The organism is Bacillus sp. z14 (2026) (assembly GCF_058313575.1).
In genome coordinates this window covers 346,030-461,372 of the sequence record NZ_JBZFQK010000002.1, presented here as the reverse complement: position 1 = coordinate 461,372, position 115,343 = coordinate 346,030, and the positions used below count along the sequence as shown (strand labels likewise).

Below are 115,343 nucleotides of genomic sequence, written 5' to 3'. Positions count from 1 at the left end.
TTGGGCTTCTTAAAAATGCTTCGCGGCACAGGCTTGAGAACTCAGGCTAAACAATGGGATTATCAATATATGGATCAAGCCCCATACGAAATTGTCAGCAATAATGTAATGCCGTTTTCCGATATTATTAAAATTAAGCAGGTTGAGGATGTACTGGAAAAGTATTGGAATGATCACCGAATGGATCTTGGAATGGAGTATATAGTAGGCACTGTTTATAGCTCCCCTTTTGATTTCTTCCAAGAATTCGGAAGTTATTGGGAAGAAAAAAAATGGTCACGCATTGGACATCAGCCTGAGGATCTATTTAAGCGCCTCGTCGAATTTATCGGTGTAACGAATCCCGATAGCCTTAAAACACTGATTGCCTTACTAAAAGTGGATTATTTATCACAACTTACCTTTAAACCACGTAAACCATGGTGGGAATATTCCATGACAAAAAATGAGAAATCTCCAATCTATCAGGCCGTTTTGGCTAATCCTCATCTGGTTGGTGAGAAATTTAAGGCACTGAATTTAAACGAAAAAGAACTGTACAAGCATGTTCTGATTGATGAACTATCTATTGATATGAATCATTATTTAGAAACTGGCGAAATAATAACAGCTCCGACCTTGTTGATTGCATACTTCCACCCAAAGCATGGTGGGTCCAAGCTGTTTTATGTACCTTCAGCAGTATTTTCATAAGAAATAGAGCTCGACTAACGTCGAGTCTCTATTTTTTTATTCTCCCTGTTTACCACGCTTAGAATTACGGTTAGCGCCCTTCATTGGGTTCTCACCATGTGTAAATTCCGCAGAAAACTCAGTTTCCTGTAGATTTTTTTTAGGGGTTTTACTCAGTTTATTAACCGCATTCATTTCTGCCTTACGTTTCATTTTACACACTCCTTTATGCGGTTAGTATTTGTTCAGGAATCTATTTCATGCAATATTTCATACTTTATCAAAAGGGAAACCATGCCTATTCCTCCAACCTTTAAACTGCATTAGATCATGTTTTTCATCCATATTAATGGTGTGGAGGAATCAAAAATCCACAGTATATGTAGTGAGGTGAATGAAATGTCCAGCAGTAATAAATTATTGGTACCAGGTGTACAGCAAATGCTTGATCAATATAAATATGAAATAGCCGCTGAATTCGGCGTTACGTTAGGGTCAGATACGGTCTCACGAGCGAACGGATCAGTAGGAGGAGAAATAACCAAACAGCTCGTTAAACATGCACAAGCGCAAATGAGTGGAAAAACTAAATAACCTTATATGGCAAAGAAAATGTCCGGTAAAATACCGGACATTTTCTAATTAGTTATGTAAATGACTGAATTTATTGATACATTCCTTTTCTTTTCTGATTCTGATTACGTTCATCTTGCTTCCCTCTTTGATGCTGCGGTTTCCGTACATCTCGCTTGTCCATCTGCTCTTGCTTCCTCGCATCTCGCTTGTCCACCTGATCTTGTTTCCGACTTTTATAAGGTTGCTTATTTGGTTTATTTCGCTTATCTACTTGTTGTTTGTTTCGGTCAGTATCTCTTTTATTTTGATTGGTTTTCCTTTCTTTCTGGATGATATCTTTTCTTACCTCTTTGTTTATAGGCTGGTCTTTAGAGGGTGGCCTCTGCTTTGAATTGTTATCCTTATGTTGTTGTTTTACAGCCTTCTCTTCTGTAGTATGTATAGCTTTAGCATCTTTTGTAACGGTGCCCGCCTTTTTAAGCACTTCAACAGATTCTTGCTTATTTTCCTGAATGACTGCAGACTTATTCGGAATTTGGGTTCGGTCACTACTGTTACTGGTTTGCTGTTTTATTTCAACTTTTTCCACACTTGAGCTTTTATGATTGCTTTTTTCTTCTGTTACTTTAATTTTATCATTTTTCTTTACTCCAGTTGAAGGCTGATTCTTGGTTTTCTTATTGGTTTGCTCTAGGTATGTACCCGTAGAAATCCCTTTATCTGTTGCTTCCTGTCTATCTTTAACAGAGGCCTTTTTCATTTCAATGTTCACGGAATTATCAATTTGCGGGATATCCTGAGTATCAGTTAATTTTTTCTGTAAGGAATATTCAAAATTTCGATTATCCTTTTCAATCATTACGGTGGAGAACAAGATATTGGAATTGGTTTTAAGATGCCCGGCACTGCGATTTAAAGTAACCATTTCACTGATAACATCGTCCATATCTCTGCCCTTCCATTCCTTAAGTCTTGCTATAATTTCTTTCCCTTCTTCGTTAATTCCCTTTACTTCAACCACTTTTAGTTCGTCTGTTATACCAAGTTCGATACTTGATTTAACATCCATACTGACATAAGCTGATACCTTTGAATTAGTTAAAAGCGCAGGAAAGAAACAAACTATTAAAAAAACAGCTGCTGCTAATGCTGGAACCAGTATTTTTAATTTCCATCCATTCTTCTTGCTGAATATTGGTTTTGAGTTTGTAACATCAATCCTGACTTCTTCACCGATTTGATAGTCTTTGCGTTCTTTATTCAATTTAATGAAATCGCCTTCAGGGGTCAATACAGTAATTTCCGTTGATGATATTTGCATAATGATTCCACACTTCAATTTGAAAGAACCCCCTTCAAGTAATCCTTTAAGAACAAATAATCTCCCGTTAAAATCAAAACCATAGCTATTATATAAATGCGGTTGCGTTCAATTGTCTTTCTTGAAACCTCAACTTTTTCTTCCATCATTTTGATAGGCAGTTTTTTCTTGTCTATGACATATTGAAGCATCAAAGGCTCATCTGCTATTGTTTTAGCGATTTTTATGGCATTATTCCTTGCATCCACATGCTTTGGTGTATGTTTGACTAATTGGTCAAAGGTTATATGAAAGATTTTTAATAATTCAGTATATCGAATAATCTCATCCTTTAAATTTTCGGAGTTTAATTGTCTCTGATGGTTTTCAATTGATTTTTCTATATCTAATGGACTTTGTATGTATTCATCTTCTGAAACATGTTGGATTTCAAAAGACAGTTCATTCATTTTTTTTGATTGTGACCTTATATAATCTATAACTCTTCTTCGGATTACCGTATCTGCAAATGGCAATAAGCCATTTCCTTTATCAGGTGAAAACTTATCTATTGCATCGTTAAAAGCAATTAGACCAATACTAAATTCATCATCTGTTTCTCGGATATAACGCCGGCATACAGATGAAACAGATTTTTTAATAAAGGGTTTGTATTTTTCAAGCAAATTATTTCTTAATTCCAGATCCCCTTCTTGTATTAAGAGTACGGTTTCTGTTAAATCCTGCTTTTTTCTCAGAATCGGAAAAAGCATACCAAGCATTATGTTCACCTCATCCCTGCACAAATTATACCATATGTTGCAATGTATGGTCTTTGTGGGATGTTTTCACTCTTCATTTGTTATAAATAATGCTTGGTCGGTTTATTTATTATGCTATATCATACGTACACAAATTTCCGTATATAGGGGTTATAACCAAATTTTATCCAAGTGGTTGCAAAAATAAAAAAACCGGAACGCACATAATCATGCATCCCGGGTCTTCACTTAATCTATTAATTTATATCTTTGTAATTTTACATTTCCTGGTCAATTTGATTTTTAGCTTTCAAATCTTTACCTGATACGAGGTATCCAATAACCACAATCGATACTAAGACACCCCAGAATATGATTTTCCAAGTTGTAGACTCTGGGAAATGATGGTCAAGAATTCCAACACCTGGATGTGCTAATGTCATGACAGCCAGCTTAACCCCCACCCAGCCGACAATTAGAAAAGCAGCTGTTTCCAGAGATGGTCGCTTGTTCAATAGTACAACAAATTGTGTTGCAGCAAACCTCATAATAACTAATCCAATAAATCCTCCAAGGAACATAACAATAAATTGCCCACCATTGATACCGCCGATATTAAACGACCCTACCGCCGGTAGAGTTACAGCTAAAGCAACAGCTGCAAGCATGGAATCTACTGCAAATGCCAAGTCTGCTACCTCGACCTTTAGAACAGTCATCCAGAAACCGGATTTCTTTTTTTCCTTGACCGCTTCATCTTCAGATTTCAAGAAATAGTGTTTCACTAAATAATTAATCATAATGTAGAGCAAATATACAGCTCCAATTGCTTGTATTTGCCATAAATCTACAAGTAATGAAATCAGGAACAGGGAACCGATCCTAAAGACGAACGCACCAATTAGTCCATAAAACAAAGCTTTTTTCTGTTGTTCCTTCGGAAGATGTTTAACCATTACAGCCATTACGACTGCGTTATCGGCTGCAAGAATTCCTTCAAGTCCAATTAACACCAATAATACCCAGGCGTACTCTAAAATTATTGCCCAATCCATAAGTAAACCTCCTTTTATTTTCCAAACCAACAAAAAAGACCCATGCCAAAAAAGTAATTCTTTTTTGACAAAGGTCTTGCTAGACATTGTAAAAATGCCAACAAAGCCGATGGTAAAAACCACGTACTGACGACTTTGTTTTAGGTTTCCCTAACGCTACTCCCCTTTGAAAGGTTTGTATGAAGTTTGTATACCTATTATATTGGCTTCTGGATACAAGCGCAAGTATTAACTCATAGATAGTATTTATTTTGATAGTTTTATTAATTTCAGATATTCCTTGATTACCTTCATCATCGATTTCCTTTTGCCAAAGTAGGCTGTTAACAGTGCATGGAAATGTTCATATTTCCCTTCATAAGGATACCACTGAATCTCCGATTTTTTGAGGCCCATATCTTCCATTACTGCTTTTTCATGACAAAATATACGAAGACCCTGATCCCCATGATACCTGCCTATTCCGCTTTCTTTAACTCCGCCAAATGGAAGATTATTATTGGCAACTGTTATTAAAACATCATTAATTAACACAGCACCTGACAAAAGCTTCTTAGCTGTCAGCCGTCCTTTTTCCTTATTTGTTGTCCAAACACTTGCATTTAATCCGTATTTGGAATGATTAGCGGCTCGTATAGCTTCTTCTTCTGTTTCAACAGTCAGTATAGGCAGAACCGGACCAAATGTTTCCTCCTGCATCACAAGCATATCCTCTGAAACATTTGTTAAAACAATCGGCTTAATAAACATGGAATTTTCATTCCATTCAGAAGGCGGATCACCAGTCAGGAGAGTGGCGCCTTTTAATAGGGCATCTTCAATATGCTCTCTTACAATAGATATTTGCTGTATTGAGGTCATAGAACCGATATCTGATTCTTTTCCATTTCCTTGCTTTAATTGATTAACAATTGGAAGTAACTCCTGTAAGAATGGCTCAAGCGCCTCTCTTTGGATAATCAATCTCTCTACACTCATACAAACTTGACCGCTATTTGTAAATGCTCCCCAAACAGCCCCCTTTGCTGCACGCTTATAATCAGCATCACTAAACACAATCATTGGATCCTTTCCACCGAGCTCAAGAGTGGTTGGGATAAGATCTCGTGCTGCTATTTCCTGAATAATACGTCCCGTACCTACAGACCCTGTAAAAAAGATATAATCAGGCTTTTGCTTCGTAAGACTGGCACCAAGTTCCTTACCGCCATGGGCTACTTGAAAAACATGATCAGGAAATCCAGCTTCTTTAAACAATGTTTCAATTAACTTACCCACTGCCGGAGTAACTTCTGATGGTTTCAAAATAACCGTATTACCGCCTGCAAGCGCGGATACAACAGGAACCATAGCCAAAAGGAATGGATAATTCCATGGTGAGATAACAAGCACAGAGCCTCTTGGCATATAATGAATACTCGATTTATGACCCATTAACAAAAAAGGTGTACGAACCTTTTGTGCCTTAAATGTTTTTTTCGCATGTTTTTCAATATGACTAATAGCATCGAGGGCAGGCATGATATCAGCCACTAATGCATCTGTTTTGACTTTCCCTGTATCCTTTGAAATGAGCTCAGCAATTTCATCAAGTCTATTCACAATCGTATGCCGCAACTGCTTTAGATAGCGTAAACGTTCGTCTATATCTAATTGTGACCACGAAAGAAAAGCCCCTTTGGATTTATTCATTATTTCACCAGCTTGACTAGCCGGCATCTCCTCATACTGCATAATCAGTTCTCCCGTTGCAGGAGCATATACATTTACCATTTCTTTCAAGGCTTCCAACTTTGTTCCTCCTCTAATTATGTAATCTCTATATGAAACGCCCGATTGTTCTTATTGGCTCTATAATATTCAACCATTGGCACTACACCTTCCTTAAAATCAGGACATACAATGCCTCCTTCAGCTAAATCAGCCTGTGCCTGTACACAATCAAATTCTCCTTTCCAGGTGAAATAATCAAGTGATTCAACTTCCACACCCAGAAACTTTCTTATTGGCTTGATTGATAAAGCCATTTTCGTCAGCCCGAACGGCAAATACCCAATTGGTCGTTTTCCATTATACCCTTTCAAAAACAACTTATAAATATCTGTAACCGTATATGGATTAGGATCCGTTAAATGATATGTTTTTCCAGCACCTTTAGGGCTTAAAGTTAAATAAGCTGTTGCTTTTATTATATAGTCAACAGGAACCAAATTGATCACACAGGTTGACTTAGTTATATTAGGGATAATTGGAAGGTATCTGATTCTGTCGAGGAAATTTAATATAAAATATGGGCCGTCAAATTTAATGGTTTCTCCAGTTAGGGTATTTCCTTTTACGATACCCGGCCGAATGACTGTAACAGGAACATGATCCATAATCTTTCGAACAAGGACTTCTGCTTCATATTTGGTTTCTTCATAATAATTTTTAAATTTATCTGGTTTAATTAATTCATGCTCATACAGCTTTCCTTCACGTCTTCCAGCTACATAAGCTGTACTAAAATAGGTATACCTCAATAGGTTAGGAAGGGTCAATACATAATCATTTACATTGTGTGTTCCATCGACATTCACCAAATAGGCTATATTTTTTGGAACAGCTAAATCATAAATCGCAGCTAAGTGAAAAAAATGGGTAATTTCCCCCTTTTTGAAACCGCTTTCTTTTTTACTGATGTTTAAACCGGGTTTGGTGATGTCTCCTTCAATAAGGATAAACTGATTTTCATCTAAATTGAACTCGTTTATAATTTTTAATCTTTCACTGACAGCCTTATGCCACACAGACGGCAGTACAATAGCAATCACTTTATTAAATAACTGATCCTGTTTTTTTAGCTCTCTTATTAGTTGATTTGAAATAAAACCTGGAAACCCGGTAAAAAAATAGACATGTTTCATTGTTTCACTCTCCTAATCTTCTTTCCACTATTGTAAGAATATTTAGAAAAATATGTCAACGGTTAATTGTTATATAACAGAAAAAAGCAGGATTTAACCCTATATAGGCTAAATCCTGCTTAAATTTAGTTAACGTTCGTGCTGATCCATTGGATTATATAGTTCTATAGAAGGATTTTTTTCCTGGAACCAACGCAGTGCAAAATCATTTTCGAATAAGAAAGCATATTGATCATAGCGATCGCGTACCAAAAGACTTCTTGAACTTGAAAGCTTTTCATCGATTTTTTCATTCGTTGTCCAACGGGCAATCTTGTCACCCATTCTTTCCATGATAACTTCTGTATTATACTCATTTTTCATACGGTGCTCAAATACCTCAAACTGTAACTGTCCGACTGCTCCAAGAATATAGGATTCAATCCCAACTGTTTTAAATAATTGAATGGCACCTTCCTGTACAAGCTGATTAATTCCCTTGTGAAAATGCTTTTGTTTTAATACATTTTTAGCGCTGACACGTACAAACATTTCAGGTGTAAATTGTGGCAGACGTTCGAAAGAAAATGCTTCTTTTCCTGAAGTTAGCGTATCACCAATCTGATAGGTTCCTGTATCATATAATCCGATAATATCTCCTGCTACTGCTTCAGCAATATTGTTTCTTTCCTCTGCAAGAAATTGTGTTGAATTATTAAGTTTCATAGGCTTGCCTGTTCGGCTTAATTGAACAGTCATCCCACGTTCAAACTTACCTGAGCAAATGCGCAAAAAGGCAATTCGGTCACGGTGCATCGGATTCATATTTGCTTGGATTTTAAATATAAATCCTGAAAAAGTATCCTGAACGGGTTCAACCGGCCCCACGGATGATGGTCTTGGCTGAGGCTTTGGCGCAAACTCTAAATACGTATCCAAAAATGTCTGAACGCCAAAATTAGTAAGGGCACTTCCAAAGAATACAGGAATTAATTCACCATTTCTGACTTTTTCACGCGAAAATTCATTTCCTGCTTCATTTAACAATAACACTTCTTCCAATGTTTGCTCATATAAAGGAGACTCAACAATAGAGTGATTTTCATCTTCTACTTCGCCTTCTTCATTCAATTTTAAGTATCTCTCTTCATCTTCAGCCTTAAACATTTCAATTCGGTTATAATAACGGTCATAAATACCGAAGAAGTCTTTACCCATCCCGATTGGCCAGTTCATTGGATAGGATTCTATTCCAAGCACTTCCTCCAACTCAGCCAATAGCTCAAGCGGCAATTTACCTTGGCGATCCATTTTATTAATAAATGTGAAAATAGGAATTCCTCTCATGCGACAAACCTTAAATAATTTCAATGTTTGTGCTTCAATCCCTTTGGCAGCATCAATAATCATAACTGCGCTATCAACAGCCATTAATGTACGGTACGTATCTTCACTGAAATCTTGGTGTCCAGGTGTGTCGAGGATATTAACACGGGTCCCATTATAGTCAAACTGCATAACACTAGAGGTTACGGAAATTCCACGCTGCTTCTCAATTTCCATCCAGTCGCTTGTCGCATATTTACCGGTTTTACGTCCTTTTACAGTTCCAGCGTCACGGATTGCGCCACCAAATAAGAGCAACTTTTCTGTTAACGTCGTTTTACCTGCGTCAGGGTGAGAAATAATTGCAAAGGTTCTTCTTGATTCTATCTGTTCTTTTAAATTTGTCATGTAAGCCATCCTTTTATATATAGTAAAACTTCATAAATCTATTCATCTTGGATCTACATCTCCAATGATACTTTGATGTTGTAAAAAGAAAATAACCACTTTAACAATTCTTATTAAAATCAAAATCCATCTTATCAAATATACCATGTAAAAAAATAATATGTGAATAGGCGAATCATAAGTTTTAATCAAACAGTCATATTTTCTCATATGTAGTGAATTACAGTCAATTAGTGTCCGTTTAAGTATTTCGCAATTCTTTGGGGCAAGGTAAGATAACATAAAAAAAACGAGCATTATTGCCCGTCCTTTAAGCTACTTTTTTCTTATTGGTTAATTTTTTTGTAATATAGCTGATCACGAAAGGTGCAGCTGCTGCAATAACTCTTTTTAAGATTTTACTTTTCAAGATAATCACCATCCTTATACTTACCTTACCCGTATTCGGTGGAAGATAATCACAAGATTTACGCAAGTTTACCTTATTTGAATAAAAGAGGCTATCAGAAAAGTGAATAATTTCACAAGCTTATTGATTAATTATAGAAGTCATAGTAGTTTATTTAGTAGACGTTTTTTCAGCATAGGAGGAATTTAACATCATGGAAGAACAAGGATTACAGTATTTAGTTGCCCTTGCAAAGAAAAAGAAAAGGCTGTTAGACCATTTTCCTCTTCATTATTTCTTAAGAGCGATGATGGCAGGAATATTTGTAGGGTTTGTAATCATTACCTGCTTTAGAACAGGAGAATATTTCAGGGTAGCCGACTCACCTTTTGCATACCTATTCCCGGCACTTTTCTTTGGTATCGCATTAATACTCATTATTTACGGTGGGGCAGAGCTATTTACCGGTAATACCGCTTATTTCACTGTCGCTTATATGCGTAATGAGGTAACTCTCAGAGATTTAGGCCGAAACTGGGGCGCTTGTTATCTTGGCAATGCTGTTGGGGCAATCTTCTTTGCCATTTTATTTTACCTTACAGGCATATTCAGCCACATTCCAAACGAGCATTTAATGCACGAAATTGTTTCTTATAAAATGCATGGATCTGTTTCAGCTTTATTCTTTAAAGGAATCCTTTGTAACTGGCTTGTTTGTTTAGCTTGTTACTTGCCTAGCCAAGTAAAAGGTGACGGAGCTAAAATGGCAATGATGATTGCAGTTGTATTTTTATTCTTCTCATCAGGCTTTGAACATAGCATTGCAAACTTATCATTATTCTCAATTGCATTAGTATCACCACATCCTGATACCATTACAATCGGAAATGCCATCTACAATTTGATTCCTGTTACTTTGGGTAATATTGTCGGTGGAGCAATATTTGTAGGAATGTTATATCAGTTCTTAAGTAAATCAAGCACAAAGCTTCAATTACAGGACAACATGAATAAAATCTCTGAAATCACTGAGAAAGAAAATACAAAATAATAAAGTGAACCAAGAAAAAGAAGACCAATTCATAAAGTTTGAATTGGTCTTCTTTTAATTTCAGCTCATGACGGCCTCTTTATGAATGTGAATCAATTGATACTCCTCATGCGACAATGTTTCCTCCAACAAATCCAATAAATGATAATGATGAGTGAAAAAGATAACTTGAGTTTTTTTCGATAATTCTTTTAAGATAGATAACGTAATTTTTGAACGTTCATTATCAAAGTGAACAAGAATATCATCGACAATAAATGGAATAGGTTCATTTTCCTCACAATATTTTTCTATGCTTGCAACTCTTAAGGATAAATACAATTGATCTTTTGTTCCATCACTCATCGCGTCTATTCCAATTTTCTCGTTATTTCTTAAACCCAGTAGTACTTCTTCATCCTTTTCATTATAATCAACAGTCAATCCTTCAAAGGAGTTCAGTGTTAATTTTGCAAACAGTTTTGATGCTTTTGTTAAAATCGGATTTTGATTTTCGGAACGGAAATATTCTATTCCCTTCTGTAATACAAATGTAGCTAATTTTTTTTGGACATATTGATCGGTCAATTCTGCGAGCTCAGCCAGGATACTTTCTCTTTCTTCTGCGGCCTGAACAGCTGCATATGAATTTCCCTTAATCTTTTCTTCATATTCTTTTCTGCATACACCAAAGATTTGGTTCTGTTCCGTTCTTTTCTCTTCCAAATCTGCAAGCTCTGCCTTTAATTCTGCCATTTCACTTTCCATAAAATCTAAATCAAGCTTGTCTATTTCATCCTTCATTTCTTGAATCGATAAGCCATTGCCAATCTCAAGTAACACCTTCTCCAGATTGATCAGTTCTGCAGACAGCTTTTGCTTTTGTCGATATTTATCTTCAATAATTTGCATTTCCTCGATGGTCTTTACACTTGCTGTCTGTAACAATTCATCAAGACGATTAAGCGCCATCTCTTTCTTATCCTTCGCTAACCGATATTCTTTTTTCCGTTTATCCAATTGTCCTTGCCATTCGATTTGATTTTGCTTACACTTTTTCTGCTCCTGCAACTGATTCGTTAAATCATAGATAAAGGATTGGATATTTATTGGTTCAGGTAACTGTAACGTGTTAGCTACAATTCTGATATGATCTACATAATCCTGTACAAATAACATGCCAGCTTTTGCTTTGCTATTGATATCTGCCCATTCATCATACGTAGTAGTCAATTCATTGTACTTATCAAGCCTTTCCATTGTGTAATCAATCGGAGCCTGACTTTCAACTTGCAAGGGTTTAGTAGCATCCTCCCATGCTTCTCTCCAATTGACTAATTCACTTTGCTTGCTCGCCAGCTCCTGCTCGATTTGTTTAAGATCAGCAGCCTTGCTCTTCCACTCTTTTTCCAATGAATTCTTCTCATTGAAACGCTCTGTTGCTAAATGGACTACTCTATTTGCTTCTCTTATTAAGTCTGTGAGTGTCCATTCTGACACTTGAGTATCTAGATCATCGATTACTTCTGACAGGGCAAGGTATAAACGGCTTTTGATAGCCAATCGTTTTTCTGTCAGCTCATCCCAAAGTTTCTGTTTCTTTTTATATTCGCCTTGATTCTGCTTAATAACCGTGTATTTTCTTACCCATTCTTTCATTTCAGTTGGCGATAATGGCTCAATACCGAACGGCTGCCATAGCTCATTCCACTGTTGAAAAAACAGATTCATCTCATCTTTAAGGAACTGCAGCTGTGTCTCTGCAGCTGCAATTTTGGTTTCAGATCTCTTTATATCCTGCAACGACTTATTCTTCATGCCCACCTTTGCAGATTCTTTCCACATAGTATCTGAAAGTTCATCCGTTGTTTTTAAATCATGCTCAAATTTTTCTTCTACCTCTTGCTGACTGCAGTATTCCTTAATTGCTTCACGATCAATGTCTTCACCTTTAAGTTTATTCTTAATTAAGCTCCAACCATGGTCGCGAATCTGACGGGTTCTCTCTAAATCATCTTCTGTAGGAATAACAGACAAGGCTTCTAATTCAGCAATCGATTTCTCCGCTTCCAAAATAATCGTTTTTTCAACCTTAATACTGCGCTCTAAATTTGTTTTATCTTCATTAAATCTTTCAAGTTGCCCGATGTACTGATTAATAGTTTCTTCTAAAATGGAAATGTAAAAGGAATCAAACTCCTCTACCGAACCATCCCATAGTGGTAAATAGTTTAGCTCTTCCATTGATTTGTCTTTAAGATCCTTCATTTCCTCTGATAAAACATCTATGGTTTTTTCAATATTTCCTTCTATCTGGGCATGGTCAAGCACAAGTTTAAGCTTGGCAATATTCTTTACTTCTCCAAAACCTTCCCATTCCGCACGCTTTAAAGCAACAGTTTCCTTTAGACTTTCATGTCGTTTATTTATTTCTTTTATCGTTTCATGTAAAATCCCATATTGCTTATAAAGCATACGGATTTTTTCTTTGCGAGAAATGGCAATTCTAAAATCCTCAATATTGACACTATCTACCCTACTATAGCCCAGCTTAAGGAGAATATCGTTCATCCGATTGAGTGCCTGCTCAGCCTTTGCCTCATTTACATGTAAGTCTTTATTCTCTTTCTCGTATGCACCAACTTGGCTGAAAAGAGATTGAATCCTAGACTCACATGTTAAAAGTTTTTCATCGATATCCAGTTTGGCTAACTTCTCTTCAAGCGCCATTATTTCTGTATTGGATATTTTGGCATTTTCATCAGCATGTTTTAATTCATTTAATACATTTTCTCTTTGTAAATTAAAATCGTTGGGTAAATCCGGAATTTCAGTGAAGCTCTTTTGTTGCTCTATTAATCTGTCTCTTTCAATAAGAATAGGAGCAGCTTGGTTTAACTTCGATAATTTTTTTAGAGTTGCGTCTACCTGGAGGTAATGCTCTCTTAATTCATCCAGCTGTTTCTTACCATGAAGATAATCATCCTCCAGCTGCATCCATTGTCTGGCGAGCATTTGCGAATCATTAAGTCGGCGAGTTAACTCTTTTTCTTTCTTTAATAATTCGTTTATTTTTGGTTTTGAACCACCTGATTTATATAATTCTTTACTTGCCGAATCAAATTCCTGCATAATTTTCTTTACTGTATTTATCCCTGAAGCTGCAGCAAATAAGCTCTCTCCGACGCTTCCATTTGACTCAAGCAAAGCTTCTCCGCCTTCTCGCAAAGTTTCATGATTGAGTGCAAACATATTTCGGAATGTTTCCTCTGACAGCACATTTATATACGGTAATAAAACATTATCTGGTAATGCTTCTCCCGCCTCATTAAGAATGGTCTTTGACTTTCCTTTCCTTCGTATGAAGGACAGAGTATTACCCGATGAATTGGATAGGCTGGCCTTTATACGTAAATTGGAATTGGGATGTAAAAATGAATCCTTAGAATTATGCGGAATGCCATACAAGAGTTGAGTAATAGAACGCAGCATAGTACTCTTTCCAGCTTCATTATTTCCATACACTACGTGTAAAGATTGATTTGGCTGAAAGTTAACCGGGTAATCAGTAAAATGACCAAACGCAGTCAGATTTAACTCTTCAAAACGCATGCCTTATTTACCTCCTTCCATTTGTAACTCAAGGCTCACCAGTTGTTTAACTTCCTCCAGTTTTTCTTCCAGCATGGCAACTGAATCAGGAATAACCATATTCTCTCCTCTTTTTAAATCGGTCGGTAATACGTTAGTAATCGCAGAAAACTCTTTTCTTACATCTTCGAGCAATTCATCCATATCACTTTTCTCAAGCCAGTTAAAAATGGAGGTCACTGGGTTATTTTCATCAGAGAAATGATTGGACTCTAACGGTGGAGCCGTTTTATTCTTTATTTTCTCTATCCATATTTGCCCATGTCCAACGGCAAAAGCTGCAGATCTAATGTCATTTAATACTTTTTCTTTATTTTTCATAAGCTCCTGATATAAAGAAGTATTGCCACTGACGACTACTCTGGCTGCGAGCATTCTACCATCTGCAGTATCTAGGTAATTTTCCAGCTGCTCTTCGATTTTCTGGAGAAATTGATCGTAATCACCAAGGGGGGTCGCATCTATCTCAATGATCTCCCAGCGTAATACATCCAGTGATATATGATTTAATTCCTGTATCTGACCATCGCTAACTTTAACCAAGGAACATCCTTTTGGACCTGTCTCTTTGCTGTGCCGGCTTTGAATATTGCCTGGAAAGAGAATGACTGGGTTTTTCTCACATAAAAACTCCCGTTTATGAATATGCCCAAGAGCCCAATAGTCATATTCTTTCCCCTTCATGTCCTCTATGGAACAGGGGGCATAATTCTCATGTCCTTCCCGGCCTACTGCCGATGTATGCAAAATCCCAATATTGAAATATCCATCTTCCTTTTGCGGATAGCTTTTAGCAAGATTATCTGTTACAGCACGTGTTGAAAATCCTTGACCATGTAGGGCCACTCCAAGTTCATCTATAAACATACTTTTGCATTTTTTATCATCAAAAATATAAACATTATCAGGAAGTTTTATTTCTTTAGTAATGATACTTGCTGCATCATGATTCCCTTTAATCATATAAACAGGGATTTGATGCATTTTTAGCCTTGCCATTTCGTTTGCAAAAAAGAGACCTGTATTGTAATCCTTCCAATCCCCATCATATAAATCACCTGCAATAATGATGAAATGCACTTTTTCTTTAATAGCAAAATCAATCATATTTTTAAATGCATCTCTGGTAGCACTGCGCAACTTTTCGACTGGTGCTCCTTCATATCTTGATAAACCTTTTAATGGACTATCTAAATGGATATCAGCAGCATGGATAAATGTAAAGTTCACAAAGTCTCCCCCTTTCCTCATCCTCATAATCATAGAATAGCATAAAATGGTATACACTTGAGCCCTGAACCTAACACTCCCAAATATTCACAGCTATATACAACACCTACCAAAAAAAGAACAAATGTTCTTATTTTTATTATATAAAATCCATTTGTATTTGTCTCTACTATTTCTATGTAAAAATCAGGATATTCCTTGAAACCTTTGATATAGTTAATCGTAGATACATATATGATAAATAAAAGGAGAGGTAAATAAATGAATTCATATACGGAAACCAATAAATATCACATTCCAGCCGTTATCAGAACTTTCGCTTTATCATTAGCTATTTCTTTAATTGGCTTTATTGTAGGTAATTTTGTTCCTCCATCCTTGTTCTTGCCACTGATGATTATAGAATTCGGTATGCTTATTGCGGCGTTTTTTGTGAGAAGAAGGAAAATTCTCTCATATAGTTTCTTATATGCGTTTACTTTTATATCAGGCATCACCTTATATCCTGTAATCGCAAACTATTTAGTAACAATAGGACCGCAGCCCATTATCATGAGCTTGGCTGCTACAGTAGTTGTATTTGGCGGACTCTCTCTCTACGCCGCGACAACAAAGCGGGATTTAACATTTTTAAGCGGATTTCTGTTAGCCGCATTGCTCGCAATCCTGGTTATTGGGATTTTCAATATTTTTTCACCTTTATCTTCTACTGCCATGCTTGTCTATTCATTTATAGGTATACTCGTATTCAGCGGATACGTATTATATGATGTGAACCGTATGAAACAGTACGGAGTACCTGAAGATGAAATCCCATTGGCTGCACTCAATTTATATCTTGATTTTGTTAACCTGTTCCTTTTTATCCTTAGATTTATTGGTATTTTATCTTCGGATGATTAGGCAAAAAAGAACTGTGAATAACCTTCACAGTTCTTTTGTATATATATTCCAATCCATTTATGATAAGCATTTAAAAACACTTAATGTACATAATTTCTCATCCTGTGTGGCAAAGTAATTGCATAGAACTGCTTAGAGAGATGAGGGAATTAAATGAGTTCACAAACGGATACCGATAAAATTAGTTTTTGGTGTTTGGCCAGTATAGCAGCAGTGCCACTAATAATGACATTAGGTAATTCAATGCTTATCCCTGTTCTACCTATTTTAGAAAAGAGAGTTGGAATCTCCTCTTTCCAATCCAGTTTGATTATTACAAGCTATTCAATCGCCTCCATCCTTTTAATACCGATTGCAGGATATTTATCCGACCGTTTTGGGAGGAAAATGATCTTACTGCCTAGTTTAGTTTTAGCTTTTATCGGCGGGCTAGTATCAGGCTTTGCCTCTTGGAAAATGGAAAATCCATTTATGGTCATTATAATAGGACGGATCATTCAAGGAATAGGATCATCTGGTGCTTTTCCAATCATATTACCCTTAGTTGGCGATCTTTTTAAAGACGATGATAAAGCAAGCTCTGTTCTGGGAATTGTGGAAACATCCAATACCTTTGGAAAAGTTTTAAGTCCCGTACTTGGAGCTGCATTAGCCATTTCTCTATGGTTTCTTCCTTTCTTTGCTATCTCTTTTTTAAGTTTAGTCACATTTTTTATGATTCTTTTTTGTATAAAGTTGCCAAAGAAAACAGAAGAACCTCCTACACTAAAAGAATTTTTAAAGGATACCAAAAAAATATTTAAGAAGGATGGGTCATGGTTATACAGTGTATTCCTGACAGGGGCATTCGTCATGTTAATATTGTTTGCCATCCAGTTTTATTTATCTTCCATACTTGAATCCAAGTATGATATTCATCAAATTAAAAAGGGACTTGTGCTTGCTGTTCCCCTATTTTTCTTGTGTGTTGCTTCATTTATCACCGGAAAAAAAATAAAAGATAATATTAAATTAATGAAAATCCTAATTCTGGCTTCTATCATTGTTAGCGCGATTGCCATCACCTTTACAACTTATTTCGATAATATCTATATATTAATCGGAGTATTATCGATTTTTGGTGCCGGCCTTGGGACGATTTTACCGTCACTGGATGCAATTATTACTGAAAACATCGATAAAAAACAAAGAGGAACAATCACATCTTTTTACAGCTCGGCACGATTTTTTGGTGTAGCAGCAGGTCCTCCACTCATGTCTTATTTTATGAAGCATAATCAATCTTATCTTTTTTATAGCTTTGGTGCTATTTCATTGATTTTATTCTTTATTGTTCTCAAATTTATAAAGAGTGATGAAAAAGCAGCTACCTAAAAAACTTGTCCCACGCCTATATAGGCAACTGGGACATGTTTTTTAATGTTATAATTATATCGGAAATTATCTTCATAAAAGGAGTGATTTGCTTTGTCACAATCAGGATGTTTAAATGTGGAAGCCTTGATGCCAGCCAAAAAGAAGTTTCTATGACAGGAACCGGTCTGTCAAAAATGTTTGATATTCAAAATAATCAATTTCTCGTAGTATTCGGAGTTTTATAATAAAAAGTCCTTTGCTGGCAGCAATGTTTTAGACATTTTCTTTAGAGGATGATCATCCCTCCCTTCTCCTCCGTCTTACTTATGGCAGTAATCCATACCTTCCTCAAAATTAGATAACTCAATCCTCCATTTATAAGATAAAAACTCAATTAATCCTCTTAGGATAAATTTCCTGTTTTTTATTCATTACACGTTAAAAACGGTTACCTTCTTTTGTACAGGGAATGAACATAATAAGGATTTCCAAAGCCTTAATTACCAGTCAAGGAGGAATTATATGCAAAATACCAAGATGAAAGCAATAGTAATAGAAGAGTATGGCGGACAGAATGCTTTAAAAGAAAAAGTAGTTGAAAAGCCGCCTCTATTAGATAATCAGGTCTTAATCGAAGTAAAAGCTGCATCCGTCAATCCAATTGATTGGAAATTAAGAGAAGGCCATCTTGCTGATCAATATGCATTCGAATTCCCTATTATATTAGGCTTGGACGTTGCAGGAATTGTTAAAGAGGTTGGTAAACACGTCGTTGATTTTACAAATGGAGACAGGGTATTTGCACGTCCCGATACAACTCGTTATGGAGCCTATGCTGAATACACAGCTGTTGATGAATTACTAATTGCGAAAATCCCTGATAATTTATCTTTTAAGGAGGCTGCATCCGTCCCATTGGCTGGAATGACGGCATATCAGTGTTTATTTGATGCATTGGAAATTATGGAAGGACAGAAAATTCTTATTCATGGTGGTGCAGGAGGTGTTGGTTCGTACGCAATCCAATTAGCTAAACTTAAAGGAGCCTATGTAGCCACCACAGCCAGCAAAAAAAACCATGGATTTTTAAGGGAATTAGGAGCCGATCTATGCATTGACTACCATACCGAAAATATAGAAGATAAATTGACAGAATACGATGCTGTTTTAGATACAATTGGGACATCCGTTCAAACTGCCAGCATGAAAATCCTACGTCGAGGCGGCAGATTGGTATCCATTGTAGATCCGCCAAACGAAGAATTAGCCAATCGCTACGGCATTACAGAAGAATTTGTATGGTTAAATCCAAATGGTAACCAGCTAAAAGAATTGGCTAAGCTTCTTGATGAGGGAAGATTGAAACCAGTAGTTGGTGAAACCTTCCCTTTAAATGAAAAAGGTGTTAAAAATGCACACGAATTAAGTGAATCCTCTCATGCGAGAGGAAAAATAATCTTAGTAGTTGATTAATATTTAGTTATTTCTTGGGAAATGATAAATAAAGCAGGCAGAGGAGTCACGTGTACGTACCTTTGCCTGTCTTTTTCATTGGCTCAATTGCATGTAAAAAGAGGCCGCTGTAAGTCATTAAATAACCTACGAACAGCCCCTTCCCTAATTTATGCTTGACCTAAAAGAGGTCATACCACTATTTTATAGTATCTAAACCCGTATTAGATTTAACCAAAATTTCATCGAACTTCGCTTCATCTTCCTTCTTACGAGATAATAATGTCCCTACAAATCCAGCCAGAAACCCTAGCGGAATGGATACCAGACCAGGTGTTGACAAAGGAAATAAAGGGTCACCAACCAGTATCGCCGCTCCAGCTTCCGGATTAAACACGTTAGGGCTGACTAAAACAAGTCCAACTGAAGTGATTAAACCTACTACCATTGCACTGATAGCACCAGTAGTGTTAAATTTCTTCCAGTAGATTGTATAAATAATTACAGGTAAATTTGCACTGGCAGCCACGGCAAAGGCTAATGATACAAGAAAGGCGACATTTAAATTTTGTGCTACTAAAGCCAAAAGAATCGATAAGACGGAAACACCAACAGATGCATATCTTGCCATCTTAACCTGCTCTTTTTCAGTTGCCTTTCCTTTTCTCAATATCTCATTATAAAAATCATGGGCAAACGCAGATGCCCCAGTTAATACAAGACCAGCAACAACGGCCAATATTGTCGCAAATGCAACTGCCGAGATAAAAGCAAACAATATATCCCCACCAATAGCCTTGGCTAGTAATGGTGCTGCCATATTCCCTGCTGCATTCGCGTTTACTATATCAGCATTACCCACAAAAGCTGCTGCTCCAAATCCAAGGAAAATGGTCATGACATAAAAAATCCCAATGATCCAGGTAGCATATACAACTGAGCTTCGCGCTGTTTTAGCATCCTTTACCGTAAAGAATCGTACAAGGATATGTGGCAAACCAGCGGTTCCAAGAACAAGTCCCATTGTTAGCGATAATGTATCTAGGCCATCAGTGTATTTTACCCCCGGATTCAGGAACGCCTCCTTTAATGGAGTAGCTGTACTCATCTGTTCAAACATACTTGCAATATTAAAATTAAATTTGGCAAAAACGATGAATGAAATGATAAAGGTCCCTGCCATCAGTAATACAGCTTTGACAATTTGAACCCAGCTAGTAGCATGCATGCCACCAAAAATAACGTATATGGTCATGAGAGCTCCAACAATTAAAACGGAGGTGGCATATTCTAAGCCCAGCAATAATTTAATCAGTGCTCCTGCCCCTACCAACTGAGCAATCATATAAAATATAGAAATAGACATCGTATTAAAAGCAGCTACACCACGTATTTTTTTTGCATCAAACCTTGCTGCCAGCATGTCTGCCAATGTATATTTGCCCAGATTTCTAAGTGGCTCAGCCACCAAATAAAGTACAACCAAGTAAGCGACCAAAAAACCTATACTATAAAAGAAGCCATCAAAACCTGTTAAAGCGACTGCACCGGCTATTCCCAAAAACGAAGCTGCAGACATATAATCACCCGCTATTGCTAAGCCATTTTGCCAACCGGTCAGACCACCTCCTGCTGTGTAAAACTCACTCGCATTGTTTGTTCTTTTAGAAGCCCAATAAGTAATGAGCAAAGTAACAAATACAATAGCGAGAAACATAAAAAAAGCCGTATAATTCATCTACTGTTTACCCCCTATTTTCAACACCTTATCACTTAAGCGGTCAAATCTGGTTGCTCTTTTAGAATAGATCATACATAACGTCCACGTCATAATAAACTGTGCAAATGCAAATACCCACGCCCAAGTGATATGTCCATAGAAAGAATTATTCAGCACCGATGAATAGGATGTCATTATGGGAAGTGCAAAATAAAAGATTAGGAAAAACAAGGTTAAGGGTATTATAAATTTTTTCTTTTCATTTAAAAGTTGTTGAAACTCTGGACTTTTTACAATAGCCGAATAATCCCTTTTCCCCTTTTGTTCCTCCTTGGATAACATTTTTTCTTCCATCTTAATCCCCTTTCTAATATTTAATTGAAACGCTTACAAAATATTCTAAATATTCTAAACACTATTAGTATACTTCATTCAGAGCCTTTGGTAAATCAATATTTAGGCTTATTTTTATACAAGTTAAAATGAGGTTTGAATATGGGAGACCGTTTATTGAAAAAGGATTTACATACAGCAATTCCAGTCAACTAAACACTACAAAAAAGAGTTATTTAAGTAAGGATGTTGCTAATAGCATATAAAAAAGAGATAGCTTTTTGCTATCTCAGTGGTTGAAAGAAGTCTTTACCTTTTATCCAGATGATTCTTTAGAATTTTATAAATGAGAATACCAGCTAAAATCCCCACCAATGAAAAAATAATCCCTTTAAGGATGTCTTGTGGTTCATTTAAGTCTTGTTTAAATTCATATTCTTCTCTTCTATCTGCTTTCACATATTGACCATCGGATTCTTGTACGGCTAACGCTTCCTCTGTACTAACCTCTTTAATAGTAAAGTATTTAGTACCTTTCGGATAAGCATTAGAAAAATTACCCGATTGCGGTTCCATATCCGAATACTTTGTTACTTGTCCAATTTCATCCCCAATTTCGGTCACAGATTCTTCACTTACCTCATAGACATACCCGCCCCAAACCACAAACGGATATAACCATTTAGTTGCCATTGCTTTTGCTGGTAAAAATGAAGTAAGTAAAACAAATAAGACTGTAATCAAAAGCAGATATTGTTTTTTCAACTACATTCCCCCTTTTTCGGGATTATTACTCATTATTCAAGTTTCATTGATAGTCTTGTTGAAATAGCCTACCTCAATCTTTAGTAAAATATCATTATTTTTATAATACCACAAAATGGATATTCGTTTTTTATTTAAGAGCACAAAAAAAGAGACCTAAAATGGCCTCCTTTAAAATCAATTTATATAATCCGTAGGATTTATAGCATTGGCTTTACTTTGTGTCCAAGGTCCTTTATGAAGCTCAAAGTGTAAATGCTGACCCGTTGAACGTCCAGTATTCCCCATCAAACCGATTTGTTGACCCTTGCTGACAGTTTGTCCAGTACTTACTCTCATACTATTGTCTCTCATATGCGCATACACAGTTGTGTATTGTTGTCCATTAATATAGTGAGTGATAAATACTACATTACCATAACTGGAAGATTTGTAAGCTCTAGATACAACACCGCTTGCAGCTGCCACGATTGGAACAGTACCAGATGTTGCAATATCAACTCCGCCATGTGATTTTCCCCATCTTGGGCCATATCCAGAAGTATAATACCCTGCGGATGGTTTCATGAATATACCAGATGAGCTGCTTGGAGCAGGTGCACTGTATGTTGGTTCACTGGCTTTTTTTGGTGCACTAGATTTTTTAACAGATGAACTTTCTACAGATGCACTGGAGGAGGATTGTCTCTTTTTAGCTTCCTCTGCTCTTTGTGCTGCAAGTTCAGCCTGACGTTTTTTCTCTGCAGCCGCCTCTGCCGCTTTTTGCCTTGCAACCTCAGCCTGACGTTCTTTTTCCTGCGCAATTGCTTTGCTTAAAGCTGTTTCTTGGCCAGCTAAAATAGAAGATTCTTCTTCCATGCTTAATTTATGCTCTTCCAAGTGTTTCTCTTCAAGTTTAAGCTTTTTCATAAGTTTATTTTTTTCTTGCTTCTGATTCTCTTGTTTTGCCTTCAAATTTGTTAATTCTTTTTTCATAGATTCCAAGCTTTGAAGCTTAGTTTCTACTTCTTGCTTTTTCTTCTCTAAATCCTTTTTATCTTTTTCTTGTTCAGCGATTAGATCATTATCAGCTTCCATTATTGTAGATACGGCATTCACCCGTTCAACAAAGTCGCCAAAACTGCTTGCTCCTACTACAACTTCCAGATAATTCATTTTACCGCCTGTAACCTGGTAGGATCTAGCACGTTCTTTTAATAATTCTGTTCTTGCTTCAATCTTCTCTTCAAGTACTACGATATCTTTTCTTAATTGTTCAATATCCTTTTTTGTGTCGCCAATTTTTGTATTTATTTTATCTATTTTTGAATTTGTTTCAGTAATCTCTGATTCCAGCTTTTTAAGTTGTGCTGTTAAATCAGTTTGCTTATCTACTACATGACCGATAGATTCGTTTGTTTGATTAATATCTTGATTTACTTTCTCTTTTTCGCCTCTAATTTGATTCTCTTTTTTCTCTAATTCTGATAAGGATGCAGCCGTAGCATATCCTCCTGATAATAATGACCCTGCACCAACTGCTAAAGCAATGTTAAACGCAATAAATGACTTCTTCAAGCAATGATCCCCTTTCAATGTCTCACATGTTAGTTTGTATCTTGCTTCTCTCTATATAAGTGACTATTAAAATAAGCGACTATTAAAAATTCATATATATAATTGCCAATCAAACCAATGATTGGTACTGCCTTATTATATCAATCTGACAATTTTTTTCTACCATTCAAACATTACATTTATATTTCGCGGAATTTCGATCTTGTAATATATTTAATAAAGTCCATTTTTCTAGTAATTTCGACATACTTTTTGCTAATAAAACTACAATTCGCTATTAAAAATGAATCTTTTCACCCATAGAAATAAACCTGGTCTTTCAAAAGGAAAACAAAAGTTTATATTTTCTTAATTATTGGATAATAATAAAAAGCCTGTTTCTTTACAGAAACGGCTTCTAAAACAAGCTTATCTATTCAAAATAAATCAGGAAGTCTCTTTTTTCCTGCGTGGGGCTCTTTTTCTGGCTGGCTTTGTTGCTGGTTTTGTTTGGTCAATAGATGCCTGGAGTGCTGCCATAAGATCAACAACATTTGATGCTGTTTTCTTTCCAGCTGTAGGTGTGACCGTATCGGATTGTTTTTTCTGCTCAATCAATTCAAGTAAAGCTGTCCGGTATTCATCATGATATTTAGATGGATCAAATGTGGTAGTCAACTGATCGATTAATAAAATAGCTGTATCCAATTCCTTCTGTACAATTTCTTCAACAGCGGGGATATTGGGTACATCTGCAGCTTTTCTTACCTCATCAGGAAAATGAATGGTCTCCATTAGTAAAGTATTTTCTAAGATTCTGACCACAGCGAGCGACTCCTTTGCACGGATCGTAATTTTCGCCAGCCCAACTTTTCCTGATTCCTCCAACGCCTTCCTCAACAGGGAATAAGCTTTTGTACCGCCCTCATTTGGTGACATATAATAACTCTTATCAAAATAAATAGGATCGATTTCATCTATTTTGACAAAATCGATAATTTCAACTGCCTTGTCCTCTTGCTCTTTCTTCAATTTTTCCAGTTCTTCATCATCGAGCACAACATATTTTCCTTTCACGTACTCATAGGCTTTAACAATATCCTCTTGGCTCACCTCTTCTCCGCAAACTGAACATACTTTCGAATATTTGATAGGCGCATGGCATTTATTATGTAAGGTGCGCAGGGATATATCTTTATTCTCCGTTGCCGCATGAAGCTTTATTGGTATACTGACAAGACCAAAACTAATGGTTCCCTTCCAAATTGTATGCATAAATACACCTTCCTTTTTTTGTATATTATATCCAAACTAATTAATTTTAAAATGATTATTCAAGGTGATGTTATGGTTTATGTTCTTTTTTAATGAAGTCTATGATTTTTTTCATTTGGTTCGATTGATCAACTGTAAAGTAATTTTCAAACGGATTCATTCCCTTTACTAATCTATCCTTAACAGTTTTCATTGAGTAATGCTCTGTCTGCAACCCGCTCTTTACTTCATCCCAAAACAATGGCGCTGCAACAGAGGGGAAGGCTGTTTCCCTCGGTGAATACGGACAGATAATCGTCTTGTCTTTGTCATGTTGAATATAGTCTATATAGAGACGATTTGCTCTATTTTTTTTCATCCGTTCTATTGTAAAATTGTCCGGAAAACGATTAATTAGATAGAGAGCAATGAATTCGGTAAATATACGTGTTTCCGCATAACTGATTGTAGCTCCCTTCAATGGAAGATGAATTTGAATCCCCTTTCTGCCTGATAACTTCACGAAAGCCGTTAACTGAAATTGATCGAGTATTTGTTTCATTTCCAGTGCAGCTTTTACAGCCAAGCGTAAATCGCCTAGTTCAGGTGGATCAAGATCAAACACGATTTCTGCCGGATTTTGTTTTTTAATATCATTAAAGGGAATATGAAATTCAATGGCTGCCTGATTCCCGAGCCATAAAAGAGTTTCGATATTATTACATACGGTATAGTAAATATCATGGTTCATATCCGTTTTTACAAAATCAGGTGCATAGTCAGGTGTTGCTTTTTGATAGAATCCCTGAGAATCGACACCTTCTGGATATCTTTTAACTGTTAAGTGCCTGTCCTTTAAAAAGGGCAGCATAAAGTCTGCGACAGTAAGAAGGTATTCCAAATACATTTCTTTGGTCACTGATTGCTCTGTCCAGATGATTTTCCCTGGATTCGTAATGGCTACCTGTTCATATTGGGACAGTACTAATTTCGTCCATGTACAGGCTGTCCAATTCTCAGTCACCGCCAGGCTTATATAGACCGGAGAATTTAATTTATAATTTGTTACTGCCTTGTATGCCACTTGAATGCAAATACCAGGAGGGACCTTATAAATTTGGTTTTGCTGTGCTTTCCCAGTTTGATGTAAAATACCTAAAATTGCCTCGCGCTCTTCATCAGTAAATGCTTCTTTTACTTCAGCAACCTCAATGATTTTTTCTTCATGAAGAACTGCCACTGTACAGACTTTATTTTCACTATCATATTTAGTTAAAAAACATAGACCTGTATATCTCATATCTCAAGCTCCAATAAACATTCCTTTGGATTACGGTCGACAAATGATTCTAATAAAGGCTGCCTTAATGTCATAGATTCTGTCCATTCCAGATAAGAGACCTTCACTGTATAAATGGGTTGTATCCAGTGATACTGCTTTGTATTTCCCACTTTTGAGGTGAAAGGATTTTCAGTTTGTAAGGCTTTTTCCATAAATTCTTTAATCACCTTCCACTCATCCAGCTTATAGCGTCCTTTTCCTGCACGACCAATATACTTGAGTCCTCCCGAGGAGTCATACAATCCCAGTACTAAGGATTGCAGTTCACTCCCCTTTGTCACATATCCCCCAACTATAGCAATGAGGTCTTTATAAAATTTCACCTTCTGCCACCGACCGTCTTTCCCATTCAAGCTATAGGGTTTACGCAAATCCTTTGCAACGATACCCTCTAATCCCTGCTCCTTGATGGCCTCGTATAATGCCTCTCCATTCGAAAAGCTTTCTACAACCTGTACATTCTCTGTTGGCGTAATTATAGATGACAATAATCTTTGACGTTCTGCAAGTTCGTCATCAATAACCCATTTTCCATCCAGGTAAAGAATATCAAAAATCATATAGATGACAGGTCGTTCCTTTATGGAAAGATGAATCAATTCTGATCGGTTCATCCGGTCCCGCTTCATTACCTCATGAAAAGATGGCTTTCCATCTTGCATAGCGATAATTTCGCCATCCAAAATTACAGAGGATGCAGAACAATAGCTGCCTAAATCCGTAAACTCCGGATATTGCTTTGTTCTATTATTTAAATTACGATTAACCAGCTCTACTTCATCATCTATTTTGTAAACTAACATCCGCACACCATCCCATTTAACCTGGAAGATCCATTCCTCCCCTATTGGTATAACTTCAGCGGAAATCGGCTCAAAGGGTTTTATAGGGTCCATATTTTCACCTTCCATCTAATAGTGCAACAGCATTCGACATTTCATATTTATAGTATGGGAATAAAAACAAAGAATATGTCAGCGAGTGAATGAATTCCGCCGGAATCGTTGTCATTATTTTATGAGGCAGTAGTATCATTAGAGGATTATAAAACCTCCAACGAACTAAGTAACTTGGCTTCAAAAATTTTGGAGGCATCTGAAGAGACAAAACATATGATCCATTACGGTGTTTAAAAGAAATCCTTGCTAAAGATACAAAAAAGATAGCCATTGCCTTGGCTACCTTTTGGGTGCTATCTATTAAATGATGATTACTATAATTACAGAATCTTTTATCAAATAACCGTATCTTATTTACTGGATGTAAATTAATCTACAATAAACTCACTTACAGTAATGATTCAGTTCCATCGACATATATTTCGGTACCGGAAACATGACTTGATTCGTCAGATGCAAGGAAGTATACCAAATTCGCTACCTGTTCAGCTGACCCCGGACCATCTGCCAATGGCTGCATTCCCTCAGGATATTCGATTGGTATTTCGATTTCCTTTAAACTTTCAGACTTAGTTGTGCTGTTATCGATATTTGTTTCAATTGCACCAGGACAAATAGCATTAACCCGAATTTTATATCTGGCCAACTCTAAGGCTGCCATCTTCATAAATCCAATTTGTCCGGCTTTTGAAGTACTATAGGCTGCCATACCAAAACCAGCGAACCGTCTATTTCCATTGATTGAGCTTGTGATTATCATACTGCCACCTTGCTCTTTCATATAAGGAATGCAGTATTTAACAAACAAGAATGTGCTTCTAAGGTTCGTTTCAATTACTTCATTCCAATCCGAAATTTCAAATTCTTCAATAGAAGATAAGGTCCCGTTTATACCAGCGTTACTGAAAAGAATATCAAGCCTTTCCCACTTATTCATGACCTGTGAAATTCCTTCACGAATTTGGGCTTCATCACGGATATCAACCTGATAAACACAGGCTTCTCCTCCTGCATTTGTGATTTCTTCCTTTACTTTCTCTGCATTATCAAGATCTATGTCCATAATACAGACACGAATGCCATTGTCCGCAAACTTCTTAGCTGTGGCTGCGCCAATCCCAGAACCTCCACCAGTAACGATTGCAACTTTACCCTTTGATTTTTCAGATAACGCCATACGTTTCATCTCCCATGCACATTTCTATTTATCTACTTATTTATCCATTAAGCACAATATTGAAACGTATGCCCGAACAGTTTATACATATATTCATAGAACATTCCCTATATTCCACCAATTTTTTAAAAATTATTTCCAAACCCTCTTATAAACCGTACTACTAACAGATATAATTAACATATCAAGCATACGGTGCTGCCGAAAGGAGAAACAACAGGTTTATGTTTTCACTCAACCAATTTATAAAAAGCAGAGGGTTCGTCCGTTTTCTCACCATCTTATTTTTGATAGGGATTTTCTATGCCCTTAGAGGTATGATGAATTTAGTTCTATTCACTTTTATTTTTATTTTCTTAATGGGCGGTTTGGAGAGAATCATTTCATCGTCCATATCCAAAATCAGTCCAATACGAGTCAAGCCACAAATAATAATTATCCTGCTCTACACAATCATAATTTCCTCTTTGGTTATGATTATTTATAAATACATACCTGTCATTACCATGCAAATAACCGACCTTGTAAAAGTAATTATAGATTTTTACAAGCACCCGCCTGATAACACAGCAATTGATGTTGTGATCAGTGCAATGCAGAAGTTTGTATCACCTTCTGAAATTGAGGAAAATGCAATGGCGCTGTACAGTTATGCTGCAAATATCGGTAAATTAAGCCTGCAGTTATTTTTAGCTTTGCTGCTAAGTTTATTCTTTCTTTTGGAAAAGGAAAAAATCAAACGATTTACCCGTTCATTCAAGAAAAGCAAACTGGGAGTTTTATTCACTGAATTAGAGTATTTAGGTAATATCTTTGTAAATTCATTTGGTAAGGTTATCGAAGTTCAATTTTTAATTGCATTTGTTAATGCTATATTATCGATTATTATTCTTTATTTCTTAGGGTTTCCACAGCTATTGGGACTCGCATTTATGATTTTCCTACTGGGACTTATTCCTGTTGCGGGCGTTATTATTTCCTTAATTCCTCTTTGTACAATTGCCTATAGTATAGGTGGAGGAATGCATGTACTGTATGTAGTTATTCTAATAGCAGCCATTCATGCTTTGGAAAGTTATGTTTTAAACCCTAAATTTATGTCTGCCAAGACTCATTTACCTACGTTTTTCACATTCCTGGTATTGGTGTTTGGCGAACATTTCCTTGGAATATGGGGCTTGATTCTAGGTATTCCTATTTTTATCTTCTTATTAAATATGCTTGATGTTCCAGATGCTGAAGTGACTGAACCAAAGAATATATAAAGGATCATAAAATAGGCATGAGTTTCGGAATCTTTCGAACTCATGCCTACTGTTATTCTTAAATATTTTAATTCAACCGTACGTCTTAAAGAGCAAGGCTACAGTCCACCCTTTTATATTCGTTGTCTGTACAAGGTTGATAGCTCTTTTGTAAAACCGTCAATATCAGAAAAATCATTTTCAAGTGATTGAGCCAGCTGCCCTTTTTCAATGAATAACACCCGGTCGGCAAGTTCTGCGGCAACATCCATCATATGAGTGGAGAAAATCGTAATTGTGCCTGCTTCTTTAAGCTTTTTGATCATTTCTATAAATTCATTAATCCAGTAAGGATCGAGCCCATTGGTCGGCTCGTCCATAATTAAAAGTCTTGGTTCAGCTAAAATCGATTGGCCGAATAACAGCCTTTGTCTCATTCCTTTAGAAAGATTTTTCACGAGCTCTTTCCGCTTTTCGTTTAATCCCAAACGATCAATCACCTCTCTCACTCGTTCATTGGAAATCTCTCGGATAGCTGCATAAAAAGACATAAACTCTCCCACATTCATGTCGCCCTGAGCATAAAATTCATCAGGCATATAACCGATCAATGATACATATTCTTTATTTTGTGCAGTCATATTGACCCCATCCAACAGAACGGTTCCGGCTGAGGGGGAAGAGATACTGGCCAAAATATTCAGGATAGTACTTTTTCCAGCACCATTCCCTCCGCATAAAGCAACACATTGCCCTTCCTGCACTGCCAACGAAAATGACTGCAACGCTGTATTGGTTTTATAGTGTTTTGAGATATCAGTCACTTCTAACCCTGTCATTGCGCTCTTCTCCTTTTTAAATACCAAATTGCAATAAAGCCTAACGCAGCAATAAATACAAACGCATATAAGAATAGTACACCCCATACAATTCCTTCATTAAATAGCGGAACCAATCCATCATAGGCTTGGCCGAAGATAGAACCGCCGTCCAATCTGATCACTAAGAAAAAGCGTAAGAATTCTGCTGGATTTATGATCATCGCAATTTTCATAAGCACTCCTATCATTGAATAAGGTAAAGCACCTAAAATAGCAATTAACGCAGTCGGCCATATCATAATAAGAAGAAACCAGACTGCAACAGATAGAGTAAGTGCCTGCCATTTCGTGCTTACAAATGATCCTATAAAAAGGCCAAGTGTCAGGAAAAACAAGATTAACAGCATACTAAATAGAAAAAGAACAAGCATCCAAGTTAACGAAATATCAATCCCAGTCAGCAACCCAATTATCATACTCAACCAATATGCCAGTGAAAAACACACTGCTTGGGCAGTAAACTGGCCTCCAAGTTTACCAAAAAAGTAGGAGACGATATCTAATGGATACGTACATAATAATCTCCATTGGCCATTTTCCATTTCATTAGCTATTGAAAAAGAGCCAAAAATCAACATAAATAATGGCAATATATATAACATAATATTAACGACTGTTCCCGTAATATTTGTATATCCTGAGATTGCTCCATTTGTCCGCTCCAATGCCAGTAAAAAAGAAATGACAACAATCCATAAAATGGCTATCGAATAATACGAACGGCCCCGTGAGGTCATTCTCCATTCAGAGCTCCATATGTTCCACATTCTTCTTCCCCTCCTGTGACGACATCTAAATAAAAGGCAACCATGTCGGCTGCCTTGTTTTTCCTTACCTGTTAACTATGGCTATGACTGTCCGTTTCCTTATGATTCATCTCTTTATGCTGTTTCCAATCATGTTTTTGTAAATCTTCGTAGGATAATAAACCTCCTCCTGATTCTTCAGCAAATTCTTCAGCACTTGATTGGTCTTCAAAAGAAATTACATTGTATGACATTGGCGTCTTTATTTCTTTTCCATATACGAAATAGGATTTTTCAACTTCTATCCAATCTTTAGAATGATAATCACGTACAAAGGTCTTCTCAATTTCCTTATTCTCGTTTTCATCTGTCCAATTAAACATGCAGCCGATATCATCAAAAATAAAGGTTTTTCCATCAGTTAGGATAATTTCTGTTGCATGCTGATTATCCGCAACCGACATATTACAGTTTGCGCATGTGTCAGTCTTCGGATCAATTTCCACTGGCTCAGTCGATTCATTACCGCAAGCAGACATAAGCATAACTGCAATTCCGATTAACGCAATTTTCCATAATGATTGTTTCATCGTTGTTTCCTCCCTTTTATGAATAGAAATAAACTGCCTATATACAATAATCCGCTGACTATCCATACTGGCAGATCAGCTTGATTGTTTTGATTGTTTGATTGGATAGGGTCCATTAAGGGACCTGAGTCCGTTAATAGCTCTTCATCGGTACTTTTCAGCATTTTTTGCAGAATTGTCATGCCCGGTGCCTGAAAAAAGAGTTGATACTCAGGAACTTCCTCTGTCAAAGCCAGAAAATAAGGATCGGCTCGGTAGATTAAATTACTTATACCATCTCCGTCTGAATCTATTTTCGCTGATGCGTCCCAGTAGTTCCCATCCAATTGATTCCCTTCACTTTCAATAGCCTGAGCGTCATTTACATTACCCAGAAAATCATTTTGATAGATTCGATTATTCTCTGATTCTTTAAACTGAATACCTACAAAATTTGATTGCAGCCTGTTATCCTTAACGGTATTCACATTGGCCTTTTCAATAAATATGCCAATCCGGTTATTGTGAATCTCATTTGTTTCAACCGTAACATTCCTAGAGTCATATAGTAACAAACCCTGAGAATTCACATTTTCATTATTTTCGGTGAATGTATTCTTACGTACCATTGCATCTTCAGCACCCATAATCATGGCGCCGGTAAAGTTATTGAATGATTCATTTTCTTCAATCAAACAGGAATTGGAATACATTAAATGCACCCCATAATGGGCATCCCAAATTTTATTATTTTTAAATGTATTATGGTGGCTGTATTCTACATAAAATCCATCCTGAACATTCCGTATTGAATTTTTACCGAACGTGTTGTAATTTGACTCCCACAGATTAATAGCATGGCCTTCAGATGTCTCTGTAAATGAACTTTCTAGCACACTTACATGATTCGCCTTATCCAGTTTAATACCAGTCCCAGCTGACTTGATTGTGAGATTGTTAAGTTTATGATAATTTCCAGCCAGCACAATTGCAGATTCCTCAATTGGTAGGCGTGTTGCCTCTATTTCAATATTTGATATTTGTACACCCTCACCAGAAATGTTTATAAAGGATCCCTCTCCTGTATAACTCAGCACTGTATTTTCTGTTCCTTTAATGGTCATTGGCTTATTAATGGAAACCGGATCTTCATAGGTACCGCTTTTAACAATCAATGTTCCTCCAATGGGCGTTTGGTCAATTTGCTGCTGCAGAGTTGATTCTGCGAAACTACTCGGTTCATATATAATCCATAACGCTACAAACACTAAAAAGATGCGTAACCTTTTCATCATTAACCCACCTTTTTCTATCAATCGTTTGCTCCACTTTAAGCAGTTGATGGTATGATCATATTCATTATAATTTATATAATTATTTTACTTGAAAAATAATTATATTTTCCAGCATAAAGGTATCAAGCCCATCATCATATTGTATTAGGAGCTATTTTATGGAGAATTTTATATGTTTCAGCATAGAAGTTTAATAGGTTAAATTTACAGGCAACTATTATTGCAGAAGATTATTCTTGTGCAGGGGAAGTAACCAGGGAGATATTAGAGGGATAGGAAGAGTTCTTGCGAAGCAATGACCGAATAGGGTAAGTAAACTAACCGAAAATCTTAATAGACATTTGAATGCCAGATATGAATGGATTGGAACATAAAATAAAAGCCCACTACCATCTGTCAACATTATTATCACCACTGTGTCCTAACGACATTGTATATTTAGGTGAAGCGTTTACAAACGTTAACCTAAATCTTTGAAACAAATGGATAAAGGAACTGAATGAACAGCCACACATAATTTCAATGTACAGTTCCATTATCATTTAGCAATGTTTCTTTAACCTCAACAGCCCTTTTATAATAAATAGATTTCGGCATATTCTTTATTAAATCACATGTTTTGTTAATTTGCTCCAGGGCTTCATCCTTGTGGCCCTGTTGATTTAAACAAAGAGCAATATAGATTCCTGCAGACTGTACCATTCCTACATCGATTGGATGCACCAACGCACCGGATAGATGACATTTAAGCAGATTTTCCAAAGCTCGATCAATTTCTCCCAGACCATACAGTGCTTTCCCATATTCCAGATAATAAAGTTCGTCTATCTTTTCCGGATTTATCGCAAATTCTTCTAGGTAGTGAATAGCTTTTTTGTAGTCTTTTGTTATTTCATTATGATAAACCGCATATAAAAGTGGAAACATCATCAATGCAATCTTATTTTCCGAAAAAATCGCATATTGACGGGACTTATGGATTAATCTAAGAAACTCCTTATCGTTTTTCATCACAAGCGGATAATTGGAAGCAATCCTGTATATATCATCCATACGATAATAGACATTCGTTTCTTTGGACAATGCGATGGCTTCCTGCATTTTTAAATGAGATTTTTCATATTCTTCCAGCGCCGATAAGACGATTCCTTCATCCAATAAAAGCTTTAATTGAAATACTATATTTTCTTCAAGTCCATTACCAGAGTAGAGTTTTCTGATTTTATTCAAAATGGATAAAGATTCATCCCAATTTCCATGAGACAAACGATACTGATGATAAATCCATAATGTTTCAGCACTGTCTAAGAATAAAGAATTCATCTTAAAATAGGAGGCTGCCAATTCGATATATTTCTTCATGTTTGGTTTATCTAAATAAAGGCCTGCTTCCGCATAAAGGCTGTATAACTTCGCCTCCATTACTCCCTGAGGCATATTTTCAGAAACCACATGGGATAATTTATCGTAAATAGCTGAATAATTCTCTTGTTTTTTATCATTCTTTATCTCATTTAATAAAGGTAGATAATCCTCTTTCTCATTCAGAAGATCACTAGGTTCACAACCAAGCTGTTGAGCAAGATATTCAAGTGTGCTCATCGATGGGGTTGCTTTACTGTTTTCAATTTGGCTCAGCATTCCTTTTGTCAATCGATTTCCAGCCAACTCGGATTGGGTCATCCCTAAAGCTTTCCGTAACGTTTTAATTTTATTGCCCAGCATGGTTATCCCCTCCTTATGGAAAGTATACGGTAAATAATTCTGATCCACAAATTAAAGTTTAATTATTTTAAACTTTTTGTTGACTTCCAAAAATTAGTATTTATATAATAAGTTTAATGACATTAAACTTTTAAACTAAAGGAGAAAAGCCCATGAGTGTACGTTATACCGAAGCAGAACAAGAGAGATTAAGCGCAAGGAATATTTTATTGTTTTTTATTGGAAAATTTATTTCATTATTTGGTGCAAGCATCTATTCATTTGCCATCGGATTATACATTTTAAAAATTACCGGTTCGGGTACAAGTTTTGCACTTGCTCTTGTGTTTGCCTCTGTTCCCCGAATTATTTTTGGACCAATTGCCGGAACCCTTGCAGATCGCTTTAACCGCAAAACAATCATTATATTGACGGAAATTCTTAGCGGAATACTCATGTTTTTTATGATTGTCTATTCTCACTTTTCGGGGCTCTCACTTGCATTGTTATATACATCAGAAGTACTGCTAGGGATTTTTTCTACTTTCTTTTCTGTGACTGCATCTTCAACCATTCCCTCAATGGCTGGGGATAAATCTATACAAAAGGCTGGCTCTTTAAATCAATCCGCATCATCGCTTGCCGGTATACTCGGTCCAATCATAGCTGGTATTTTATACGGGTTCTTAGCAATTGAGGAAATCATTCTGCTAACTGGAATCACCTTTATACTTGCCGGTATAATTGAATTATTTATTATTTTCAACCTGTACACTGAGAAAGCGGCACAACAGGAAAAGACGCAATTCATGAAGAGTTTGGCTGAAGGCTTCTCCTATTTAAAAGAAAACGATTTTTTATTCTCCCTGCTCAAAGTATCACTTTGGATTAACTTCTTCTTTGCGGGTATAAATGTTGCAATCCCCTACATCCTGAACACATCACTGAATTTTTCTTCTCAATCATACGGAATTGCTGCTTCGATGGTATCTGTTGGAGCACTTATCACATCATTGATCATTTCACAACGTCCTGAAATGAAAGATAAATTAAAGAAAATTAGATTGGGCTTAATTGGTTTAGCAATACTTGTCATTATGATTGGCTTGCCTCCTATGCTCCAAATGACTTCTGTGATTGCCAATGTCAGTTACTACATCATCGTCCTTGGAATGATAGGTTCCATCGTCATGGTTGTAAATATTCCTATTCATGTATTAATACAGCGTACAACCCCGAGCCACTATCTTGGTCGTATTTTCGGATTAGTTGAAACGATTGCATCTGCAATCTCACCGCTTGGGATGATTCTTTTCGGTGTCTTGCTTGACTACATACCAGCTTTTTATATACCTCTCATCACTGGATTTTCACTGCTCTTAATTAGCTTTCTTGCCATGTCAAAAGTAAAAGAACCAAAGGAATCTGAATTGGCAAGTTAATGATAAAGAAGGATCGCCCGGCTTGGGTTATATCCAGCCGGGCATTTTTATACTCCCCTAATTGTTTTACTCGATTATAGGCGTATCTTGCAGATTCCTCTATAATGAATTGATTCTGATTGAATTTCTAGCTGGTTACTGTCTGTATCGACTTCGATTCGAGCCGAATCGGGCTAGATTCCGGCCGATTCACTGCTTTAATACAGCCGATTCCTCTTCGAATCCAGCCAATCTGAGCTTGAATCCGGCCGATCGCCCCTTGAATCCAGCCAAGCTCTAAATCAAGCATGACACAAACCGTCTCAGCAATTCAAAAAAGCCCCTTTATGCGATAATCTAAACTATCGCATAAAGGGAGCTCCAACTCTCATTTACTATTATTTTTCTTTAGGAAATGCCTTAGAATACAAATTATATCCGCCATCAAGGTTCTTAACTTTAATGCCGTTTCCTTCAAGTATTCTGGTAGCTAAGTAACCCCTCATACCTACCTGGCATGTAAGATATAAATCTTTATCAGTCGGTACCTCTGATAATCGCTCTCTCAGTTCATCAACAGGAATATTGACCGAGCCGGCAATTGCTCCTTTAGCAACCTCAGCAGGTGAGCGGACATCAATTAAATAACCTCCGTTTTCCACAATCTCATCAATTTCATGCCATTGCACTGTGCTGACCATTCCCTCAATAATATTGGTTGCTGCGTAACCAGCCATATTTACAGGATCTTTAGCTGAGGAATATGGAGGAGCATAGGCAATCTCGATATCCGGAAGATCCAATACAGTTAAGCCACCTTTGATAGCTGTCGCGATAACATCAATACGTTTATCTACCCCATCCTTTCCAACTGCTTGCGCTCCGTATATTTTCCCCGTTTCCTTATCGAAGATCAGTTTCAAATGCAATTGGGAAGCACCTGGATAATAGCCAGCATGGCTGCTTGGTGCAACATGAACAACCTCATATGGTATACCTAAACGCTTCAGCATCTTTTCATTGCTTCCTGTTGAAGCAACGGTCAATTCAAACACCTTGGCTATGGAAGTGCCCAATGTACCGTTATAAACACTTTCTTTCCCGTGAATATGATCCGCTACTAAACGCCCTTGACGATTGGCAGGCCAAGCGAGCGGCACATAAGTATCCGTTCCGTTAATATAATCCTTTACTTCAATGACATCACCGACCGCATAAATAGATGGGTCTGATGTTTGCAGATGCTCATTGACTTTTATCGCATTCCGAACCCCAAGCTCGAGGCCGGCATCTTTCGCAATGGTACTTTCAGGTTGAACACCAATCGCTAAAAGTATCATATCCGTTTCTACTTCTTTGCCGCTTTTCAAGCGAATGATACGACCATTCTTTTCAAAAGATGATACACCATCCTCAAGTATTAAATGAACTCCATTGTCCCGCAAATGTGTGTGGACCATTTGAGCCATCTCCAAATCAATTGGCGCCATCACCTGATTTCCCATCTCAATAACTGTTACATCTATGCCGCGCTCCCGTAAATTTTCAGCCATTTCAATCCCAATAAACCCGCCGCCAATGATAACAGCCTTCTCAGGTTTATCCTGATCTACCTTTTCTTTGATACGGTCCGTATCAGGAACATTCCGAAGCGTATAAACAGATTTAGCCTCATCGATTCCCGGAATGGCTGGCCTAACCGGTTTTGAACCCGGAGATAGGATTAGCACATCGTAGGATTCCTCATATTCCTCGCCTGTCATTGCTTTTCTGGCTATGACAGTCTTCTGCTCCCGATTGATTTTGATAATTTCTGTCCAATTACGTATATCTAAATTATAGCGTTGCCCCATTCCTTCAACTGTTTGAACAAGCAGTTTATTACGGTTTTGGATAACTTCTCCTATATAATATGGAAGACCACAATTCGCAAATGAAATATATTCACCTTTTTCAAACATGATGATTTCATCTTTTTCGCTTAGACGGCGCAGTCTTGCCGCAGCAGATGCTCCGCCTGCCACACCGCCAACAATTAAAATCTTCATTTTAATAGACCTCCATTAGTTCATCGATTAGTCTAATCGTAATATACCCTATTGGGTATGTCAATTTATCAAACTCACATGATTACACTCTATCATTGCTCCCGATAACAGTTTTCATAACACCGTTTTACTTTTAAATAATACCAAAAAAAGCAAACCCACTTTTAACAATGGGTTTGCTTCTTATTACAGTTAAAAAGATTTTTTCAAATAATAGTTCTCGTGTTGTTTAACTTCCTCCATATTTTTAGGCAGTAAACGATAGAATAGGATTCCGCTTGCCAGAAGGATAACACCGAAAATAAATGTTTTTAAATCAGCCGTTCCTTTGATGATCACCCAAATGGAATATGCCGTCGCCAATATGGCTATGGTACCATCAATAATTCGTGAACGCATTTCATCAGATTTATATGTCTCGCCAGTCCAAACTAATTTCAGTTGGAATGAGGAGGAAATTAAATATGGCACTAAATAAGAAAGTGTCGCGATATAAATAATAAAGTCAAATGCATGAGCAATTGAATTTGAAATAGTTGAGAAAATAAATAATTGACCTAAACCATTTGAAACAATCATAGAGAAATTAGGAATCCCACGCTTATTGACCTGTAAAAACTTAGGGATAAATAAACCTTGTTTTGCTGCCTGATACGGGATTTCAGCGCTTAACAAGATCCAGCCAATTGTTGAACCAAATAAACTGATCAATCCAATGACCGCCAATGCTTTCCCACCAACAGGTCCCAGCACCGTTTCAATTGCATCGATTAATGGTTTTTCTGAATGGATAAGTGCATCCTGTGTTAATAATCCCATAACAAGTGTACTGATTCCCATATAGATAGCCAGGGCAATCAATAGCCCTAAAATGGTCGCTCTCTTTACATCTGCCTTTCTCTTCGCCCTTGATGCGAATACAACAGCAGATTCAACCCCTACAAAAGCCCATAAGGTTGAGACGGCAGCAAAATTTACCTGGCTGAGTAATCCCCGACTCTCACCATCAATTATACGAGTTTCCGCAAACGGTACAATATTAGATTGTTCAAAGGCAAATAGCCCAATTACAATGAATAATCCAAATCCAAGTACTTTTGCCGCAGTCGCCACAAAGTTTAATTTACCAGCATTCTCTATGCCTCGCATAATAAAGAAATGAACGCCCCAGAGCATGATTGTGCAGACAAGGAATGTTAAAGCATTGCCAACTTTTAGACTAAAATTCCCTATACTGAACAATTCAGCCGTACTAGTCAAACTTGGGAAGAAGGTAGATAAATACCCTGCAAACGTAGTGATGATGGCAATATTACCTGCAAAATTACCAATCCAGTATCCCCATGTAGACATAAACCCGGATAATCTTGAGGCTAAAGAATTTTCCTTGAACAATTCCTTAGCATAAATCTGAGGGCCACCTGTTAAATGTGGCTTACGAACAGCCAGATTCCCAAAAACCAGCGCAATAGTTAGTACTCCCAATCCTGTTAATCCCCATGCCATAATTACTCCGGCAGGACTAGCTACTTCTGCCAGCGTACGCGGCAACATAAAAATACCAGACCCAACCATATTGCCGACTACAAATGCCGTTAAAATCCAAAAACCCAGTTCCTTCTTATTGTGCACGATAATTCCCCTTCCAAAGCTGTCATGTTACTCTCTATTTTTGAATTATCCATTTCTGTGTAAATAAGCTAAATAAAAAACACACCTTATTGTTAAGGTGTGCAACATTTTATGATTAGCCACACCAGACAATAAATGGATAGTTCTCCATGGAATATATACATATCGCGATGTATATATTCCATGACAGTCCTGCACCTATTCGGATACAGTCCCAGCTGCTCTCTTCGGAAAAAAAGAACGCTTCGGCAGATTTTCCTTTCAACTAAAGTCAGCAAGCTTTCCGGCTCTCTTTTTAGTTTACTAATAAAATCTGCGACCTCTACCTCATCTTTTAGTCCGATGAGGATTTGTATTAAATTAAATTATTCCTGTATAAAGGATACAGTGAAAACGCGAATGCTGTCAATATTATTCGACAATGTTATTTTCAAATCAACTTATTTATGATTAATCCATTTGTTTTGGAAAGCTGCTATACTGCTATATTCAGTCTCCAATTTTCTGTATATATTGATGTAAATTGGCAGTAATTCCTCGTATCTTTCTACATTTGCTTTAACCGGCGTATGGACATGTGTAGTTCCCACATAATTTGATACAACGGATAGGTCTTCAATTTCACCGAGTGCATATCTGCCGAGTACAACTGCTCCTAAACAAGAGCTTTCAAAGCTTTCTGGCACATCTACTTCCTGATTAAAAATATCCGCAAGCATTTGCCTCCATAACTCTGAGCGCGCAAATCCCCCCGTTGCCCTGATTTTACTTGGCACACCTATCAATTCCTGCAAAGCTAATAAGACTGTATAGAGATTAAAAATGACTCCTTCAAGCACCGCTCTGACCATATGTTCCTTTTTATGATGAAGTCCCAAGCCAAAGAACGATCCTCTGGCATCAGGGTTCCAAATGGGCGCTCTCTCTCCAGCTAAATATGGGTGGAATAGTAGTCCATCTGCCCCCGGCGCTACTTTTGATGCTATCTTGGTGAGTACTTCATATGAGTCAATTCCGAGGCGTTTAGCTGTTTCTACTTCCGCTGAAGCCAGCTCATCTCTTAGCCATCTAAAAGTCATACCTCCATTATTAACTGGTCCGCCAATCACCCAATGCTTATCCGTCAATGCATAACAAAAAATTCGGCCCTTTTCATCCGTAATCGGCCTATCTGTTACCGTACGAATGGCTCCGCTCGTTCCAATCGTGACTGCTACAATCCCTGGATCAATCGCATTGACACCCAGATTGGAGAGAACGCCATCACTGGCTCCTATTACAAATGGAGTATCCGGCAACAGCCCCATATCCGCAGCATAGGCGGAGTCCATGCCAGATAAATAATATGTAGTTGGTACTGGTTTAGACAAATGGGTCTCTGTAATACCCGCGATTGCCAATGCCTCAGAATCCCATTCTAAATTTTTAAGATGAAACATTCCTGTTGCTGAAGCAACCGAATAATCAATCACATATTGCCCAAATAATTTATAAAAAACATATTCTTTAATGGAAATGAATTTATATGTCCTACCCGCTAATTCGGGATAATCATTCATCAACCAGGTGATTTTTGTAAGAGGAGACATTGGATGGATTGGCGTTCCAGTTCTCCGATAAATTTCTTGTCCATTCCTCTCATTTTTAATATAGTCGGACCACTTCTTTGAACGGCTGTCAGCCCATGTAATGCATTGAGTTAATGGATTTCCATTTTCCTCAACCGCAATTACGCTGTGCATAGCCGAGCTAAAGGATACTAACGACAGTTCATCAGGATTTATTTGGCTTTGGACCATTACTCCTCTTATTGCATTAAGTACAGCATGAAAGATCTCATCAGGCTTCTGCTCTGCTGTAAGTGGAGTCGGGCTATATAATGGGTACTCTACATGATAGGTGCTGAGCACAGATGCGTCTCCCGAAAATAATACAGCCTTTGTACTCGTGGTTCCTATATCAACTCCTATATAAAACATCTATCTTCCCTCACTTCCCTAAAAGCTCAATACTAGATTCTTACCTTTATTCATATTTTTATAAACAACTTAACACAATTTGATGCCCATTGATTAATTTTTTCACGACTGGCAAATACTTTCTACTAAATAAAAACGACATCAGGAGGCCTCATCCAAATTGAAGAATAAAACAATTGCCATTCTTGCTCCATTCTTTTTATTCATATTTCTATTTATTTACACGCAGACACAAAAAGAGTCTATTACAGAGGAAACTATACCTGTTTTGACTCAAACAGGAATTAAAGAAGGTCAATCTGCACCTGATTTCGAATTAAAAACTCAGGACGGAAAAAGCATAAAATTATCTGATTATCGCGGTCAAAAAGTTTTATTAAACTTTTGGGCAAGCTGGTGCCCTCCCTGCAAAAAAGAGATACCAGACCTCAATGAATTTTATAGTGAACATAGTATGGAGAAGATTACTGTATTAAGCGTGAATATGACCTATTCAGAAAAAAACAAGCAAACCATACAAGCATTTCAAGATATGTATAATATCAAGTATCCTGTATTACTGGACCAAACGGGTACTATTGCTAAATTATATAAAATTATAACGATCCCAACCAGTTATTTCATTGACTCTAACGGTATCATACAAAAGCGAATAATCGGACCCTTGCAAAAAGAAACGATAAAAAATCTGATGGACTCAATAGATTAGCGTCCAAAACATCTCTGGAAAAATATAACAAAAAAAAAGACAAAATTATACTTAATTTTATACCTAAACCATAGTAAAATAAAATCTATGAAATAGATCAATTACGAATCAAGGGGTGTTGTTTCACGAATGAAAGCATACAATATTTTAATTACATTGATGCTTATGTTGATCAGCGTGTTGTCTATTAAAAATTTATATACTGGCCATTGGGACTTGCAATACTCCCTATTAAACGGTGGAATGGCTATTATTGTTTTAGGTATCTTTACGGCTTATACACAATCTTTAAAAGAACAATCCAATTAAATAACAGCTGGTTTGGGAGAATCCAAACCAGCTGTTTTTGTATCATTCATGATTTCTTGCAATCGCTTGAACACAAACGGGTTTCGAAAGAGAAATCGTATTCCCTGTAAAGGTTGGAATACCTTCTTTATTAATTTCAAATAAAACTAATGAATCACTTTGCTCATTTGCTGCAATGAGTACTTTTTCTTCGTCTATTAACTCGAAATTTCTCGGTCCCTTTCCTTCCGTATGTGTAAATGCGATAATTTCCGGTATACCTGATTCTGCCACTTTGTACGTTGCAATACTGTCATGCCCTCTATTTGAGGCATATAAGAATTGGCCATCCTCTGAAATATGCAAATCGGCTGCTGTATTTTCCTCTTTGTAATCATCCGGCAATGTAGTAACCACCCCTAGAAGAGAATCCGGTATATGTTGGTCATTTAATTCAAATACTGCGATTGTATTGCTTAATTCCTGGATGACATACATGATTGGCAATGTAGGGTGAAAGGCAAAATGTCTTGGACCCGATCCAGGAATAGTAGACATTTTAGCCAAATTGGCAAAATCCTTATCATCGTATACATAAATTTTATCAGTACCTAAATCTGCTGCAACTACAACGGAGGAATTCGGTACCGGTACGATTGAGTGAGCATGCGGTGCATCCTGTCTGTCTGCCCAAACCCCTGATCCAACATGTTCATTTGTTGTCGTATGTTCTCCAAGTGTTCCGTCCTCTTGTAGTTCTATCCTAGTTACCGTGCCACCATAATTACTAATGTATAAACAAGATTCATTTTCACTAAGACTGACATAGCAAGGTGCCATCCCATTCGTAGATTTGCGATTTAACTCTCTAATCTGTTCGGATTGCCGATTGATTGCATAAGAGACAACCATCCCATACTCAACTTCACTTACCGCGTATAAATGGGTCTGAGCTTTATTTATAACAAGAAAGGAAGGATTTTCAATACCCGTATATTTCTCAACTAAGTCAAGTTTTTTTTCTTTCACGTTCAATTTGAATAGATGAATACCCGTACTTGTTTTTTCTGCATAAGATCCGGTATAAATCATCCATTCATTTTTCTTATTTCCTTGAATTTCATTCATCTTGACTGCCCCCATCCCGTGTTAAATAAACTAATAGTTTCTGTTTCATTTCTATTCCCCTTTTTAAAGATATTGAATCTTAAAAAAACCCACAACCTATATTTCAAGGAAGTGGGGTCATTTATCCGTATTTATATTAATTCGTAACCAGCTCGGATTGTGGATACGCAGCATCATGCAATTCAGTTTCAAGCTCTTTAGTATACATTTCTGTTTGCTGTTCAGTCCAATGCAGTACTTTTTTCATATACGAAATCACTTGATCTTTGTATTCATGAACATGCTTAATATCAAATAGGACCATGCCAGTTCTGCGATTAAAGAAATCAAGCGGCGTATAAGCCAATTCATATTCAATTGCATAGCCCAATTTAGCCAATACTGGTAATGGCAGCCCTATTTCGCTCGCTTTTTCTTTGTTTTTTCGGGCTATTTCAAACAGAAGCGGAGCATTGGATCCATATGTTGAAATAATCTCTCTTGCTTCTGTATCTGATAACCCGGTTCCGATTGCTTTTTCTTTAGTTTTGCTTATATATGAACTAAATTTCGTTGAGCCTCCAACACGGCCGCCGGATATCGGCATTTTTTCAGTATAGCAGCTACCGAAATGTTTATATCCTTCATCTCTGAATTGTTTAGCTACTAAATCCAAAACGGTTTCAGCCATTTTACGATATCCTGTCAATTTTCCGCCTGCAATCGTAATTAACCCAGAATCAGATACCCATGTTTCATCTTTCCTGGATATCTCAGAAGCACCTTTCCCCTCCTGGCTGATTAATGGGCGCACTCCAGCCCAACTGGATTCCACATCCTCTTTAGTAACGTTTACTGAAGGGAACATATAGTTAATAGCATCCAATATATAATCTCTGTCTTGATCAGTCATTTTTGGATTGATTGGATCTTGACCATAGAATGTATCTGTTGTCCCAACATAGGCTTTCCCTTCACGCGGAATCGCGAATACCATTCTTCCATCAGGGGTATCAAAATAAACCGCTTGTTTCAAAGGGAAACGGGATTGGTCAATCACTATGTGTGCACCTTTAGTAAGCTGAAGCACTTTACCTTTTTTAGAATTGTCTTTTTCACGTATAAAGTCTACCCATGGACCCGTTGCATTTATAATCTTCCTAGCTTTAATTTGGAATGAATCCTCATCCAATATATCCTTAACATTTACGCCTACTATTTTTCCATTTTCATAGATTAAATCCTCGACCTTGGCATAATTCAGTAAGCTTGCTCCTTGTTCAAACGCTTCTTTCATGACTTCCATCGTCAGGCGGGCATCATCGGTTCTGTATTCAACATAGTAGCCCCCACCCTTTAAGCCATCTTTTCTAACCAATGGAGCTTTTTCAATTGTTTCATCTACTGTAAGCATAGTGCGGCGTTCTTCCTTTTTCACTCCAGCAAGAAAATCATACATCTGTAAGCCAATGGAAGTAGTAAATTTACCAAATGTACCGCCTTCATGGAAGGGTAATAACATCCATTCAGGTGTTGTAACATGAGGACCATTTTCGTAAACAATAGCCCTTTCTTTCCCAACCTCTGCAACTACTCCTACTTGCAATTGCTTTAGATAGCGCAATCCACCGTGAACCAGCTTGGTTGAACGGCTTGATGTACCGGCTGCAAAATCCTGCATTTCAACTAGACCCACCTTCATCCCTCTTGTAGCTGCATCTAAAGCAATCCCTGCTCCGGTAATTCCTCCACCAATGACAAGCACATCGAAATGTGTGTTTTGTAATTTATTTTTATATTCATGTCTATTTAAACTATTTAAACCCATCCTCTTGTTCCTCCTCTGTTGATAAGTGCTATTGAGATAATAAAAAGAGACCACAAAATACATTACCCTTATTTAAAGGAATGTACTCGCGGTCTCTTAAAATCTCTAACCTTATATTAACTTATTTTCATTATATCATTTTTTGAGAAAAACTCATACAAAATTGAATTATCATTTAAAGGTTCTGGTACTTGCAACCGCTCTTTCCCAACCATCAACCAATTCATTACGTTTCTCTTGTTCCATAGTCGGTTCATATGATTTATCAATGATCCATTGCGCAGCAATTTCATCCTGGCTTTCCCAGAATCCAACAGCCAGCCCAGCTAAATAAGCAGCTCCAAGGGCAGTCGTTTCATTAATTTTTGGTATTTCAACCGGCACGTTTAAGATATCACTCTGGAATTCCATTAAGAATGAATTCTTAACGGCCCCGCCATCGGCACGCAATGTTTTCAATTCAATTCCGGATTCCTCTTCCATTGCATCAATAACAGCTTTTGTTTGGTAAGCTAAAGATTCAACTGTTGCTCTGATAAAGTGATCCTTTGTAGTCCCTCTTGTCAGACCGAAGACCGCTCCTCTTGCATCACTATCCCAATATGGAGTACCAAGACCTACGAAGGCTGGAACGACATATACTCCATCTGTAGAGTCAACTGCTCGGCAATATGTCTCGCTATCAGCAGCATCCTTAAGCATCCTTAATCCATCTCGGAGCCATTGAACAGCAGAACCCGCTACAAAGATACTACCTTCCAATGCATATTCAACTTTACCATTTAATCCCCAAGCTAAAGTTGTCAATAATCCTTTTTCCGATTTAACCGGTTTTTCACCTGTATTCATGAGCATAAAGCAGCCTGTTCCATATGTGTTTTTTGCCATTCCTTTTTCAAAGCATGCCTGACCAAACAATGCTGCCTGTTGGTCACCAGCAATACCTGCAATTGGTATACTCTTACCAAAGAAGTGATAATCAATGGTTTGTGCATATACTTCAGACGACGGACGCACTTCTGGAAGCATGGATTTCGGAACATCTAATATCTCCAGCAATTCATCATCCCATTGCAGGTCATAAATATTGTACATCATTGTTCTTGAAGCATTGGAATAATCAGTTACGTGAGCTTTACCGCCGGATAGCTTCCAGATTAGCCATGTATCAATTGTCCCGAATAACAATTTCCCTTCATTGGCTAAATCACGTGCACCTTCTACATTATCGAGGATCCACTTAACTTTTGTCCCAGAAAAATAGGCATCTATTAATAAACCAGTTTTGGAATGAAAAAGATCATTGTGGCCAGCATTTTTCAATTCCTCGCATATATCTCTTGTCTGGCGGGATTGCCAAACTATCGCATTATAAATAGGTTGACCTGTTTCTTTATTCCAAACCACCGCTGTTTCACGCTGATTTGTAATTCCGATTCCTTCTATATCTGTTGCCTCAATACCTGATTCTGAAAGACAGCCCGCAATAACAGCAAGCACTGAACCCCAAATTTCATTTGCATTATGCTCCACCCAGCCCGGCTTTGGAAAGTACTGTGTAAATTCCTTTTGAGCACTATGTACAATTTCCCCTTTTTTATTGAATAAAATAGCTCTGGAACTAGTAGTCCCCTGATCAATTGATAAAATATATTTCTCCAATTTTTTCATCTCCCATCTACTAATTTTTATATTATAATCGATTTCTCTAAAGTTAGTAACTTATAACCTTGCTTTTGCTGGATCATTAGCTTGTCGTAGTGCTTGTTCTGAATCTTTATTAGTCATAAAATAAGCGATTACCAAGATAACTACAGTGCCAGCTAATACTGCCCAGAAAGCGCCTGTCAGCGTATTATTGAAGACCGCTTTATGGAACAAAGCCCCCAAGGATCCGCCGAGAATAGGTCCTACAACCGGAATCCAAGCATATCCCCAATTAGATGGGCCTTTCCCCGCTATCGGAAGAATCGCATGTGCAATACGCGGACCTAAGTCACGTGCCGGATTGATGGCGTAACCAGTTGTTCCCCCAAGAGCCATACCGATTCCTACGATTAAAAGACCGACTGCGAATGGATTTAGGCCTTCCGTAAAATCATTTGCTCCAATAAATTGCAGACCAAGCAATAAAATAAATGTTCCTATAATTTCACTAAGTAAATTTGAAAATGTATGAGGAATAGCGGGACCAGTTGCGAATACCCCTAATTTTGTCCCTGGATCTTCAGTCGCTTTCCAATGCGGTAAGTATTGTAAATAAATAAGAGTTGCCCCAATCATTGCTCCAATCATTTGCGCCAAAATATATCCAGGTACATCTGCCCAAGCAAAATCTCCGCTAAACGCAAGACCAAATGTAACAGCAGGATTTAAATGAGCACCGCTAATGCCGCCAACTGCAAAAACGCCTAATGTAACACCAAGCCCCCAGGCAATGGTAATAACAATCCACCCAGCATCCTTTGCATAAGATTTGGTTAAGTTGGCTCCAGCACACACTCCAGCTCCAAAAACGATCAAGATCATTGTACCTACTAATTCACCCCAAAATGGTGTCATTCCTTCCATCTCCCTATCATATAATTTCAAAAAAAAATGAAGAAACAAGCACTAAAGTATTCCTACTTATTAAGGAATACTGCCACCTGTGTCTCCATGTCTTTCCACATACTTATTAACTTAAACACAGTGTAAAACTTTTTGTAAACGCTGTCAAATAAAAAGAAATAAATAGGGAATTCGACTCATTCCCCTGCAAAATACTGCCAAAGTTCTCGTTTAGACGAGGTTATCGAGACAGCACCAGCTTCAAGTGCTTCTTTCGCTTCCTCAACTGTTCGGATTAAACCACCCGCAAAGATCGGCAGCTGAATTTCCCCTGCAACTTCTTTAATCATATTAGGAAGTGCGCCCGGTAGTACTTCAATATAATCAGGCTGTGATTTTTTGACCATCTTATAGCTGCGTTCGAGCGCATGGCTATCAATCATAAAGATTCGCTGCACAGCTATTGCCTGATGTTTTTTTGCTTCTTGGATAACCGCTGATTTTGTGGATATGACACCAAATGGTTTAAACTCCTGACATAAATATTGAGTACCATATTCATCATTTTTTAATCCATTGATTAAATCCACGTGAAAAAACAGTTGTTTATCTGCCATTTTGGCCATTTGAGTAATATGTTTGATTTGCCCAAGATGAGTCTCTAAAATAACACCTGTTTTAAATCCTGATTGTAAAAACTTTTCAAAGTCCTTCATAGTTGAAGCTGCCGGTAATATTTTCTGATTCAATCTAATCTCTCCCATTCGGACCCCTTATTCATAAGTAAAAATCCCTTTCAATATAGAATACAATTAATCTATGCATTCTTCTACTAAAAGGGATTTATATAATTATATTTACCTTACTATTTCTGCATCTCCTGCTGATTCATTCTTTTTGAAAAAGGATAATCCAACGGACAGTCCAGCAAACAGGAGCAGGAACACAACTAGTATCGTTGCATTCGCAAACATCATACCGATGTCATCCAATGATACTAATGCTCGGAAGCCTGCAATCGAATAAGTCATCGGCAAGAAATTGCTTAGAGTACGTAAATATTCAGGCAGCATATCAATTGGCAATGCAGATCCGGTAGTAGATAGCTGCATAATCAGAAGTGCCACGCCTATAAACAAACCAATGTTGCCGGCAAGCATAGTCAGGAAGAACACAATGGACATAAATGAGATACTCGCCAATACAGCAAACAAGATAAGCAACAGGCTATTCGCAAATCCTGAATTAACAAAGAATATGGTAAAGCCAGAAAGAAGGATGGCCTGACCAGCTACCAATAAAGCAAGCAAACCAAATCTTTTTGAATACCATGCGAAGCCTGAACTAGCTTCATCCATTGGTTTTCTAACCCCAACGACTAACATCATTAATAAAACACCGACAAATAATGCTAACGATAATACATATGGTGCATTTGCGTAACGATAATATGGATAACTATTAATTTTCGAATCTATCAGCTCAACCGGAGAGGAGAACATGCTAATCGTTTCATCGGTAGCATTTATACCTGCCGTTTTTTCAGCTCCGTCACCTAAACCGCTGGATAATTCAAGCGTACCGTCTTTAATTTGACCGACACCTTTATCAATTTCAGTAACTCCATCCTTCATTGTACCCCAGCCAGTATTAACCGTTGCATTACCATCAGCTACTTGCTTAGAACCGTCAAATAGCTGCTTAGATCCATCAACAGCTGTTTTCCAGCCTGCATTCACTGTGGCATTACCACCAGCCACTTCAGCAGCACCATTCTTCAACGTGTTTAAAGATGTTGACAACGTACCCCATGCACTATTAACAGTTGCTGTTCCGTCTGCCACTTGCTTAGAACCATCATAAAGCTGTTTAGAACCGGTGACTGCAGTTTTCCAGCCTTCGTTAACGGATTGGTTACCGGCTGCGACTGTGGTAAGGCCAGCGTTTAATGCATTAGCACCATCAACAGCTGTATTCCAACCATCACTAACGGATTGATTTCCAGCGGCGACTGTTGTTAAGCCACCCTTAATGTCACCAACTCCATTAGTAATTAATCCCCAATTTGTATTCACTGAAGAAGTACCATTCTCTATATCTTTTGCTCCTGCTGCTAAACGATCTGCGCCATCAACAATCTTATTTTGACCTGGGATAATTTCTTCTTTGAAAACAGTTGTTAACCTTTCTACTCCAGGCTTCAATTGTCCTGAAATCCCCTTAGATAGAGTATCTGCTCCTTCTCGTAGACCTTCTTTTTGTGTAATCCCCTGACTCAGTGCTTTTATCCCACCTGTTAATTCTTGGGCACCCGCTAATAACGCTTTAAAACCTTCGTCATCTTTTATTCCTGGATAGATTATTGCTATCTTATCACCTAATTCTTTTATTCCATCTGCCACTTCTTGTGAACCATCTGCAAGATTATTCGTGTGCCCTACGACTGTATCAATACCACCTACTAACGATTTGCTACCTTCTTCTAATCTAGGCATACTTCCATTTAGTTGACTTACACCTTTTTGAGCTTCTTCCAATCCGTTCAGCATATTAGAAGTTCCAGTTTTTAAATCATCAGCACCAGCAGCTAATTCTTTACCCCCAACTGCAAGGTCATTAATTTTTCCTTTATTACCATCCAGCTGAGAATATAAAGCTGCTGAGCCATCTTTTAAATCATTTGCACCCTTTGCAAGTCTTTCAATATCCTCAGATTTACCACTCATTGTATTATATAATATCCCAGATCCATCTTTGAGATCTTTCGTTCCTTTAGCCAATGCTGCGATATCTTCTGATTTCCCACTCAATGTTCCAGATAAAGTCCCCAACCCATCCTCAACCTGCTTCGACCCACTTGCAAGTGTATTGATATCACCGGTCTTACCACTTACGGTTGAATGCATAAGGCTCGACCCATCACTGACCTGAGCTGCTCCATTTGCCAACCTCGCGATATCAGCTGATTTTCCAGCCATTGTTCCATTTAATTGACCGAGCCCCTGTTCCACTTGCTTTGAACCGTCTGCCAGTTTTTGAATATCGCCTGTTTTTGTTGTTAGTGAATCTAGTAGGGTTCCAGTACCCTCCTTCAGTTTAACAGAGCCTTCATGGAGCTTTGTTGAACCATCCGCACCGGATTTAAATCCTTCTGCTACATCACCAAGCTGGGCAAAAACTGTACTGGTATAGGTAGCGGTGATTGTATCAGCAAGCTGCTCTTTAATTGTTCCTATAGCTGTTTTCGTTGCTGTTGCAGCTATAAAATGCAGCCCTTCATTCTGCGTATACTTTAGTTCCGGTTTTTCCGGATTTTCATCCATTACGGTTGCTACCTTTTGGGAAAAGTCTTCAGGAATCTCAATTACCATATAATATTCATTATCATTAAGTCCGCGATTTGCTTGTTCCTTACTGACAAATCTCCATCCCAGGTCATTCCCGTCTTTCAGTTTCGCTACCAAATCTCTACCAACATTAACTTCCTTACCGTCTGTTACAGTACCTGAATCATTATTCACAACTGCGACCGGCAAGTTTGAAAGATTATCATATGGTCCCCAACTTGGCGTTAGCATAATCAATCCATAAACTAACGGTACCAGTAATACAGCAATTAATGAGATCCAAAAACCTCTCCTGCGACCGAGTTCTGACATCCGATTCCCATTACCTAAAGCGTTCATTCATTACCCCCACTTGTCTGATTTATCTATATTAAGGTGGTTATGAAAGCGCAACCACTCGTATACTGGTTATATATTCTGAATATTTAGTGAAAGTCCTTCTAGTAATTTAACAAATTTGTAATTTAATTAGATATTTTGTACCTTTTTTTAATTTTTAATAAGAAAATCTTATGACTTAATTAAAGAAAAACTTATCTTTTATAGTCTTTTAGACCTTTTCTATTACCAAAAGAACCCATAAAAAAACCTCCCTACTTGAAGTGGGAAGTTCTGTACGCTATTATTTTGGTCTTTCCAGAATAAATTGTTCACCAATCTTCATAAAATTTTGGCCAGCAAGCCGGGAAACAGGCTTGAGTAATTCTGTACTGATTGTACCATCCTTGTAGATGGCTTCATCTATATGATAAAAAACAATATTACCGATTAGTAGATCACAACCTGCATCTTCTGCGGTATGGCCTCCAAGCGGTATTACTTTATGTACGGTACATTCCATCCGAATCTTCGCAGGGCTAAGCCCTGGGACTCGTACATGAACACTATCTACTGTTTGAAAGGGAGATCCTTCTAGTTCACTTTGGTCCGGAGGCAATTCAGCTGCTGTCCAATTCGCTCCCTTCACGTTTTCTTCATCTGTAATATGGAGGACAAATTCTCCCGAATCGATTGCATTTCTTGCTGTATCCTTTCTTTCGCCATTCCGTCGCTGGATTGATACAGCAATCAGCGGGGGATTTGAACTAACGATCGTAAAATAACTAAAAGGTGCAATATTCATAATTCCTTCGTTAGAAATGGTTGAGATAATGGCAATCGGTCTAGGAACGACTGCCCCTGTTAAAAAGGTATAATTCTCTCGCTCACTCATTTCAGTTGGATTTAGCGATATCATCTAATCATCTCCAATTTATTTAAATTGCTGAGAAAACCATAATCCTGCAGCCTCTACCTCTGATTGTGTCAGCTGGTGTCCATTTTGTTCCCAATAAACCTCTACTTTGGCTCCGGCAGCCTTCAGTATTTCACTCAGTTCTTTTGTTTCTTCCGGTGAACAAATTGGATCGTTTTTGCCGGCACCTATAAAGATTGGCAGACGTTCCATTTCTGGCAGCTTTATTCCTCTTAAAGGAACCATAGGATGATGCAAAATAGCTCCTTTTAATACATGTTGGTAGTGAAAAAGCATACTGGCAGCTATATTAGCTCCATTTGAATAACCGATTGCCAACACATTGTTTCGGTCAAACCCATACTTGACTGAGGCTTCGTTTAAATAATCGTTTAGTTCCTTTGTACGAAACTTTAAATCTTCAACATCAAAAATACCTTCAGCCAATCTTTTAAAGAACCTTGGCATTCCATTTTCCGAAACGTTGCCTCGTACACTTAAAATGGAGGACTCAGGTGAAATTAATTTAGCAATCGGCACTAAATCATGCTCTGTTCCACCTGTACCATGCAGCATAAAAAGTGTTGGAAGTTTCATATTTGTTCCCTTTATAAAATAGTCTCTCATGCATATTCCCCCAATTGATCGCTTGAAACGTTCCAATTTATCCCTCGAATTCTTGAGATTCTTACCTCACAGGATTTCAATTCTATTAAGATCACTTTAAATTTATCTTGAAACTAGTATATTATACAACTTTATTTATTACAAAATTGAGTAGCAAGAGTATTACCTCTATTAAAATAATCGATTAGCATAAAGGGTCATTATAGGGAATGACCCTTAACATTATTCAGATAACCACTCAATACAAAAAGGTCCCGATCAGTATGGAAAAGCTCTGATCAGGACTAATCATTGATACCGATAATATGGTTCCACATTGTTTCTTCTAACCTTTCTTTCCATCATGGTTTTGTCTTTTTTGGTACGAATCATTTAAACTATCTTATTAAGCAGTTAAACTATATGTTTGGAGTCTTTCGATAAAATAGGGACAATATTAAATACATACATGCTTTGAATTCTACTTTTCCAAACATCTCATTGCCATGCATAACTCTTTTTCATATATAGTGCCTTCAATCGGGATAATTTCAATTGATTTACCCGTATGCGGTGAATGAAGAAGTTTACCTTGTCCATAATAAATCCCGACATGATGAATTGCTCCTTTTCCATTATCATATGCAAAGAAAAGCAAGTCCCCCCTTTGTACCCCATTCAGCGCAATCGGCGTACCATATTGCGCCTGCTCACTTGCATCACGTGGAATACTATAGCCATTTGCCTTATAAATTGTATAGGTAAATCCTGAGCAATCATACCCATAACTGCTCAGTCCACCCCACAAATAGGGTAAGCCGACGAATTGCTCTCCAGAAGTGACAATGTCTATATCACTCCCTGGCTTCCCTCTCTCTTTACAGTTAAATGAAGCTATATCATCTCTGTGTAAATTTCCAATACCTAAGGGGGTGTCTACAAGTATCCGTCCATCTTTTTCACCAAGGTATGATAACTTCGTTTGATAGCTTAGCACTAGGGTATCTTGTGTTTTTTCCAGTGTAAGCAAAGCCTTCCGACTTGTAATCAAGGCAAAAGTGTCATTGGATGCAGGTTCATAATTCTCCAGCTGGCATAGAGGTACCCAGCCTGGATATCCTCTGGAATCTTTCTTTGAAGACTGCTCGATGGCAATGATATGGGCCCATCCATGTTTATATTCGAGCAGCAGGACCTGTTCACCAAATAATAATTGGGTCTGGATTCTATTGGATTCGCATAAATCAAGCCGCTCAGCCTCATTCATAAATAGAAGCCAATCCTCCAATCGGACCGGATGGCTAATGGCTGGACGATCAAGCTCTCTATAAGACTGATTTGTAGTCCAAACGGTCGCTACAGTTACATTAACGGTCATGATTTTGTGAGTAAATCCCACTTTTTGATCCTCCTCTCACTTGAGCTGAATATTCCTTATACCTAAGCCTTCTATTTCGGGTAAAGTAAATTTACTACCCTTATATTGTATGCCGCCTTCAATCAGGGAGCGGGATAACATGAGAGGGGCATCAAAATCATAGCGGGTAATATTACGTTTACTTGCAGCAAAGTGAGCAGCAGCTGTTAAACCTAAATGTGTTTCAATCATACTGCCCATCATGCATTCCATCCCTGCCGCCTCAGCTAATTGGTTAATGTACTGGGCGTAAAAAATCCCTCCAGTTTTCATCAATTTAATATTAATCATGTCTGCACTCCGTGTACGAATGACCTCTAAGGCTTGCCTTGGGGTAAATACACTTTCATCTGCCATAATAAATGTATTTACCTGATTAGTTACTTGTCTGAGCCCTTCCAAATCATCTGCCTTGACCGGTTGTTCCACCAATTCAATTTGTAAACCCATTTCCTCCATACGGCGGATTGCCTGAATCGCTTCCTTCGCAGTCCATCCTTGGTTAGCATCCAGACGTATCGTAATCTCATTCCCCACACACTTTCTAATTTCTTTCACTCTCGCAATATCCTCATTTATATTACCGAGACCTACTTTAACCTTTAAGGTTGTAAAACCGCTCTTTACATATTCCAATGCCTCCTCCCCCATTATGTGAGGGATATCCACACTTACCGTAAAGTCTGTTTCAAGCCGAGAGCTTCTGCCACCTAAATACTGATAAAGGGGCAGCTTACTATTTTGGGCCAGACAATCATAAATAGCCATATCAATTGCCGCTCTTCCGCTTGAATTTCTTGTCATAATAGCGGATAGGTCATGAAAAATCTCTTCGAAACACAAAATATCTTTTCCTATTAAACTGGGTTTAAAAAAGTCGTGAATAGCTGTTTCTATTGATTGTAATGTATCACCAGTAATAACAGCAGTTGCGGTTGCTTCTCCCCATCCAACCAAACCATTGTCACATTGAATTTTGACATAAACAGAGTCAGCTGTATTTACAATCCTTAATGCTGTTTTAAATGGTTTAATTAAAGGAACTTGTATACGATAGGTTTCGATATTACTAATTTTCATCTGCAATTCCGCTTTCAATGGTAAGTGTCTTCTCTGCAGTGCTGATTTTGGCTTTCACGCCAAGTGGTATTCCAATATGTGGATTGCAATGACCAATTTTAAATCCACCCATAGCTGGCTTATTAATCAGTTTTGTATAGTGAGTCAATACCTCATCAAGGGTGAGTGTCCGTCTGCTTTTTGGCTCGCAATCGGCAAAATCACCGATGACAAGACCGGCAATATCACTTAACTTTCCAGCCAACCATAAATGATTTAAGAAGATATCAATATTCCTAGGCTCTTCATAAATATCTTCTATTAAAAGGAGCTTTCCTTTCGTATCTATTTCGAAAGGAGTCCCCAAGGTCGTTGTGATCAAGCTTAGATTTCCTCCTACTAATTCACCCTCCGCTTCTCCCTCAATAAATGGGTGTAAAGGGGAGATATCCTCTTTATAATTCACTTCTTCTGATTGAAAAAGCTGTTTAAATGATTCCTTAGAGCGAGGATGTATATCATCATTTCCTAAATCAGATGCAAGCATAGGACCGTGAAAGGTAACCAAGCCAGTCTTTTGTCGAATTGCCGTATGTATAAATGTAATATCTGAATATCCCCAGAAAATCTTTGGGTTATTCCTAATGACTTCATAATTAATGGCATCCGCAATTCGCGCCGTCCCATATCCCCCACAAGCACAGATAATGGCTTTTACGTCTTCGTCCTTAAACATCGCTTCAAGATCTTCCACCCGTTCTGCGTCTTCGCCTGCAAGATAGCCATATTCCTTATAGATATGACTGCCCATTTTTACGGTAAGACCTAAATCCTGTTCCAGAAAAGACAGTGCTTTTTGAAGGGCCTCCTTCTTTGGAGGACTGGCAGGAGCAATGACGCCCACTGTATCTCCCTTTTTGATCCGTTTTGGTTTAAGTTGTTCTAACATCTTCTCACTCCCTGATTATGTAATAAAGGATTCTCTATTGAACATCCATAAATTAGCTGAGAACTATAGGTTCATTTCTTTATAGGAATCTTTAATATTAATAACTTCTTTGCGATTCCTACTTAATAAAGAGCCAACTAAAATAAATGTATGTAAAATAAATCAGTCCTATTCAGTTCTATAACTAAAAACATATCCACATGCCCTTACCTATTTTCTAAATTATCAATCAATTAATGCTATAAGAAATCTTAGAAAACCCATTTCTTCAAAAGAATACAAAAAGTACTTTTACTATCCCTTATTCATAATAACAATAACCCCCTTAATTTACATAAGTAAACAACGATTTAGAGGAACGATTTTTTAATATCAACAGGCAAAAAAATATCATAGGTAAGCCACTTGGAGATTGGATTTATGATTGGAGTTGCCGTGAACTGACATTCATTGGATCACCATAACAAGATCCTGAGGCTTATTTATTATTGACTGTTTAACGTAAAGTTTCTCGTTAGTTGATTTTGTATCGAAAAATATCGTATTGCTCCATTTAGCTTTACAGCATCTATGGTTACAATAGTTATAGGAGGTAGTTGTATGTACTCATTAAATTTTTCACATAACCTTGCTAAACTGCGCCGTAAAAAGAAACTCACCCAAAAGGAATTAGCGGATTTTATCGGTGTTACGAAGGCATCCGTATCTAAATGGGAAAATAAACAGAGCTTGCCGGACATCTTACTATTACCCCAGCTCGCATCTTTTCTAGATGTAAGTATAGATGAATTGCTGGGCTATGAAGCACAGTTGAGTCGGGAACAAATCCAAAAGCTATATGTGGAGCTTGCTTCTGACTATACAAGACTGCCCTTTAATGAAGTGATGAATAAATCACGAGAACTGGTTCGCCGCTATTATTCCTGTTATTCCTTTTTACTCCAGATCTGCATCCTTTGGCTGAACCATTTTCCTCTTGCAAAGGACCATGATGAGCAACAAAGAATTTTGCACGAAGCTGTAACACTTTGTGAGCATATAGAGGGAAATTCTAAAGTAATAGATATTTGTAATGATGCTATCACTGTGAAAGCTGTATTCAACCTCCAACTCGGTAAAGCTGAAGAAGTCATTGAAGCATTGGAGATGATAGCAGATCCAACTCGCATCTATCACCAAAGTGATTCAATTTTGGCACAGGCCTATCTGACCGTCGGGGATTTAGACAAAGCCAAAAGCTATACACAAATCAATATGTATCTACATGTGATATCGCTGATTACAACTGCGGTCCAATACCTAGCCATTCATATGGATGACCCTGCAGTATGTGAAAAAACGATTAAAAAAACAGAGGGATTGATTCGGCTATATGATTTAAACAACCTGCATCCCAATAGCGCAGCACAATTTTTCTATCAGGCAGCACTTGTCTATATCACACATGGAGAAAAAGAAAAGGCGCTGGGAATGCTAAATCAATATGTTCAGGTAGTTCGAGTGCTTTTTACCCATGAGCACGCGTTGCTCCACGGCGATGCTTATTTTGACAGGCTGGATGAATGGATTAGCAAACTTGACCTAGGAGCATCACCGCCACGAAATATGCGCCTTGTGGCAAAAAGTGTACTGGAGTCTTTTAAACATCCATTATTGACAGCACTTCAAGACGATCTAGAATTTAAGAGAATACAAAGAGAACTTACGGAAGGAGTGAAATATTATGAATGAAGTCAAAGAATTCTTACCCTTTATTATTCCTTTGGTTATTGCAGAATTTACATTGCTGGGTTTTACCATACATCATATTTTGACTCATAAGAACTATAAGCGCGGCAGTCGTACCATGTGGCTAGTTATAGTGATAATCGGCATGCAATTTATAGGACCTATTCTGTATTTTCTGCTTGGAAAAGAGGATGCATAATGAATATGTTAACTTTATCTCATGTAAAAAAGCGATTTGGAGATAAAACAGTATTAGAGGATGTCACTTTTTCTGTAGCGGAGCATACTGTTTTTGGTTTTGTGGGTCAGAATGGCGCTGGGAAAACTACGACTATGAAAATCATTCTTGGCTTACTGGAGGCAAACAGCGGGGAGATTACTGTTGGCGGAGAAAAGGTTCGCTACGGCGATACTCCCACAAATCGGCTTATTGGATATTTACCTGATGTACCTGAGTTTTATTCTTTTATGACTCCTAAGGAATATTTGCATTTTTGCGGTGAGCTCACAGGGATGTCATCTTCGAGTATCAAGGCTCGTACCAAGGAGCTTCTGGAGCTTGTGGGACTCTCCAATGAGAAACGGCGAATCAAAGGTTTTTCACGCGGCATGAAGCAACGGCTCGGAATTGCACAAGCGCTTTTCAACCGACCTAGACTGTTGATTTGCGATGAACCGACCTCCTCTCTCGATCCTGTTGGAAGAAGGGAAATTCTAGATATTCTTACCGCAGCAAAGGAACATACAACTATTCTCTTTTCCACGCATATTCTTTCCGATGTTGAGCGTATATGTGATGAGGTCGCATTCCTTCACGAAGGACAAATCGTATTGCAGGAATCAATGGAGAAGTTAAAAAGAGAACATGCAAGCATCGGGTATGAAATTGAGTTGGAGTATCCAGAAGATACGGCAAAACTGCTTTTAGCTTTTCCAAGCATCAAAAAAAGCAATGAAAATCATCTCTTGCTGGAGCGAGCTGATCAGGTACAGACAGAAGCTGTCTTACGTTTTATCTTGGAGCATCATATTCCTTTCCGCCGTTTCGAAAAGCAGGAGCTATCGCTGGAATCTCTGTTTATGGAGGTCGTCAGTAAATGAAATCTTTTCTAGCTTTTTTCAAAAAAGAGTGGATGGAATGGAGTCGAACAGGACGAGTGCTCATTCTACTGCTAGTATTTGTACTTTTCGGGATTATGAATCCAGCTATAGCAAAGATAACTCCATGGATGATGGAGATGATGGCAGACTCTTTGGAGGGAACAGGCCTTGTCGTTACAGAGGTTACTGTAGATGCCTTGACCTCCTGGACACAATTTTATAAAAATATTCCAATAGCACTGATTATTTTTATACTGATGTGCAGTGGATCCTTTACTTCAGAATATCAAAAAGGAACACTCATCCCTGTTCTGACAAAGGGTCTCTCGCGCTGGAAATTCGTTATCGCAAAGAGCATGATGATATTTATATCGTGGACAGCTTGCTATTGGATTTGCTTTGGTATTACTTATGCTTATAATGCTTTTTATTGGGATAATAGCATCGCCGTGTACACTAGCTTTGCAGCAATGTGTTACTGGCTTTTCGGGCTTTGGGTGTTATCATTTATGGTGCTGTTTTCTACACTATCCTCTAGTAATACCACTGTTTTACTCGGAACTGGGGGTACTGTACTGGCGGTTTATCTCATCGGACTTTTCCCAAAGCTAGAATCTCTCACACCGATGAAGCTAACCGAAGCCATGAGTCTCCTGACAGGGCTCAAAGCACCGGGAGAGTATGTCACGCCGATTGCAATATCTGTCGGCATGGTCGGAATATGCCTAGCTGTTGCGGTTACGATTTTCAAAACAAAAAAGATATAAGATATGTTAAAACAGAAGCCGCTGTCAGTTCATCCTAACAGCGGCTTCTGTTTCTCTACATTATAATGAACAATATGTAAAATATTTTTTAAGAGCTAACTTTACTTCTCGCAGGAGAGAACCAATTTTTCCATGCAAGTACTACGATGAAAATTAAGAAAAAAATGACCGCAATGAAGCTTAAATACTTGAGACCAATCATATTTCCGAAATAAAATCCAATCGTCATATAAAGGGTTGTCCATAGTAAGCTTGCTAAAAATGCGAGTGAGAAAAATTTTGCATATGGTAATTCACGTGTTCCTGACATATAGGGAGTTAGCTGTCTAAGTCCCGGTAAAAAATATCCTATAACAACCATTTTATTTTCAAATTGATCAAACCTAGTATGCATACTCTGCCAGCGTTTCGGTGTGATTTTCACTAGATTTCCATACTTCTGGATGATGGATGTCCCAAGCTTCCTTCCAATCATATAGGTAAAAAACATACCCATATTAGCACCCAATAGTGCAGCGCAGATGGCCCATAGAAAATTAAGGTTTTGTTCAGCAATGACAGCACCGATAAAAATAACAAATGTTTCTTCAGGTGCAGGAATTCCTACAATCCCGCAAAATAAAACTAAGATAATCACCCAGTATCCATACAGCTGTATATAATATGTAATAGCATCAAGCGTCATGTAGTTTCCTTCCTGTTTTCAAACCAATGATACATATATTCCTGTTAGCGAGATTTATATTGATTTTTCTGGTTCGCCTGGTCTTTTTGATCTTCAGTATAGTTGTCCACATCAATGGCATAAATCGGCCTTTGTTTAACCTCTTTAAAAATCTTGCCAATGTATTCACCCACTATTCCAATACCAATCAACTGCAAGCCACCAATGATCCACAGAGAAATCATGATGGAAGTCCAGCCAGATTGTGTATTCCCCAGTGTTTTTTGAATTAGAGCATAGCTGCCTGCGACCACACTGATAAATAGCGTCAAAAAGCCAATGTAGGTAACACAGCGTATCGGCGCAACACTAAAGGAGGTAATCCCATCAAGCGCAAAAGAAATCATTTTCTTTAACGGATATTTAGACTCTCCCGCTTCTCTTTCCTTCCGATCATAAAAGACTTCAGCGGAGGAAAAGCCAATCATTGGAATCATACCTCTTAAGAATAAATTCCGTTCCTTATATTTTAAGAGTTCTCCCAATGCACGCTTGCTCATTAATCTAAAATCTGCATGATTAGGAATTAACTTGATTCCCAATTTACCCATCATACGATAAAAGCTAAGCGCTGTGGTCCGTTTGAATATAGTATCCTTCTTTCGCTGATCTCGAACTCCATAGACAATATCATATCCCTGATTGTATTTTTCAACCATCTCTTTTATGACCTGAATGTCATCCTGTAAATCAGCATCGATGGAGATAACACAATCGGAATGCTTTTGGGCCGTTGCCAGACCAGCGAGCAATGCATTTTGATGACCCACATTGCCCGCTAATTTCAGACCCTTGACTAACCTATTCTGTACACTCTCCATTTGTATTAAATCCCAAGTATCATCAACACTGCCATCATCCACAAATAAAATAGCACTTCTTTCTGAGATTACACCGGAGTCCAATAACTCTTTTAGAATGGATGAAAGCTCTTCAGATGTTTTAGACAATACCTCCTGTTCATTGTAACAAGGCACAACGATTGTTAATACAGGCAGATTCATTATGAGTAACTCCTTTACATGACATGATATAGATAGATCTTCCACGCTGAATCTTCATGATCAAAAACATCCATCAATTCAAGGTTATTCTCATCTGCATTCACAATAGGTACAGCTGAGATTATATATTGACCACCCATTTCTTTCAGTACCTTCGTATTCAACTCTAAATTTTTTATTGTTTTGGATGAATTTTTTTCGTAATCATATTTCTTACCAAGCTCATCCACGAAAATATAACAACGCCCGCCCCATTTATCAAAATATTTTTTAAGCTGAGCGTTCTTATCCAGCTCCTTCTCAATAATTTCTCGAAACTGATGCTTGTACGCCAATGGATAGTAATTGTTATACGTATCCAAAGTATAAAAGCCATTATATTGAGCAATAGCAGGATGTAATCCTATACTTACCACTCTGTACGTATCCTGAGGTTTTCCAATATAATCTTTAATCTCAGTAAATTGGTCAACAGCATAAAACTCCTTAAAAGTCGGTGCATCCAGCCTTCCATAATACACTTCCGGATTGTACATAAATAAGACAAGCAGCTGAGCGACAATGACTCCTTTTGAAAACTGCCTCCATCCCCCTCCATTTTTCCAAAGAATACGGCAGGACAGGGCAAACAATAAGTACAAAACTAACGGTCTCAGGAAATGAAAACGGGCAAAATTAAAATTATTTAAAAGTGAAATTTGTTCTTTCAAGGATGCCCATCCCTCATAAAACCAAAACGCATACCATGCAGATAAAATAAAATTCAAGATAAACAGCTGAACATAGCGTTTCTCACTTTTCCAAAGCTTATTCCGATAAATAAACCATAAAGCTATAAATGACACAGGCAAAATAATATATTGGTGAAGCGTTAATACATGATTATGTCCAATTATGTAATTTTTAAATATGAGACGGACAGATCGCGCAAATCCTAATGCAGAGCTGAAATATTCATCCCGGCTGTTAGGCTCTTCAGGAAATACCAAAGAATAAACCAAGCGATATTCGATCAACAGGTAAATAAAAGTCATTAAAGCAATACTGCCAAAGAATTTCCAATTAGGGTCTTTTTTCTTGATCCAATCATAAAGCCAAAGCAATCCCATAGCCACCAGGAAGAAAAAGAACCCCAGTACAAAGCTCGAATAAAAAGGCAAAAGGATTAGAATAAGCCAATCCGTCCATTTACTATCTCTGCCTCTAATATTTAAAAAGGCATACAAGGCTAATGGATGCCCCAATGTGGCAAGCATTCCGGATGGCCAAAAAGGAGTCAAAGCAAAGGCCAATGCAACGAATACACGTATAAAGCCATGTTCCTCTTTTCTAACAAAATGCTTTTTAAGTAAGAGATACATTCCAATAAACGCAAAGATTCTAGTAATCGCCTGACTGATTGAATATGCCGTCATGGATGGTAATAAATAATGGAGCCATTCAATTCCGCTGAATTCAGTTCCAATTGAATTCCTCGGCAAACCATTAATGATTTGTGGAATAGTCTCATTTATCGGTCCAAACAGCATTTGATTATCCTTCAGAACCTTGTACCAAGCGATATTGGAATCTAAGTTATCATGCACCCGTATATGAGAATCTTCACCAAGTATAAACATCGGAGCCAAATAAATGATCAACAACACCAGCGCAGCTATCAATAACTTAGTTTCCTCAGTCCATTTATTTCTTAATTCCCCCACTGCTATACACCGACTTTTCAAGATATATTTAAATCAACCCACCAATAATTGTAAAATTATAATGTACTCATGGTAGCTATTTATATACCCCATGTCAAGGAGCTATTGGGTCAATATGGATATTACAAATCTTCACCCTCAACCTTTTTTAATGTAAACTAGGTAATTTTCAAATATAGGCTTATTGTTGTATGTAAAGGCAAATCATCATTACGAAAACAGTCAAAAATAAAAAACCAATTCAACCTGGGGTACTTAACCCCTTAAGGATGAATTGGTCTCCGCGACACTTCTTGAAATTTCTTTCACAAGATATTCATAATTATATTTCCTTCAGCAATGGTAGTAAATCCGCCAGTTTCTTAATCTCATAGGTAGGCTTCACTTGATCCGTTACTTTATGATGGCGGTTTACCCAAACAGATTTTATTCCTGCACGATTGGCACCGAGAATATCCGTCATCAGATTATCTCCAACCATCAGGACTTCTTTTTTTTCAACCTCTAATAATCCTACAGCATGTTCAAAGAGTTCGGGAGCCGGCTTACCTTGTCCAAAATCCCCTGAAATGACAATATGATCGAAATAGGGAGCTATTTCAGGTGTTATTTCCAGCTTTGTTGTTTGCAATTGCGGGGAGCCATTTGTCAGTAAAAGAAGTTTAACACAACCCTTTAATTGATCCAGCACTTCAAAGGTATCCTCATAAATAAAGGGATGTTTTCTTCTTTCTTCAGGAAACTTTTCTGCTAATTCCTGTCCTAACTCTGCATCCTCTATTCCCAATGCTTTCAACCCATTCGTCCACGCATCCTTGCGATAGAGCGGCATAATTTGAGCCATCTTTTGAAATTGCTCATGTTTGTCCTGAAAATCCCCCCATAATCCCTCAAATGGATTTATCCCAATCATTTGTGTAAAAGCGAATGTTTCATAGGAGCTATACAGTTTAGTGGCTTCCTTTCTAACTGATTCTTCTAGCTGCACTGGGTCAATCTGATATTTGTTTATAGACAGCCCGCAGGTTACCCTGAAAGCTTCCTGAACACTTTTTTGATCCCATAACAATGTATCATCGAGGTCAAACATGATTGCCTTTACCATATCGGTTCCTCCGTCCCAGCATCAACCGCTCCGGTTTGATCCTATTAATATAGAAAAGTTTTGTTCTTTGGATAATGGCATTATGAAACATTTCTATTATTCGATTTACCACTTTTCCTTACACGCTTACACTGGTAAAAAATTCATTGTAAAGAGCAGCCACTGCTCGGTTTTCCTGAAGTTCTTTCACACCAAACATCATACTGACTTCAGAAGACCCTTGATTGATCATTTCGATATTAATGCCGGCATTTGCCAAAGCCTTGGATGCCCTCGCAACTGTACCAACATTCGAACGCATTCCCTCTCCCACAATCATAATCAAGGATAAATTGTGTTCAATTTTCACCTCGTCAGCCTCTAATTCCTCTATAATCCGGTTCCTAATAATCTCTTCAAGCTCAGAGTCCATTTGATTCTGTCTTAAAATGACAGTCAAATCATCAATTCCCGAAGGAACATGTTCATAGGACAACTTTAAATCTTCAAGGATTTGAAGAAGTTTACGTCCAAAACCTATTTCTCTGTTCATTAAATATTTGCTGACATAAATGCTGCAAAAATCATTGTCACTTGCAATACCGACAACCGGACCATTCGTTAACTCTTTTTTATTCACGATCATGGTACCAGGTGATAACGGATTATTCGTATTTTTAATATTTACTGGAATCCCTGCTTTAAAGGCGGGAATTAATGCTTCATCATGCAAAACACTAAAGCCTGCATAGGAAAGTTCACGCATTTCTCGATACGTCAATACACTGATTTCCTTTGGTTTATTAATAATCGTTGGATTAACAGAAAATACGGCATCAACATCTGTATAATTTTCGTATAAATCAGCTTTAACTGCATTAGCCAGAATCGAACCGGTAATATCCGAGCCGCTCCGAGGGAACGTCATCACCTTTCCATCCGTTGTATAACCAAAGAATCCTGGAAATATGACAATTCCTTTTTTATTTCTTAAATGATATAGATTGGCATACGATTCTGCTAAAACCTGAGCATTCCCCGGCTCATCACTGACTATTAGTCCTGCCTCACGAGGATTCATGTATTCAGCCTCTACACCTCTGGCTTGGAAAAAAGCAGCTACCAATTTGGCATTATTGTCTTCTCCACTGGCTTTAACGGCATCCATAAACTGACCCTTATCGCTCAGGTCTCCATTAAGAATTTCCATTAAATCAGCTCTAATTCTTTCGACGACAGAGCCTGAAACGGATAAATCCTCTGCTATTAATCGGTATCGATCAATAACCATATCAAATAAATATTGATCACAAGCCCCATTTAACCAGCTTTCTCCACAGGCAATGAGCAAATCTGTCACTTTAGTATCGGATGAAAATCGTTTACCTGGTGCCGATACTACCACTATTTTACGTTGTGAATCTGATACAACAATCTCAAAAACTTTACTCAACTGCTCACCGGATGCAAGAGAAGTTCCCCCAAATTTAACTACTTTCATTCTGCATATCCCCTATGTTTAATTTTTCAGATAATATTAACTATTATCACTTCTCAGCACTAAAGTTTCAAGAGAAAATATAAGAAAATTTCAAATAATATCCATCAGGGTTTCCATTCTTTGAAAGTAAGTCTCATTCATCAAAGAATTAGAATGGCAGGATGACTCATGAAGGCGTAAATATTCTAGTTATCGATCAATTTTTGATGCCGTAAAATAAATAAATTATAAGTTTTAATAGATTATGTCGTAAACTTGTCATTTATAGACATAAGTTGGAAGTATAATTCTTAAAAATAGGGAGTGTTGAGGAAAAATAAGGTAAAATAATTATAATATTTAGTCTGGAGGGTTATCTTATGATGGCGGCATCTTTATTTGGATTAATTTCCATATTGGTATATTTAGGGATTATCGTTTTTATTATTTATGTAGCACTTACTATCTTAAAGTTAATGAAACAAAAAAATGAATATCTAAAGGATATTCGTGACGAAATCAAGAAAAGCAATAGCATCAATCAGTTAAATCCATAATTTTGATTCAATCTTTGATTCTTTATAACTTGTACCAATAACAATAAAAGGGCCGTCACTATGACTGACCCTTTTTTAAATTCTTGAATTTTTTAGGAACTATTATTTTACTTCTTCTTTATTTAATTTACTCCAATTGTACCAACCGTAAATCGCATTGATTGTCCACGAAACATACATGGCAACCATAGACCACTGTCCAAGCATAATGAACATAACCAAGCAAACAAGGTCAATTACAATCCATACGAGCCATTGTTCTCTATATCGTAATACCATGAGGATTTGAGCTACTATTGCCATTACATTAGTAAATGCATCATAGTAAGGCAGAGTATTACCGAGATAATTTTTACCGATATAACCCAGTGCGATAGTACATATAACAATTAACACAGCTGTAATGATCATCTGCACTGACTTAAGACTTTTTGCTTTTACTTGCATTGTTTCCTCGGTCATATTCTTCTTCCAAATAAATACACCGAGAATACAAGTTACGAAGTAGAAAATATTTTCGAAGAACTCAAGATACAGCCCCAACCCCCATACGATATACATATAGGTTACAATCTGTATAAAGTTGAAGATATAAGACGACAGTTTGCCTTTCGCTGTCAAAACAACACAGATTACACCTGATACTCCGCAAATCATACCGATAGGAGAATCAGGAACAAAGCAATATACAATGATTTGAAGCAGTACCATACTTATCATAAATATTTTTTCAAAGAGATTATAACCGTTCCAAAATTCGTTTTTTAGATAATTTTTAATTCTTTCCATTTTCAATGATTCTTTTCACATCACTTACAATAGTTTTGAAGTTGTTCCAATAGCCGCCATTTAGAACCGTTACCTTGTCCCAATTTCCCGAACTTTTAATATTGTTGCAAAGTATGTTGAATAACTCATTGCGTTCCTCCATTCCAGAATGAGCCATAAATCGCTCGTGGTCATCCACAAACTCGCCGCAAGGACATAGTAAATAAATTTTATCCCACCGACATTTTTTTGTGATTTCATCGGCCACTATAGCAACTTTTTCAAATTCTTCCTCTGTTAAGTCACATTGGCTGTCTCTGGAATACCCCTCTGCGTACATTCTTGTTACCATCGAGTCGGAGTCCGCAAAAAAGATTCCTTGATTGGAGGGTGAGTTAATTAATTTTTTATTGAGATTATACTGCCCTTCAAGAAAAGCCATATAGTCCGTTCCGTTTAATTCCCATTCGGCTATATTACTTTCTTGCATGTAGCCTCTTGCGAACTCATAACTGTACGGCGCATTGAAATATTTGCCCAGGTCGGCGGTTAATACTGATTTTCCTTCCGAAGCAGTACCGCATATAAGAATGTTTGTACTAAAAACTCTCCGGAATGGATACGTTATTTTATCCCAATGCTTTATGGGGTTTTCCCTTATCATCGTTGCTGATATTGGAGTTAATGCAAGTCGGTCAACCAAGATTGAGGTTTCATTAAACTTTCCGATTAAGTCCTCATGGTAATTCCTATCCCCGACATACCAAATTCTGTCGGTATCTGTAGGTATTTCTACCGCCTTGCGATAAATAGTTTCAAACTCTTTAAGCCAACCGTTCCAACCATTAGGATAATTTTCAATACCAATTTCATTTTCATTGATTGCATATACAGCAACCAAATCATCATCCGAAAAAAACTCTCTCACGTAACGATATCGCATTTTATGAGGCATAAGTGGTTCACCTTTGTCCCCGTCATATCCACATACAATGACAATACAACCGCCGTCGTTTTCTTTTTTTGCTTGCATAATTAGATCCAAATGCCCTCGATGAAGCGGAGCGAATGATCCAAATACAATACCAACTTTTTTTCCTTTAAGGGGTTTTTGGTAAGAGTTTAACACTTTTCTTCTCCCTTCTTTTTATTCTTTAAATATAAAAATTAAAAGAAACTACGCCCTCGACTGAACCTCTATTTCTCTCATAGTACTACATGTAAATTTAGCTAGTTCTTTATTTTATTATACTAAAATAACATTATGAAAGAGGTAAGATTTACTGAAAGCGTACAGTTATACCAGAGAAAAAGAAACACCAAAAAAGGAGGATACACATTTTGAGTGAATCCTCCTTTTTTCATTGCTTTCATATAGAATGTTTCTTCTAAGTAAAAAGGTTATATACAGTTAGCTAATTCAACCTACAGGATGAGGTAATTCCGATTTAAGGATTGTCTAAATCTAAAGTTTCATCAAGGTGCTGGGCATAGTAAGAAATACCACGCTTAAAGTACTGAAGTATTTCATCATTTGTAGTTTCCATTAAATTCATTAAGACAATTTCCATAGCCCTTTTATATTCCCCTGTATTATATAAAGCCATAGAATAAAAGACTTGCAGGGCTCGATGTTCAGGAAATTCAGTCACACCACGGTGAAGGATGTCAATAGCTTCTTTATAATGTCCCAAAATGCGGTAACTGCTTCCTAAACCAAGGAAACATCTTTGTAGATCAGAATCGGATAGACCTTGTTCAATTGCTTTAACATAATAAGGAATTGCTTTGTTACATAACCCAGAATTATCATAGGCAATCCCAATCTGATAATTTATTTCTGCATTTTCCGGATCATTTTCTGATAGATTTAACAGAAGATTAAGTGCATGATTTAAAATAGCCGAATCCTGTTTCTCACGACCATCTTCACGCAGCGCAATAGCATTATCCAGAAGTTCACGTGGATTTTTATTCATTTATCCCCACCTCATTGTTTCTTGTAATTTACAATCAGTCGCATTCCTTGTTCCCTACATTCGACAATATCGAATAAAACCCCTTTTTAGAAAAGTACAATTAAATCCAGATTTCTAAAGGAGTTGTTAATGTTATGAGTCACGCAGAACGACGGGGCAAGAAATATTTTGATGAGATTTTGTTAAGAGTTCTAGCTAACATGTTTACTAAATTACATCCCTCTTTTATTTTTACGGTTGCGCCTCCAAAAACTTAACGGGTACTGTTTTTGTTAACCAAACATGATTTTTCGAACGGTAAAACACATATCCTTGTTTCATCATTTCACCACTTCGTACACGATACACAACCGGTTTCCCATGCCGTTTTCCTACATTGATTGCTGTTTCTTCATCAGATGATAGATGAACATATAAACGACTCTTTGGAATTAGTCCAATACGTTCAATGGATTCTGTATACTTTTCTCCCGTACCATGCCATAAAAACTCTGGTGGTTCCACGATTTCCAGCTCTACATCAACCGAAATGGAATGTCCTTGATTGGCTCGAATAAGTGACTTGTCCTCATTAAAAGCGTATCTCTGTTTATCATCGGTTCGCACAATTTCCTCTAGGATGTTCATATCAAAAGGATATTTTTTAGAAATACCCTTAATCAATTCCTCGACATTCGCCCATCCATGCTCATCCAGAGTAATTCCGATGGATTCTGGTTTATGACGAAGAATCAAACTCATAAACCTGCTCGCTTTAATCAAACTCATTTTTTGGAATCCTCCTTTATAACATAAAAATGAAAAGAGAATAGAAGCTCCATGTTCGAAGCTGATTCTCGATTATTCGAATAGTTTCTTCTATTTTCTCATATAATACATCGATTTTCGCGAAACCAATGATTTAGAATAGCTAATCGGCTCGTGATATAATGATGAATAATTATGTACAGAGGACCCTAAAACAGGAGGCAGGTATTTTGTCCAAACTAGTAACTTTATTAAAAGAATCTAACTACACCGTTATCTTCACTGGTGCAGGTTTTTCGACTGAAAGCGGGTTACCTGATTTCCGCTCAACTAATAACGGATTGTGGAAGAAGCAAGATCCAGGCACTATTGCCAGTACAGATGCACTTAATCAAAATGTCAAAGAGTTTTTTGAATTTTATCGCCAGCGTGTGGTAGGAGTGAAGGAACACGGCCCACATAAAGGCCATTCTATTCTCGCTAAATGGGAACGTGAAGGTATTATTCAAAGTATTATCACGCAAAATGTGGATGGATTCCACCAGGAAGCCGGCAGCAATCGGGTAGCAGAGTTGCACGGAACCTTACAAAAAGTGCATTGCCAAACATGCGGTAAGGAATATGGCAGTGAAATGTATTTAAATGAATCCTATCAATGTGAGTGTGGCGGCAAGCTTCGCCCATCAGTTATTTTATTTGGTGAAATGCTGCCTGAAAAACCATTCATGATGGCCGAAGCTGAAAGTGAAAAAGCAGACCTGTTTATTGTTCTCGGATCATCGTTATCAGTGACACCTGCTAATCAGTTCCCTTTAATTGCTAAGCAAAATGGTGCGAAACTGGTTATAATTAATTTAGAGCCAACTAATTTTGATTTTTATGCCGACCTTGTGATAAATGATCGTAAAGCAGGTGAGCTTTTGGCAGAAATAGATGCCGAGTTAGCTGAAAATTATTAATAGATTCTGGCCAATCTTTTAGAAGGAGATTGGCTTTTTTATATGCAGTTATCTTCCATATCAGTACCTGAAAGCTGGACAAATTGTAACTAAACAAAAGGCTCTGTTCGTATATATTGCTGCTAATGTCTGTTAATTAACAAATCCCTATGTTACTTCATACAATATATTAAAAAATGGAGTTGTTATTTGTGGCGAGATGGATTGACATATCAACATCGAAACATCAATTAAAACTTTTTGATGGAAATAGGCTCATAAAAGCTTACCCAATTGCAGTTGGAAAAATAATATCACCAACACCTTCTGGGACATACAATATAATCAATAAACAACGTAATCCTGGAAGACAATTCGGAGTTCTTTGGATGGGTTTGTCAAAGCCTCATTACGGTATACATGGAACAAATACCCCAGCTTCAATCGGTAAGAATGTCTCACATGGTTGTATTAGGATGTTTAATCATGATGTTCTAGAATTATCATCTAGAGTACCAATTGGTACTAGGGTTGTTATTCATAAATGACTCTGTTAATCTAGCTCCTCTTACTGCATAATTTTGGTCAAATACGACATAAAAGCATCGCTTCTCTTATTCAACTAATCTTCGCCTTAGTTGAATAAGAACGGGAATTCAAAAACGAACATTATCTACAAACAGAGTCAAACAAAAAAACGACCCACTCATGAGCCGTAACGATATCATTCAACTATTATTCATTTAATTTAAGATTTTAGAATATCATGGTCAACATAACGTTCCCCATTCAGAGAACTGATTACATTTATCGCGACTCTTGCTCCGTCCCCTGCTGTTATAATTGTATGCATGCTCACACCAGCAACTGTGCCGGCTGCCCAGACATGATCAAGATAGGTTTTACCGGAATCATCGACATCAATTACTTTTTTAATACGCGGTTCAGTACCGTCCTTTATTTTAATGCCTGAAGCTTCAGCGAGGTCAACTAACATACCGGAAGCCAAGATCACTTCACTTGCCATATAGTTGGATTCTTCTGTTTGGATGATTACTCCATCATTCGCCACTTCGATTTTTTCAGCGGTTGCAACCTTGAATTCAGCGCCAAATTTCTCTGCCTGTTTTTTACCGATTGCAATAAGGTCAGGTCCAGTGATTTCTTCTACACCATAATGATTTTCAATCCAGGCACGTTTAGTGACACTTTTATCATTATCCAAAACCAACGTTTTTTTACCTGCTTTTGCAGTGAATAATGCAGCACTCGCACCACTTGGACCTGCTCCAATAACTATAACATCATACATTTCCTCAAACCTCCCCAGCCTGTTATGAATTCCACCTTTATTATAACGGAAATAATTACCAATCTCTATTGAAGTGATTTTGGATACCTGACCAATCGTTCTAGCGTATTAGCCATTGGCTGGTTAATAATCTGCTTGGATACCACAACCACCTGAATTTAAAAGACCATACCTCATATTCCAGCCAGCGTTATGTTGAAATTCACATCTATACTTTATTTATACGTAAGTTGTTCGCTTGCAGAAAGCCTAAATCCTCTTTAATAACTCAATTCTTTCACCATTATTCCCCTCAATAAAAACAATTGTCCAGCCATTTCCCATCCTTATTGGCCCCTCTAAAATAGATACATCCTTTTCATTTAAAATTTGTAAACAATCTGTTTCAAAACATATATGTGCCTCGTATAAACCTTTTTCATCAATTCTTCCATTTTCAATCAATTCAATCCTTAATCGGTCATTCACTAAGAATACAATCTTTTCTCCTTCCAACTCCATGTATTGTTCAGTACGAAATCCCAGATATTTTTCATAAATGAACCTTGTAAGCTCCAGGCTTTTCACCTCAAAACCGACGTGATGAATATTCAACGTTTTCATATAATTAAGTTCACATCTCCAAACTCATGCCATAAATACCCCTTTAGTACGGCTTCCTCATACGTTTTAAAAAGGAAATCCGAATCAATAAAAGCAGTGAGCATATCCAAATGGCTCGCCTCAGGTTCATGGAAACCAGTGAGGATACCATCTACTGCTTTCATATGGTAATTAGGTCCGATATACAAATTGGTGCTACCCTTGAGCTCTTCAGTTAGCAGAGCCGTCTCCAAAGCACGAACAACCGTGGTTCCGACAGCAATCACTCTTCTCCCCTCTTTTTTCGCATGCCGAATCATATCCATTGTCTCACTGGGGATTTCATAGAGTTCAGGATTGGTTTCCGGTTTTACTGGCCAGTAGTCATCTAGTAAATAGCTCAAGCCTGTGTGAAGCTGAATAAACTGAAGCTTAACTCCCTTTCTTTGAAGATTGAAAAGCATTTCCCAGGTAAAGGCTCGGCCAGCAGATGGCATTTCAACGGAGCCAGGGACTGAAGCATAGACCGTTTGATAGAAGTTTAAATCAAGTGCCTGTTTCGCATATTCATACCGAATGGGTTCTCCTTTCTGATATAAATAATGTAAAATACGATCCTCTGATTGAGAAAAACAAACACTCCACAAAGGGGTAGCTTCTACCCTGCCACTTATCTCTCCTTTCAATTGTCCTTCAGAAAAAATGAGCACATCTCCAACTTCTATATCTTCATGCAGGGCCAGCACTTCCCAGGCGTTATTCTCAATCTTTTTTGCAAACCTTATTTCTACAGCTTCGGCTTTAACGATCCCTTTTCTAGTAATTGTTGCCCTTGCTGAGGCAGGAATTGTCCTGCTATTATTTAAAACCAGAATATCACCTTTCTTCAGATACCGATCTAGATGGGAAAATTGAGTGTGTTCCATTGTTCCAATCCCTTTATCTGTCACCATTAGCTTGACTTGGTCCCTTCTCATACCTCTGAACTCGGGAGGTTCGGACGCATTTAATTCTTGAGGCAGAAAAAATTTTTTCCTGAGAGGCAATGCCATTATAATCCCTCCTGTTCAAGCTCGAACTTCTGTGCTTCAAACCGTTTACCGTTAATATGCCGTGAATGATTCGAGGCTAAATAAACAAAGGCACCCAGTACCTCCTCCGGTTTAGCCAGCTCCTCATTATGATTAGGATCTGCCAATGCATACATGTCCGTATCCATACTGCCGGGGTCAATCATATTGATTCGTATATTCGTTTCCGAGAGCTCATCTGCCCATGTTTCGGTCAGTCCTTCCAGTGCAAACTTCGAAATTCCATAGGCTCCCCATCCCGCATATCCTTTTTGCCCTGCTTCTGATGTCACATTGATAATAGAGCCTTCATTACGCTGAAGCATTCCAGGCAGAACACGTTTTGTAACCATAAATGGACTTAGGCTGTTTGCCTTTATAACATTCATGAAATCAACCTCTGAATAATCCAGTAAGAGTGGCATCGGGCTAGGCCCCAATACAGCAGCATTATTAATTAAAACATCAATTTGACCAAATCTGCTTTCTGTCATGGAAATAAAGGCTTCAACATCACGCTGATTTGTAACATCCGCTTTTACTGCCAGAACTGTACTACCCAATTCCTCAGTCATTCTTTTCACTTCCTGTAACCGCTCTTCTCCCCGCGCACAAATTGCGAGATTGTATCCTTGTTTTGCAAAAGCAAGGGCTAATGCTTTCCCTAATCCTTTAGATGCTCCTGTAATCACAACTGTTTTCATGATTTATACCTCCTATAGAAACTTATACTTATAGCGTATTGCAAAAAAACAGCCATGCCCTCGGAGGATGGATGGAGTTTCAGCTACATCTTTAGTAGTACTCCACCATAAAAAATGTATAATAATAACAAAACATCTATTAAGGAGACTAAAGGTGGTCCGTAAAATTTTTCTCTCAGAGATTCATATATTGAAAGAAATCGCTGAAACATTAAACGAAGGCACTGATTTAACAGAAGTTTTGGCTCAGGTATTAAAGAAGCTTTTAAAAATAACCTCTTTGGAAACCGGCTGGATCTTCCTTATTGACGAACGGGGCAATTACAAATTAGCCGCTTCTGAGGGACTGCCGCCCGCTTTAAAAATTTCAGACTATGAACCCATGTGTACAGGTGACTGTTGGTGTGTGAATAAATTTTTAAAAGATAATCTACATAAAGCTTCGAACATTATGGAATGCAAGCGGTTGGAAAATGCAAGATTGAATCAATGGGGCGATACGTATGGCCTTGTTTACCATGCTACTGTTCCCTTATCAGCTGGGGATGAAAAATTCGGCGTATTAAACGTAGCCGTAACGAATAAAGAAAGATTCGAAGCAGAAGAGTTGGGTCTCTTAGAATCCGTTGCCTATCAAATCGGCAATGCCCTGAGACGAATCCATTTAACAAAACGGGAGCAGGAACTGAAAGTTGCAGAGGAACGAAATCGCTTGGCACGGGACCTGCATGATTCTGTAAATCAATTACTTTACTCTATTAATGTGACATCAAAGGCCGGAATCAATCTATCAAAAGAGGATTCAATCAAACAGATTTTTGCTGATATTGGGAGGATGTCACAGTATGCACAGGCTGAAATGAAGGCATTGATCTGGCAATTACGGCCAGATGGACTAAAGAACGGACTCGTTTGTGCCCTCAAATCATATGCTGAAATACTCGGTTTACAAGTTATTGTTCAGGTGAAAGGGACAGGATCTCTCCCTTCAAAAATCGAAGGAAATTTATGGAGGATTGGGCAGGAAGCCTTCAATAATGCCATTAAATATTCCGGTCAAAAAGAAGTCTTACTTTTTCTTGAATACAAACAAAATCATATTATCATGTCGGTTGAAGATGGCGGAGTAGGATTCGATATTTCATCAGTAAAGGGATTGCCGAGTCTTGGGCTTAAGAGTATAGAAGAACGCGTAACAGCCCTGCAAGGGAAATTAAGCATAATTAGCAAAAAGAACTCCGGCACCAGTTTAACGGTTGAATTGCCATACTAAAGGAGAATTTTAATGACGATAAAAATTGTTTTAGTGGATGATCACCATGTCGTTAGGAAAGGACTGGCATTATTATTAAATAGCCATCCTGATATGAGCGTAATTGGAGAAGGAACAAACGGTAAGGAAGCAATTGAACTGGCCAAAAAACTGACTCCCGAGATTATGATAATGGACTTACTAATGCCTGTAATGGACGGAATCGATGCAACAAAACACATTGTGGAAACCATACCGAATGTGAAAGTTTTAATCCTCACCAGCATGTCAGATCAAGACCATGCCATTCCTGCCTTGGATGCGGGAGCCAGTGGCTATCTATTAAAGGAAAGCGACCCAGAGGAACTAATCCTAGCTATTAAAAAGGCAGTAAACGGAGAAATCTATATTCATTCCAAAATTACCGCAGAATTAATGACAGTTCTGCAAACGAATAAATCCAAGCAGAATTCGTTAGAATCATTGACTCAAAGAGAAAAGGAAGTTCTCAAGGAAATCACCAACGGCAAAAGCAATAAAGAGATTGCTTCAGCACTTTACATAACCGAAAAAACGGTAAAAACTCATGTATCCAATATCCTGTCTAAGCTAGAGCTGCAGGACCGTACTCAGGCTGCTCTTTTTGCGATACGAAATGGTTTTTAATTGATTTGGATTCGCTGTTATTTTATTGGGGATTTATGTACTCTTCCATTCAATTCATCCGGTAAAAAAAAGAGAATAGAAAATCTATATAAAAAACCAGGTGAGTCATGACTCACCTGGTTTTTTATACGTAATTAAGCAATTAGCGAACTGCTTTCTCACGGGTTATAAGTACGTAAATAACCATCGACATGAATACGGACACAGCCGCTGTCATATAAATACTGCTGTAGCCAAATGAATGTCCAATCTGTCCGAAAATCATAGCTCCTATCCCTATACCTAAGTCAAAGAACGAGTAAAATGTAGCATTAGCCATTCCTTTACGATTTTGGGGTGCCTGATCAATTGCCCATGCCTGTAAGGCTGGCTGAACGCTTCCAAATCCAAATCCATAAAGGAAAGCCGCAAATAACATCATGCTGGTGCTAGGCAGCCAGGATAGTAATAGCATCGCAATAAACACCAACAATGTTCCCGGTATAAATACAGCCTTGTGCCCTTTACGGTCATATAATTGTCCGGCAAACGTTCTTGTCAACATAACAGATAATGCATAGATAACAAAATACCACTGGATTCCATCGATTCCCTTTTGTGCTGTATATAAAGGAAGAAAAGTAGCTATTCCCCCAAAAGTAAATGTGATGAAAAATGCCAGTATGGATGGTTTTAACGAGCTTTTTTCATATAGATCCAGTATCTTCTTACCAGTTGGCTGCACAGTCACTTTCTCAGCTTTCTTGAACTTAATCTGCGTTGCTACCAGAAGAGCAATAACTCCTAGAATAGCACAAATTAAGAAAAACTGATTAAATGGTATCATAACAACCAAAGCAAGACCAAGAGATGGCCCAATAGCCATCGCAATATTTCCGGACAGCCCAAAGTAACCCATTCCTTCACCCCGTCTTGATGCCGGAACCAAGTCTGAAGCAACCGTACCAGTAGCTGTAGTTAATGCTCCCCAACCCAATCCTTGAATAATCCGCATCATGAACAGCAAAGCAATACTTGCCATAAAACCAAATGACCCGAGGGTAAGGATAACAACAATTAAACCTCCGAAATAGACAATTCGTCTTCCCTTCGTTTCCAATGCCTTGCCGGCAAAGGGCCTAATCAGCAAAGCTGAAAATGTAAATATCCCCACAACTGCTCCTATTAGCTGGTCACTTCCACCGAGATGTTTAACGTACAACGAAATTGTCGGCAAGGTCATTTGAAAACCTAAAAAGATCAGGAAGTTTGTAATACAAATGAAGACAAAATCTCTTGTCCATATTTTTTCCTTCTTTATTTTTTGTTTAACTCCTTGTTGTGCTTGATCAATCATTTTATACCTTCTTTCTGCTCCTTTACATTATTTATATTACCCGAATACGAAACTATCTTTCTATGGAAATTTAAAAAATACACAAAAAATCCCTTCTTTTGTAGGCAAGGGAGCAATATATTGTTATTCCCATTTGATAGTATCCTACACCTTTCTGTATTAAAGACTACTTGCTTAAAATGTATTTATAAATTAACTTCCTATAATGTTGAAAGGTTCCACATCTGAATCTACCAGCATACTATCAAACAATTTTTATAATATCATTTTTATTTGAAATGACAGATACTTATGATAGCTCATGCTTGTAAAAGTCCAGTGTGTAGTCTTTATTCTATTAAATTTATTAATAAATTTTTATTAGGAGGTTGTAAATGAGAAAAATAGGAGCGACTGTATTAATTTTGTTAACTTTTATCGGAATTGGATTAGGCTATATTCAATATAAAAAGTCAACTGTTGAACAACGTGTAATTGAGTATCTGACAACTGAAGAGAACATTTCAAAGAATGACATTATTTCCAGTGAACCATTTATTGCAAATTTACGAGGAGATAAGAATTGGATGGTTAGTATTCGACTAAAAGATGATAATAAAACCTACTATTATTACAAAAATAAAAATGAAGTAATTTTAGAATCGTATGTAGAAAACGGAGTAGAACACGTTCAATAAAAGGTAGTAAGGGGAAAATCCTTCATAAATAGGATTTCCTAAATTAATTGGATATAATTAACACTTAAGTTTAACATATCCATAAATAAAAGAGCTCAAATCCATTTGAATTAGAACAGTCGGAGTTGAGCTTCACTTTATTATTAAAATTATAATGATAATTATCTTAACAAAAGTGATTACCATACTCATTCAATCGGTAATCTATTTTGTTAATTTATGATGGAAAGCATAAATTACTGCTTGGGTACGATCCTGAACTTGAAGTTTACCTAAAATATTGCTCACATGTGTTTTAACCGTTTTAAGTGCAATAAATAATTGATCTGCTATCTCTTGGTTCGTCTTTCCTTCCGCCATTAATAATAAAATTTCTATTTCTCGTGATGTTAAATCTTCGTGCAAATCTCTTTTATTTGCGTTCCTAAATTTAGACATGAGTTTATCTGTCACTTCCGGTACCAGAACGGATTGCCCTTTATAGGTTTCGCGTATCGAATCTGCTATTTCACTTGCTTTCGAGGTTTTTAACATATAGCTGATTGCACCTGCTTCAAGAGCCGGGTACACTTTTTCATCATCAACAAAACTCGTCACAATGATTATTTTTGCCTCCGGCCACTCCGCTAGAATCTGCTTGGTTGCCTCAATCCCATCCATTTCAGGCATTACCAAATCCATCAATATTACATCAGGCTTTAGGCTCAATGCCATTTCGACACCCTTAAGTCCATTTTCCGCTTCCCCTACCACTTCAATGTCGGATAAAGAAGATAAATAAGCAGAAACACCTATACGAACCATTTCATGGTCATCTACAAACAATACTCTTATCATACTTTCTCACCTACATTCACTAATGGTACTCTTACTTCGATTCGCGTGCCTTGCTTTGGTACCGAAACCACCTTTAGAATGCCGCCAATTTCTATCGCCCGCTCTTTCATATTTTGTAACCCGTAAGAGCCAGCCTTCGCTTCATCTGCGGTAAATCCAACACCATCATCAATCACTCTCATAATTAAAGAACGTTCATGCTGAATAATATACACTTCCAATAATTGTGCTTTAGCGTGCCGTAATGTATTCGAAACGGATTCCTGGAGGATTCTAAATAAATGATCCTCAATCCCTTTCTCCAATTCCAAATCTTCCACCTTCCATTTTACTGTAAAAGGGATTTTTTGTTTGAGTTCACTTAAAAGATTATCTACGCCTTCCTTCAAGCTTTTATCCTTTAAATGCACAGGACGGAGATGCAAAAGTAAGGCTCGCATTTCTAATTGGGACTGTTGAATCATACTTTCAACCATCCTAAGCTGTTTTTTCTCAGTTGTCTCTTCATTCCCACCTGATTCATTGATGGCTGACATAAGCATGGAAGCAGCAAAAAGCTGTTGACTGACAGAATCATGGAGTTCTCGGGCCAATCTATTTCTCTCCTCCTTAACCATCTCCTGAACTCGTTTTTCCTGTTCCACAGAATTTTCAGTAGCCAGAGCCTGAGAACGTTTTGCCTGATCAAGAAGGACTGTCTGGATTTGTTTTATTTTCTCGAGAGACTCAGATAACTCCTTTGTCTTAATCTCTTTTTCCGAAAGGTTTTCCCCGAGGTTTACACTTCGTAATGTGTCATTTAACTGATTTATTTCAGATTTATAAAATAACCCGCTTGCAATTCCGAAAAAGACACCAAACAACAAGGCAATACTTAGCGCAAATAACAGAAATGGCACATTAAAGATTTTCTTCTCATATAAAGGAGTCCAATCAGAGGAGAAAAAGATTACATAATAACATAAAAATATAGTTAGAAATAGCAGTAGAGAGATTGATATACAGATCAGTAATTGGCGTTTTAGTATACTCATATCCACTTCACCACCAAATTGCCGGCACCGATCGAAGTAACGACCTTTATTTTATAGCTAGCCTCGTTATATCCTTCTGATCTATACATAATTTGCTGATTCCTAAGCTCATTTTCCTTTTCTTCAAATAAACGTACTTTTCCATATAAACAGGTATGGGATATTTGTACACCCACATCGTACGGAACAAATATTTCAATGTCCCCAATACCATTCCGAATCGAAATGACTGATATTTCCTTCGGTAAGACTGTATTGCTCAAATTGATATGAGTATCTCCGTATACGCTTATCACATTCAGATCATTCCATTCGTATACATACTCAGGAGTTTGCTGACTTCCAAAAATTCTATTCGTAATTACAGGCTTGGATATTTCACCATTCCCATTCTGTTTTTCCTGCTGTTCAAACGATTCTTTAGGTTTGATTTGAATAGGTTCACGTCTCTTTTGAAGATGTTGTGAAATATAATCGAGAAGAATAATAAAGAGTAGGAGCCTGACAATGAATAGATTAATTAAGCCTATAAGACCTGATATTATACCAATCCAAAATATCATTTTCCCAAATAGTTTAGAATAACGGGAATAGCCGTAATAAATACAAATTCCCGAAAACAATACGGTATAAAGAATTTCATGAAAGCGAAAAAAGATAATTTCAATTAAAGCAACAATTAAAATAGCAATTAATATTTTTTCTGCCCAATGCCCTTCTTTATATCTCTGCATATTCCTACCCCCCTATCCGTAATTCATCATAGATGATCACCTGCTGATTACTAATCTAAAACAGACGCAGCAAAATACTGCGTCCTACATACTAGAATACCATTTTTTTAATTCACTGTTTCCTTCCTTTTTAAATCTTTTTCAATTTCTGCAATGCGGGTATCAATCGTTGCTTCATAATAATTAGCTTTCACTCGATTTTCTATTTGCATCATATAATCATCAATTTCTAAGGATTGTTGCCCTTCACCCTCTACAGCGTCTTTACCGGACTCCATTAACTTATCCATTTTATGATGAACCTTTGCAATATTTTCCCGCCCCATCAGCTCAAGTCTCTTTATATGCATATCTTTCAGCTTTTGCTTCATTAAAGTAAACTTCTCTTCAAGCTGTTTTAAATCAAGACCAATTTGCACAAGCAGATGTTCAATTTTGGCTGAACGGTCCTCATAAACCGCCTGTTCCTTAATGGCAAATTCGTATAATTCACTCACATCGCCTGCTTCTTTAGCAATATAAGCCTGATGTTTACGTTTATCGGCCATTTCCTTAGCAACCGCTAATTCACGCTTTATTTCCTCTTTCAATCGATATTGACGTTGTATTAATTGTTGAACCTGTTCAACTTCTCTTTCGGATTGTCTCAAATATTGATTCAATTTTGAAATTGGATTCCTCTCCTCCTGCTTATCGATTAAATCATGAAGATCTGCTTCTACCGAATTTTTCATACGAGTAAATAAATTTGCCATGTTTCCTGCACACTCCTCATTTAAAATTTTTATTTAATTGTTCCCATTCTTTTTCAAAGTTTGTAAATGGATCATCATGACTCACATAGTCCTTTTCCTTCTTATGCTCCTTATATAGATAATAAAGAACATACATAGCCACCAAGCCAATTAACGCAGGTATATTACCAACTGAAGCCAATAATGTAATAACCGCAATTGCTCCCCAAACCACTTTCGACAAATTTATATCCGACTTCATGAATCCTTTCACGGCAAAATACAAAATAGCTAATGTAATGGCCAATGTAATAATGGAACCAATATTACCGATAACGATTAGACCAGCCACCAGCACAATCAAGATCAATCCGAGATTTTTCATTGATATTCCCTCCTTATGTCTTTAGTTTAACTTGGAAGAATATTCTTTATAACGACCCTGAGCTTGATTTCCACCTAGGTCTTGAGGCGTAGCTAAACTAAGACTATTAAAAAGCTCTGCAGTACTGCTTCCAAAAAAATAGCGCAAAAAATAATTAGAGAATCGAGTATTGCACTAGGAGAAGAAAATCCTATCCAGCTAGTGCTGAGGTGACTGTACAGGCCCGATAAGCATAAGAAGAGGCGCGCCAGGGGCGATTTCTCCTACCGTAGTGGCTATCCTTATGACCTCGAGGGACTAGGAGTCGAAGCCGAATCACACCATATATTAAGTAAAGTAATAATGGAAAATCTAACAGACTATCTAAATAACCATCTGCCCCGGGGAGCATACGTAAGTTTAATAGTTGATTCCCCAGCTGATAAGCTTTATGAGAAATTCGATTTTGAATATAACGCTCCCCAATCTGTCGGGATGTATCGAAATTAATATAGTTTTAAAGAATACATACTCAGAGCCAAAGAACGCTGAGTTTTTGGTTGTCATTCAAGTTTTCTAATAATGTCAATATCTCTTCTTTTTTGCTACTTACCAGTTAGGATGGCCTTGTATACTTAAAAAACACACTTTTCTACTCATCTTCCTTCTGTGTGTTTCTACCCACTCTTCTCTGTTTTTCGAGCATAAACCCCATAATTAGCTAAGTCGTATTTACTATTTTTTGAAAAATCAAAAAATTAAAAAGACTATTTATAATCGTGGTGGTAAATTAATAGTGTGGTAGATAGTAAATTATTTACCTAAACTTTCATTTTCAATTAAGGGGTGATTTTGTAGATTTCAGATATTGACAAATAAAAAGGAGGTTGGAGCTTTGCATTTCAAAAATACTAAGAATGTCGTTTTTGTTTTACTATCACTGGTATTACTATTATCTAACTTATTAATCGGTATAGGTACAGCGAGCGCTAATACATATGAAAACTCTAAACTAAAGCCCTTTAGCAACACAGTAAAAAAGAAACTGGATGTAAGTAAATATGACCCAGATGAAAAGGTGCGCGTTATTGTAGAACTCGAAGGTACTCCTGCAATTGATTACGCCACTAAACAAGGTGTTATGTTTAAAGAACTCTCCAAATCAAAACAATCGGAATTACAAGCAAACGTTAAAGACCAACAATCCGATTTCCTATCATCTATTAATAAAAAACGTGTAAAATTCGACGTTGAAAACTCCTTTACAGTAGTCGCAAATGGGGTCAGTGGTGAAGTAAAGGCTTCAGACATATCAAAAATTGAAAGTATCTCCACTGTTTCATCTGTATATATCGCTAATGAATATAAGCGACCGGAAGTAAAACCTGAAATGGTATCCAGTGGTGATATCGTTGAAGCAGAAGAAACATGGGTCAAAGGATACAATGGTACAGGTACAGTTGTTGGTATTATTGATACTGGAATTGATCCCAGCCATAAAGATATGGTTCTAACTGATGAAAGCAAAGCAAAGTTAACAAAATCGGATGTAGATGCAAGCATTTCTAAAAATAAATTACCAGGAAAATACCATACAGCGAAGGTTCCATACGGATACAACTATTATGATAAGAATCAAGAAATTCTTGATCTTGGCTCTGATGCATCCATGCATGGTATGCATGTTGGTGGAACGGTTGGAGCAAATGGATCCAAAGATGCTGGAGGCATTAAAGGAATTGCTCCTGAAACACAATTATTAGCTTTAAAAGTATTTGGTAATGATTCAGAAATGCCTTCAACATGGGGCGATATTTACGTTAAAGCAATTGATGATGCCATTTTGCTTGGTGCAGATGTGTTGAATATGAGTCTTGGATCAACTGCAGGATTCCAATCTCCTGAAGATCCTGAGCAAAAGGCGATTGAAAGAGCTGTTAATAACGGTGTATTAATGGCCATTTCAGCGGGTAACTCTGCTCAGATCTCTGATGGATACGCAGATCCTTTTGCAACGAACCCTGATATCGGGCTTGTAGGATCACCAAGTGTTTCCAAAGATTCCATCTCAGTTGCTTCTCTTGAAAACACACATGTATTTGTAGATAAATTTGAATTTACGATTGGTGGAACGACATACTCAGCTGGATATAAAACACAATCCTCTCCTCTACCATTAGATGTTTTCGGTACAACTGAAAAAGATGTTGTTTATGTTGGTAATGGTCATCCAGATCAATATCAAGGAAAGGATGTAGCTGGTAAAATAGTTTTTGCTGTCAGAACAGCTGCTACTCCAAACTACGGTGAAATCCAAAAGCAAGCCGAAGCTGCCGGAGCCATCGGTGTTATTATCAGGGGAACTCCTGCACATGGAGATTTTGTCAGCATGGCTCTAAACAGCCCTACTATCCCACTGGTTTCACTGCGAGTAAGCGATGGTACTATGTTTGAAGAAAAAATTAAAGCAGCTGGTGATGTAGGTGTAGTTAAATTCACCGGGGAAATGATACAACTAGAAAACGGTACAGCCGGACAGTTGTCTACCTTCACTTCATGGGGAGTAACACCAAACTTAGATTTTAAACCTGAAATCACAGCACCAGGTGGAAAAATCTATTCAACATTAAATGATGATAAGTATGGAGTTATGAGCGGTACATCCATGGCTGCACCGCATGTAGCAGGCGGATCTGCCCTTGCGTTGGAATATGTAGAGAAAAATTTTCCAAATCTTGAAGGCAAGGATAAAGTCCAACGTGCGAAAACTTTATTAATGAATACATCTGAAACTATTAAAGATCCTCTCGGTACAACCTATTATTCACCACGTCGTCAGGGTGCCGGGGTTATGAAATTAAACTCAGCAATTACTTCCCCAGTTTACGTGGTAAATAAAGGAACGGATGATGGAAAAGTTACATTAAAAGAAATTTCCAACGATAAGTTCTCTTTTACACTGACTGCTACTAACTTCAGTGAGAAAGATGCAACATACACAGTTGATACAACTGTACTATCCGATGCTCTGTACGAAGCAGGTGGATATACGTTCAATGATCTGACACCACAGGAAATCAAAAAAGCAATTGTTACATCCGATAGTGAAATTACTGTTGCAGCTGGTAAATCTAAAGATTTTACAATCACAATTGATTTAAAAAATGCAAAAGCTGATTTAGAAAAAGCGATGAAAAACGGATACTTTGTTGAAGGCTTCGTATTCTTAAAAGCTAAGAATCTCGAAGACTCTCTACCTACTTTATCCATACCATTTGTTGGATTTAAAGGTGACTGGAATAAACCAAACATTATCGATCCAATGAATAATTCCGTCGATTCATTCTATGGATATACAGGTCTTGCCGATTCTAATACCGGTGAATTTTTAGGAGTTAGTCCATTCGATAAGAATCAAATTGTTGATCCATCTAAAATAGCTTTTTCACCAAATGCTGACGGTCATTATGATGCAGTGGCCCCTGCCCTATCATTTTTACGAAACAGCAAAACGGTGGAATACAGTATTACCGATACAGATGGTAAAACATTGCGTAAAATAACTACTGATAAGTACCAAAGAAAGAACTATGCAGCAGACTCTATCGTAACATTCGAGCCATACTTCACTGAATGGGATGGTAAAGTAAATAACAAATCTGTTGAAGAAGGACTGTACTATTACCAAGTCAAGGCAATAATCGATTACGAGGGCAAGGAACCTCAAGTATTTAAAATGCCAATCCTAGTAGATAATACAGAACCAACTGTGTCTGATCTTAAATATGATGATGCAACAAAGACAGTTACATTTAAAGCTGAAGATACAAATTCAGGCGCAGGACTTCAATATATCGAGCTTTCCGTTAACGGTAAAGCACTGAAAGATTATGTAGCACCAAACAGCACCAACACATACAGTGTCAAATTATCCGACCTGAAGTATAGCGATGATACACCAGTAGAAGTGAAAAACGGTGACAATATCAACGTAGTTGCCCATGACTATGCTGGGAACCGCGGTGCTAAATCATTATTGGATAAGACAATTCCTTATATCAGTGTCATAGAACCTGCACCACTTGGAATCTACAATGAACTTGAAGTATTTGTCTTCGGATATATAACTGACGATTCTGAGATAGATTATGTATGGGCTGAATATGAAGGGAAACGCCAGAACCTTATAATTGAGTTGGATGAAGAAACTAAGGAGCCTTATTTCTTTGATATTTTTGAGTTCTCCAAAGAAGGTAAACATGATATTCGATTCTATGGAGCAGATGTAGCCGGTAACAAGATTGATTTCAACAGAGAAATCTTTATTGATACTAAAAAGCCAACAATTGAAGTTGACTACAAGGCATTCTCCACAGGTGATAGCCAAAAAGTTAAGGTCAAAGTTGGTGATAACTACAATGCTCTTCGACTAGTCGTTAATGGAAATGAAGAAATAAACACATTTAATGATTTGGGTGACTTACCTGTTTACGCACCTTACTCTGTAACTCAGGAAATTGAACTTCCATTAGCGGAAGGTGTGAACGAGTATGAATTCGTGCTTGAGGATATAGCAGGGTACCAAGTTAAGAAGAAAATTGAAATTAATAAGGTGCCAATTCCTGTTAAGCCATCCGTAAATGCTGTAACGGATGCCAGCACAAAAATTACGGGAACTGCACCAACCGATTCAAAAGTAACCATTACAGATAAAAAGAACTTAACACTAACAACTACAGCGAATGATGGTAAATTCTCGATAGATTTAAAAACGAAGCTGAAAGCCGGTACTAAATTATACGCTACTGTTACAGATCCGAAAACTGGATTAGTGAGCGAAGTAACAACGATCACAGTAACGGATAAAACAGCTCCTTCCGCTCCTTCTGTCAATGCTGTTTCAGACAAGTCTACAACTGTAACAGGTAAAACGGAAGCTGGTGCAAAAGTAACAGTTAAGGCTGGTTCTAAAACTCTCGGTACAGCTACTGCCAATAGCAATGGAAACTACACTGTAAAAATCAAGAAACAAAAAGCCGGAACTTCCCTTTCTGTAACAGCATCAGACAAAGCAGGTAATATAAGCAAAGCGAAAACAGTTAAAGTGGCAGATAAAACAGCTCCTTCCGCTCCTTCTGTCAATGCTGTTTCAGACAAGTCTACAACTGTAACAGGTAAAACGGAAGCTGGTGCAAAAGTAACAGTTAAGGCTGGTTCTAAAACTCTCGGTACAGCTACTGCTAATAGCAAAGGAAACTATACAGTCAAAATCAAAAAACAAAAAGCTGGCACTTCCCTTTCTGTAACTGCGAAAGATAAAGCTGGCAATACGAGCAAAGCAAAAACAGTAAAGGTAGTAGATAAAACTGCTCCATCTACTCCTTCTGTTAATCCAGTAAAATCAAGTTCTACAAAAGTGACAGGAAAAACAGAAGCCGGGGCTAAAGTAACGGTCAAAGCCGGTTCTAAAACTCTTAGCACTGCTACGGCCAACAGCAAAGGGAACTATACCGTTAAAATCAAAAAGCAAAAAGCCGGTACGACTCTTTCTGTAACTGCCAAAGATAAAGCTGGCAATACGAGCAAAGCAAAAACGGTTAAAGTGAAAAAATAAGTAAAGCAAAAAGGTGCCCTGGCTTGTCGCCCAGGGCACCTTTTATTTTTACCTAATAATCTGTCTTTTAAAGCTTCGATTCATTCTGATAGAAGATGAAACTACTGTTATACCAAGAGGGATTTGTTCATGTTAGATATGTTCTTATATAATTGGCAGGTTAGAGATGAGTGGTTTAATTGGTGTAACAGTACCCAAAGAAGAACTGACAAAAAAACGCATGGGTGGAATGGGTAGTATTCCACATAATTTATATCATGTCATCGATTGCGAACAAATTTGGATTAATATCTCACCAATACATGCCAAAGGAGCTTTAACTCCTGTAGCACCTCTTTGACAGTTCCATAATCAGACCAATTCTCAGGATAACAGCACAGGTCTTTTGCTGCTGAACCAATTACGCTTGCATCAATATAATCACAATTAGTTATTCGTTTTGCCAGATGAGGCATTTTCGCTCCTCTGAAATCTGAAGGGACGTCCTTGCTATTAAGTTTAAAGCCCTTTCTCCAATATAGGCTGATTGAATACTGTCCGCAAAGCTACTCTAGCATATTTCCGATTTCAGTAGCTTGAAAAGAATCATCAGCCACAAGTGCATCAACATCCTTTTCAAGCGATACTTCCCCGTGTACTTGTGCTTCAATGTAATAATCCAGATTGCGATTAGGTTTTCGTTTCACAAGGTCTGATTGTATATTATATAGGTTGGCCAAATAACTTATTAGCTTAGGTGGTCGTAATTCTGATTCGCCAAGTACAATTTCTCTGGAAAATGACTCTTCTAAAAGCGCTGCCAAAATTAAATCGAATTCTTGATATATCCCTTTTTCCTTTAATTCGAGGTGTGAGTCCATATATGTGTAGGTAGAACGATAGGAGACTTTCGGAGAAAGCAGAAAACAACAGGAACCAAAACGTGGTGCAGGTCCATCAGAATGTAACATAACATTCAATGCCCCATATTTAGGATGTTCTTTATGGCTTGTGCCTTTAAACTGATAAGCTCCTCCAAACATTCTTGTCTCCCAAAGATCACGCTCACCCCCTTGATAGGCAGAGACACTTCCATTTGAAATGAATGTTTCAAATTGACTCTTGTATACACCCTCATTGAATAAAGATTCAGCCACGCTTATCCGGTTGTGAGTGAGCCGATCCGGATGAAAATGCAAGCCAATTCTTGCGTTATTCTTCATATTATTAACCGCTTGCTCAAATACTTCTGTTGATATATTTGACATCGTCAGTACATGATTAAGAGTTCGTTTTGCATCTTTTTGTAGTTTTTTTGAGTATGCTTCAATATACTGAATCGCCTATCGTTGAAATGCTGTTAACATCTATTCCCCTACTTACCAAAACATAATTACAGTGCATTTTGACAAATATTTTGGCTATTTTAACTCCATACTATAAAAACAATGGATAAAATATACTTCACTTGCAAATTATGCATCCAATTGATATATTAAGTTTTTGTGTAAAAGTAACTTTTTTACTATTCTCAGACAGAAAAATACTAACCAGAGGTGACATAATGAATTACTTATGGGGAATGCTCGGGATTATCTGTATTTTAGGAATCGCCTTCCTTCTATCAACCAACAAACGAAATATTAATATTCGAACTGTAGTTGTAGCATTGGCTATTCAAATTTCTTTTGCTTTTATTGTTTTAAAATGGCCACTTGGACGTGCAGCATTTCAGAAAATAACCGATGTTGTGAATAACATAATCGGTTACGCAAATGAAGGAATAAACTTCCTGGTTGGCGGTCTTTATACACCACAATCAGGCATTACAACCGTTTTCTTATTTAATGTTTTAGGAATCATCATTTTCTTCTCTGCTTTAATCTCTGTTTTGTATTATTTGGGGATTATGCAATTTGTCATTAAATATGTAGGTGGCGCTCTTGCAAGACTATTAGGCACAAAAAAAGCCGAGACATTTAATGCAACAGCTAATATATTTGTTGGGTGTACAGAAGCACCTTTGGTTATAAGGCCGTTTATAGATAGATTGACCAATTCCGAATTATTTTCTGTTATGGTCTGTGGGTTGGCTTCAGTATCAGGTAGCGTACTTGTAGGATATTCTTTATTAGGTGTTCCCTTAGAATATTTGCTAGCAGCAAGTATTATGTCTGCACCGGCAGGACTATTACTTTCTAAGATCATGATACCTGAGATGGAACACAGTCAGGAAGATGCGACAGGTTTTGAAATGGAAAAGGATGAAGAGGCAGCCAATGTAATAGATGCAGCTGCTAACGGAGCATCAACTGGGCTTCAATTAGCACTGAATGTTGGAGCCATGCTGCTTGCCTTTATCGCTTTAATTGCTCTGCTGAACGGTCTGTTAAGTTTCGTTGGTGGATGGTTTGGATTTGATCAGTTATCAATTGAATTACTATTAAGCTACATATTTGCTCCATTAGCTTTTGTCATTGGTGTACCTTGGAATGAAGCCTTGACAGCTGGGAACTTCATTGGTCAAAAGCTTGTTATAAATGAATTTGTGGCATATAGTAATTTTGCTCCAATGATTGACTCCTTATCAAATAAAGCCGTTGTCATTATTAGCTTTGCACTCTGTGGATTTGCAAATCTTTCTTCTCTTGGTATCTTACTTGGAGGACTTGGAAAGTTATCTCCAAAGAGGAGACCTGATATCGCACGATTAGGCATTAAAGCGATCATAGCAGGTGCACTGGCATCCTGTTTAAGTGCTGCAATTGCAGGAATGATTATTGGGTAGGAAATAATCCGGATTTTTAAAGCTTAGGATATTAAATACTATGGCCTCAAGTGATTTTAAGACTTGAGGCTTTAATTTTTATGAAGCACTAGCAAACATCATATACCTGTTCTCAAATCTCTTTTTAATTCTATATCCCCGATATTTTCCATATCGCAAGTGAAATACATTATTTTAACAAATTCCCCACATCCAGTATAGATGAAATAGTTACGGAGAATGACAAATATACCAATGATTTTTCATATTATTTTACCACCTTCTTCCATGTATATTTCTAGTTAATAGTTAAAATCTTTGTTGATACAGCATGTTATACAACCATGATTAATAACCAATAAAAAGGAGGCATTCTAGATTTGAAAAAAAGATGGTTCTCTCTATCTGTACTATGTGGAATTATGTTACTAACTGGAACCTATGTAGGTGCAAAAGGATGGTATGAAACAAAGCCTGTACCAAAAGGAGAAAGACATCAACTTTCTGAAATTATTCCCCCAAAAGCAAAATGGGAAAAAATCGCAAAAGGCGATGAAGGGTTTATTGAAGGAATAAATTTCGACCGCAAAGGAAATATCTGGCTGGTCAGTCCAACAACCGGTGAACTTCTCACTATAAAAAAAAATAAAATAGAAGTAGTAAAACAATTTCCCAGTCCTGTTGGTGCAAAGTTCCATAAGGACGGAAGGTTATTTATAACAGATTTAACCGGGGTTATACATGCCTATAATCCTAATACGAAGAAAGTACAGTCGCAGTAGATTCTTTTAATGGGGAACCTTTAAAAGGGCTGAATGATTTAGTATTTGATGAAGATGGGGGCCTGTATTTCACTGAACCAATGGGTTCTAGTGCAACTCACCCCGTCGGTCGCGTTTTTTATCTTCCTCCAAATAGCAATGAAGCGCAACTGTTTGCCGAAAACATAGCTTATCCGAACGGGATCGCTATCTCCGCAAATCGCCAACGTGTTTATATCTCTGAGTTTAATAAAAACAGAGTACTCTCTGTCCCTTCCAAAAATGCCCTTTCTTCACCTGAAACTGCTTTTATCTTTGGGCAATTTGAGGGCGGAATCGGTCCTGATGGCTTAGCAGTCGATACTGAGGGAAATTTATATATAGCTCATTTTCAAGCCGGTGAAATTGTAGTCCAGGACTCAGATGGATTTAAATACGGGGTTATTCGTCTGCCTGTCGGTGCTGGAACATTTATAACTAATCTAGCCTTTCATGACGGGTACTTGTATATTACTGAATCCTCAAAAAATGAAGTGTGGCGAATTCCTGTAAAAAAAGAGGGATCACAACCATATGGATTACAATAGAAAGTAAGTAGCCCATAGCTGAGCTTTTTAACACACAATTTCAAACCTAGTTCAAATACAAAAAGGAACGCCTTAGATGGGCGTTCCTTAAAAATTTTCTATTGATTATTAATGAACGCGCACAACACGTCCGTTAAATTTTTGTTTCCAGTATCCTGTTTTAAGGCTGGCAATTGCTACACCAGTAGAGCTTTGGGAACCGATGAATTTTCCACCGCCAACATAAATGCCGACGTGACCGTCTTTTTTATACGTATCGAAGAAAACCATATCTCCCGGTTGCATTTGGCTTGTTGGAATCTGTCTTCCAGCATGTTTCAGAGCATCTGTGCTCGCTGGTACAGAATATCCACCTTGTTTAAATGCCCAGCTAACAAAACCGGAGCAATCAAAGCGTCCTGCTGCAATATCAGCTTGAGTTCTTCCGCCGCCGAATACATATACGGAGTTCCCAATATATTTATTGCCTGCAGTTATAACGGTTTGAATATTTTTATTTTGGGTAGAACTATTAGTAGAACTTGGCTTCTTATTAGAAGAGTTTGAATTAGCTGGTTTAGAGCTAGTTTGTTCGTTCTTCGAAGTGTTTACAGCTTCTTCTTTAGAGCTGGAATTCACTTTATTTGTTGTTTCATTCTTAGTTGAAGAGTTTGTTTCTTCTTTTTGAGTATCAGCGATCTTTTCAACTTTCTCTTTTACATTGGAAGTTTCTTTTACAACAACTGGCTCTACCACAATATCGATATTTCTTGCTTTAGCATCTGCTAATTGACGTTGACTTTCTTCTTCCTTAACTTTAAGCTCTTTCTTCAAAGAGTTTGTTTGATCTTGTTGTTGCTTAATATCCTGCTGCATACCAACAAGCTCAGTTTTCATATCCTTTAAACCAGTAAGCTTTTCTTCTACTGTTGCTTGTTTATCCTCAAGTTTAGTCTGATCCTCTTGAATTTCATCGATCAATTGACGGTCCGCTTTAACAATTGTTGAAACGGCTCCGATTCGTTCAATAAAATCTCCAAAACTAGTAGATCCAAAAATGACTTCTAAATAGCTGACGTTACCATTTGTTTGTTGGTATGTAACAGCACGCTTCTTTAAAATTTCTTGGCGTTTTTCATTTTTTTCTTCCAGTTCGGTAATTTCATTATCTAAAGTCTCTACTTGTTTTTCCGTTTTGACAATATCATCTTCTGTTTTATTAATCATGTTCTGATTATCTTTAACAGCCTGGTTGATTTGATCAATACGAGTATTCAGAGTAGAAATTTCAGCTTGTACCTCATTTAAAGCAGCTTGAGCTTTATCAACCTCAGCTTGCCTGGCCGGGTCTTTTGCAGCACTTGCTGATGGAATGCCTATGTAACTGCTGAACCCAAGCAATAAAGCCGTACTTAGCGCAATAATTCTTTTATTCATCATTAAGATATTACCTGCTTCCTAGTTTTTTTAATTTATCGGGTCTTTCATACCATTTCTATTTATCTATTTATCTAACATGGATAAGTATATCATGCTAATTTAACAAATAAGTTATAGTAATATTACAATTATGTTTCAAAAACATGTTACAAGTTTTTATTTTGTAATAATAGGGTATAAATAACTTCGATTCTATAAAAAAACTTACAAAAAGTAATTTATTTAGTAAAATAAATGTAAATTACTTTTAACAGAAGAAGAAAATTAAGCTAAAATCCACTTAAAAATCCCGTGATTATTGGCGAATCAAATCTAACTTATTATTTTAATAAAACATCTAAACTATCTAAGTATTTTCTATTAATCCTCTTATTTCCAGATTTCTAATCTATAATTCCCATTCTAATAGCCTTTACAGCTACTTCTGTTCGATTTTTGGCATCCAGCCTTCTCATAATGATTGAAATATAGTCTCTGACTGTATACTCACTTAAATAAAGCTGAACAGCTGCCTCTGTTGTAGACGCTCCTGCAGCCAATAACTTAATAATATCAACCTCACAAGGAGAAAATGATAGTTTACGATTTAAATCATTCTGTGTTACAGAATTTTCAGGGTTCGTAAACCTAAGCAACAGCTCTCCTGCACTTTGCCCAAATTTCATTAATGCGGGATACAAGCTCCTATCTCGCTCAAATTTCCGCCCTGGCCCTTTATCTAGTAAAATGCCGCCAATCATCTTACCTTCTTCCGGAACATAAATAGGGACAATTAACATGGATACGAGATTAAATTGCTTAATAAATTTTTCAGGAAAACCGTATGTGGCATCCTCTATAAAAATAGGCTGAAAATTACGCAGCTCATTTCCTGCTGGTTTTAATTTATTCAAATAATGTGTCAGTGCAGGAATGTTTATGATTTGTTCCTGATTATCTATATGGTGGGCGTATACTCCTATTGCTCAGGTGTAGGTGGTCAGATGGAAGATAGCAGTGAAGAGGAATTAAAGGATATTATTAAGAGTTTACAAGAGGGGACTAAGAAGAAACAAACAAGTCAGAGGAGCAAGATAAAGAAGAAACCAATAAAGAGGAAGAATCGGACAAACCTTCGGGCGATCAGCCTGCAGCTGAACCTGAAACACCGGAAGCTGAGACACCGGCTATCGAACCTGCCCCAGATCCTATGTACCAACTGAACCAGAAGAGGAAGAAGACAGTGAAAATCCGGATGATGGTGTAGAAGAACCTGATCCTCCTGTGGACGATGGCACAGACGAAACTGAAATACCAACTCCGCCACCTGCTTCATAAACTACTTATCTATCTAAAAAGGAGCTGTCGAAATGAATCGACAGCTCCTTTGTCATGACGGTTTAAACGAACTTACATTTGGAAAGAGATAGGGTTGAACGGTCGTATCACTTCTTACAAACAACGGATGCAGGGGATGCCCCTCTCTTGTTGTACCCAGGCAGTTAGGATCATATCCCTTAAACCAGTCCGATAATAACTGATAATCTTTGTGATGGATGGTACAGTTTTCTCCCCAGCCAACGATAATTTCAGAACCGCTGTGTAAGGCATTTTCTAAATAGAAGCGGTTTTCAGGACCTGTAGCCTCCTCCAAGGACAGATTCCTGAGATCTCTCCATTCCCTGCTCCGATAGGCAAATACATTCACCAATTCCACAGAACCGCAATCTAATTTCTTAGCAAACGAAACACAACGCATGGTCGTCCGGTCATCCACTCTGTCATCAGCCTCGCTTGGGTGTAAAAGAACAAAGACAGCTTTTCTTAAATTGTAATCATCCCATTCCCTCTTTAGGGAATATCGATAATTTCCTTTTATAATGGCACTCCTTTTCAATCGATTTCCCCCTTTCCGTTCCTATTATTATGTATAAGCTCCTCAGGTGACTTTTATGATAAAACCGGCCAACAATCATTGAGAACAATTTTGTTCCATTATTTTATTTGGAGCTTGACTTGCTTTTTGTGGGTAAGTGGGTAGGTGTCTAATTCAATATTAAGAGGACCCTTAATGATTTCTTCTGGTTTATAGTAGAAGCTTATAGCGTCTAAACCGTCTATTTCCCAGTACTCCGCTTCCCCTGTTGAAATTTCTTTACCTGTTCCATCATTTATCATTCCACCGCCAGAAACAGTATCTTTACTCTTGGGGATTTTCATGAAAATATACACCTTATTTTCTTCTATCTTAGAAGATTTCACTAATCCATCCGATGGATATTTCAATAGCCTGCCTGTTTTTTCATCAACTTCAATGATTAACTCATCCTTATCTAGAGCATGAATACCATCGAATAGTAGGTACAGCTTCTCGGGTTTCCGAAAATAATTACTTTCTATATAGATTTCACTTTCTTCCTCATTAAAATGACTGCCAGTAGATCCCCATATCTCACCTTTATCATCCATTAGCCTAACATGATTCAAATGAAATATTTTTTTTGTATTATTCGGATCATATTTTACGTCAACCCTGACACTTAGTGGATCAATTTCTACTTTTCCAAACGTAATCCGCTGATTGTCTATGGTCACTGTTTCATCAATGGCCATCTGTTTATGCTGACCTTTATACAAGGAATGATCTATTTTCAAAGGGAACTTAAATGGACCTATTAAGCTAGTGTCATTTTTCAGATGGACTTTTAGTTCTATTTCTTCTCTATCTTCAAGCTGATGCACTAGATTAAAATCTAAGGAGCCGAACCCATTTTCATGAGCTGAATAGGATATGGATTGCTCGACACCGTCTCCGTCAATCAATAGATCGGGAAATTCTATTTGTATATCATCCCCTGCTCCCTCTATATGATAAAAAACAACCATCCTATGCCTATCAACAATTAAGGATTCAATCGTTACCTTATACCCATCCTTCTCTTGCGTCTGTCCAACTGACTGTAAAAAATCATTCTCCACTGCAGACATATAGCCTTTATCGTTTCGGATTAGATTGATAATTTTTTCTGCGCCCGGTATAGAAGAAAGGGCATTTGCAAAGGACGGTGACACTCGTACCAGGCTAATGCAAAACAGGAGTACAATAGCAGCCGCTGCTAATCCTGTATATTTTATAAGTCTTTTTCTCTTCTTGTGTTTGGCTTTACTAAAGCCTGACTGAATGGCTGCGGAAACTTTTTCGTTTGGTACAGGCACATATTCCATTTGTTTTTTTAAATCCAATAATTCTTGTCTCTCTTTTTCATACATGGCGGGTACCTCCCGATTCCTTCATTAGTTCCTTGAGCTTCCGAAGGCCTTTGTAAAGTCTTGTTTTAACCGTACTTTGTGGGCATTCACATATATCCGCAATCTCACTTATGGATAGGTCCCGTAAATACTTTAATACGATGATTTCACGTGATGGTTCATCCAGGAACATGAACGCCTCTTCTATTTCAAGCTGACCATAATCATCCGTATGGACCATTTCCTGTCCAATGAAATGATGGTGTATTTTTTTGGCCTTCAATTCATTTGAACAAACGTTTAATAAAATTCTTACAAGCCATGTAGAGAAATAGGATGGCTCTCGCAGCTTTTTAATTGAACGGTATGCTCGAAAAGTCGTTTCCTGGATAGCTTCCAGAGCTTCTCCTTCATTTTTTAAATAGACAATGGCCATTCGATACAGCTGTTCCTTATGAAGATCTAATAAAGTTAAAAATGCTGTATCATCCCCTTTTATAGCCCTTTGTACTAAAGAAGCATCTTCATGCATGCGGCTCCCCCCTGTTTTCTCTCTACTTATTAGACTGTTTATCCTAGAAAAAAGTTTCAATATATTATAAAAAATACCATAATTTTATAGTTTTAAGATTTATAGCATAAATAAAAGACCTCAAAATCAAGAGGTCAATAATTAAGAATCTAATTAGAGGACATAAAGTATAGAAGTGTTATCAATGGAAATATCATAAATAGTATATTTAATATCTGAGTGAACCATAGAAACAAAGTCTTTTTTTGGGCGGTTTTATTGATATATAGAAAAGAAGCTGCACCTATAACACAGGGGATCAAGCCTAATAATGGATATCTTTGAGGAGTTGAGTTAATCGATTGGATAAGGGCCATTATACATACCACCAAGCTTACCCCCATTAAAAGCGCTGGAATCCATACTTTGTTTCTTTTCATTCCCAATACCATCCTTTCTGCGGAACAACTAATATTTCATATAAATTGATTCGTTTAATCCCATTTTATGTACTTCACTTTCTAATAAATCCTTCTCACTATAAAACAAAATAAAAAATGATTGGTAAAGTGATTAAGCTAAGTACTGTACTTATAAATGTACAAACCGAAACAAATTCCGGCTTTGTATTAAACTGAATGGCATACATCGTCGTATTTGCAGCAGCAGGCATTCCGGCCATGATAATCATTAATTGTTTAAGCAAGGTATCGATTGGCAAAAGGGCTGAAATTCCCCACGCTACAAGGGGCGCCACTGCCAATTTAATGATTAGTGCATACGTAACCTTTTTATATTCAATATTCTTAAGACTGATTTTGGCTAATTGCATACCTAAAACAAGCATGATTGTCGGAATAGCCGCGCTTCCAACTAAATCAATGGTAGTCATTAAGGAATGGCTGATGGTAATACCCGTGTACTGAAATAACAGTCCAAAAATCGCTCCATATGCAACAGGCATACGTAATACAATTGCAAGTGTATCTCTAATCCCTCCGCCTATATCACTTCCTCGCGCCGCTACATATACCCCAATTGTAGCCATCACGATACTTTGGGTGACCATTAAGATGATGGCGTAATCAAATCCGGCAGCGCCAAACAATAATAACGCAACAGGTGTTCCATAATTACCATTGTTCATAAAAACCGAACCAAGAATGAGCCCACAGGTTTCCTTTATGTTGTATTTATTTATAAAAGCGATAAAACATACAAAGATCATAAGTGCTAAACAAAGCCCAAACGCGTAAATAACAATATAAAGATAATCTAAGGTCAGTTCATTAGTATAAAACGTTTGAAACACCAGTAATGGTGTCATTAAATAAAGGGACATCGTTGAGATCGTTTTTGGATCAAATCCTATCTTCTTCTCGCCTATATATCCTAAAGCAAATATAACAAATACCGGAATCAATACATTAAAAAACTCCATCTGCTTACCTTCTCTCTGGTTGAAACTATCATCTTTCACACACCATTATACCAATTCCTTCCTTTAAAACTTCAAAATATTTTAAATTTTTTAAACAATATTCTCTTTTACCTATTTATCTATTAAAATAGAAATTATTGGAACTTAATTAAAGGAATCAGGAGGCATTATGCAGTCTTTTAAAAATTTGTTTAGTCCATATCGAGGCTTACCCAAAGAAATTTATATTATATTTTTTGCTCGAATTATTAATAGTCTGGGAGGGTTTGTACATCCGCTGCTTGTTTTAATCCTCACTCAGAAGATTGGCATGGATAGTGCCCAAGCAGGACTATATGTAACTTTAGTCAGTGTTATTTCTGCACCAAGTATGATTTTAGGCGGAAAGCTGGCCGATACCTTGGGAAGAAAATTTATTATTGTTGTTTCGCAAGGTCTAGGAGGCATAACCGTTATATCCATAGGTTTAATAGAGCCTTCGATGACCATGGCCTATTTGCTCATGCTATCATCACTCTTCTTTGCTTTGTGCTCACCTGCCTACGATGCACTATTGGCGGATTTAACTACCCCCGAGAATCGGAAAGGTGCTTATTCATTAACCTATATGGGTTTTAATTTAGGTTTTGCGGTTGGTCCAATCATGGCCGGTCTACTATATAAAAATCATTTAGATCTTGTTTTCATCATTGATGGGATCGCTACGCTCTTAGCTACAACATTAATTTTTATTTTTATAAAAGAGACAAAAACCAAACATATTTCGGTAACAGAGAAAACGGAAAGAAAGCTTGAGGAGCATGTAGAAGGATCTGTTTTTAAAGTACTGAGGGCAAGACCAATATTAATTATGTTCGCTTTTATTCTATTATGTATCGAATTTGAATACGCTCAATGGGCATTTACCATACCGCTGCATTTAGAGGAGTTGTTTAATGATTCTGGCGCAGCCTATTACGGAACACTTGCCGCATTTAACGGTATATTGGTTATCTCGTTTACGCCGATTATTACGAAACTGACAAATAAGATAAGGCCTATAAAAGTGATAGCCACCGGAGCCTTGTGCTATGCTTTTGCCTTTGGTATGCTCGCCTTCACCACGATACTTCCCTTCTTCTATGTATCTATTTTCATCATGACCATTGGAGAAATCATGATTGCAATCAATGCTTCGACCTTTATAGCTAATCAAACACCAGCTTCGCACAGAGGCAGAGTCAGCAGTATTCTCCCACTGATAATTGGCGCCGGATATGCAACAAGCCCAATGATTATGGGAAGCTTTATTGCAGCATACTCGATTACATCTGCCTGGATGGTAATTGGATCCCTCGGATTCATTTCAGCAGGACTCATGTGGCTGCTTCAGAAGAAAGATCTAACCAATCAGCCTGACACCGACCATGTGAAGGTTGGTGCTTAATCTAATCTAATAACAGAGAGGGGGCAATCACATTCTCTTTTCATGATGTGATTGCCCCCTTAAATGAATAATAGTTTCTCCCCCATTACCGGATTCTCTTCCTGAACTGACGTTTAATTTTACAGACCATCAAACTCCTTTCAAAAGAAAACCAACAGGCCCTGAGATAAAAATTAGATTATAAATGATTAAAGGACCAATCGCGGTCCTTTGATTCAAGATGTCATAATATGTATAAAGATCATAGTTGAGATTGAGATTTAGCCATTGATATATCCTCTTTTGAAACGATTTCCCATCCATTGGCTGTAAGCTTATTTATATAATCATCGAATCTAATTTCCTCTAATTCAATTGCCATCGGACTAAGAGATACATAGCATTCATTCTTCTCATAATTAACCGTCACCTTCACAACCTCATATCCGTTGTGAAATCCCTGATCAAATCCAGGATCTTCAATAATGTCTCCTATTACCGGACGGAAAGATGACTCAACTGTTTTCATCATCATTTCGCTTCTACTATTTTCTTTATCCTTGGTAGATGTTAAAAAGACGTATAATTTAATTTTCATTTCTTCTCTCCTTCCAAATTTGGTTTAAAAAACTTTAAAGGCATATTCAATGGTGATTTCATTGCACGATTGGTACTTTTACAATCACTCCCTACGAATTGTAAATTTAATGATAAACTTGTGTACTGAATGGATCGATTTGTTGCTCACTTACTCTTGCGCGAACTTTTGAGGTCTCAATAATTTTATAATTACCATGTCTGACAACTGTTCTCGTTGTGTTGAGTTTCAATTCGTCTGCATATTCTTTAGAAATTTCCACAATACACGAAGCTTCCCTCAGTATTATAATTTCTCCAAAGATAAATAAATTTCCTCTTTTAAAATAAATCACATCACCTATTTCTCCCTGTACATATTGATCCCTATACTCGAAATCCATTTCACTACTCACCGTCCATGTTTTTATAATCAATCAATTAAAGATATATGTCATTGTTACTATCGACATTTTATTATGTATTTTTACACTTTTTTTATTTCTATAATATGGCTAAAAATATACAATCGTACATATCTTTAATTTATAATAAACATATCGAGTTTTAACAGTTAACAAGGTAGGTGCAAGTATGGATCAGCAACAATTATATTTTTCAAGTACAATTGGCAGTCAAAAGCCTGAAACTATCCGTAATAAAACAGCAGCCTGCCCCTTTTGCCAAAGAGATGAGCTTACCGATATTCTTGAGACAAAGGGAGATATTATTTGGTTGATGAATAAATATCCCACTCTTCTGGATACCTATCAAACGGTCATTATTGAAACCAATCAATGTCACGAAGATATAAGGGGATATGAACAGAAGCATATGCGTGAATTAATTCGCTTCAGTATTGCTAAATGGCTTGAAGTGGAGAAGACTGGTGAGTATGAGTCCGTTATCTTATTTAAGAATCATGGTCCCTTTTCAGGCGGCAGCATTCAGCATGCCCATATGCAAGTGATTGGAATGAAACATGTAGATTACCATAAGAATATGGCAATGATTGATTTTGAAGGCACAGAGGTATACAAGAAATCCGGTATTGAGTTAAATGTATCAAAGTATCCAGTTATCGGTTTTACTGAATTCAATTTAATATTGAACACATTAGATGAGATTGATGATTTTGCTGATAAACTTCAAATCCTGGTCCGTTATATTTTGGATGGTTTCCATAAGGGATGCACCAGCTATAACCTTTTCTTTTACCATTTTCATGACTTGATTATTTGCAAGGCCATCCCACGCTTTGTTGTATCTCCCTTGTTTGTCGGCTATAAAATTCCACAGGTACTTATGGAAGATCGGCTTGATATCATTAGGAAAGATTTATCCAGATTACTCACCCAGACTTAGGCTATCGCAAGGCTCCCTCCCGTCATAACCGGGAGGCTTTTTGAATTCCATCATTCATTACTGATATAGCAACCAAAATACGACCTGGAAATTTGGCTTTTTCAATCCTAAACCTCCCACAGAATGAGTTAGATGACGACAAACGTAAAAGCACTCTTCCAGAGCCAACTCCCGTATTTATAATGCATGTAATCCAATTTCCACAGCAAATAAGGTCGAGTCTCAAGCCTATGGCCATCAACAGCGACCGGCCACTGATTATCACCGATTTTTAACTGATCTATACTATGCATTCCATCCTGCGTATAACCATAAATTCTGATCCATCATTGGCTAGGATGATTTCGATATTTTGGTAGGGTTGGGCAATTATTTTACTTTGCTTTTCCACATAATATACTCAATTAATGCCCGATACTCATCCATTTGTTCTTTATCAATTACGGTTGTCTTTAATTCCTCGATTAGGTTGATTAATTCCTGATTCATATTTTGATTGGTTTCAACACCTTCTTGTACGCGCAATAAAGTTTTTAAATCTGCATTTAAAACAAACGCTAGCCTTTTCAATACTTCAATTGAAGGATTTTGATTCACTCCCCTTTCAATATTGCTTAAATAGGATTTAGATATTCCGGCATTTGCAGCTAGCTGGGTCAGTGTCATTCCTTTACGTTTACGTATTTCCTGTATATTTCTTCCTATCATTTTCTCTACCTCTTTAGCTCAGATTATTTACTTCATTAAGACCATCTGCAAACAGTTAATTACTTTTTCCATATCCTCTTCTGCCATGTTGGTACCTTGCTCAAGGCGAACATTAGGTTCAGCTCTTTGGAAAAACCGGTCACGTGCAAAGGTTGTCTATCCATCATTTTTTCTCCTTCTGATCCCCCATTCTTTTAGCAAAGGTTCCCACCACTGTGTATCCTTCCTTCCCATTGGCTCCAGTTACAAAATATAATCCACTCCGCAGCCAGGCATGAGCCTTCATCTTTCCTTCCTTATCTCTTGCTGTTGCCATATAAAGAGTACTTTCAATGCCACGCCGCTCGAGCATTCTCATTCCTGCAATCGCCATAACAAGACATTTACTTTCCCAAAACGTATATCTACTCATCGTCTCCAAACTTTTGGACACTAACTCCAGGATTTCAGTATGGGCTGGCACATAAGTTAATGAGGTCTCTTCCATCTTTCTGCCCAATTTAGGCGCAATTTTAGAAAAGGGCAGACTCTTTTGTATCCGGGCCACTCCCAAGGAACAATAAGCTTCTGCATACATCATGAAGGTTTTACTATCTATGGACAGCAAGGTTCGAGCTTTCTGAATGAGGTTCATAAACATAACTCCTTAGGAAGTAATGGTTTAGTCAATTAATTCTTCTTTTTTCAACATATCCAGGAAATGAACGAACCTGACTTTCACATTCTTCAGGGCTTCCGTCATACTCTTCTGTTAATCGATCCACAAGCTCATCGATACTTAGGTTCATTCATTAGTTCCCAGGTTAAGCCTCCGACTTCACCGAGATTATAATATTTAACATTATGGACGCTTAACATCACTTTCTCCCCATCCATATCACTGACTACATTCCTTTTGGACATAATAAAAGTTGATATATTAAGATTTCTATCCTTCAAGCTAAATTAACTCTGGCAACTTCACTTTTGATTGCAAATCCAAACGCCTGGTACACCATCTGCTTCAATACCTGAATCAACTTCATCACTCCAATTTTAAAAAAAGCCCTATACGATAAATTTGTATAAGGGCTTTTTCCTTCTCTACACAATCAACTTCCTCTGTGACCACCGTTAACTTGCCCACCATCAAAAGTTATTTTCACATGAAGAACCTCAACTCAAGATTCGTTTTTGACATACTTTTTTCTCCTTCACCCCTGATGTATCGTTCTTTATTTAGAACACATGGAGCAAAGCAGGCCCTTTTCATCCTATTATTGTATTGAGTTTATCTATCTTTTATAGATATAATCCTAAACTACAATCAGTTCTCTCAAACTTATAGATATAATTCATAGATCAATAGTCACTAGTTCTCTATAAAGAACTGATGTATACTAAAAATATCATTTTTAGTAAATTATGTCAAACAAATTCACTAAAGATTTTATAATTTTTAGTATGCGCAAAAAGATCAACTGAATGATAAATTTGCTTTCAAAATCGCCAATTATTAGACAGATCTTGGTGATGATTATTACAGACTTTACTCTGAAGAATGTCAGACAGATTCATGAGGACTAAAAAGGCTATGTTCCTTCTCTAATTTAAAGGATCGCTTTGTGTATTTATATAGAAGAAAGATCCTACAACAAAAATTCATCTTGACTTTAACTGACTTACCCTTTATATTAATTATTGTAAATTAATTAGTATTCTGATTCCGTAGCTCAGCTGGGAGAGCACCACCTTGACAGGGTGGGGGTCGCTGGTTCGAACCCAGTCGGGATCATACTTTTTAAGAAGGCTTAAACCTAGATGTATCAAGGGTTTGAGCCTTTTTTCTGTTTTTTAGTTGAAGTCTCATCCTCTTGTAAATAGCCAAGTACCTTTGTTAGGCTCTGCTAAAGGAGAGAGTATTTTTCCATTGCCATCAATCTTCTTCTATTTCATAAGTTAAACCTTTAATTGCATTGATTTTGGCTATTTCATTTTTATCAGATGTCATTATATAGCACTCTGATTCATGAGAGTTAGTTGCCAGCCAGTCCTCTCCTTCTTTAATAAATGATAAATCTCCAGGTAAGTTAGGGAAAACCCAACTAAATAGAGAATTGGATAGTTCCAAAACTGTTGTTTTTAGCATGTTCATCTGTGGAAAAATAGTATACTTTTGCAGTTTGATTATCTTTTAAAATGTTACTTGCCCATTCAGATTGCTCTTTCATAAGCTTAAATGATGGATCAAACTTTCGTAGAATGGGGGCAAACTTAGTTAAGTCTCCCATATCCTTTCTAAGAACTAAATGAAACTCATCACATATATCAAAGGCCAATTCAATAAGCTCACGGTATGTATTTCCAGACGGATTCTTTGTAATTTTGAACATAGATATTACCCCTCACTATTTTTTGAAAAGAAGAATATACCTAACCCCTTCTTCCATTTATTTAAACACATATTTACATTAAATTTCACTACTTCTCTATGATACTTAACTAGTTGTTATACACTGGTGATTCTCTCAAAGAATCAGTTTATTAGTAATATTTTGTCTCTATACAAAACGATTAAGCAGAAGGTAAAGTAAATATATAACCTTTCTTTTTTGATACATACTTATAAAACAAATTTACAATATAGCTGCTATCCTATCCAAAACCTACATGAAAGAAGGAATGCAAGATGGAGAAGCTTGAAGTGATAGTGGAAATGAAAGAGGGAAACCTGATTCGTCTCTATGCCAATAAAGTATATGATACTTTAGGAGAGACCTATCACGGGGATATCTTCACGACAAAAAGTGAATTGTTAAAGCATTACCCAGATTGCGAAGTGATGAATGGATATGGGTTAGCAGACCCGCAAACCAGCCTTTTAATCTCCGGAATAAATGATTGGTTTGATACGATTGAAGAAGCGGTGACAACACTCCAAGCATTACATCACAAACAAGAGCTGGACGCTTTATACGAGGCAACAGCAAGCTATTATAACCTGCTCAAATCAAACACTAATTTAGCAAGGATAATAGAAGAACTGGACAATCGTGATACAACATCATTCCCCGAAAAAGTAATTTCATTATATATGATTACAGGGTTCGCAAATGATTGGTTCCCAGATGAAATCGCAGAAGATAAACGGCAAGAGGTCAAGAATGTACTAGATCAAGCTTATATGAAATGCTCAAACATTGTAATGGCACATCAACAAGCAAAGAAAGCTCAAATGATGATCACGGCAACAGAATACCTGGGTCTACGCAGAAAATTTTATTCAAAACATTAAAGAAAGCAACTACAAATTATGATGTAGTTGCTTTTTTTGCGTTAAAACTCATTTAAAACTAAAATATTTATCACTTCTTCTGTTGTTCGATGCTTTTCTAGCATCTACATAAATAGTTTCATTAAATATCCTAAGAAAATACCCACGATCGCGAAATCGGTATCGCCAAATGTTGTACCTTCAAAACCTAAGTCTCCTAAGACCGGTAGTAATAATGCTGGCAAGAAGCTGATCAGAATACCGTTAACAAATGCACCTAACATAGCTCCTCTTCTGCCGCCGGTAGCGTTTCCGAATACACCAGCTGTTGCTCCGCAAAAGAAGTGTGGTACTAGACCAGGAACAATTACTTTCAAGCCAAATAACGGAAGTAAAAACATACTTATAATACCTCCGAGAAAGCTAAAAATAAAACCAATAATGACTGCATTTGGGGCGAAAGGGAACACCACTGGTACATCCAATGCCGGTTTAGCATGAGGAACAACTTTGTCCGCTACCCCTTTGAAGGCAGGAATGATTTCTGCTAATAATAATCGAACACCCGCTAAAACGATATAAACACCTGCAGCGAACGTGATTGCTTGGATAAGGCAAAATACAATAAAGTTTTGACCGCCGCTCAACTCATTTTCAATGTAAGCTGGACCAGCAGCAATCGAAACGATAAAGAACATAACTAACATAGTTAAGGAGATTGCTACGGATGTATCTCTAAGGAATCCTAAACTTCTTGGCACTCGAATATCTTCTGTTGACTTAGCTCTATTCCCTGCTCCTTTACCTACTAATCCAGCAACCCAATATCCGAATGAACCAAAGTGACCGATCGCAATGTCATCATTACCTGTAATCCTTCTAACAAAGGGCTGTAGCAGGGCTGGACTTAAAACCATTAATAATCCTAGAATAATAGACCCAATTATAATTAAAGCTGCTCCATCTAGTCCGCCTGTCGATAATACGACTGCTAACAAACAAGCCATAAACATAATATGGTGTCCTGTTAAGAATATATATTTAAATGGAGTGAAGCGAGCTAAGAGGATATTAATAATCATACCTAACAACATGATTAAAGCTGTTTCAGTACCAAAAGCATTTTGAGCCATCGCAACGATCGCTTCGTTGTTCGGGATAACACCATCTATATCGAAGCCCTTCTCTAACATTTTTCCAAAGAAATAGAGTGAACCCGTAATGACAGTTGCACCAGCACCAATAATCAGGAAGCCCATAATTGTCTTTAATGTTCCAGATACAACCTCAGTAGCTGCTCTTTTCTGCAGCAATAAACCAATCAGAGCGAATAAACCAACCAAAATCGCCGGAGTACTTAATATGTCTACTATCAAATCCATGTTATATATCCTCCAGATGTTTTTCTAAAACAGTTTTGATTTCTTCGACATTGAATAAATTAATGAGCGGAATGACTTTCCTTCCATCTCCCTCTAACTGCTCCATGATTTCAGGTGAACCAATATAGTAATCTACTGTCTCCGCTTTGGCGGATGTTAAATCGGTATGCCCTACTTCTGCCTCCCGATTCATTTCACGCAAAGCTTTCTTTACATTCATTTCTGCAATAAAACTACTTCCTAAACCGTTCCCACATACAACTAATATTTTCATCTTGCTGCCTCCTATTGTATAAATGAAAATAATTGCTCTAAAAAATCATCTTTGGATTTGGAATGGATTAGTTGTTTCACATTCAATTCTTCACCTAAGACAGCTGCCAATTCAGATAGTGCTTCTAGATGTGATTGATTATCCACCGCTGCCAGTACAATAATCAGCTGAACCTTATGGTGGTCCTTATCCGAAAACCATACAGGTTCTTTCATAACTAGAAAGCTTAATCCCATCTGTTTTACACCAAATTCCGGTCTTGCATGAGGCAAAGCAATGTTTGGGCCAAGTACATAATAAGGACCTAGTTCCTTCGTATTACTGATTATTTTATCTACATAAGTCTGTTCAATAGAATCATTTTCTATCAAGGGAGCAGCCGCTAATTGAATAGCTTCTTCCCATGTATTCAATTGATCCTTGAACTGGATTAGCTGTGTATTTAAAATCTGATCTAACAAGACCCACCCTCTCTCTAAACTTTCCTTCATTTATAATTCATTCATATAAATCTACTTGTAGATTTATTCCCTCTATCTTTTTGAAATTTATTTTTAGGACATCATGTTAATACTCCATATAATCATCTACTACCTGAAAATTAACGATAATGCAGACATAAGTTTCATCTTTTTCTTTCAAATGTCTTGGAAAAATAGAGAATGATATTTTTGCTTCATAAATAAAAAAAGCCAGTCTTAGACCGGCTTTTAATTTAATGATATTCATATTATTAATAGTTTACTACTTAGCAAAAATGCTTATTCTACTTCTCCTTCAAAACGAATCAATGGGCAAGTAGTCCAATCATAGTTCTGCACTTCTTCCCACGTTTTAAAATAAGCTTGCAATGATTCTGTGATCATTAAGTTGCAATATTCTTCTTTCTCGTGGAAGACAAAGATGGGTTTACCAATTGAATAAGCTAACCCAATCTCAAACATTGTCCCAGAATCTGTTTCATCATATATCGCGAAAATGAGATCTGCATCTTTTACATGGTCTACATCATTCTTAAAAACTACATCTCGCCAAGGCTGTGTATTATACACATATTCCTTAAATTGATGCTCTCTTGGACTAAATACGTCAAAGCCCATATTTCGCAGAACTTCTTCTGCTTTGGAAAGTCGCTGTGCCTGATTATCGTTAAACCAACCACTTGCTAAATAAATCTTCTTGCCTTTTAAATTCATGTTGTCCTCCGCAAAACTTATTTTTTAACAGAGGAATTATAGTTGAATATGAATCAAATGACAAGCATTGATCAACTACTAATTCATATATATATATTGGAAAAATCACTCTACTATTCATAGATTGTCCTGAAAAAACTTCTAATCGGCACTGGCTTGGTCGAAGATATGATCAGCTAATTGAGTAATAATTACCGTTGTTCAATGAGTTTTTATTTATTAATAGTAAATAAAACTCGCTATAATATAGTAAATATAAAATAAAAAACTAATTGTAATTAAGAATATAGAACAAATATTTATAAAAGTTGAATGTCCTCTCCTTTTAACTGAACGAGAGATAAGATAGAAAAGAACTTGAATCATCAGCTGTGCACAAAATGTTATAGAGATATAAGTTTTTAATAATCCTTCTCCTGGCAATCCAACATCACTCTATCCGGTTGAAACAGTAAAATTTAAGAGTCCTACCACCATTAAGCATATCAAAATATGTAATAATGTGATAAAAAAGCTACCCCTCTCCTTCAATTTAAAACTCCCCTATTCACCATTTAAACAACTTAGTTCATGTTTATACCACTTACCCTTGTAATATTCTCTCTACCACATAGTCCAAAAGACATATTCCGATGGTTCTATTGTTCTTATCCCACTATTGATAAGGTTGGAGTTTTGCATTCTAGAAACATAATAAATTATTTTTTTCACAAATTAGACAAATAACTTGAAATAATTAGAATTATCGGTGATAATCAATTTATTGATAGTGTCACTATCAAAAATGGCAAAGGGGATGATTTTTTGTCTAGTAAAATACCTACTAATTGGGACAAAGAAGTAGATGTAATCGTTTTAGGGACTGGTGGCGCCGCTTTGACAGCTGCTGTGGCCGCTTCTGAAAGCGGTTCCAAGGTTCTTGTGTTAGAAAAGACCCATCAAATCGGTGGAACAACTGCTTTTTCAGGTGGAGTTCCTTGGATTCCACTTAATCATTATATGAAAGAAAAAGGGTATGAAGATAATCGTGAAGATGCTATTAATTTCATAAAACGCTTAGCACTTGGCCGAGCAGAAGATTCTATGATTGAAACTTTTGTAGATAAAGGACATGAAATCATTAAGTTTTTAGATGATCATACTCCTGTCAAATTTGTTTCTCCAAAATCTTATCCAGAATATTATGCACGTATGGATGAGGCATTAAAACATGGGACACGTTCATTAGACCCTGCTCCATTTGATTTAAATGAAATTGGAGAATGGGGTTCATTAGTCCGTCAAAACCCAATTTTCCCTCCTCTGACATTAGAAGAAGGCGGAGCCGTTGGAGGAATTGACTTCCAGTTAGTGGCTGAGCGTATGCAAAATAATATTGTTACTATGGGTCGCTCATTAGTCGCTTCTTTATTTAAAGCATGCTTGGATCGCGGCGTCGAAACCTTAATCGAAACAGCTGGTAAAGAGCTAATTATGGACGAGGATGGACAAGTAGTCGGAATTGTCGCTGAAACAAAAGATGGAGAAATTTTACGTTTCGCTGCACGCAAAGGAGTAATTCTAGCATCAGGCGGATTTGAATGGAATAAACAATTAGTCAAAGCCTTCTTAAAAGCTGAGTTCACTCATCCAGTTACCCCTCCTGGTAATGAAGGAGACGCACTCTTAATGGCTATGAAGGCTGGCGCTGCACTTGAAAATATGAGTGAAGCATGGTGGTATCCAGCAATGGTGGATCCAACATTTGAATATGAAGATAATGTAATGGCGCAGCTAGGTGGTGGCCGTAATGGTCCAAACTCTATCATCGTGAATAAATACGGACGCCGATTCGTCCATGAAGGAACAACCTATAACGATATGCCAAGAGCCTTCTTTAATTATGATCCAGTAAAAGTAGAGTTTCCAAACAAAGGACCAAACTGGATGATTTTTGACCAACAGCTAAAAGATAGCGAACTCATTATTACTATGGCACCTGGTGATCCTGCACCTGAATGGGTAGATCAAGCTGATACTATTCGCGAGCTAGCTGAAAAAATTGGTGTTGATCCAGACGGTTTGGAAATGGAGATTCAAAAATGGAACGAATATTGTGAGCAAGGTGAAGACCCTGATTTCCACCGCGGTACGATACAGTTTGAAGCCTTAACAAATGGCGGCGGAAGTCCTGAGAAAAACCTAGGCAAAATTGAAAAAGGTCCATTTTACGCATTACCTATCTATTTAGGTGCACTCGGTACGAATGGCGGACCAAAAATCAATGAAAATGGACAAGTTGTTAACTTTAATGGTGAACCAATTAAAGGTTTATACGCTGCCGGAAATGCTTCAGGAAATCCACTTGGCCCAATTTATCCAAGTGCCGGCGGAACAATCGGGCCTGCTATGGTATTTGGCTTCTTAGCTGGACAGCACGCAGCCAATTCATAATAAAAAAACAAAGACTTTCTTAGATAATGACTCATTTGCGTCAATAACCATATAAAACAACCATACAGAAACGGGAAGGTGCAGATCATGCCACAAGGAACACATACAGTTGAAGTACCATTAGATATTCAAACAATTTGGGAATTTGTTCATGACATGAACAAATGGGCTCCACTTGTTCCAGGATATATCGACCATGAAATTTTAAGTGAACGCCAATCTACTTGGGCATTCAAGGGTGACTTAGGGTTTATGAAAAAGACAGTTAAGCTCCAAATCGATATTAAAGAATGGAATGAACCATCCGAAGTAATTTTTGATCTAAAAGGTTTGTCTGATAACTTTAATGGCGGAGGCTATTTCCGTGCCGAAGTCATTGACGAAAAGACAACTAAAATGTCAGGACATCTTGATATCACTGCTGGCGGTATGATGGGTGCAATGGTCAATCAAATACTAACCAAATTTGTTCCACAGACAGCACAGGAACTAACAGATGCAATTGTAGATAAATTACTTGAAATTAATACAGTAAAAAAATAATAGAAGCGATCTACCCATATATAAAGTTCTATTTAGGATTGTTTATCATAAAAAGATAGAAAAAAAGACGTGTAAATTACGCGTCTTTTTTTCTTCTTTCATAGTTTGAAACCATGATGACAATATTTATTGTGCAGTATTTTATAAGAAAAACTAATAAATCATACATCTCAAATAACGGAACCCTTATTACTTCCCTTTTTGTAAGTATGATAGAATTATATCCTTTACTATAATTAAATTTTCCTTTTTAGGAGCAGAGATAAAAACATCCTCTGGTATTAAAGAATATAATGAATATTTCTTTACAGCAGTTCCGAACATATTCATGATCGTACTTATAATCACTTCATTGGTTTGTGAAAGCTGTATGCTTCCATCCTTCTTACCTTCATTAATAATTTTTAAAATGATGCCGCTAATTTTCCCGTAGGCCTTATGTATTTCTTCTAGCAATCCAACTTCAATTTGGATAAATGCAATATAAACTTCGAAAGCTTCCAAAAGTTTTGATGATATGCTATTTTCTTCGTTTATATACATAATATAAGCAGTTAGCACGTCATCCATTTTTTCTATACCCGTTTTGTTAGATTCTATAATTTTCTCAAAAATTGGTACCTGTTGTTCTATGACTTCTTTTATAACTTCAATAATTAAATGCTCTTTTTTCGGAAAATAACGAAATAGAGTTGCCACACCTACACCAGATTCATCTGCAATTTTCTGCATGGTTGTTTTTTCAAAACCATGCTCTGCAAATAATTCTTTAGCAGCTTTAACCATCCTCTTGCGTCTCTCCAATTTTTTATCCATTTCATCACCCACCAAACAATATTATACTACTTTTATTAAAAGAAGGCCGTTAGTAGGTTATATACACTCCATAACACTATGCCATAAAGTGTAATAACAACTAGCTTGAAATGTTTAATTAAATGTTGAAACAAGCAGTTCAGAAATAGTCGAAAGTGATGAGCAAAACATCCCCTAACTGAATAACGTATTTTCAGAAGGAGGAATATAGCTTGAAAAAACTGATTCTTTTTGCTGGTCTTGTTGGTCTGTTGGTTGCTTGTGGTGAAGAAGAGGTAGTTAAGCCGAAGGGAGAACCTAAAGAAGAAGTTCCTGCAGCAGTGGAACCTAAAGAGGAAGCTCCCTCAGTAGAAGAGCCTAAAGAAGAGGCACCTGCAATTGAGGAACCTAAAGAAGAAGCTCCCCCAGCCGTGGAGCCTAAAGAGGAAGCCCCTCCCCCAGTACAAAAGGGGTCCATTGACCCTCAAGTCGCTCTGTCAATCCTTCAAGACGCATACCAAGGAATTGCCAAGGTGGAGTACAACGCAGAATTAAAAGCCTTCCTGATTCTGCCGACCGATCCGAACTTTATTGTGGAAATGGAAATGATTTTAACCGGTAAAATGTCGAAGGACGACTGGAACTATCTGGCTGACTCAATAGCTAAACTTAGTGGTGAACTGGGACCAGAATACCTTGTGTTCCTGCTCAACCCTGCAAATCCAGATAATTATATTCTAATGGCAGAGAACGGAGTCATCAAATACGATGCACTTAATGAGGATGTAAAGAGTCAGGATAAAGCCCTTTAACTCTTTAGGACATAGCAACAGATTACTGCATAGTAATTGGTATACAGTGCTTGAAGATATACCGAATATACACACCAGTTAAGAACCTGTTTTTCTGATATTCCACGTTTTATACTGAATTACCGTGAGTAACCGCAACATATAACTTCTGGTTTAAGTTACTTCACAGATCTTACATGATGATACAAGATAGTAGAAGAAGACCTCTCCAAAAAAATGACCCCCAAAAGTTAGAATCCAACTTTAACTTTTGGGGAGATCCATCAAATAGCAATATAATTTCATTTTTATAAATTCTTTATTGTTCTACATTTTAGTTGTTTGATTATACCGTTTATCTCTTCAAGTTTATTCCCCAAAATAATGACGTGCTTTATTTCTACTCCCCCTGCATAATTCGCTGCAGGACCTTATCCTCCAATAACGTTAACTTATTGTCTGTAAATTGTCGCGGTCTAGGTGCATCGACTTTTACATTCATTGATACATAACCATCCTGTATAAGGATTATCCGGTCTGCCAGACGAATTGCTTCTCTTACGTCATGAGTGACGAGTAAAGCATTAAATCCAGTTCGTTGCCAGAGGGTTTCGATTAAATTTTGCATTTCCATCCTTGTAAATGCATCAAGAGCGCTTAATGGTTCATCCAGCATGAGCAAAGATGGTTCATGAATGAGCGCACGCGCTAAAGCGACACGTTGTTTTTGTCCTCCTGATAATGTAGACGGCCATTGATCCTTGAACGATAATAAGCCAACTGCGTCCAACACTTCCTCTGCTTTTGCTTGCCAATTCCCATCAAGACCGAGCCCTACATTATCAACAACGTTTTTCCATGGCAACAATCTTGAATCCTGGTACATCATCGTCACATTGGCAGTTGATTGATTGGATGCTACTCCATTAAATAGCAGTTCTCCGCTTGTTAAAGTCTCTAGTCCTGCGACAAGTCTTAAAAGCGTACTTTTCCCACTTCCACTTTTCCCAATGATGGCTACAAACTCTCCTTTTTCAATGGTTAGCTGTATATTTTTTAATACCTCTTTGTCACCGAATTGCTTGCTAACATCATTGATTTCAATCTGAATCGCCTGATCATTAACTATTTCTTTCTGACTCTCCCACTTTACAGCTGCCAGCTTACTCACTCTTACCACCTCCTCCTTCATTTGTTGTAGCTTACGTTCCACTTCAGCGCTTTTTTCTCACCTAATTGGGCAATGATATCTGCCAGTTTACCCAGTAACGCATAGATTACAATACTTAATATAATGATATCCGTTTGCATAAATTCCCTTGCATTCGTTGCTAAATAGCCAATTCCTACTTGTGTTGGAATTGTTTCAGCAACGATTAAGGTTAACCACATTACACCGAGAGCATATCGTAAACCAACGAAGATGGAAGGAAGTGCACCAGGCAGAAGAATTTCCTTAAATAATCTCCATCCCTTTAATTTATACATTTTCCCCATTTCAACTAGTCCTGGATCCACATTACGAATGCCGTGGAATGTATTAACATAGACAGGGAACAACACACCTAATACAACCAGAAATATTTTTGCACCTTCGTCAATTCCCAACCAAACAATGACGAGCGGCAATAATGCTAAGTGCGGTATATTGCGTAGCATTTGAATGCTCGTATCTGTTAAACGATAGGAGCGATCTGAAAGGCCATTAAATATACCAAGTGCAAAACCGATTAGTCCGCCAATCACCATCCCAACAACAGCGCGCCCTAAGCTTGCCCCAATATGAGTGACCAATTCACCG

At 37.3% G+C, this 115,343-nt stretch carries 105 protein-coding genes, 1 tRNA gene, 2 pseudogenes and 2 riboswitches (2 of these 110 only partly in view); of the genes and pseudogenes, 33 read left to right on the top strand and 75 right to left on the bottom strand.

What is annotated here, in order from left to right:
- On the top strand, nt 1-693 hold the final stretch of the coding sequence (locus AC4G3O_RS08270) for a B12-binding domain-containing radical SAM protein (protein WP_491136058.1). The gene continues 1,062 nt to the left of window position 1, outside the view; the window shows 693 of its 1,755 coding nt (coding positions 1,063-1,755); its start codon lies beyond the left edge, outside the window; it ends in the stop codon at nt 691-693.
- Between the two features lie 36 nt (nt 694-729).
- On the opposite strand, the gene ykzP is transcribed toward AC4G3O_RS08270, so the two are convergent.
- Nucleotides 730-885: a protein YkzP gene (gene ykzP / locus AC4G3O_RS08265; protein WP_175354219.1), complete on the bottom strand. Its 156-nt coding sequence runs from the start codon at nt 883-885 to the stop codon at nt 730-732.
- Between the two features lie 186 nt (nt 886-1,071).
- On the opposite strand from ykzP, the gene AC4G3O_RS08260 reads away from it, so the two are divergent.
- On the top strand, nt 1,072-1,266 hold the full coding sequence (locus AC4G3O_RS08260) for an alpha/beta-type small acid-soluble spore protein (protein ID WP_066100972.1): 195 nt from the start codon (nt 1,072-1,074) through the stop codon (nt 1,264-1,266).
- Between the two features lie 70 nt (nt 1,267-1,336).
- On the opposite strand, the gene AC4G3O_RS08255 is transcribed toward AC4G3O_RS08260, so the two are convergent.
- The 6 genes from AC4G3O_RS08255 to AC4G3O_RS08230 all read right to left on the bottom strand — a co-directional run bounded on the left by AC4G3O_RS08255 (nt 1,337) and on the right by AC4G3O_RS08230 (nt 8,983).
- Nucleotides 1,337-2,587 carry an anti-sigma factor domain-containing protein gene (locus AC4G3O_RS08255; protein ID WP_491136057.1) on the bottom strand — a complete coding sequence of 417 codons (1,251 nt, stop codon included), beginning with the start codon at nt 2,585-2,587 and terminating at the stop codon, nt 1,337-1,339.
- Nucleotides 2,584-3,339, bottom strand: coding sequence for an RNA polymerase sigma factor SigI (gene sigI / locus AC4G3O_RS08250; RefSeq protein WP_490551862.1), 756 nt, complete (start codon nt 3,337-3,339; stop codon nt 2,584-2,586). Before sigI ends, AC4G3O_RS08255 begins: the two co-directional genes overlap by 4 nt.
- A gap of 248 nt (nt 3,340-3,587) precedes the next feature.
- Nucleotides 3,588-4,364 carry a TerC family protein gene (locus AC4G3O_RS08245; protein WP_066100981.1) on the bottom strand — a complete coding sequence of 259 codons (777 nt, stop codon included), beginning with the start codon at nt 4,362-4,364 and terminating at the stop codon, nt 3,588-3,590.
- 81 nt (nt 4,365-4,445) lie between these two features.
- A riboswitch (yybP-ykoY riboswitch) is annotated at nt 4,446-4,541 on the bottom strand.
- Nucleotides 4,542-4,610: 69 nt separating this feature from the next.
- On the bottom strand, nt 4,611-6,155 hold the full coding sequence (locus AC4G3O_RS08240) for an aldehyde dehydrogenase family protein (protein ID WP_225983668.1): 1,545 nt from the start codon (nt 6,153-6,155) through the stop codon (nt 4,611-4,613).
- A 17-nt stretch (nt 6,156-6,172) separates the two neighbouring features.
- Nucleotides 6,173-7,270 carry an SDR family oxidoreductase gene (locus AC4G3O_RS08235; protein ID WP_490551864.1) on the bottom strand — a complete coding sequence of 366 codons (1,098 nt, stop codon included), beginning with the start codon at nt 7,268-7,270 and terminating at the stop codon, nt 6,173-6,175.
- A 129-nt stretch (nt 7,271-7,399) separates the two neighbouring features.
- Nucleotides 7,400-8,983 carry a peptide chain release factor 3 gene (locus AC4G3O_RS08230; protein WP_066100986.1) on the bottom strand — a complete coding sequence of 528 codons (1,584 nt, stop codon included), beginning with the start codon at nt 8,981-8,983 and terminating at the stop codon, nt 7,400-7,402.
- 602 nt (nt 8,984-9,585) lie between these two features.
- Between AC4G3O_RS08230 and AC4G3O_RS08225 the strand changes: the two genes are divergently transcribed.
- Nucleotides 9,586-10,422, top strand: a complete 837-nt coding sequence (locus AC4G3O_RS08225) for a formate/nitrite transporter family protein (protein WP_066100989.1) — start codon at nt 9,586-9,588, stop codon at nt 10,420-10,422.
- A gap of 60 nt (nt 10,423-10,482) precedes the next feature.
- Here AC4G3O_RS08225 and AC4G3O_RS08220 read toward each other — a convergent pair whose 3' ends face one another.
- Together AC4G3O_RS08220 and AC4G3O_RS08215 are read right to left on the bottom strand one after the other, a co-directional pair.
- The gene (locus AC4G3O_RS08220; RefSeq protein WP_491136056.1) at nt 10,483-14,013 is read right to left on the bottom strand and encodes an AAA family ATPase; all 3,531 of its coding nucleotides are present in this window, start codon (nt 14,011-14,013) and stop codon (nt 10,483-10,485) included.
- 3 nt (nt 14,014-14,016) lie between these two features.
- Nucleotides 14,017-15,282, bottom strand: a complete 1,266-nt coding sequence (locus AC4G3O_RS08215) for a metallophosphoesterase family protein (RefSeq protein ID WP_490551866.1) — start codon at nt 15,280-15,282, stop codon at nt 14,017-14,019.
- A gap of 261 nt (nt 15,283-15,543) precedes the next feature.
- Between AC4G3O_RS08215 and AC4G3O_RS08210 the strand changes: the two genes are divergently transcribed.
- From AC4G3O_RS08210 to AC4G3O_RS08195, 4 genes are all read left to right on the top strand, one after another.
- Nucleotides 15,544-16,185: a Bax inhibitor-1/YccA family protein gene (locus AC4G3O_RS08210; RefSeq protein WP_066100995.1), complete on the top strand. Its 642-nt coding sequence runs from the start codon at nt 15,544-15,546 to the stop codon at nt 16,183-16,185.
- Nucleotides 16,186-16,338: 153 nt separating this feature from the next.
- Nucleotides 16,339-17,559 (top strand): MFS transporter, encoded by a 1,221-nt coding sequence (locus AC4G3O_RS08205; protein WP_066100997.1) that lies wholly within the window; start codon nt 16,339-16,341, stop codon nt 17,557-17,559.
- A gap of 35 nt (nt 17,560-17,594) precedes the next feature.
- On the top strand, nt 17,595-17,786 hold the full coding sequence (locus tag AC4G3O_RS08200; protein WP_491136055.1) for a zinc ribbon domain-containing protein: 192 nt from the start codon (nt 17,595-17,597) through the stop codon (nt 17,784-17,786).
- Nucleotides 17,787-18,063: 277 nt separating this feature from the next.
- Nucleotides 18,064-19,014 (top strand): NADP-dependent oxidoreductase, encoded by a 951-nt coding sequence (locus tag AC4G3O_RS08195; RefSeq protein WP_066101002.1) that lies wholly within the window; start codon nt 18,064-18,066, stop codon nt 19,012-19,014.
- Nucleotides 19,015-19,192: 178 nt separating this feature from the next.
- Here the strand turns inward: AC4G3O_RS08195 and AC4G3O_RS08190 are convergent, their stop codons facing one another.
- From AC4G3O_RS08190 to AC4G3O_RS08155, 8 genes are all read right to left on the bottom strand, one after another.
- Entirely contained in the window at nt 19,193-20,731 is a 1,539-nt protein-coding gene (locus AC4G3O_RS08190; protein WP_139891326.1) for a solute symporter family protein, read from the bottom strand.
- Complete coding sequence (locus AC4G3O_RS08185; protein ID WP_066101009.1) at nt 20,732-21,067, bottom strand: DUF485 domain-containing protein; 336 nt, start codon at nt 21,065-21,067, stop codon at nt 20,732-20,734. It lies immediately after the preceding gene.
- Nucleotides 21,068-21,355: 288 nt separating this feature from the next.
- A complete protein-coding gene (locus tag AC4G3O_RS08180; RefSeq protein WP_066101010.1) occupies nt 21,356-21,811 on the bottom strand; it encodes a hypothetical protein in 456 nt (151 codons plus the stop codon).
- 177 nt (nt 21,812-21,988) lie between these two features.
- On the bottom strand, nt 21,989-23,368 hold the full coding sequence (locus AC4G3O_RS08175; protein ID WP_491136054.1) for a murein hydrolase activator EnvC family protein: 1,380 nt from the start codon (nt 23,366-23,368) through the stop codon (nt 21,989-21,991).
- A 426-nt stretch (nt 23,369-23,794) separates the two neighbouring features.
- On the bottom strand, nt 23,795-24,622 hold the full coding sequence (gene ku / locus AC4G3O_RS08170) for a non-homologous end joining protein Ku (RefSeq protein WP_066101014.1): 828 nt from the start codon (nt 24,620-24,622) through the stop codon (nt 23,795-23,797).
- Between the two features lie 70 nt (nt 24,623-24,692).
- Nucleotides 24,693-25,901, bottom strand: a complete 1,209-nt coding sequence (gene ligD, locus AC4G3O_RS08165) for a non-homologous end-joining DNA ligase (RefSeq protein ID WP_066101015.1) — start codon at nt 25,899-25,901, stop codon at nt 24,693-24,695.
- On the bottom strand, nt 25,898-26,839 hold the full coding sequence (locus AC4G3O_RS08160; protein ID WP_066101018.1) for an ATP-dependent DNA ligase: 942 nt from the start codon (nt 26,837-26,839) through the stop codon (nt 25,898-25,900). The genes ligD and AC4G3O_RS08160 overlap by 4 nt, the downstream gene beginning before the upstream one ends.
- Nucleotides 26,840-27,230: 391 nt before the next feature.
- Nucleotides 27,231-28,019: an SDR family oxidoreductase gene (locus tag AC4G3O_RS08155; protein ID WP_066101027.1), complete on the bottom strand. Its 789-nt coding sequence runs from the start codon at nt 28,017-28,019 to the stop codon at nt 27,231-27,233.
- A gap of 224 nt (nt 28,020-28,243) precedes the next feature.
- Here AC4G3O_RS08155 and AC4G3O_RS08150 point away from each other — a divergent pair, with 224 nt between their 5' ends.
- On the top strand, nt 28,244-29,284 hold the full coding sequence (locus tag AC4G3O_RS08150; RefSeq protein WP_491136053.1) for an AI-2E family transporter: 1,041 nt from the start codon (nt 28,244-28,246) through the stop codon (nt 29,282-29,284).
- 113 nt (nt 29,285-29,397) lie between these two features.
- Here the strand turns inward: AC4G3O_RS08150 and AC4G3O_RS08145 are convergent, their stop codons facing one another.
- The 5 genes from AC4G3O_RS08145 to AC4G3O_RS08125 form a co-directional block, all read right to left on the bottom strand.
- On the bottom strand, nt 29,398-30,102 hold the full coding sequence (locus tag AC4G3O_RS08145; RefSeq protein WP_491136052.1) for an ABC transporter ATP-binding protein: 705 nt from the start codon (nt 30,100-30,102) through the stop codon (nt 29,398-29,400).
- Complete coding sequence (locus AC4G3O_RS08140; RefSeq protein WP_491136051.1) at nt 30,099-30,911, bottom strand: ABC transporter permease; 813 nt, start codon at nt 30,909-30,911, stop codon at nt 30,099-30,101. The genes AC4G3O_RS08145 and AC4G3O_RS08140 overlap by 4 nt, the downstream gene beginning before the upstream one ends.
- Nucleotides 30,912-30,982: 71 nt before the next feature.
- On the bottom strand, nt 30,983-31,480 hold the full coding sequence (locus tag AC4G3O_RS08135) for a nitrous oxide reductase accessory protein NosL (protein WP_491136050.1): 498 nt from the start codon (nt 31,478-31,480) through the stop codon (nt 30,983-30,985).
- Nucleotides 31,477-32,751: a right-handed parallel beta-helix repeat-containing protein gene (locus AC4G3O_RS08130; protein ID WP_491136049.1), complete on the bottom strand. Its 1,275-nt coding sequence runs from the start codon at nt 32,749-32,751 to the stop codon at nt 31,477-31,479. Before AC4G3O_RS08130 ends, AC4G3O_RS08135 begins: the two co-directional genes overlap by 4 nt.
- 522 nt (nt 32,752-33,273) lie before the next feature.
- Nucleotides 33,274-34,479 (bottom strand): helix-turn-helix domain-containing protein, encoded by a 1,206-nt coding sequence (locus AC4G3O_RS08125; protein WP_491136048.1) that lies wholly within the window; start codon nt 34,477-34,479, stop codon nt 33,274-33,276.
- Between the two features lie 152 nt (nt 34,480-34,631).
- On the opposite strand from AC4G3O_RS08125, the gene AC4G3O_RS08120 reads away from it, so the two are divergent.
- Complete coding sequence (locus AC4G3O_RS08120) at nt 34,632-35,900, top strand: MFS transporter (protein ID WP_491136047.1); 1,269 nt, start codon at nt 34,632-34,634, stop codon at nt 35,898-35,900.
- A gap of 377 nt (nt 35,901-36,277) precedes the next feature.
- On the opposite strand, the gene cdr is transcribed toward AC4G3O_RS08120, so the two are convergent.
- The 3 genes from cdr to gntK form a co-directional block, all read right to left on the bottom strand.
- Nucleotides 36,278-37,927: a CoA-disulfide reductase gene (cdr, locus tag AC4G3O_RS08115; RefSeq protein WP_491136046.1), complete on the bottom strand. Its 1,650-nt coding sequence runs from the start codon at nt 37,925-37,927 to the stop codon at nt 36,278-36,280.
- Nucleotides 37,928-38,119: 192 nt separating this feature from the next.
- Nucleotides 38,120-39,559, bottom strand: coding sequence for an amino acid permease (locus AC4G3O_RS08110; protein ID WP_077247948.1), 1,440 nt, complete (start codon nt 39,557-39,559; stop codon nt 38,120-38,122).
- Nucleotides 39,560-39,691: 132 nt separating this feature from the next.
- A riboswitch (Lysine riboswitch) is annotated at nt 39,692-39,892 on the bottom strand.
- Between the two features lie 107 nt (nt 39,893-39,999).
- Nucleotides 40,000-41,538, bottom strand: coding sequence for a gluconokinase (gene gntK, locus AC4G3O_RS08105; RefSeq protein WP_139891336.1), 1,539 nt, complete (start codon nt 41,536-41,538; stop codon nt 40,000-40,002).
- Nucleotides 41,539-41,698: 160 nt separating this feature from the next.
- Between gntK and AC4G3O_RS08100 the strand changes: the two genes are divergently transcribed.
- Together AC4G3O_RS08100 and AC4G3O_RS08095 are read left to right on the top strand one after the other, a co-directional pair.
- Complete coding sequence (locus tag AC4G3O_RS08100) at nt 41,699-42,247, top strand: peroxiredoxin family protein (RefSeq protein ID WP_491136045.1); 549 nt, start codon at nt 41,699-41,701, stop codon at nt 42,245-42,247.
- Between the two features lie 129 nt (nt 42,248-42,376).
- Nucleotides 42,377-42,556, top strand: coding sequence for a hypothetical protein (locus AC4G3O_RS08095; protein ID WP_066101063.1), 180 nt, complete (start codon nt 42,377-42,379; stop codon nt 42,554-42,556).
- Nucleotides 42,557-42,598: 42 nt separating this feature from the next.
- On the opposite strand, the gene AC4G3O_RS08090 is transcribed toward AC4G3O_RS08095, so the two are convergent.
- From AC4G3O_RS08090 to AC4G3O_RS08040, 11 genes are all read right to left on the bottom strand, one after another.
- A complete protein-coding gene (locus AC4G3O_RS08090) occupies nt 42,599-43,663 on the bottom strand; it encodes a lactonase family protein (RefSeq protein ID WP_491136044.1) in 1,065 nt (354 codons plus the stop codon).
- A 136-nt stretch (nt 43,664-43,799) separates the two neighbouring features.
- Nucleotides 43,800-45,470 (bottom strand): glycerol-3-phosphate dehydrogenase/oxidase, encoded by a 1,671-nt coding sequence (locus AC4G3O_RS08085; RefSeq protein ID WP_066101068.1) that lies wholly within the window; start codon nt 45,468-45,470, stop codon nt 43,800-43,802.
- Nucleotides 45,471-45,641: 171 nt separating this feature from the next.
- The gene (gene glpK, locus AC4G3O_RS08080) at nt 45,642-47,132 is read right to left on the bottom strand and encodes a glycerol kinase GlpK (protein ID WP_139891340.1); all 1,491 of its coding nucleotides are present in this window, start codon (nt 47,130-47,132) and stop codon (nt 45,642-45,644) included.
- Between the two features lie 60 nt (nt 47,133-47,192).
- Nucleotides 47,193-48,032 carry an MIP/aquaporin family protein gene (locus tag AC4G3O_RS08075; protein ID WP_066101072.1) on the bottom strand — a complete coding sequence of 280 codons (840 nt, stop codon included), beginning with the start codon at nt 48,030-48,032 and terminating at the stop codon, nt 47,193-47,195.
- 185 nt (nt 48,033-48,217) lie between these two features.
- Nucleotides 48,218-48,769 (bottom strand): glycerol-3-phosphate responsive antiterminator, encoded by a 552-nt coding sequence (locus AC4G3O_RS08070; RefSeq protein ID WP_066102330.1) that lies wholly within the window; start codon nt 48,767-48,769, stop codon nt 48,218-48,220.
- A 108-nt stretch (nt 48,770-48,877) separates the two neighbouring features.
- Nucleotides 48,878-51,706: a YhgE/Pip family protein gene (locus tag AC4G3O_RS08065; protein WP_491136043.1), complete on the bottom strand. Its 2,829-nt coding sequence runs from the start codon at nt 51,704-51,706 to the stop codon at nt 48,878-48,880.
- A 283-nt stretch (nt 51,707-51,989) separates the two neighbouring features.
- Entirely contained in the window at nt 51,990-52,604 is a 615-nt protein-coding gene (locus AC4G3O_RS08060) for a flavin reductase family protein (protein ID WP_490551876.1), read from the bottom strand.
- 15 nt (nt 52,605-52,619) lie between these two features.
- Nucleotides 52,620-53,228, bottom strand: coding sequence for an alpha/beta hydrolase (locus AC4G3O_RS08055; RefSeq protein WP_139891342.1), 609 nt, complete (start codon nt 53,226-53,228; stop codon nt 52,620-52,622).
- 460 nt (nt 53,229-53,688) lie between these two features.
- Nucleotides 53,689-54,606, bottom strand: a complete 918-nt coding sequence (locus AC4G3O_RS08050; protein ID WP_491136042.1) for a C40 family peptidase — start codon at nt 54,604-54,606, stop codon at nt 53,689-53,691.
- A 15-nt stretch (nt 54,607-54,621) separates the two neighbouring features.
- Complete coding sequence (locus AC4G3O_RS08045; protein ID WP_066101083.1) at nt 54,622-55,704, bottom strand: dipeptide epimerase; 1,083 nt, start codon at nt 55,702-55,704, stop codon at nt 54,622-54,624.
- Nucleotides 55,694-56,632 carry a S66 peptidase family protein gene (locus AC4G3O_RS08040; RefSeq protein WP_139891343.1) on the bottom strand — a complete coding sequence of 313 codons (939 nt, stop codon included), beginning with the start codon at nt 56,630-56,632 and terminating at the stop codon, nt 55,694-55,696. The genes AC4G3O_RS08045 and AC4G3O_RS08040 overlap by 11 nt, the downstream gene beginning before the upstream one ends.
- 600 nt (nt 56,633-57,232) lie before the next feature.
- On the opposite strand from AC4G3O_RS08040, the gene AC4G3O_RS08035 reads away from it, so the two are divergent.
- Genes AC4G3O_RS08035 through AC4G3O_RS08020 form a run of 4 tightly spaced genes read left to right on the top strand, consistent with a single transcriptional unit; the run spans nt 57,233 to nt 60,228 of the window.
- The gene (locus AC4G3O_RS08035; RefSeq protein ID WP_491136041.1) at nt 57,233-58,363 is read left to right on the top strand and encodes a helix-turn-helix domain-containing protein; all 1,131 of its coding nucleotides are present in this window, start codon (nt 57,233-57,235) and stop codon (nt 58,361-58,363) included.
- Nucleotides 58,356-58,559 carry a PLDc N-terminal domain-containing protein gene (locus AC4G3O_RS08030; RefSeq protein WP_148629518.1) on the top strand — a complete coding sequence of 68 codons (204 nt, stop codon included), beginning with the start codon at nt 58,356-58,358 and terminating at the stop codon, nt 58,557-58,559. The genes AC4G3O_RS08035 and AC4G3O_RS08030 overlap by 8 nt, the downstream gene beginning before the upstream one ends.
- Nucleotides 58,559-59,461 carry an ABC transporter ATP-binding protein gene (locus AC4G3O_RS08025; RefSeq protein WP_148629517.1) on the top strand — a complete coding sequence of 301 codons (903 nt, stop codon included), beginning with the start codon at nt 58,559-58,561 and terminating at the stop codon, nt 59,459-59,461. The genes AC4G3O_RS08030 and AC4G3O_RS08025 overlap by 1 nt, the downstream gene beginning before the upstream one ends.
- Nucleotides 59,458-60,228 carry an ABC transporter permease gene (locus AC4G3O_RS08020; RefSeq protein WP_490551879.1) on the top strand — a complete coding sequence of 257 codons (771 nt, stop codon included), beginning with the start codon at nt 59,458-59,460 and terminating at the stop codon, nt 60,226-60,228. Before AC4G3O_RS08025 ends, AC4G3O_RS08020 begins: the two co-directional genes overlap by 4 nt.
- An 88-nt stretch (nt 60,229-60,316) precedes the next feature.
- On the opposite strand, the gene AC4G3O_RS08015 is transcribed toward AC4G3O_RS08020, so the two are convergent.
- The 5 genes from AC4G3O_RS08015 to AC4G3O_RS07995 form a co-directional block, all read right to left on the bottom strand.
- Nucleotides 60,317-60,913: a DedA family protein gene (locus AC4G3O_RS08015; protein ID WP_490551880.1), complete on the bottom strand. Its 597-nt coding sequence runs from the start codon at nt 60,911-60,913 to the stop codon at nt 60,317-60,319.
- A gap of 44 nt (nt 60,914-60,957) precedes the next feature.
- Entirely contained in the window at nt 60,958-61,956 is a 999-nt protein-coding gene (locus AC4G3O_RS08010; RefSeq protein WP_490551881.1) for a glycosyltransferase family 2 protein, read from the bottom strand.
- Nucleotides 61,957-61,970: 14 nt separating this feature from the next.
- A complete protein-coding gene (locus AC4G3O_RS08005; protein ID WP_490551882.1) occupies nt 61,971-63,659 on the bottom strand; it encodes a DUF6044 family protein in 1,689 nt (562 codons plus the stop codon).
- Nucleotides 63,660-63,981: 322 nt separating this feature from the next.
- Nucleotides 63,982-64,764 carry an HAD family hydrolase gene (locus tag AC4G3O_RS08000; protein ID WP_139891346.1) on the bottom strand — a complete coding sequence of 261 codons (783 nt, stop codon included), beginning with the start codon at nt 64,762-64,764 and terminating at the stop codon, nt 63,982-63,984.
- Nucleotides 64,765-64,882: 118 nt separating this feature from the next.
- A complete protein-coding gene (locus AC4G3O_RS07995; RefSeq protein WP_491136040.1) occupies nt 64,883-66,244 on the bottom strand; it encodes an aspartate kinase in 1,362 nt (453 codons plus the stop codon).
- Between the two features lie 359 nt (nt 66,245-66,603).
- On the opposite strand from AC4G3O_RS07995, the gene AC4G3O_RS07990 reads away from it, so the two are divergent.
- On the top strand, nt 66,604-66,780 hold the full coding sequence (locus AC4G3O_RS07990) for a hypothetical protein (RefSeq protein WP_175354221.1): 177 nt from the start codon (nt 66,604-66,606) through the stop codon (nt 66,778-66,780).
- Nucleotides 66,781-66,882: 102 nt separating this feature from the next.
- Here the strand turns inward: AC4G3O_RS07990 and pnuC are convergent, their stop codons facing one another.
- The 4 genes from pnuC to AC4G3O_RS07970 all read right to left on the bottom strand — a co-directional run bounded on the left by pnuC (nt 66,883) and on the right by AC4G3O_RS07970 (nt 70,295).
- Nucleotides 66,883-67,569, bottom strand: coding sequence for a nicotinamide riboside transporter PnuC (gene pnuC, locus AC4G3O_RS07985; protein WP_139891347.1), 687 nt, complete (start codon nt 67,567-67,569; stop codon nt 66,883-66,885).
- Entirely contained in the window at nt 67,556-68,677 is a 1,122-nt protein-coding gene (locus AC4G3O_RS07980; RefSeq protein WP_139891348.1) for an AAA family ATPase, read from the bottom strand. The genes pnuC and AC4G3O_RS07980 overlap by 14 nt, the downstream gene beginning before the upstream one ends.
- Before the next feature lie 319 nt (nt 68,678-68,996).
- A complete protein-coding gene (locus tag AC4G3O_RS07975; RefSeq protein ID WP_491136039.1) occupies nt 68,997-69,527 on the bottom strand; it encodes a tetratricopeptide repeat protein in 531 nt (176 codons plus the stop codon).
- A 231-nt stretch (nt 69,528-69,758) separates the two neighbouring features.
- Entirely contained in the window at nt 69,759-70,295 is a 537-nt protein-coding gene (locus AC4G3O_RS07970) for an RNA 2'-phosphotransferase (protein ID WP_490558209.1), read from the bottom strand.
- A gap of 209 nt (nt 70,296-70,504) precedes the next feature.
- Between AC4G3O_RS07970 and AC4G3O_RS07965 the strand changes: the two genes are divergently transcribed.
- Complete coding sequence (locus tag AC4G3O_RS07965; RefSeq protein ID WP_491136038.1) at nt 70,505-71,233, top strand: NAD-dependent protein deacylase; 729 nt, start codon at nt 70,505-70,507, stop codon at nt 71,231-71,233.
- A 191-nt stretch (nt 71,234-71,424) separates the two neighbouring features.
- Complete coding sequence (locus AC4G3O_RS07960; protein WP_491136037.1) at nt 71,425-71,760, top strand: L,D-transpeptidase; 336 nt, start codon at nt 71,425-71,427, stop codon at nt 71,758-71,760.
- Between the two features lie 200 nt (nt 71,761-71,960).
- Here AC4G3O_RS07960 and AC4G3O_RS07955 read toward each other — a convergent pair whose 3' ends face one another.
- The 4 genes from AC4G3O_RS07955 to AC4G3O_RS07940 all read right to left on the bottom strand — a co-directional run bounded on the left by AC4G3O_RS07955 (nt 71,961) and on the right by AC4G3O_RS07940 (nt 74,880).
- Nucleotides 71,961-72,524: an NAD(P)/FAD-dependent oxidoreductase gene (locus AC4G3O_RS07955; RefSeq protein WP_491136036.1), complete on the bottom strand. Its 564-nt coding sequence runs from the start codon at nt 72,522-72,524 to the stop codon at nt 71,961-71,963.
- A gap of 249 nt (nt 72,525-72,773) precedes the next feature.
- Nucleotides 72,774-73,127: a VOC family protein gene (locus AC4G3O_RS07950; protein ID WP_140461201.1), complete on the bottom strand. Its 354-nt coding sequence runs from the start codon at nt 73,125-73,127 to the stop codon at nt 72,774-72,776.
- The gene (locus tag AC4G3O_RS07945) at nt 73,124-74,158 is read right to left on the bottom strand and encodes an S-adenosylmethionine:tRNA ribosyltransferase-isomerase (protein WP_491136035.1); all 1,035 of its coding nucleotides are present in this window, start codon (nt 74,156-74,158) and stop codon (nt 73,124-73,126) included. Before AC4G3O_RS07945 ends, AC4G3O_RS07950 begins: the two co-directional genes overlap by 4 nt.
- Nucleotides 74,158-74,880: an SDR family NAD(P)-dependent oxidoreductase gene (locus tag AC4G3O_RS07940; protein WP_139891355.1), complete on the bottom strand. Its 723-nt coding sequence runs from the start codon at nt 74,878-74,880 to the stop codon at nt 74,158-74,160. Before AC4G3O_RS07940 ends, AC4G3O_RS07945 begins: the two co-directional genes overlap by 1 nt.
- Before the next feature lie 154 nt (nt 74,881-75,034).
- Here AC4G3O_RS07940 and AC4G3O_RS07935 point away from each other — a divergent pair, with 154 nt between their 5' ends.
- Nucleotides 75,035-76,153 carry a GAF domain-containing sensor histidine kinase gene (locus AC4G3O_RS07935; RefSeq protein WP_257468959.1) on the top strand — a complete coding sequence of 373 codons (1,119 nt, stop codon included), beginning with the start codon at nt 75,035-75,037 and terminating at the stop codon, nt 76,151-76,153.
- 12 nt (nt 76,154-76,165) lie between these two features.
- Complete coding sequence (locus tag AC4G3O_RS07930; protein WP_139891357.1) at nt 76,166-76,798, top strand: response regulator; 633 nt, start codon at nt 76,166-76,168, stop codon at nt 76,796-76,798.
- Between the two features lie 142 nt (nt 76,799-76,940).
- On the opposite strand, the gene AC4G3O_RS07925 is transcribed toward AC4G3O_RS07930, so the two are convergent.
- Complete coding sequence (locus tag AC4G3O_RS07925; protein WP_066101151.1) at nt 76,941-78,134, bottom strand: MFS transporter; 1,194 nt, start codon at nt 78,132-78,134, stop codon at nt 76,941-76,943.
- 374 nt (nt 78,135-78,508) lie between these two features.
- On the opposite strand from AC4G3O_RS07925, the gene AC4G3O_RS07920 reads away from it, so the two are divergent.
- Nucleotides 78,509-78,811 (top strand): DUF3139 domain-containing protein, encoded by a 303-nt coding sequence (locus AC4G3O_RS07920; protein WP_066101154.1) that lies wholly within the window; start codon nt 78,509-78,511, stop codon nt 78,809-78,811.
- Nucleotides 78,812-79,015: 204 nt separating this feature from the next.
- Here AC4G3O_RS07920 and AC4G3O_RS07915 read toward each other — a convergent pair whose 3' ends face one another.
- From AC4G3O_RS07915 to AC4G3O_RS07895, 5 genes are all read right to left on the bottom strand, one after another.
- Nucleotides 79,016-79,648, bottom strand: coding sequence for a response regulator transcription factor (locus AC4G3O_RS07915; protein WP_066101156.1), 633 nt, complete (start codon nt 79,646-79,648; stop codon nt 79,016-79,018).
- Nucleotides 79,645-80,682 (bottom strand): sensor histidine kinase, encoded by a 1,038-nt coding sequence (locus tag AC4G3O_RS07910; RefSeq protein ID WP_140461194.1) that lies wholly within the window; start codon nt 80,680-80,682, stop codon nt 79,645-79,647. The genes AC4G3O_RS07915 and AC4G3O_RS07910 overlap by 4 nt, the downstream gene beginning before the upstream one ends.
- Complete coding sequence (gene liaF / locus AC4G3O_RS07905) at nt 80,679-81,416, bottom strand: cell wall-active antibiotics response protein LiaF (RefSeq protein WP_491136034.1); 738 nt, start codon at nt 81,414-81,416, stop codon at nt 80,679-80,681. Before liaF ends, AC4G3O_RS07910 begins: the two co-directional genes overlap by 4 nt.
- A 107-nt stretch (nt 81,417-81,523) precedes the next feature.
- Nucleotides 81,524-82,171 (bottom strand): PspA/IM30 family protein, encoded by a 648-nt coding sequence (locus tag AC4G3O_RS07900; protein WP_066101162.1) that lies wholly within the window; start codon nt 82,169-82,171, stop codon nt 81,524-81,526.
- A 16-nt stretch (nt 82,172-82,187) separates the two neighbouring features.
- Nucleotides 82,188-82,535 (bottom strand): lmo0954 family membrane protein, encoded by a 348-nt coding sequence (locus AC4G3O_RS07895; protein WP_066101165.1) that lies wholly within the window; start codon nt 82,533-82,535, stop codon nt 82,188-82,190.
- 874 nt (nt 82,536-83,409) lie between these two features.
- On the opposite strand from AC4G3O_RS07895, the gene AC4G3O_RS07890 reads away from it, so the two are divergent.
- Both AC4G3O_RS07890 and AC4G3O_RS07885 read left to right on the top strand, forming a co-directional pair.
- Nucleotides 83,410-88,128: an Ig-like domain-containing protein gene (locus AC4G3O_RS07890; protein ID WP_491136033.1), complete on the top strand. Its 4,719-nt coding sequence runs from the start codon at nt 83,410-83,412 to the stop codon at nt 88,126-88,128.
- A gap of 166 nt (nt 88,129-88,294) precedes the next feature.
- A complete protein-coding gene (locus tag AC4G3O_RS07885) occupies nt 88,295-88,468 on the top strand; it encodes a hypothetical protein (protein WP_491136187.1) in 174 nt (57 codons plus the stop codon).
- Here the strand turns inward: AC4G3O_RS07885 and AC4G3O_RS07880 are convergent.
- Nucleotides 88,413-89,447, bottom strand: a pseudogene (locus AC4G3O_RS07880) (DUF3626 domain-containing protein). The gene AC4G3O_RS07885 and the pseudogene AC4G3O_RS07880 sit on opposite strands and share 56 nt — an antisense overlap.
- A 224-nt stretch (nt 89,448-89,671) precedes the next feature.
- On the opposite strand from AC4G3O_RS07880, the gene AC4G3O_RS07875 reads away from it, so the two are divergent.
- From AC4G3O_RS07875 to AC4G3O_RS07865, 3 genes are all read left to right on the top strand, one after another.
- Nucleotides 89,672-90,895, top strand: a complete 1,224-nt coding sequence (locus AC4G3O_RS07875; RefSeq protein WP_139891366.1) for a NupC/NupG family nucleoside CNT transporter — start codon at nt 89,672-89,674, stop codon at nt 90,893-90,895.
- 359 nt (nt 90,896-91,254) lie between these two features.
- Nucleotides 91,255-91,656 carry a hypothetical protein gene (locus tag AC4G3O_RS07870; RefSeq protein ID WP_491136032.1) on the top strand — a complete coding sequence of 134 codons (402 nt, stop codon included), beginning with the start codon at nt 91,255-91,257 and terminating at the stop codon, nt 91,654-91,656.
- Between the two features lie 29 nt (nt 91,657-91,685).
- Nucleotides 91,686-92,222 (top strand): SMP-30/gluconolactonase/LRE family protein, encoded by a 537-nt coding sequence (locus AC4G3O_RS07865; RefSeq protein WP_491136178.1) that lies wholly within the window; start codon nt 91,686-91,688, stop codon nt 92,220-92,222.
- Nucleotides 92,223-92,330: 108 nt separating this feature from the next.
- Here the strand turns inward: AC4G3O_RS07865 and AC4G3O_RS07860 are convergent, their stop codons facing one another.
- The 6 genes from AC4G3O_RS07860 to AC4G3O_RS07835 form a co-directional block, all read right to left on the bottom strand.
- Nucleotides 92,331-93,641: a C40 family peptidase gene (locus AC4G3O_RS07860; RefSeq protein WP_491136031.1), complete on the bottom strand. Its 1,311-nt coding sequence runs from the start codon at nt 93,639-93,641 to the stop codon at nt 92,331-92,333.
- 383 nt (nt 93,642-94,024) lie between these two features.
- Nucleotides 94,025-94,534, bottom strand: a complete 510-nt coding sequence (locus tag AC4G3O_RS07855) for a response regulator transcription factor (RefSeq protein WP_490551894.1) — start codon at nt 94,532-94,534, stop codon at nt 94,025-94,027.
- Between the two features lie 476 nt (nt 94,535-95,010).
- Entirely contained in the window at nt 95,011-95,517 is a 507-nt protein-coding gene (locus AC4G3O_RS07850) for a DUF1643 domain-containing protein (protein ID WP_066101187.1), read from the bottom strand.
- A 98-nt stretch (nt 95,518-95,615) separates the two neighbouring features.
- Nucleotides 95,616-96,890 carry a DUF4179 domain-containing protein gene (locus AC4G3O_RS07845; RefSeq protein ID WP_066101189.1) on the bottom strand — a complete coding sequence of 425 codons (1,275 nt, stop codon included), beginning with the start codon at nt 96,888-96,890 and terminating at the stop codon, nt 95,616-95,618.
- Complete coding sequence (locus AC4G3O_RS07840; RefSeq protein WP_491136030.1) at nt 96,883-97,401, bottom strand: sigma-70 family RNA polymerase sigma factor; 519 nt, start codon at nt 97,399-97,401, stop codon at nt 96,883-96,885. The genes AC4G3O_RS07845 and AC4G3O_RS07840 overlap by 8 nt, the downstream gene beginning before the upstream one ends.
- A gap of 517 nt (nt 97,402-97,918) precedes the next feature.
- Nucleotides 97,919-98,821, bottom strand: coding sequence for an AEC family transporter (locus tag AC4G3O_RS07835; RefSeq protein ID WP_140461186.1), 903 nt, complete (start codon nt 98,819-98,821; stop codon nt 97,919-97,921).
- Nucleotides 98,822-98,990: 169 nt separating this feature from the next.
- On the opposite strand from AC4G3O_RS07835, the gene AC4G3O_RS07830 reads away from it, so the two are divergent.
- Entirely contained in the window at nt 98,991-100,247 is a 1,257-nt protein-coding gene (locus tag AC4G3O_RS07830) for an MDR family MFS transporter (RefSeq protein ID WP_140461185.1), read from the top strand.
- A 241-nt stretch (nt 100,248-100,488) separates the two neighbouring features.
- On the opposite strand, the gene AC4G3O_RS07825 is transcribed toward AC4G3O_RS07830, so the two are convergent.
- Both AC4G3O_RS07825 and AC4G3O_RS07820 read right to left on the bottom strand, forming a co-directional pair.
- A complete protein-coding gene (locus AC4G3O_RS07825; RefSeq protein ID WP_066101207.1) occupies nt 100,489-100,824 on the bottom strand; it encodes a hypothetical protein in 336 nt (111 codons plus the stop codon).
- Between the two features lie 106 nt (nt 100,825-100,930).
- On the bottom strand, nt 100,931-101,206 hold the full coding sequence (locus AC4G3O_RS07820; protein WP_066101210.1) for a DUF2187 family protein: 276 nt from the start codon (nt 101,204-101,206) through the stop codon (nt 100,931-100,933).
- Nucleotides 101,207-101,396: 190 nt separating this feature from the next.
- Here AC4G3O_RS07820 and AC4G3O_RS07815 point away from each other — a divergent pair, with 190 nt between their 5' ends.
- Nucleotides 101,397-102,167 (top strand): DUF4931 domain-containing protein, encoded by a 771-nt coding sequence (locus tag AC4G3O_RS07815; protein WP_066101215.1) that lies wholly within the window; start codon nt 101,397-101,399, stop codon nt 102,165-102,167.
- A 369-nt stretch (nt 102,168-102,536) separates the two neighbouring features.
- Here AC4G3O_RS07815 and AC4G3O_RS07810 read toward each other — a convergent pair whose 3' ends face one another.
- The 3 genes and pseudogenes from AC4G3O_RS07810 to AC4G3O_RS07800 all read right to left on the bottom strand — a co-directional run bounded on the left by AC4G3O_RS07810 (nt 102,537) and on the right by AC4G3O_RS07800 (nt 103,778).
- Entirely contained in the window at nt 102,537-102,875 is a 339-nt protein-coding gene (locus tag AC4G3O_RS07810) for a helix-turn-helix domain-containing protein (protein ID WP_066101217.1), read from the bottom strand.
- A gap of 163 nt (nt 102,876-103,038) precedes the next feature.
- Nucleotides 103,039-103,509 carry a lasso peptide biosynthesis B2 protein gene (locus AC4G3O_RS07805; protein ID WP_066101218.1) on the bottom strand — a complete coding sequence of 157 codons (471 nt, stop codon included), beginning with the start codon at nt 103,507-103,509 and terminating at the stop codon, nt 103,039-103,041.
- 31 nt (nt 103,510-103,540) lie between these two features.
- A pseudogene (locus tag AC4G3O_RS07800) lies at nt 103,541-103,778 on the bottom strand (lasso peptide biosynthesis PqqD family chaperone).
- Nucleotides 103,779-104,576: 798 nt separating this feature from the next.
- Between AC4G3O_RS07800 and AC4G3O_RS07795 the strand changes: the two are divergent.
- A tRNA-Val gene (locus AC4G3O_RS07795) sits at nt 104,577-104,649 on the top strand.
- A gap of 310 nt (nt 104,650-104,959) precedes the next feature.
- Here AC4G3O_RS07795 and AC4G3O_RS07790 read toward each other — a convergent pair.
- On the bottom strand, nt 104,960-105,247 hold the full coding sequence (locus tag AC4G3O_RS07790) for a hypothetical protein (protein ID WP_254654680.1): 288 nt from the start codon (nt 105,245-105,247) through the stop codon (nt 104,960-104,962).
- A gap of 296 nt (nt 105,248-105,543) precedes the next feature.
- On the opposite strand from AC4G3O_RS07790, the gene AC4G3O_RS07785 reads away from it, so the two are divergent.
- Complete coding sequence (locus AC4G3O_RS07785) at nt 105,544-106,149, top strand: hypothetical protein (RefSeq protein WP_066101221.1); 606 nt, start codon at nt 105,544-105,546, stop codon at nt 106,147-106,149.
- 104 nt (nt 106,150-106,253) lie between these two features.
- Here the strand turns inward: AC4G3O_RS07785 and ulaA are convergent, their stop codons facing one another.
- The 4 genes from ulaA to AC4G3O_RS07765 all read right to left on the bottom strand — a co-directional run bounded on the left by ulaA (nt 106,254) and on the right by AC4G3O_RS07765 (nt 108,980).
- Nucleotides 106,254-107,510, bottom strand: a complete 1,257-nt coding sequence (ulaA, locus tag AC4G3O_RS07780) for a PTS ascorbate transporter subunit IIC (RefSeq protein ID WP_066101224.1) — start codon at nt 107,508-107,510, stop codon at nt 106,254-106,256.
- Nucleotide 107,511: 1 nt separating this feature from the next.
- A complete protein-coding gene (locus AC4G3O_RS07775; RefSeq protein ID WP_066101225.1) occupies nt 107,512-107,784 on the bottom strand; it encodes a PTS sugar transporter subunit IIB in 273 nt (90 codons plus the stop codon).
- Between the two features lie 11 nt (nt 107,785-107,795).
- Entirely contained in the window at nt 107,796-108,245 is a 450-nt protein-coding gene (locus AC4G3O_RS07770; protein WP_181161978.1) for a PTS sugar transporter subunit IIA, read from the bottom strand.
- A gap of 300 nt (nt 108,246-108,545) precedes the next feature.
- On the bottom strand, nt 108,546-108,980 hold the full coding sequence (locus AC4G3O_RS07765) for a nucleoside 2-deoxyribosyltransferase (protein ID WP_066101231.1): 435 nt from the start codon (nt 108,978-108,980) through the stop codon (nt 108,546-108,548).
- 804 nt (nt 108,981-109,784) lie between these two features.
- Here AC4G3O_RS07765 and AC4G3O_RS07760 point away from each other — a divergent pair.
- Both AC4G3O_RS07760 and AC4G3O_RS07755 read left to right on the top strand, forming a co-directional pair.
- A complete protein-coding gene (locus tag AC4G3O_RS07760; RefSeq protein WP_175354222.1) occupies nt 109,785-111,413 on the top strand; it encodes an FAD-binding protein in 1,629 nt (542 codons plus the stop codon).
- A gap of 87 nt (nt 111,414-111,500) precedes the next feature.
- Nucleotides 111,501-111,956 carry an SRPBCC family protein gene (locus AC4G3O_RS07755; RefSeq protein ID WP_066101234.1) on the top strand — a complete coding sequence of 152 codons (456 nt, stop codon included), beginning with the start codon at nt 111,501-111,503 and terminating at the stop codon, nt 111,954-111,956.
- Nucleotides 111,957-112,145: 189 nt separating this feature from the next.
- On the opposite strand, the gene AC4G3O_RS07750 is transcribed toward AC4G3O_RS07755, so the two are convergent.
- Nucleotides 112,146-112,772, bottom strand: coding sequence for a TetR/AcrR family transcriptional regulator (locus AC4G3O_RS07750; protein ID WP_066101237.1), 627 nt, complete (start codon nt 112,770-112,772; stop codon nt 112,146-112,148).
- A gap of 212 nt (nt 112,773-112,984) precedes the next feature.
- Between AC4G3O_RS07750 and AC4G3O_RS07745 the strand changes: the two genes are divergently transcribed.
- Nucleotides 112,985-113,563, top strand: a complete 579-nt coding sequence (locus AC4G3O_RS07745) for a hypothetical protein (RefSeq protein WP_139891394.1) — start codon at nt 112,985-112,987, stop codon at nt 113,561-113,563.
- Nucleotides 113,564-113,942: 379 nt separating this feature from the next.
- On the opposite strand, the gene AC4G3O_RS07740 is transcribed toward AC4G3O_RS07745, so the two are convergent.
- Both AC4G3O_RS07740 and AC4G3O_RS07735 read right to left on the bottom strand, forming a co-directional pair.
- Entirely contained in the window at nt 113,943-114,713 is a 771-nt protein-coding gene (locus tag AC4G3O_RS07740) for an ATP-binding cassette domain-containing protein (protein WP_225983666.1), read from the bottom strand.
- Nucleotides 114,714-114,730: 17 nt separating this feature from the next.
- On the bottom strand, nt 114,731-115,343 hold the 3' portion of the coding sequence (locus AC4G3O_RS07735) for an ABC transporter permease subunit (RefSeq protein WP_066101245.1). 155 nt of this gene lie beyond the right edge of the window; the window shows 613 of its 768 coding nt (coding positions 156-768); the start codon falls outside the window, past its right edge; it ends in the stop codon at nt 114,731-114,733.

Bases quoted from the DNA above. Each gene is read 5' to 3' on its own strand.
- AC4G3O_RS08025 (WP_148629517.1), top strand. From the start codon at position 58,559: ATGAATATGTTAACTTTATCTCATGTAAAAAAGCGATTTGGAGATAAA.
- AC4G3O_RS07785 (WP_066101221.1), top strand. From the start codon at position 105,544: ATGGAGAAGCTTGAAGTGATAGTGGAAATGAAAGAGGGAAACCTGATT.
- AC4G3O_RS07930 (WP_139891357.1), top strand. From the start codon at position 76,166: ATGACGATAAAAATTGTTTTAGTGGATGATCACCATGTCGTTAGGAAA.
- AC4G3O_RS08260 (WP_066100972.1), top strand. From the start codon at position 1,072: ATGTCCAGCAGTAATAAATTATTGGTACCAGGTGTACAGCAAATGCTT.
- AC4G3O_RS07940 (WP_139891355.1), bottom strand. From the start codon at position 74,880: ATGAAAACAGTTGTGATTACAGGAGCATCTAAAGGATTAGGGAAAGCA.
- AC4G3O_RS07835 (WP_140461186.1), bottom strand. From the start codon at position 98,821: ATGGAGTTTTTTAATGTATTGATTCCGGTATTTGTTATATTTGCTTTA.
- AC4G3O_RS07755 (WP_066101234.1), top strand. From the start codon at position 111,501: ATGCCACAAGGAACACATACAGTTGAAGTACCATTAGATATTCAAACA.
- AC4G3O_RS08040 (WP_139891343.1), bottom strand. From the start codon at position 56,632: ATGTTAGAACAACTTAAACCAAAACGGATCAAAAAGGGAGATACAGTG.
- AC4G3O_RS07970 (WP_490558209.1), bottom strand. From the start codon at position 70,295: ATGAGTTTGATTAAAGCGAGCAGGTTTATGAGTTTGATTCTTCGTCAT.
- AC4G3O_RS08045 (WP_066101083.1), bottom strand. From the start codon at position 55,704: ATGAAAATTAGTAATATCGAAACCTATCGTATACAAGTTCCTTTAATT.
- AC4G3O_RS08220 (WP_491136056.1), bottom strand. From the start codon at position 14,013: ATGCGTTTTGAAGAGTTAAATCTGACTGCGTTTGGTCATTTTACTGAT.
- AC4G3O_RS07895 (WP_066101165.1), bottom strand. From the start codon at position 82,535: ATGAAAAATCTCGGATTGATCTTGATTGTGCTGGTGGCTGGTCTAATC.
- ku (WP_066101014.1), bottom strand. From the start codon at position 24,622: ATGCATACAATTTGGAAGGGAACCATTAGTTTTGGTCTTGTCAGTATA.
- AC4G3O_RS07950 (WP_140461201.1), bottom strand. From the start codon at position 73,127: ATGAAAACGTTGAATATTCATCACGTCGGTTTTGAGGTGAAAAGCCTG.
- AC4G3O_RS08210 (WP_066100995.1), top strand. From the start codon at position 15,544: ATGAATTCATATACGGAAACCAATAAATATCACATTCCAGCCGTTATC.
- AC4G3O_RS07815 (WP_066101215.1), top strand. From the start codon at position 101,397: ATGGATCAGCAACAATTATATTTTTCAAGTACAATTGGCAGTCAAAAG.
- AC4G3O_RS08085 (WP_066101068.1), bottom strand. From the start codon at position 45,470: ATGGGTTTAAATAGTTTAAATAGACATGAATATAAAAATAAATTACAA.
- AC4G3O_RS07925 (WP_066101151.1), bottom strand. From the start codon at position 78,134: ATGATTGATCAAGCACAACAAGGAGTTAAACAAAAAATAAAGAAGGAA.
- ulaA (WP_066101224.1), bottom strand. From the start codon at position 107,510: ATGGATTTGATAGTAGACATATTAAGTACTCCGGCGATTTTGGTTGGT.
- AC4G3O_RS08230 (WP_066100986.1), bottom strand. From the start codon at position 8,983: ATGACAAATTTAAAAGAACAGATAGAATCAAGAAGAACCTTTGCAATT.
- AC4G3O_RS08150 (WP_491136053.1), top strand. From the start codon at position 28,244: ATGTTTTCACTCAACCAATTTATAAAAAGCAGAGGGTTCGTCCGTTTT.
- AC4G3O_RS07840 (WP_491136030.1), bottom strand. From the start codon at position 97,401: ATGCATGAAGATGCTTCTTTAGTACAAAGGGCTATAAAAGGGGATGAT.
- AC4G3O_RS07885 (WP_491136187.1), top strand. From the start codon at position 88,295: ATGAGTGGTTTAATTGGTGTAACAGTACCCAAAGAAGAACTGACAAAA.
- AC4G3O_RS08030 (WP_148629518.1), top strand. From the start codon at position 58,356: ATGAATGAAGTCAAAGAATTCTTACCCTTTATTATTCCTTTGGTTATT.
- AC4G3O_RS07860 (WP_491136031.1), bottom strand. From the start codon at position 93,641: ATGATGAATAAAAGAATTATTGCGCTAAGTACGGCTTTATTGCTTGGG.
- AC4G3O_RS07955 (WP_491136036.1), bottom strand. From the start codon at position 72,524: ATGTATGATGTTATAGTTATTGGAGCAGGTCCAAGTGGTGCGAGTGCT.
- AC4G3O_RS08020 (WP_490551879.1), top strand. From the start codon at position 59,458: ATGAAATCTTTTCTAGCTTTTTTCAAAAAAGAGTGGATGGAATGGAGT.
- AC4G3O_RS07750 (WP_066101237.1), bottom strand. From the start codon at position 112,772: ATGGATAAAAAATTGGAGAGACGCAAGAGGATGGTTAAAGCTGCTAAA.
- AC4G3O_RS07810 (WP_066101217.1), bottom strand. From the start codon at position 102,875: ATGATAGGAAGAAATATACAGGAAATACGTAAACGTAAAGGAATGACA.
- AC4G3O_RS08090 (WP_491136044.1), bottom strand. From the start codon at position 43,663: ATGAATGAAATTCAAGGAAATAAGAAAAATGAATGGATGATTTATACC.
- AC4G3O_RS07805 (WP_066101218.1), bottom strand. From the start codon at position 103,509: ATGAACCTCATTCAGAAAGCTCGAACCTTGCTGTCCATAGATAGTAAA.
- AC4G3O_RS07910 (WP_140461194.1), bottom strand. From the start codon at position 80,682: ATGAGTATACTAAAACGCCAATTACTGATCTGTATATCAATCTCTCTA.
- AC4G3O_RS08140 (WP_491136051.1), bottom strand. From the start codon at position 30,911: ATGTGGAACATATGGAGCTCTGAATGGAGAATGACCTCACGGGGCCGT.
- AC4G3O_RS07915 (WP_066101156.1), bottom strand. From the start codon at position 79,648: ATGATAAGAGTATTGTTTGTAGATGACCATGAAATGGTTCGTATAGGT.
- AC4G3O_RS08130 (WP_491136049.1), bottom strand. From the start codon at position 32,751: ATGAAAAGGTTACGCATCTTTTTAGTGTTTGTAGCGTTATGGATTATA.
- AC4G3O_RS08010 (WP_490551881.1), bottom strand. From the start codon at position 61,956: ATGAATCTGCCTGTATTAACAATCGTTGTGCCTTGTTACAATGAACAG.
- AC4G3O_RS07845 (WP_066101189.1), bottom strand. From the start codon at position 96,890: ATGTATGAAAAAGAGAGACAAGAATTATTGGATTTAAAAAAACAAATG.
- AC4G3O_RS08015 (WP_490551880.1), bottom strand. From the start codon at position 60,913: ATGACGCTTGATGCTATTACATATTATATACAGCTGTATGGATACTGG.
- AC4G3O_RS08120 (WP_491136047.1), top strand. From the start codon at position 34,632: ATGAGTGTACGTTATACCGAAGCAGAACAAGAGAGATTAAGCGCAAGG.
- AC4G3O_RS08095 (WP_066101063.1), top strand. From the start codon at position 42,377: ATGAAAGCATACAATATTTTAATTACATTGATGCTTATGTTGATCAGC.
- cdr (WP_491136046.1), bottom strand. From the start codon at position 37,927: ATGAAGATTTTAATTGTTGGCGGTGTGGCAGGCGGAGCATCTGCTGCG.
- AC4G3O_RS08065 (WP_491136043.1), bottom strand. From the start codon at position 51,706: ATGAACGCTTTAGGTAATGGGAATCGGATGTCAGAACTCGGTCGCAGG.
- AC4G3O_RS07830 (WP_140461185.1), top strand. From the start codon at position 98,991: ATGCAGTCTTTTAAAAATTTGTTTAGTCCATATCGAGGCTTACCCAAA.
- AC4G3O_RS08155 (WP_066101027.1), bottom strand. From the start codon at position 28,019: ATGGCGTTATCTGAAAAATCAAAGGGTAAAGTTGCAATCGTTACTGGT.
- AC4G3O_RS08145 (WP_491136052.1), bottom strand. From the start codon at position 30,102: ATGACAGGGTTAGAAGTGACTGATATCTCAAAACACTATAAAACCAAT.
- AC4G3O_RS08190 (WP_139891326.1), bottom strand. From the start codon at position 20,731: ATGAATTATACGGCTTTTTTTATGTTTCTCGCTATTGTATTTGTTACT.
- AC4G3O_RS07790 (WP_254654680.1), bottom strand. From the start codon at position 105,247: ATGTTCAAAATTACAAAGAATCCGTCTGGAAATACATACCGTGAGCTT.
- AC4G3O_RS07975 (WP_491136039.1), bottom strand. From the start codon at position 69,527: ATGAATAAAAATCCACGTGAACTTCTGGATAATGCTATTGCGCTGCGT.
- AC4G3O_RS08055 (WP_139891342.1), bottom strand. From the start codon at position 53,228: ATGAGAGACTATTTTATAAAGGGAACAAATATGAAACTTCCAACACTT.
- liaF (WP_491136034.1), bottom strand. From the start codon at position 81,416: ATGCAGAGATATAAAGAAGGGCATTGGGCAGAAAAAATATTAATTGCT.
- AC4G3O_RS08195 (WP_066101002.1), top strand. From the start codon at position 18,064: ATGCAAAATACCAAGATGAAAGCAATAGTAATAGAAGAGTATGGCGGA.
- AC4G3O_RS08245 (WP_066100981.1), bottom strand. From the start codon at position 4,364: ATGGATTGGGCAATAATTTTAGAGTACGCCTGGGTATTATTGGTGTTA.
- AC4G3O_RS07990 (WP_175354221.1), top strand. From the start codon at position 66,604: ATGATGGCGGCATCTTTATTTGGATTAATTTCCATATTGGTATATTTA.
- AC4G3O_RS08060 (WP_490551876.1), bottom strand. From the start codon at position 52,604: ATGATATCGCTAAATCCAACTGAAATGAGTGAGCGAGAGAATTATACC.
- AC4G3O_RS07820 (WP_066101210.1), bottom strand. From the start codon at position 101,206: ATGGATTTCGAGTATAGGGATCAATATGTACAGGGAGAAATAGGTGAT.
- gntK (WP_139891336.1), bottom strand. From the start codon at position 41,538: ATGTTTTATATAGGAGTTGATATAGGAACCACGAGTACAAAGGCTGTA.
- AC4G3O_RS08135 (WP_491136050.1), bottom strand. From the start codon at position 31,480: ATGAAACAATCATTATGGAAAATTGCGTTAATCGGAATTGCAGTTATG.
- AC4G3O_RS08235 (WP_490551864.1), bottom strand. From the start codon at position 7,270: ATGAAACATGTCTATTTTTTTACCGGGTTTCCAGGTTTTATTTCAAAT.
- ykzP (WP_175354219.1), bottom strand. From the start codon at position 885: ATGAAACGTAAGGCAGAAATGAATGCGGTTAATAAACTGAGTAAAACC.
- pnuC (WP_139891347.1), bottom strand. From the start codon at position 67,569: ATGGAAAGAATTAAAAATTATCTAAAAAACGAATTTTGGAACGGTTAT.
- AC4G3O_RS08075 (WP_066101072.1), bottom strand. From the start codon at position 48,032: ATGACACCATTTTGGGGTGAATTAGTAGGTACAATGATCTTGATCGTT.
- AC4G3O_RS07995 (WP_491136040.1), bottom strand. From the start codon at position 66,244: ATGAAAGTAGTTAAATTTGGGGGAACTTCTCTTGCATCCGGTGAGCAG.
- AC4G3O_RS08125 (WP_491136048.1), bottom strand. From the start codon at position 34,479: ATGCTGGGCAATAAAATTAAAACGTTACGGAAAGCTTTAGGGATGACC.
- AC4G3O_RS08035 (WP_491136041.1), top strand. From the start codon at position 57,233: ATGTACTCATTAAATTTTTCACATAACCTTGCTAAACTGCGCCGTAAA.
- AC4G3O_RS07945 (WP_491136035.1), bottom strand. From the start codon at position 74,158: ATGGCATTGCCTCTCAGGAAAAAATTTTTTCTGCCTCAAGAATTAAAT.
- AC4G3O_RS07875 (WP_139891366.1), top strand. From the start codon at position 89,672: ATGAATTACTTATGGGGAATGCTCGGGATTATCTGTATTTTAGGAATC.
- AC4G3O_RS08000 (WP_139891346.1), bottom strand. From the start codon at position 64,764: ATGGTAAAGGCAATCATGTTTGACCTCGATGATACATTGTTATGGGAT.
- AC4G3O_RS08185 (WP_066101009.1), bottom strand. From the start codon at position 21,067: ATGGAAGAAAAAATGTTATCCAAGGAGGAACAAAAGGGGAAAAGGGAT.
- AC4G3O_RS07765 (WP_066101231.1), bottom strand. From the start codon at position 108,980: ATGAATTTAAAAGGCAAGAAGATTTATTTAGCAAGTGGTTGGTTTAAC.
- AC4G3O_RS08225 (WP_066100989.1), top strand. From the start codon at position 9,586: ATGGAAGAACAAGGATTACAGTATTTAGTTGCCCTTGCAAAGAAAAAG.
- AC4G3O_RS08205 (WP_066100997.1), top strand. From the start codon at position 16,339: ATGAGTTCACAAACGGATACCGATAAAATTAGTTTTTGGTGTTTGGCC.
- AC4G3O_RS07825 (WP_066101207.1), bottom strand. From the start codon at position 100,824: ATGAAAATTAAATTATACGTCTTTTTAACATCTACCAAGGATAAAGAA.
- ligD (WP_066101015.1), bottom strand. From the start codon at position 25,901: ATGAGATATACAGGTCTATGTTTTTTAACTAAATATGATAGTGAAAAT.
- AC4G3O_RS07920 (WP_066101154.1), top strand. From the start codon at position 78,509: ATGAGAAAAATAGGAGCGACTGTATTAATTTTGTTAACTTTTATCGGA.
- AC4G3O_RS07775 (WP_066101225.1), bottom strand. From the start codon at position 107,784: ATGAAAATATTAGTTGTATGTGGGAACGGTTTAGGAAGTAGTTTTATT.
- AC4G3O_RS08160 (WP_066101018.1), bottom strand. From the start codon at position 26,839: ATGGACCCTATAAAACCCTTTGAGCCGATTTCCGCTGAAGTTATACCA.
- AC4G3O_RS08200 (WP_491136055.1), top strand. From the start codon at position 17,595: ATGTTTTTTAATGTTATAATTATATCGGAAATTATCTTCATAAAAGGA.
- AC4G3O_RS07900 (WP_066101162.1), bottom strand. From the start codon at position 82,171: ATGGCAAATTTATTTACTCGTATGAAAAATTCGGTAGAAGCAGATCTT.